This is a genomic window from Bradyrhizobium nitroreducens, from assembly GCF_002776695.1.
GTDB classification, from domain to species: domain Bacteria; phylum Pseudomonadota; class Alphaproteobacteria; order Rhizobiales; family Xanthobacteraceae; genus Bradyrhizobium; species Bradyrhizobium nitroreducens.
The window spans coordinates 5,384,426-5,499,768 of record NZ_LFJC01000003.1 but is presented as its reverse complement, the minus strand read 5'-3'; the positions used below and the strand labels follow the sequence as shown (position 1 = coordinate 5,499,768).

The following is a 115,343-nucleotide window of genomic DNA, read 5'->3' as shown; positions in this document are numbered from 1 at the left end:
TGAGGATATTGCCGTCGGCCTTGAGAGCACTGCTTTCCGCACGATAGAGCAACGTCGGCATTTCCAGCGACGCTAACCCGTCCCGATCGAACAAGGAGCCCCACGGCTCCAACAGAACGAGCGCTTTCACCGCGAGCGCATCCGGCGATCTCCTGCCGACGGCGTTGGCCAGGGAGCCGTCGGTTTGGATACCGTCACAGGCCATCGGATCGTCCGTGCGGTTTCGGCAGTAGACCGCCAAGTGAGCCAGGCTGGGAGCTGCGCCCGCAACGATCAGGGTGATGGCGCCGCCGTAAGAGAATCCCATCATGCCAAGGCGAGTTGGATCGGCATGCGTTCCGAAGCGGGGATCGGCCAACATGGCATCGAGCGCCTTGTGGATCTGGCGTGGTCGATCTTCGAGCGCCTCGCGAGGGCGCCTCGATCCCGGGTGAAACGGCGCGACCACGACAAAACCTTCGCGCGCCAACGACGTCAAGAGATCGGCATATGGGACCGGAGTGCCTCCCGCTTTGATCGTTCCCCCTCCGCCATGCGAGAAAAGCACAATCGGAAAACGTGCGCCGGCCGCAATCGGCGCGTCACGGCCAGCGGCAAAAATGTAGGGTCCGTCCTGAAAGGATAGTTCGGCCACCTCGGTCGGATATGCAACCAACGCGTCAAACGGGATGGCGTCCTGCACCGTTATGCGCGTGACTCCTGCCTTGAATGGCTGAGCATCTGCTTCCGCGGATATGCCCGCCACCAGCAGTGCGAGCACGAGAAATGAGGCGCGCAAGGGCCAAGACTCCAAAATTGAGACCTATTGCAATCTTAGATGGTAGGATGGGTAAAGCGAAAGCGAAACCGAAACCTACCGATTGGTGCAGCAGAAGGCTGGTCAAAACGACCCGTCGGGCAAAACACCCCAGCACCCGTCAACCCCTCCCTGCAAAAATATTCCACTTTCCCGAATTTCGGATTTATGGCATAGAGCGCTCATCCCGGCCCTGCCAGAGGGGCGCTTCGCGATCGTCACGAGATGCGGGCCGGGGTGCGGTGGACGCGGCGGCGCCGGCGCGAACGCGATGACAGGGACGGGTGACCGTTGAGTCATGCGCGACGCGCTACGACACGGCGCCGTCAAAGCGGCCAGGCAGGACTTCGGGGGCGAGCACACGCGAGCCTCCGATGCTTCCGGCAGGGCCGTCCGCGGACGGAGAAGTCGTGTGGTCCCGACGCCCGGGGTTCTGGCGTCAAGGCTCGCGGTGATGTGGCCGCCAACCGGCGGCACATCGACCATCCGTGAGACGACGGGGGCAATAGTGCAACGCTCCCCGAGGAGAGCACGAAGGACACCGTTAAAACCATCCGCGCAGGGAAGGCCGGGCGACCGGCATCACCTGTGGTCCACCCCGTGTGCGTTCTTGACGCCCACGGACCTGCGGGTGCCGCCGGCGCCCGGCCTTCCCTGCGCCCTTTGGCAATTAGAGGCGCGAACGAAGATGCAAAGCTCGGGCGAAACGCGCCGCGAGAATGGAAGCGCATGTCTGCAGTTTAAGTTTCAGCGGAGAGAGGATGCCAATGCACATTCGCTCGTCATGGCGAGCGTCGCAAAGACATGCGCTGCTCTCGTGCCCCGGACGCAGCGCAGCGCCCCCGGCGATGCGAAGCATCGTCCGGTGCGGTGCGCTGCAGAGCCGGGGCCCATGCATCAGCCCGGAATCAAGCAGCTGGGGCCCGGCTCTGCGCCGCAGCGTTGCACGCTGCGTCGCGTCCGGGACACGAGATTAGCCAATGCTGCCGCTTCGAATTCCGCCTCCAGCGCCGCCCTCAGGGCCGCGCGATCACCCCGCCCGTCATCGGCATCGGCACGCCGGTCGTGGCCGGGTAGGACAGCGGCAGGCCCTTCAGGCCGCGGGCGGCGAGGAAGCCGAAGGCCTGGGCCTCGATGGCGTCGGAGGCCCAGCCCAGGGACTCGGCGGCCTCCACAGTGGCCGACCCCACCCGCTCGCGGAGCATGCGCAGCATGGTGAGATTGCGGGCGCCGCCGCCGCAGACGATCCAGCTCCGCGGCCGCCGCGGCAGCAGCGGGATGACGCGGGCGATCGCAGCCGCGGTGAAGGCGGTGAGCGTCGCCGCGCCATCGGCCGGCGCGACATCGCCGAGCTTGAGCGCTGCAAAGTCGTTGCGGTCGAGCGATTTCGGCGGCGGCAGCGCAAAGAACGGCAGCTCCAGCGCGCGCGCAACCCAGGCTTCGTCCACCTTGCCGAGGGCTGCAAACTTTCCTTCCGCATCGAACGCCTGGTTCATGGTGCGGTACATGAAATCGTCGAGCAGCGCGTTGCCGGGACCCGTGTCGCAGGCGATCAGCGTGTCGTTGCCGTCGATATAGGTGATGTTGGAGACGCCGCCGATATTGACCACGACGATCGGCCCCTCGCGGTCCAGCGAGTTGGCGAGCGCGCGGTGGTAGACAGGTACGAACGGCGCGCCCTGCCCGCCGGCCTCGACATCGGCGGCGCGGAAATCATGCATCACGGGAATGTGGATCGCCCGGGCCAGCGCCGGCGCGTCGCCGATCTGCACCGTCAGCCGCTTTTCGGGCCGATGCAGCACGGTCTGGCCGTGGAATCCGACGATGTCGATATCTTCCGGCTTCATGCGGTTCTGGGCGAGGAAGGCGGCCACCGCCTCGGCGTGGGCCTGCGTGACCGCGCGCTCGGCCTCGGCCAGGATGCCTGGCCGGGCATCGCGCCGCGGCAGGTTCACGGCCTCGCTCAACGCCTGGCGCAGCAGATTGCGCTCGGCCGGGTTATAGGCCCGGTAGCCGGACGGCCCGAACGCTTTCACCTGCTTTCCATCGGTTTCGATCAGCGCGACATCCACCCCGTCCAGCGAGGTGCCGCTCATCAAACCGAGTGCCGTCAACATCATGGATCAGCGTCCTCAAAACACCCCCTCCGGCATGCCGATCTTGTGCCAGAGGGGCACATCTTATAATGCCACAGCGCCAAGTGGCGGGCAGCAACCGGGTTCCCACGGAAGACCCTTAAATTGCTCCCAAAACAGTAAACCAAGAATTTCTGGGCATGCCGACAGATGACTGCATTTAAATCGGATTTCCTCAACACCCTGCAGGAACGTGGTTTCATCCACCAATGCTCCGATTTCGAGGGGCTGGACGCGCTCGCCGCCAAGGGCGAGGCGACGGCCTATGTCGGCTACGATTGCACCGCCCGCTCGCTTCACATCGGCAATTATCTGACCATGATGATGCTGCACTGGCTGCAGCAGTCCGGCAACAAGCCGATCACGCTGATGGGCGGCGGCACCACCATGGTGGGCGATCCCTCCGGCAAGGACGAGACGCGCGCAATGCGTACCGTCGCGGAGATCGAGGCCAACAAGGCCTCGATCCGCGGCGTGTTCGCCAAGGTGCTGAACTACGGCGACGGCAAGAGCGACGCCATCATGCTCGACAATGCGGAGTGGCTGACCAGGCTGAACTGGATCGAGATGCTGCGCGACGTCGGCCGGCACTTCTCGGTCAATCGCATGCTGACCATGGACTCCGTGCGCCTGCGCCTCGAGCGCGAGCAGGAGATGAGCTTCATCGAGTTCAACTACATGGTCTGCCAGGCCTACGACTTCGTCGAGCTCGCCAAGCGCACCGGCTGCAAATTGCAGATGGGCGGCTCGGACCAGTGGGGCAATATCATCATGGGCGTCGATCTCGGCCGCCGCATGGGCACCCATCAGCTGTTCGCGCTGACGACGCCGCTTCTCACCACGGCGTCGGGCGCCAAGATGGGCAAGACCGCGCAGGGCGCGGTGTGGCTCAACGCCGACCAGTTCAGCCCTTATGACTTCTGGCAGTATTGGCGCAACACCGAGGACGCCGACGTCGGCAAGTTCCTGAAGCTGTTCACGACGCTGCCGATGGCCGAGATCAGGAAGCTCGAGGCGCTCGCGGGCTCGGAGATCAACGAGGCCAAGAAGGTGCTCGCCACCGAAGCGACCGCGCTGCTGCACGGCCGCGACGCAGCAAACGAAGCCGCCGAAACCGCGCGCCGCACCTTCGAGGAAGGCGCGCTTGCCGAGAGCCTGCCGACCGTGGAAATTCCGCGCGGCGAGCTCGACGCCGGCCTCGGCGTCCTCAATGCCTTCGTCAAGGCGGGCCTCGTTGGCTCCAATGGCGAGGCACGCCGCCAGATCAAGGGCGGCGGCCTGCGCGTCAACGACGCGGCAGTCACCGACGAGAAGATGGCGCTGTCGGCGGCCAATCTGACGCCGGAAGGCGTGATCAAGCTGTCCTTCGGCAAGAAGAAGCACGTCCTGATCAAGCCTGCATAGGCGTATGAGCTTTTGATGCTTGTCAGGGCGCACGGATGCGCGCTCCCTGACGGATAATGGATCAGAACACGCCCAGGGACGCGTCGCGGGAACACGCCTCGAATGCGCAGCGAGGCGCAGTGCGCACCGCGCTCGTGGTGCTCGCGCTGTGCTTCACGCTGGCGGTTCTCGGCCGCGGCCTGAGCGAGAGCTTCACCGTCTTCCTCAAGCCGATCTCGGAAAACTTCGGCTGGGACCGCGCGCAGGTCGTCTCGATCTATTCACTGACGTGGCTGATCAGCGGCCTGACCGCGCCACTGGTCGGGCGGCTGTTCGACCATTCCGGACCGCGCATCGTCTACGCGCTCGGACTGTTCCTGCTCGGCTCGGCCTTCCTGATCGCGAGCCAGGCGCAGGCACTCTGGCAATTCCAGCTGTCGATCGGCCTCTGCGTCGGCATCGGCGTTGCCTTCATCGGCAATGTTCCGAACTCGATCCTGCTCGGCCGCTGGTTCGGCCCAAAGCTGCCGACAGCCATGGCGGTGGTGTACTCGGCGATGGGCGGCGGCGTGCTGGCGCTGCTGCCGGCCTCGCAGCTCCTGATCGACCGGCTCGGCTGGCGCGAGACCTACCAGGTCTATGGCCTCGCCGCACTCGCGCTGCTGGTGCCGCTGCTGCTGCTGCCCTGGCGGATGTTCTCGGCCGGCTCGCCGCATGTGACGAAGAGAAGCGATCCGGACTTCATCGACAATGGCTGGACGCTTGTCAGCGCGATGCGTCATCACGCGTTCTGGGCGCTGTTCTCGACCTTCTTCTTCACCGCCGTCGGCATGTATTCCATCGCCGCCCAGATCGTCGCCTATCTGATCGACGCCGGCTTTCCGCCGCTGCAGGCCGCGACGGCCTGGGGCTTTTCGGGTGTCGTGCTGGTGTTCGGCATGTTGGGCGTGTCCGCGCTCGACGGCATGATCGGGCGGCGGCCATCGGTGCTGCTGAGCTACGCGATCTCCATCCTCGGCATCGTCCTGCTCTGGCTGCTGCAGTACTATCCGAACGTGATCCTGCTCACCGGCTTCGTCGTCTGCTTCGGCAGCATGATGGGCTCGCGCGGCCCGCTGATCACGGCGACCGCGATGAAGATCTTCCGCGGCAAACGCGTCGGCACGATCTTCGGCACCATCTCGATCGGCAGTGGATTGGGCTCGGCGTTCGGCTCATGGAGCGGCGGCCTGATCCACGATTTCACGCATGGCTACAATCTGCTGCTCGTCTTCGCACTTGCGAGTGTGATCCTCGGAATGATTCCATTCCTGATCGTCCCGGCCTTGCGGGAGTAAGTCTCTCCGACGTAACCTGCATCCCTCGATGTCACCGGGGAATTACGGATGATGGGCGGACATCTCACGCAAAAAAATCCGGCGCAACCTGCGTGAACGGACGAGCTGCGGTGTTTTGTCGGACATGACGAAAATGTCAGCGTGGAATTGATCCGGGGTGGCTTGCGAGGCGGAGCTGAATACGATCCTAGTCGCGCATTGGATGGAGGGCACAAACCAATGAACTTTCCCTATCTCACTCGCTTTCAACCGGTTCTCTTGAGCCTGTTTCGCTTCATCACCGGTCTCCTGCTGTTCCAGTATGGCATCGCGAAGATCTTCAAGTTTCCGGTGCTTCCCTACTTCGCCAACATCCCGCCGCTGATCTATACGGCCGGTGCCATCGAGCTCGTGCTCGGCGCGCTGCTGATGATCGGTCTCTTCACCCGCCTCACCGCCTTCATCCTCTCCGGCGAAATGGCCTTCGCCTACTTCATGGGCCACATGTTCAAGGGTGAGACGCCGGTGTTCCTGCCGCTGCTCAACGGCGGCACCGCCGCGATCCTGTTCTGCTTCGCCTGCCTCTATCTGTCGGCCGCCGGCGGCGGCTCCGTCAGCGCCGATGCGGCGATGGGCAAGGAATAGCTGCAGGTTCGAACGGCGCCGACGCGCCCCTGTTCGACCCACGAAAAGGACGGCACCGGCGGATCCGCCGGGCCGTCTCAGCGCGTCCCCAGCACGTTCCAGATCAGAACCAGGGCTGCAACGAGCAGCATGGACATGATGATGCGGTGAGCGAATCGGTTCATTGCCGCTCCAGCGAAGCTCGATCACCATCAAAGGCCGAGAACGATTCGCCCCCGCAAAAATACGGGTGCACGGCGATGCATGGCCTTCTGCCCGCACACACCCGCATACGGCTGCGGCGCGTCTTGCACACAGGCGGGGCCCAGCGGCCTACGTTCATGATTGGTAAGAACTTCATGCTACCGATGCGAGCAATAACAACCATTCCGTAGGGGCTGTGATGAAGCTGCTGAGTCATTTGAAGATCCGCACCAAGCTTGCCAGCATGGTCTGCCTCGCGGCTCTCACAGTCGCAGCCATCATCGGCGTCTCGTCGGTCCTCAGCAAGAGCCGCATGATGGAGGACCGCGTCCAGCAGATGCGGACGGCCGTCGAGCTCCTCTATAACTACGCGCAATCGCTCCAGGACGAGGTTACCGCCGGCAAGCTGACGCTGGCCGATGCCAAGGCCCAATTCCACCAGCGCGGCCGCCGTATGAACTTCAACGGCAACCAGGGCTACCCCGTCGTCTACAATGCCGACACCTCCATCCTGGTGAACGGCGCCAACCAGCAGCTCGAAGGCAAGATCACCGGCGCCAAGGATTCCAACGGCGTCCTGATCGCCGATGCCATCATCAAGGCCGGCGGCGAAACCGCGCAGGGCGGCGTGACCTCCTATCTCTATCCCCGCCCCGGTCAGACCGAGCCGGTCCGCAAGACCGTCTTCGCGCGCAAATTCGCGCCCTGGAACGCGACCATCAGCTACGGCCTCTACGTCGACGACATCGACGCCGACGTGCGCGCGCTGACGCTGGAGCTCGCTGCGATCGGCATCGGCTTGATGCTGCTGATGGCGGCGCTGTCCTGGCTGATCGCCCGCGACGTGCTCGGTGCGCTCGACCGCCAGAAGACCCGGATGCAGGCGATCTCCGAAGGCGCCATCGACAAGCCCGTCGAGGAGACCGACCGCGGCGACGAGATCGGCCGCATGGCCGAGACCCTCGAAGTGCTCAGGCAGACCTCCTTGACGGCGCGCGCGCTGGAGGCCGAACAGGCCGCCAACAAGACCCGCACCGAGCAGGAGAAGCGTGACGCCCTGATCGCGCTTGCCGACCGCTTCGACGCCTCCGTCGGCCAGCTCGTCGGCCTGATGGCCTCCGGCTCCGGCGAGCTCGAGCATACCGCCAAGTCGATGTCCTCGACCGCCGAAGGCACCAACCGCCGCGCCGCATTGGTCGGCTCGGCCGCCACCGAAGCCAGCCAGCGCGTCCAGACCGTTGCAGCCGCCGCCGAGGAGCTCTCCTCCTCCATCACCGAAATCAGCCGCCAGGTCGCCCAGTCCGCCGAAGTGACGGGCCGCGCGGTCGACAGCGCGCGCCGCACCGACACCATCGTGCGCGCGCTCTCCGACGGCGCCCAGCAGATCGAGCACGTCGCCGAGCTGATCTCCAACATCGCAGCCCAAACCAATCTGCTCGCCCTCAACGCCACCATCGAGGCCGCGCGTGCCGGCGAAGCCGGCCGCGGCTTTGCCGTCGTCGCTTCCGAAGTGAAGTCGCTGGCAAGCCAGACCGCGGAAGCCACCCGCGAGATCGGCGACAAGATCGCCCAGATCCAGGGCGCCACCAAGGAGGCCGTGGACGCCATCGGCGGCATCACCGCCACCATCGAGGAGGTCAGCCGCATCGCCACCTCGATCGGCGCGGCCATCGAGGAGCAAGGCGCCGCCACCGCCGAGATCGCCCGCAGCGTCTCGCAGACCGCGGAGGCGACCAAGGAGGTCACCACCAATATCGGTGGCGTCTCGACCGCTGCCAACGAGACCGGCAACGCGGCCGGCATGGTGCTCACCGCCGCCAGCAACCTCTCCAAGCAGGCCGAGCAGCTCTCCGGTGAAGTCGGGACCTTCCTGGCAGGCGTGCGCGCGGCGTAGGCCGCGCGACATCCGTGGCTCGAACGCGACGATGCATCGACGAATCGATGCATCGGTTGAGCCGATGCTCGACCGCGTAAACGCGATCACGATCCATATTTTTCGGGACACGTCGCCGCAGGCGTTGGCGTCTCGCCTGCATATGCGTGTCCACGGCTGCGCGGATTGCGCCGCGCCGGAACGCGCCATCCGCTGCGTTCAGGAATGGTAAGAACTTCCTGATACGGCTGCGCGAGAACAAGCATTCTACAACCGTTCCCGAGGCCGTCATGACGCTGCTCAGTCACCTGAAGATCCGCACCAAGCTCGCCAGCATGGTCTGTCTCGCAGCGCTCACGGTGACCGCGCTCATCGTTGCATCGGCCTATCTCAGCAAGACCCGCATGCTCGACGATCGCGCGCGCCAGATGCAGACGGCGGTCGATCTGCTGCACGGCTTCGCGCAATCGCTTCATGACGAGGTCGCCGCCGGCAAGATGACGCTCGCCGATGCCCAGGCCCAGTTCAAGCTGCGCGGCCGGCAGATGAAGTTTGGCGGCGGCCAGGGCTATCCCGTCGTCTACACCGCCGATTCGACCGTCATGATGAACGGCGGCGCGCCTCAGCTCGAGGGCAAGAACAACGGCATCAAGGACGCCAATGGCATCGTGATCAGCGATGCAACCGTCAACACGGCCAGACGGGCCCCTGAAGGCGCCATACTGTCCTATCTTTTCCCGCGTCCGGGCGAGACCGTTCCGGTTCGCAAGCTGGTGTTCGCGCGCTACTTTGCGCCCTGGAACGTCGCAATTGCCTACGGCCTCTATGTCGACGACATCGACGCCGACGTGCGCGCGCTGACACTGGAGCTCGCCGCAATCGGCATCGGCCTGATGCTGCTGATGGCGACCTTGTCCTGGCTGATCGCCCGCGACGTGCTCGGCGCGCTCGACCGCCAGAAGAACCGGATGCAGGCGATCTCCGAAGGCGCCATCGACAAGCCCGTCGAGGAGACCGGCCGCGGCGACGAGATCGGCCGCATGGCCGAGACCCTCGAGGTGCTCAGGCAGACCGCGCTGACGGCCCGCACACTGGAGGCGGAGCAAGTGGCAGCCAAGTCGCGCAGCGAGCAAGAGAAGCGCGACGCCCTGGTCGCGCTTGCCGACCGCTTCGACGCCTCCGTCGGGCAGCTCGTCGGCCTGATGGCCTCCGGCTCCGGCGAGCTCGAGCATACCGCCAAGTCGATGTCTTCGACCGCCGAAGGCACCAACCGCCGCGCCGCATTGGTCGGCTCGGCCGCCACCGAAGCCAGCCAGCGCGTCCAGACCGTTGCAGCCGCCGCCGAGGAGCTCTCCTCCTCCATCACCGAAATCAGCCGCCAGGTCGCCCAGTCCGCCGAAGTGACGGGCCGCGCGGTCGACAGCGCGCGCCGCACCGACACCATCGTGCGCGCGCTCTCCGACGGCGCCCAGCAGATCGAGCACGTCGCCGAGCTGATCTCCAACATCGCAGCCCAAACCAATCTGCTCGCCCTCAACGCCACCATCGAGGCCGCGCGTGCCGGCGAAGCCGGCCGCGGCTTTGCCGTCGTCGCTTCCGAAGTGAAGTCGCTGGCAAGCCAGACCGCGGAAGCCACCCGCGAGATCGGCGACAAGATCGCCCAGATCCAGGGCGCCACCAAGGAGGCCGTGGACGCCATCGGCGGCATCACCGCCACCATCGAGGAGGTCAGCCGCATCGCCACCTCGATCGGCGCGGCCATCGAGGAGCAAGGCGCCGCCACCGCCGAGATCGCCCGCAGCGTCTCGCAGACCGCGGAGGCGACCAAGGAGGTCACCACCAATATCAGTGGCGTCTCGACCGCTGCCAACGAGACCGGCAACGCCGCCGGCATGGTGCTCGCCGCAGCCAGCAACCTCTCCAAGCAGGCCGAACAGCTCTCCGGTGAAGTCGGGACGTTCCTGGCAGGCGTGCGCGCGGCGTAGGCGGCACACACCACTGCAGACGATCGTCGTCATGCCCGGGCCTGTCCCGGGCATTCACGTTCTTGTTGCCCTGTGGTGAGGCGTGGATGGCCGGGACAAGCCGGCCATGACGACGGAGATAGCCGTCCCGCTACTGCCGCCGCGTCAGGCTACATCCGCTCGAGAGCTGGCGGGTCGAGCCCGACGACCCGTCGTTGGACTGCGACGGGAATTCCTCGAACGGCGTGTTCTGCTTGCCGGTGTTGAACTCGAAGATCTTGCGGAACACGCCCGGCACCATGGCCGAGACCGGATTGACGCGCATCACGGGCGCGGCCGGCGTGCCGACGACCTCGTAGGTCACGCCGATCAGTCCCTCTTTGTCGCCAGCCCCCAGGAACAACCCGAGCACCGGAATCTGCCCGAACATGTTGTTCAACCCGTACATCGGCACGAAGGTGCCGCTCATGCACACTTGGTTGCCGGGATAGTCGATCGAGCCTTCGATGGTGGCGCCGATCATCGGGCCCTTGACCACGCCGTCGCGGATCGTCAGTGCGCCGTTCTGGCGGATGAATTCGGCACGCAATGCACTGAACGAGACGCCGTTGCCGGTACCGTTGGGCGCGCCTGCGGCGACGCGTTCGAGCTGCGCTTCGCCCTTCACGGTGAAGTCGCGGACGTTGATCAAGCCCTCGCGCGAGGTGTTCGGCTCTGACGTCGGCGGCTCCATGGCCACCACCATCTGGCCGCCGACCGCCTTGGTGTAGGTGTCGGTGAAGCGCAGCAGAGCACCGGCATCGTTGGTCTGGAGATAGATCACCTCGCGGTTGCCCTGCGCACGTCCGCCGCGCAGATCGGCGGCCACCGGGGTGTCCTTGCCGATCCTGCCGTTCAGCGCGAAGGCCTTGATGGCGCCGTTGCGTTTCGACATTTTGGCGTCGATGCTGCGCATCGCCTCGCCGTTGAAGCCCATGACGGCGCCGAGCTTCACGTCGATGTCGAAATCGACGTTCTTCAGCTTGCTTTTGGCATCGTCCTTGGAATTGCCTGAGATCGCCGATTTCAGGAAGCCGCGGCCGTCGAACACGTCACCGCGCATCGTGCCCTTGACGACGCCGTCCTGGCTGCGTTCCACCTTGAGTGACGCCTTGTCGCCGTCAGACGGCGAATAGACCGGGAAGTTCGCGTTCATGAGGTCGCCGTTCGCATCGACCTCGAGCGAGCCCTTGATCGAGGCGCCGCCGCCTTCGATGACGATGTCCTCCAGCCGCGTCGATTGCGCCGTCGGCACCACCTTGAAGCTGGCCTTGCCCGACTTGCCCGGCAGCTTGACCCATCCCGGCAGGATATTGTCGAGCTTGACCGAGGTCAGGTCGGCCTCCACGCCGAGCTTCGTGGTCTGCTCGGGACCGCCGGCGATCTTGCCCGACAGCTTGATCGGCAACGATCCGCTGACGGCCGGGCTGAGATCAAATCCGAGGCGCGCGCGGCTGGCATCGTCCAGCGTCGCCTGCAGCCTGACGTCCGCGTCGCCCTCGGCCGGCTTGCGGTAGTCGAGCGAGGCCGCCTGCCCGTTGATCTTGACGTCGCCCTTGACCTGATAGCCCTGGTTGTTCGCGACGATCTTGAGGTTGTTGGCCTCCAGCTTCTGATTCATCACCAGCTTGTCGGCGGCAAAGCCGTTGAGGTCGGCGGTGACGGCGTAGGTCGTGTCGGCCTTGGTCAGCTCGCCCTTGACCGGCAGGCCGAGCTGGATGTTCGCCGTGAACGTTCCCTTGCTGGTGTTGGGATCGACGACGGTCGACGACAGATCGCTCAGCCGATCATTGGCCAGCATTTCGGCCGCCGCGGGCACCGGACCCTCGACGCGGAATCTGGTCCGCGACGGCGAGGGCTTCGGCGCCATGTCGGGTACCTCGAAGACGAAATCGGAGATCGTCACCTTGCGGCCGGCGGGCGTATCGGCAATGCCCTGGCCGATCGTCACGGTCGCGGTGCGGCCGGTCACGCGCGCCTTCAAATCGGCATCGTGCACGACAGGCATGCCGTCCACGGGACGGACCGCGACGCCGCTCGCCACGATGTTGACCGACAGGCCGTCGTCCGGAATGGGCGGGCCCTTGCGCGGCAGGTTCTTGGTCGGCGAATTGACGCCGATCTCGATGCGCTGGAGCGTGCCGCGCTCGATCCGCTCGATCACCCATTCGCGCAGCTCCGGCACCACCAGCGTCGGCCACATCCGCTTCAGCGCGGAGGCCGACATCGGCGTTCCCGCAAAGCCCAGCGTCAGCCGCGGCTCGCCCGAATAGTCGATGGCTCCCGTGCCGGCGACGCCGATCTCGCCATTGCTGATATCGGCCTGCGTCAGCAGAAAGCGCTTGTGATCGGTGTCGAAACGAAAGCCGATCGCAATGCGGTTGAAGACGAGCGGCGGCTCGTTGTCGATGCCGCCGAGCAGGATCGAGCCGCCGCTGAAGCCGAGCTGCCAGTCATTGACCGTGCCGTTGGGCGGCTCGAGATGGGCCAGGAGCGTCAGGCGGTTCGCGCCCGACAGAATCTTGAACGGCGCGACCAGCACCCGCCGATTGGCGTCCCACTCGACGTTGATCTCGGCCTGGTCGATCGCCATCGGATAGTCGGGCGTGTCGGTGTCGATGATATGGCCCGCGCCGACGGTGATCTTGCCGCGGAAGAATGTGGGCACGCCATCGCGGCCGAGCTCGCCCTTGAGCTCGCCGGTCAGCGGCAGATCGGCCGTGTAGGTGAGGTCCTTGACGCGCAGCGCCAGGAGGATGTTGGAGGTCGAGACCTTGTCGGCCTTGATATCGACCGAGCGCACGCCGTTCTCGGCCGGCCCGATCGTGGCCCGCAGCAGCCACGGACGCGCGCCCTCCTCGCCGAGGCTCAGCGTGACGCCGCCGCGGCTCGGCCGGCGCAGGCTGAGGCTGATGTTCTCGAACGACCATTTGCTGCCGCGCTGCTGATCGTCGACGATCAGATTGCCGTTCTTCAGGCCGATCTCGTTGAGGTTCTGGCCGTCGAGGCCGGTCATGCTCAGACTGTCGAGCCAGTCGAGGCCCTGCAGGATGCCGCTCTGCGCGGTCGCCTGAGGCGCGGCCTGAGATGGATCCTGGGTCGCGGGCGCCGTCGCGAATGGCGGCGGCGGGACGCCATTGCGCGGGAAGGTCGGCGGCAGGCCCGCCTCCTTCTTCGAGGCCACGCCGGTGGCCAGCGGCTTTGCGGTGTCGCCGGCAGATACGGTGACGGTGCCGTCGGGCGCGATGCGGATCGCGAGCTCGGCATCGACGAGATTGAGGCTCTCGGCGCGCAGGTGCCCCATCAGCAGGCCCGCCCCCGACAGCTTCACCTCTGCCTTTGGCGCGCTGGCGACCACGGCGTGATCGCGGTCGCGGACGATGATGTCACGGATGCGGACGGCGATGCGGATCCGGCCGGCGCGCTCGATCTGAGTGCCTCCGATCTCGACCGTGTTGCCGTGACCGATATTGTCCTCGATCGCGGCCGCGAGCCATGGCGTTGCGATGTCGAGATTGATCGGACCGGCTCCGAGCCGCCACCACAGCGCGCCGAAGCACCCGACGAAGACGACGGCGAGAGTCCCGACGACAAGGACGACACGCTTCAACCAGCGGTCGGCGACCAGCCAGCGGCGCAACGCGCCAAACCCGTCACCGAAGCGATGAAAGCCCGAATTGGAACGCGACAACAGCCGGCGCGCGCGATGCCCCGCGGCCGCCTCCTGATCCGGATCCCAATCGGCGTCGTCCCATTCCTGCGGCTGTTGCTGACCGCCGTGCCGATCGAAGTCCCGATTGTAATCCTGGGGCGACTTATTCCTTGCCATTGCCTCTCGATACAGGCGCCCGTCGTTGTATTGAGCGCCGCCGGGACCGCAGCCGTCCACGGGAAGCGAAGCTCCCTGCGCCGGCACTGCCGCCATACCTCTAATATTCCTGCTGTTCGTCATCTCGCCCCGGGAGCGCGTTCAACGAGCAGTGGGGTGGTGCGTGGAATTCCTTGTAACCATACTCCGGCGTCGTCAGACTTGCCCAGCCGAGGGCGCGAGTCCGGCACACCGGACGAGAGCTGCAATACCGCTTCGGTTGACCCGCCGAAAGCGACGAAAGGAAGGCGTATGTCCAAGAAATCCCGAAAGAAATCGTCCAAGGCGCCCTCCGGCAGTCCGACGGCTAAAAAGAAGGCCGCGAAAACGCGGGCATCCAGTCAAACAACGTCCGCCAAAACGCAGCGGACAGCGGCCAGCAAATCAGTCGCGACCATAGCAAAAGCAGGATCACATAAGGCCGCGCCGAAACAGTTAAATTCTCCCAAATTGGCGTCCTCGCCCGCCGTCGCGAATTCCGGCCTGGCCGAGGGCGACAAGGCGCCCGTCTTCCGTCTGCCCCGCGACGGCGGCGAAGTGGTCACGTTGGGGGATTATGCCGGCCAAAAGCTCGTCCTGTTCTTCTATCCCCGCGCCGACACGCCCGGCTGCACCCGGGAGGCGATCGACTTCACCCGCCTCGCCGGCGCCTTCTCGGCCGCCGGCACCGCCGTCCTCGGGATTTCCGCCGATCCGTTAAAGGCCCAGGAGAGGTTCCGCGACAAACACAGTCTCGGTGTCCCCCTCATCTCGGATGAGCAGCATCAGATGCTGGAAGCGTATGGCGCCTGGGGCGAAAAGTCCATGTACGGCAAGCGCTTCCTTGGGATTCTTCGCACCACGATACTGGTCGGCGCCGACGGTAAAGTGGCCAGGATCTGGCGCAATGTCCGGGTCGACGGTCATGCCGATGCGGTGCTGGAAGCGGCAAGAAGTCTTTAACCAGACCTTTAAATTCGCGCGTTCCCGTTTCCGGAAAATTAACCATGACCGGCCCAGATTGCTGCGGCAATTAGGGCCGTACGGACTCATCCGACCGGCGCGGGAGTGCCGATGTCGAAAAGTTCTGCCCAATATTCGCAGTACCCCCAACATCATGCTCACGACCACGGCCGGCCCCTGCAGAGGCGTCCCGCCGTTGCGGCGGCCGTTGCCATCCCCCTTCCCGCCACCGACGATGCCTACACCATCGTCCATGCCGGCAAGCAGGTCCGCTTCGGGCCCGTGGTATTCTGGATCGTTGTCGGGACGGTGGTCCTGCTCGGTCTCTGGTCGGCGGCGACTGCCACCTATTTTGCGTTCCGTGACGACGTTCTGACCCGGCTGATCGCCCGCCAGGCCGAGATGCAATACGCCTATGAGGACCGCATCGCCGAGCTGCGCGCCAAGGTCGACCGCACCACTAGCCGCCAGCTGCTCGACCAGGAACAGTTCGACCAGAAGCTCGACCAGATCATGAAGCGCCAGACGGCGCTGGAGTCCCGGGCCACGGCGCTTGGAGCCATGCCTGATGTGACCGGCTCGATTCCGCGCGCGACGCCTCAACGCGGCGATTCGAGCCAGAGCACGCCAAAACCCTCGCCGATCAGCGACACCGTGATCTTCGTCGCGCCGCCGGACCGTGAGGCGCGGCTCGAATCGCGCGCGCCGACCGTGGCGGCTCCCCAAGCCAATCAGTTCGCCAAGAACCAGGGTTTTGACAACGTCCTGGTCCGGCTCACGACCTCGCTCGATCAGGTCGAGCGTCGCCAGATGGCGGCGCTCAGCGCCGTCGAGGAAGGCATGGATTCGCGCATGCGCCGGATGCGCGGCGTGGTCAGCGATCTCGGCCTCAATCTCGCCAGTCTCGAAGCCGCCGTGCCGCGCAGCGCAATGGGCGGACCGTTCGTTCCCGTCAAGCTGACCGCCAACGCCGGTCCGTTCGAGAAGCAGCTCAATCGCATCAACGTCACCCGCGCCGAGATGGATCGTCTTAACCGCACGCTGGCGCTGGTGCCCTACCGCAAGCCCGTCATCGGCGAGGTCGAGTTCACCTCCGGCTTCGGCGTGCGCAGCGATCCTTTCCTCGGACGGCCCGCGATGCATACCGGGCTCGACTTCCGGGCCGCGACCGGCGATCCGGTTCGCGTCACCGCCAACGGCAAGGTGGTTTCCGCCGGCTGGTCCGGCGGCTACGGCCGCATGGTCGAGGTCGACCACGGCAACGGGCTTTCGACCCGCTACGGCCACCTCTCTGAAATCAACGTCAAGGTCGGCGAGATCGTGAAGATCGGCCAGGTCGTCGGTCTGGTCGGCTCGACCGGTCGCTCCACCGGTCCGCACCTGCATTACGAAACCCGGATCGAGGGCGAAGCGGTCGATCCGCAGAAATTCCTGCGCGCCGGCGTACGTCTCAGCGCGGGCTGAATCCCGCGCTCCTCCGTTCTGGCCGCGCCGCGCTCAACGGCGGCCGCCACCCATCCCGCCCCCGGGGCCACCGAAGCCGCCGCCCATTCCGCCACCCGGGCCCATAGGTCCGCCGGGCGATCCCGCTCCGCCGGGGGCCGACGGACCACCAGGTCCTGTCGGCGCAGAGCCGGGCGTTGCGCCGGAAGGCGATCCCGCCGCAGGTGCGCCCGGTGCGCCGGGCTGACCACCACCCGGATTGGGCGTGCTCCGATTCGGATGCAGGATCGAGCCACCGGACGACCGGTTGGGATTGCCGCCGCCGGACGGAGGCGCTCCGGGGCCTTGACCGATGACCTGAGCCGCATCCACCTGGAAGCCGCGGGAACGGTCGAACGCGCCGTTCACCACCATACGCGCTTCGCCGGCCGCCGGCCCAAACCGCGAGCCGTCACCGGCCACGAAGCCTGAGCCGAGCTGGAGGTTCGCGCCCGCGCGCTGCACATAAGCCTCGACCGAAAGACGGCTTGCGCCGACCAGATCCGAGAAATCGTCGATCCGCGTGCGCGTCGCCTGCATCGCGCCTTGGCTCGAGCTGCCTTCGACCAGGACACGCTGGCCGACCAGCAACGGATCGACGCCGTTCAGCCTGAGCCCGCCAATTCGCAGGCCGTCGGGCCCGCGCTCGACCAGGCCGGCCACACGCTCGGTCGCCGCGCGTCGCGGCTCGATCAGGCTTGCAACGATGACGCCGTCGGTCCGGCGTAGACCATAGACGGCGACTTGCGTGCCCGGGCGGAGCTTGCTCGCCCTGTCGTCCGCGACGATTTTCTGGCCGAGCACCGTCAGTTCGCTGCCCTTCACGGTCTCGATCGGCCCGGCGACTTCGCTCGCGATCGCGATATTGCGCGTGACGAGTGTGCCATCGGCCTGACGGACCGCGACCACGCGTGCAAGCTGCCCGATGCGCAGCGCCTTGGGGCTCGCCGCCTCGCCGTCGATCCGGACCGGTACGTCGCTGGCATAAGTGATCCGCTCGCCGTTGACGTAGATGCTGCCGAAGCGCTGGATGACGCCGACGATACCGGTGCCACCGATGCCGTGATCGTCACCGCGCGTGATGCCGGTGCCGCCGATGCCCTGATCGGTGCCACGCTTGACCTGCGCACGGGCGATGGCCGTGCCGGCGAGCCAGAATCCTGTCAGCAGCAGACGGCGCGAGATCAGCGGCGGCCGACTCATGAACTGCCCTCTTTGCCGTTTTCCTTGCGGCCTTCCCTACCGTTTTCCTTGGCCTCGCCCTCCTCGTCGGCATCCTCGCTGTAGATGTAGATGCCGAAATTCCAGCGGGCGTCGCCGCCCTTGTCCTTGGCAAGCGCGCGGTTGGCCTCGCGGTTGGCGGTCTTCAGCGCGTCCATGGCGAGCTCGCGCGAGCGCGCCTCGAGCTTCCGCGCCAGCTTCGGCGAGATGTTGTTGTAATGCACCGCGCGCTCGAGGAAGCGCGGATCGTCCGAGACGTTCTGCGCGGCGGCCGCGATGTGATCGTGCAGATTGCGGCCGAGATAGTGCCATTTGCTGTCGTCCTCACCGCTCGGGACGAAGGCCGACTCGACCAGCTCGATCTCGTCATCCTCGTTGATGATGACGAGCTTGCGATCGATCCACTCGTCGAGCACCGCGCGCGGGCGCACATCCTTGGTGACGGAAGCGACGAGCTGCTCGAACGACGGCGCATCGTCCTCCGCCGTGCGCGGCAGCGGCAGCGGCTCGCCCTTCGAATCGGTGAACTCGGGCGCGGCGAGCCAGCGCGCGATCACCGCGCTGGTCAGCGATACCGCCGCCGGCGCTTCATGCACGGGCGCGCCCGCGCCGCGCAGACGCGCCACCTCCTTGCGATGGATGCCGGTGAGCAGGCTGACGCGGCTGTCGGTCTGCTCCTTTCCCTCCAGCGCGAAATCGTGCTCGGCGACGTTGACGAAAAGCTCGCGAAGCAATTGTGCCAGCGCCGGAAAGGTCATGCCGCTGCGGATGCAGAGCCGCACGAGCGGGCGCAGCAGCCGCGCCAGCGGCGCGTGCAGCTTGGCGGCGGCATTCGGCTGTGGCGCCGCTGCTTTGGACCCGGGCTTGGCATTCATGTCTGAATTGTACCAATGCCTCATGTGGGACACAATCCCACATTTTTTCATCCGCCGATTGACGTGGTAAATTTTCCCACATATACGAACCCTCACTGAGGGGCGCGATGTAAAGGGACACACACCCATGGCTGACCGCTTGGTCCGCATTTCCAGTTCACTGCATGCCGTGCCGGCTCCTGACCGGGGGCGCGGCGCGATCGAACCGATGCTGCCGGCGCTGCTGCGCGGCGTGATCTTCATCTCGGTGCTGGCTGCACCGTTCGTCGCAGCGCTTCTGGCAGGCTGACCGCCATCATGCATCACACCAGCGACAACTCGCGCCGCCCGTCGGTGCTGCACATCTTCAAGATCTACTATCCCGACCTGTTCGGCGGCACGCTCACGGTGATCCGCGACATCTGCGCGAGCCTGAAGGACGCCTTCGCCCCCGCTGTGCTGGTCTGCTCGCAATCGGCCGCGAAGCGCCAGATCGTCGTCAACGACGTGCCGGTCGAGCGCGTCCGCTCGTTCGGCAATCTGCTGTCGCTGCCCGCCGCTCCCACCTATCCCTGGCGTCTCTGGCGCAAGATCGCCGAGCACGACCTCCTCGCGCTCCACGCGCCCTTCCCGCTCGCCGACCTCGTTTTCGCGTTCGGCTTCGGCCGCAAGCGACCGCTCGTGGTGCATTGGCACGCCGACATCGTCAGCCATGCCGGCCTGCGCTGGCTCATCGAGCCCTTGATGCGGCGAACCTTGCAGCGCGCCAAGGCGATCATCGTCTCGGACCACGTGCTGGTCGACAACACGCCGCTATTGCGCGAATTCGAGGACAAATGCCACGTCGTGCCATTCGGCATCGACACTTCGGGTTACGACTGGCCGAACATCGAGCCGCACCACGTCAACGACCGCGGCCGGCTGGTGCTCGCCTGCGGCCGGCTCGTCCCCTACAAGGGATTCGACGTGCTGATCCGCGCCGCGGCCGCGCACAGTTTCGAGGTCTGGATCATCGGCGAGGGCGCCGAGCGACCGCGGCTGACGCAGCTGATCGAGGAGCTCGGGCTTACGGAGCGCGTCCGTCTGCTCGGCTCGGTCAACGATTGCGAGCGCATCAAGCTGATGTGTCTTGCCGACGTCTTCGTGCTGCCGTCGGTCACCAACGCCGAGACCTTCGGCCTCGCGCAGCTGGAGGCCATGGCGGCGGGCCGCCCGGTCGTGAACACGGCGCTCGATACGGCGGTGCCGCGGGTCGCCCGCCACGGCATGGAGGCGATCACCGTACCGCCCGGCGACTCGGAGAAGCTCGGTGAAGCCATCGACAGCCTGATCCGCGACCCCGAACGCCGCCGCCACATGGGACTTGCGGCGCGGACCCGCGCCCTCTCCCGCTATTCGGCCACCGCCTTCAGGCAGGGCATGGAGACCGTCTACCGCGACGCCGTTGCGGCGCCCAGCGAGCAGCGATCGATGAACGTCGAGCCACCGCCAGCGACCGCATGGTTCGACAGCATCCGGATCGCGGCGACGCTGGCCTGGTCGGACATGCGCCACCGCTACGTGCGCTCACTGCTCGGCCCGTTCTGGATGTCGCTCCAGATGGCGATCGTGGTCGCGGTGCTCGGCTCGGTGATCGGGCAGATGTCGAATGCCGACATGCTGTCGCGCCTGCCCATGCTCGCGCTCTCGATGACGGCCTGGACCTTCCTCAACAGCGTGGTGCTCGACGCGACCACGGCGCTCCAGAGCTCCGCAAGCCTGATCCGCGACCGCGCACTGCCGCCGGTCATCTTCCTGCTGCAATGCACGTTCCGCCAGGGCCTGTTCGCGCTTCACAATGCCTGCGTGCCTCTGGTGCTGTGGCTCATCCTGTCGCCTCACGACCTCTCCCACGCACCGGCGGCGCTGCCAGGCCTGCTGCTGTTCTTGGCTTGCACCTTCGCCTTGAGCCTCGTTCTCGGCGCGATGGCAACCCGCTATCGCGACCTCAAGCCGATCATCGAATCGACCCTGATGCTCGCCTTTCTCGCCTCACCCGTGATCTGGTCATCGGACATGATCAACCATCGCTCGACAGTGATGCGGCTCAATCCGCTGACCCACCTGTTCGCGGTGTGGCGCGAGCCGCTCACGGGCGTCCATGTCGATCCCATCAGCATCATCTATGTCCTCGTGGTACTGGCGCTGCTGATCATTGCGAGCGCGCTGACGCTGGTTCACCTGCGCAAAGCCGCATTCTGGATCTGAGCCATGGTCTCGATCAGCTTGCGCAACGTCTGTCTCGATTATCCGCTCTACGGCGCCTACGACTATTCGCTGAAACGGCGGCTGCTCGGCCGTCTGATCCGCGAGCCGGGCGAAATGCGGATCATCCGCGCCGTGGATAACGTCACGATCGAGGCCGAAACCGGCGCTCGCATCGGGCTTGCCGGCCCCAACGGCTCCGGCAAATCGACGCTGTTGCGATTGATCGCCGGCGTCTATCCGCCGAGCAGCGGGAGCATCGCTGTCGAGGGCAATGTCGTGCCCCTGCTCGGCCTCAACGCCGGCGTCAACCTCGACTTCGTCGCGGAGGACAACATCGCCCTGCTGCTGAGGATCAGTGGCCGTAAGCCGACCCGGGCGACGATCGACGAGATCTGGGCCTTCACCGAGCTCGAGGCGCGGATGCAACGGCTGCCGCTGCGGATGTTCTCCTCGGGAATGCTGATGCGGGTGCTGTTTGCGACCGCCACCGCCTTTCCGGCCGACATCCTCCTGCTCGACGAATGGCTCAGCGTGGTCGACGAGCACTTTGCGGAGAAAGCCCAGGAGCGGCTGCTGAACCTCGTGTCGCAGGCGGCGATCGTCATCATCGCCTCGCACGACCAGCCGCTGCTGCGCCGCACCTGCTCCCGTATCGTCACTCTCGATCACGGCCGGATCGCCTCGACCGTCATGGTCGAGCCACCGGCCACACACGCCCTTGAGCTCCGCGAGAAACGTGCATGAAGCAGAATATCCTCGTCGTCTCCGAAGCGCTGGGCGAACCCAACCACAAGCGTGGCATCTTTCACTTCACCCGCGAGTTGATGCGCTCGCTCGCGGCCGAGGGACACGAGCTGACGCTGCTGGTGGAGACCTCTCGGCGCTATCGCAAGCTGCAGCGGCGCGAGCAGCGCACCAAGCTGTTTCCGGCGCAGTCGCGCAACATCGAGCTGCTCGCCCTCTATCGTTTCCTCGACGAGATCAACATGACCGAACCGGTCGTGCGCGGCGGCCTGCGCCGCACGCTCGACTGGATCCGCCACAAGGCCACCATGACCGTGTCGTGGGACTACATCGCCTGCTTCCTGCGCGCGGTCGGCCTGCGGGCCTTGCGCGCCCGGTTGATCGAGAACAGGAGCGCGGCACTCGAATACGTCCCGCCGGACCTGCGTCATCTCGAACTGTTCTGCGAATTTCAGCTCGAGCCCGGCTTCTACAGCTATCAGGACTCCTCGGCCTTCTTCCTGCTGCCCCCGCCACGGATCGACGCACGCGACTACGACGTCATCGTCGTGGACACCCCGACCCGGGTGGCGATCACGCGCAAGCCTGGCGCCAAGGTGATCTGCGTCGTGCACGACCTCTTGCCGCTCACCGACCTCAAGCTCAGCGACGTCGCCACGCGGCTGTTCCTGTCGCGGCTCCTCACCAGCCTGCGCCAGGCCGACGAGCTCGCCTTCGTTTCAAACTACAGCATGATGCGGTTCAGGGAACTGTTGCCGCAATTTGCGCACTTGCCGGCGCGGGTCGTGTATCCCCGCACCCGGTTCGACGCCCCGGATGTCCTGCACCTTCCAGCCCCGTCGGGGCGTCCGGGGCGGCCGAGCTTTGTCGTCATCGTCTCGAACGAGCCGCGCAAGAACGTCGCGACACTCATCCGCGCCTTCCGTGGCGTGCCGCAGGCCGATCTCGTCGTCATCGGCTATGCCGGCGAAATCGGCCGGATGCGCAATCCGCCGCCGAACGTGCGGTTCGCCGGTTACGTCGACGAGCACGAGAAGGCGACCCTGATTGCGGAGGCGCATGGCCTGATCATGCCGAGCCTCGCCGAAGGCTTCGGCGTGCCGATCATCGAGGCGCTGGCCGCGAACACGCCGGTGCTGTGCTCGGACATCGCGGTGTTCCGCGAGGTCGCGGGAGAGCTCGCCGATTATTTCGACCCGTTCTCGACGGACTCGATCGCCGCCTCCGTCACCCGCGCACTGACGCGGCAGGAGGAGTGGCGCGGCAGGATCCGGGCGCAGCGCCGGGAGCTCGCACAGCGCTTCGGCTACGAGACCCAGGCCCGCGATTTCCTCGGCCAGCCGGTACTCACCGAAAGCCTCGCGCCCCCACAGCTCGCATCGTACGGATGAGCATCGAAGGCGCATTGTTGCCCGCTCCAGCCGATCAGCGAGACCGTCGGGACCGATGGCAGAGCTGGCGCAGATCGGCCGTACCGGCCCGGGCGGCAGACGTCCTGGTCATCCTGATCGCGGCCTCGCTGCCGTGGTCGACCACGGTGCCCTCGATCTTTGTCGGGCTTTTTCTGCTCGCGGTGACGCCGACCATCGACTGGCCGGACTATGCGCGCAGGCTCGCACGGCCGGCGTATGTTCTGCCGCTCGCGATCCTGCCGCTCGCGCTCGCGGGCATGCTGTGGTCGGACGGCGCCTGGGCTGACCGATTGCACGCGATCAAGCCTGCCGCAAAGCTGATGCTGATACCGCCCCTGCTCTACCATTTCAGCCGCTCGGATCGCGGGGCCTGGGTTGGCCTCGCCTTTCTCGTCTCCTGTGCCGTGCTGGCGGTCTTCTCCTGGATCGTGCTGCTCGAACCCGCCTGGAAACTCACCACGACGGCATCACCGGGCGTTCCCGTCAAGAACTACATCGACCAGAGCCAGGAGTTCACGCTCTGCGCCTTTGCGCTCGCGCTGCCGGTACTCACGTTCTGGCGCAGCGGATACGCGATCGCGGCAGTCACCTGCCTTGCACTCATTCTGCTGTTCGCCACGAGCATGATCTTTGTGGCCTCCGCCCGTACGGCGCTGCTCTGTACCGCCATGCTGCTCGCCTTGTTTGCGTGGAAACATCTGAGCCGGCGAGCGGCGCTGGCCCTGCTGGCGGGCACCGTCGCCGCGAGTCTGCTCGCCTGGACGACATCTCCTTACCTGCGCCAGCGCATCACGGACATTGCCGTCGAGTACCGCCACGGCCACGAGGACATCAGCCGCGCTTCGACTGCGCAGCGCCTGACCTACTGGCGCAAATCGGTTCAGGCCTTCGCCGAAGCGCCTCTGTTTGGCCATGGCACCGGCTCCATCAAGCGACAATTCGAGCGCGCCGCCACCAGCGAGAGCCGCCTTGACGCAGAAATCGTCAACAACCCGCACAACCAGACCCTCAACGTCGCCGTGCAGTGGGGCCTCCTGGGCATCGTCCTGCTCTACGCACTTTGGATCGCCCATCTCCGCCTGTTCCTCGGCGAAGGGCTCGCGGCCTGGATCGGCCTCGCCGTCGTGGTGCAGAACATCACGAGTTCCCTGCTGAACTCGCACCTGTTCGATTTCCACGAGGGGTGGATGTATGTGCTAGGTGTCGGCGTCGCCGGCGGCACGGTGCTGAAGAGGACTGCCGGCCAGTGCTGACTACTGGCCGCGCTCGTGGCCGACCTCGCCGGTGATGACGTCGCCGAACAGCTCCCAGGCCTGCCCGTTGAAGCGCATCAACTGCATCTGCTCGATCGGGAAATAGTCGTCGGCTGACGTGTTCACCATGATGCCCGGCAGCATCAGGTCGGTGTGGAAATCCTTCAGGTTCGCCGCCTGCTTCATCGCGTTCTCGCGCGTGAGGTTGTCGCCGCACTGCTTCAGCACCTGCGCCATCGCCTCGGCCTGAACGTAGCCATAAAGGTTGTTGGCATTGGTCTTGTCGCCATCGGGATAATATTTGTCCATGAATTCGCGCCACTTCACCACGGCCGGGTCCTTGTCCCAGGTCGGATCGGTCGGGTCCTTCAGATAGGCGGTCGAGATGATGTCCTTGGCATAGTCGAGCCCGGCGGGCTTAAGGACCGAGGCGATGGATGTGGCGGTGTTGGCCAGGAAGAATTTCGGCTTCCAGCCGAGCTCGCCGACCTTCCGGATCGCCTGCGCCGATCCCTTCGGCGCGGCCCACGAGAAGAAGATGTCGGCGCCGGAATCGTGCAGCGCCACGATCTGCGAGTCGATCGAGGGATCGCTGACCTCATAGGACTTGTCCGCGATGATCATGTTCGCCTTGTCGCCGAGGCCGTCCTTCAGGCCCTTGAACTGGTCCTTGCCGGCGTCGTCATTTTGCCAGAGCACCGCGATCTTGCTGTTCGGAAACTTGTCGCGGATATATTTCGCGTAGATGCGCCCTTCGCTCTGGTAGTTGGGCTGGAAGCCCATGGTCCATGGAAAATTCTTGGGATCGCCGAACTTGGTGCCGCCGGAGGCGACGAACAGCTGCGGCACCTTCTTGGCGTTCATGTATTTCATGATCGCGGAGTTCGAGGGCGTGCCGAGCGATTGGAAAATCAGCAGGACCTCGTCGCTCTCGACCAGCTTGCGCGCCTGTTCGATCGCCTTCGGCGGCGAATAGGCATCGTCATAACTAATGAAATTGATCTTGCGGCCGTTGATGCCGCCCTGGTCGTTGATCATCCTGAAATAGGCGGCCTCGGTCTTGCCGATCACGCCATAGGAGGACGCCGGTCCGCTATAGGGCATGATGTTGCCGATCTTGATGTCGGTGTCGCTGGCGCCGGGATCGTATCTCTTCTGCGCCGAGGCCGGTGTCGTGACGATCACTCCGGCAGCAAGCATGGCGAAGGCAGCGAGATTCTTGCGACGACCCGGCATCGTTCTCTCCCCTGTATTTTGTAGTGTTGTTTTGTGGAGAGTGTCGCAAGCAAGCTTGCCGCTGGCAAGCGCCACGATTTTCCGCAAGATGAAACGGAGAGAATGGAACTACGCGTTGCGCCGCAGCAGTCGCAAGGCACGCCCGTCGATGACGAGCAACGCGCTGCCGATGACCACGGCGCCCACGATCTCGCGCGCGGAGATCGGCTCGCCCAGCACCAGCCATCCCAGCAGGATGGCGGTGACGGGAATGAGCAGCGTCACCAGCATGACATTACTCGCACCCGAGCGTCGCACGATTTGAAAGAAGACGATGTAGGCGAGCGCTGTCGACAGAGCGGCAAGGCCGAGCACCGCGAGCCAGGTTGTGAGACCCGGCATCGGCAGATGCCATGGCTGCTCCATGACGCCGGCGACAACCGCCATCATCAGTGTTGAGGCCATCAGTTGAAAAGTCGCCGTCCCAAGCGGAGCCGAGTCCTTCAAGAGTCGCCGCGCCGCCAGTGCGGCAAATCCATAGCTGAAGGCGCCGCCGAGGCAGAGCAGGATGCCAAGCCCCTGCCCCGGCCTCGCCTCGATGCCCCATCCGCGCAAGATGATGACGCCGGCAAGGCCCAGTGCCACGCCGGCCACGCGGCGGATATGCAAGGTCTCTTCGCCTGCCGCCGCCATCACGAGCACCGTGAACAACGGCGTGGTCGCGTTCAGGACTGACGCCAGCCCGCTCGGGATGAAGGTCTGGCCGACCACGATCAACGAGAATGGAATGGCGTTGTTGAGCAATCCGATCACGACGAACGGCTTCCAGCCCCGCATGCCCCTCGGAAAGCCGATCCCCTGCATGCGCAGCAGCGGCAGGAGAATGAGCGCGCCCAGCACGACGCGCAGGAACACGAGCGTCAGCGGTGGCAATTCCCGCAAGCCAGCGCCGTTGAAGAAGAACGAGCCACCCCAGAGGATCGAGAGCACCGCGAGCAGCGACCAGTCGCGCGCATCGATCCTGTTGTCGCTTGGAGGCATGGGCTCTCACATCGGCAGCCGAGCCCGCTGGCCTAGGACAACGCGGCGAACAGCGCCACCCGATTTCCGATGAAGCACCGGTCTACAAATCGATGCTCGGAACGAATGGAGCGACCGAGGCCGCCCCATGGCGATACAGCCGGCTAGGACGGCTTCTTCCGCCGCGACACCAGCTCGATCATCCTGCCTTCGTCGTCATCCGGCATCACCGCTTTCGCCTGCGCGTAGGCCTCGACTGCGGCGCGCGAAACCAGCGGCTTGTCGGCCAGCAGGCTTTCCGCAAGCCTCATCGCATAGGCTGCATCCTTGTGGCGCAGTGCTGTGGTGAACGTCGCGCCGGAAAAATCGCGGGCGACCATGCGCTTGGAGTGACGCTGTACCTGCGGGCTGGCTGCGACGCCCGCCTGGATCGACTCCAGCACGAGGTTCATGTCGAGCCCGGCCTGCTCGGCGATCGCAAGACCTTCGGCAAGGCCGGCGATCTGGATCGCGCCCATCAGATTGTTGATGAGCTTGTAAACGGTGCCGGAGCCGACCGCGCCGAAATGGCGGATGGTCGAGCCGATCGGCTCGAGATAAGGCCGCGCGCGTTCGAGGTCGGCGGCATCGGCGCCGACCAGCAGCGTCAGCTTTCCGGCGGCCGCCGCATCGGGCAATCCCGTCACGGGGCAGTCGATGTAGATCAGCCCCCGCGCGTTGAGCTCGCGGCCCATCTCGCGCGCGTGGTCATAGGAGACCGTGGAGCATTCGATCGCGATGGTGCCGGCCTTGGCCGTCTTGGCCGCGCCCTTCGGCCCCAGCCAGACCGCCCGCGAGGCCTCGTCGTCGGCGACCATGGTCACGACCGCATCGGCATCGATCGCGGCATCCTCGGGCGAGGTCGCCCATTGCGCGCCGCGCGCGATCAGGTCTTCCGCTTTTGCCTTGCTGCGATTCCACAGCGTCACCGTGAAGCCGGCATCGAGATAACGGCCGGCCATGCCGTGGCCCATCCGCCCAAGCCCGATGAAGGCGACGCGTGCCATGGCTAGTCCACGTCCTCGATGTCGGCACCGGGGGTGCCGAAGGCGCGCTGCGCCAGGGTCGCGGCCATGAAATCGTCGAGCTCTCCGTTGAGCACACCCGACGTGTCGGAGGTTTGCACGCCCGTGCGCAGATCCTTCACCATCTGATAGGGCTGCAGCACGTAGGAGCGGATCTGGTGGCCCCAGCCGATATCGGTCTTGGCGGCCTGGTCGGCGGCGGCCTTCTCCTCGCGCTTCTTCAGCTCCATTTCATACAGTCGAGCGCGCAGCATGTCCCAGGCCTGCGCCCGGTTCTTGTGCTGGGAGCGGCCGGCCTGACAGACCACGGCAACGCCGGTCGGAATATGCGTGAGGCGCACCGCGGACTCGGTCTTGTTGACGTGCTGGCCGCCGGCGCCGCCCGAACGCATGGTGTCGGTGCGGACGTCGGATTCCTTGATGTCGATCTTGATGCTGTCGTCGATGACGGGGAATACCTGCACGCTCGAGAATGAGGTATGCCGCCGCGCATTGGAATCGAACGGCGAGATGCGCACCAGGCGATGCACGCCGGCTTCGGTCTTCAGCCAGCCATAGGCGTTGTGGCCGGAGACCTGGATGGTCGCCGACTTGATGCCGGCCTCTTCGCCCTCGGACTCTTCGAGATATTCGACCTTGAAGCCGTGGTTTTCGGCCCAGCGCGTGTACATGCGCAGCAGCATCTGCGCCCAGTCCTGGCTCTCGGTGCCACCGGCGCCGGCATGGACTTCGAGATAGGAATCGAAGCGGTCCGCCTCGCCGGACAGCAATGCCTCGAGCTCGCGCCGCGCGACTTCCTTCTTGAGGTTCTTCAGCGCAGCTTCGGCTTCCGCCACGACGCCGTCATCACCCTCGGCCTCGCCGAGCTCGATCATGCCGATATCGTCTTCGAGCTCCTGCTCGACCTTGCCGATGCCCGAGAGCGAATCCTCCAGCGAGGTCCGCTCCTGCATCAGCTTCTGGGCTTTCTGGGGATCGTTCCAGAGGTTGGGATCTTCTGCGAGCTTGTTCAGCTCAGCGAGGCGCGCCGTCGATTTCTCGACGTCAAAGATGCCTCCTCAGCAGCCCGACCGACTGCTTGATCTCTTCTACCAACCGTTCGATTTCGGCGCGCATGTCGTTCTCTGATCTCGCGGAATCCCGCGTGCAATTCGAGATGGGGATGTAGCGGCGGCGGCCGCAAAGCGCAACCGCCGGAACCGCGATCGTCAGCCTTATCCGCGGCCTAGTACAGCCCGCCGGTGCCCGGCCGCATGAAGAAGCCGGAATCCGGCTGCTGCTGCTGTGAGGCCGGCATGCCGCCGCCGCGGCCGTCGGCGTCGGCGACACCAATGACCGAATAATTGTCCGGCGGCGCCGTGCCCGGCTTGAAGGCTTCGAGGATGGTACCGCCGGTCTCGCCGGGACCTGCGCGCATGCCGGTCTTGGAGACGACGCGGACGAGCTTGATGCCGGCCGGCACCTTGAACGGAACCGCGGGCTTGTCGGCAAGCGCGAGCTTGAGGAAATCGCGCGCGATGGGGGCCGCCAGATGGCCGCCGGTTGCAGCATTGCCCTTACCCAGCGGACGCGGCTTGTCGTAGCCCATATAGATGGCGACGGCGACGTCGGGAGAGAAGCCGACGAACCAGGCGTCCTTGGCCTCGTTGGTGGTGCCGGTCTTGCCGGCGACAGGCTTGCCGACCTCCTTGACCACGGTCGCGGTACCGGCCTGAACCACGCCTTCCATCAGCTCGGTGATCTGATAGGCGGTCATGGAGTCCAGCACCTGCTCGCGGCGGTCGATCAGCTGCGGCTCGGGCTGGTTCTTCCAGCCACCGGGCGCATCGCAGCCGCGGCATTCGCGCTGGTCATGCTTGAAGATGGTGTGGCCGTAGCGGTCCTGGATGCGGTCGATCAGGGTCGGCTTCACCCGGCGGCCGCCATTGGCGAGCATCGAATAGGCCGTGACCATGCGCATCGCCGTCGTCTCGCCGGCGCCGAGTGCGTAGGAGAGATAGTTCGGCAGCTCGTCATAGACGCCGAAACGGCGGGCATATTCGCCGATCAGGGGCATGCCGATGTCCTGCGCGAGGCGCACCGTCACCGTGTTGAGGGATTGCCGCAGCGCGTTGCGCAGCGTCACCGGTCCCTGGAACTTGCCCGAGGAGAAGTTTTCCGGCCGCCACACGCCTGCGCCCTGGCCTTGATCGATTTCGATGGGAGCATCGAGCACGACGGTCGAGGGCGTATAGCCGTTGTCGAGCGCGGCCGAATAGACGATCGGTTTGAACGACGATCCCGGCTGCCGGTACGCCTGCGTGGCGCGGTTGAACTGGCTCTGGTCGAACGAGAAGCCGCCGACCATCGCGAGCACGCGGCCGGTCCAGGGATCCATCACCACCATTGCGCCGGACACTTCGGGGATCTGGCGCAGCCGGTACTGGCCTTCGACCGGCTGTCCCTCCTTGCTGTAGAGCGGATCGGCATAGATCACGTCGCCGGGTTGCAGCACCTGCGCCACGGATGTCGGCGTCTTGCCCTTGGTGTTGCCCTGCGCTGCCCTCGCCCAGCGCACGCCGTCGAGCGTGACGAGGCCGGTCTCGCGCTGCTTGCTGACGGCGCCGCCAAGCTCGCGGCTCGGCTGGAAGCCGATGCGCGCGGACTGGTCGCTGGTCTCCAGCACGACCGCCATGCGCCAGGGCGAGATGTCGGAGAGCGATTTGATCTCGGCGAGCTTGACGCCCCAATCGCCCGACGTGTCGAGCTTGCTCATGGCGCCGCGATAGCCCTGCTGCTCGTCATAGTTCACGAGGCCGGCGACCATGGTCTTGCGCGCCATGACCTGGATCTTCGGATCGAGCGTGGTGCGGACCGAGAGGCCGCCCTCATACAGCTTCTTCTCGCCGTAGCGCTCGAAGATGTCGCGACGGACTTCCTCGGCAAAATATTCGCCGGCGAAGGTGTGGGCGCCGTTCGAGCGGCTGGTCACGGCCAGCGGCTCCTTGCGCGCCTTCTCGGCGTCGGCCTGCTTGATCCAGCCGTTCTCCTGGAGGCGGTCGATCACGTAGTTGCGGCGCTCGATGGCGCGGTCGCGGTTACGCACCGGATGCAGGGTCGCCGGCATCTTCGGCAGCGCGGCCAGATAGGACGCTTCGGCGACAGTCAGCTCGTTCACCGACTTGTCGAAATAGACCAGCGAGGCGGCCGCAATGCCGTAGGCACCGAGACCGAGATAGATTTCGTTCAGGTACAGTTCGAGGATCTTGTCCTTCGAATAGGTCTTCTCGATCCGCATCGCCAGCAAGGCTTCCTTGATCTTGCGGGCGAACGAGACCTCGTTGGTCAAAAGGAAGTTCTTGGCGACCTGCTGGGTGATGGTGGAGGCGCCCTGCGGACGCCGGTTCGAGCCGTAGTTTTGGATGTAGACCAGACCTGCGCGCGCCATGCCGGTGTAGTCGATACCGCCATGCTCGTAGAAATTCTTGTCTTCGGCCGCCAGGAACGCGTTGATCACGAGCTTGGGCACCGCCTGGATCGGCAGGTACAGCCGCCGCTCCTTGGCGTATTCGCCCAGCAGCGAGCCGTCGACCGCGTGCACGCGGGTCATCACCGGCGGCTCGTAATCCTGGAGCTGAGAGTAATCCGGCAAGTCCTTGGAGAAATGCCAGATCAAGCCTGCCACGGCCCCGACACCGACAAGGAACACCACCGTTCCCGCGGCGAACAGGAAGCCCATGAACCGCACCAGCAAGCGCATTATGTGTTTATCCGTTCAAACTCTGAATCAGCCCAGGATCGGTCCCTTGGCACCTCAAACTGGCGCCAACCTCACGTCGCGAATTCACCGGCTTACACAATACCATCAATGCCGGACTTAAGACGCTTGCCGAACGGGATTCTCGCCGATTCCGGAACCCCCTGCCGCGTTTTTATAAAGCGCCCGCTGTGGCCAAACTAGGGCTTTTAAGGCGAGACGGAAAAACCCTTTCAGTTCGAAGCTCCCAAGGTCGCCCAATTGGGCGATCCCAGGGTCGTCCATTTGACGATCCCCGGGTCGTCAGTTTGACGGTCCCCGGGTCGTCAATTCGACGATCCCGCCGTGGCCATCCGCTTGGTCAAGAACCCGTCGATCGCCTGCGCCATCGAGCCCACCGCCTTGGACCGCCAGCCCTCGGAGACCAGGTGCTCGAGGTCGCCCTTGTTGGAGACGTAGCCGATCTCGACCAGCACCGAGGGCACGTCGGGCGCCTTCAGGACCCGGAAGCCGGCCGACTTCAGGGGATGCTTGTGCATCCGCACCGTCGACTTCATTTCCCCCATCAAGAGCCGGGCGAAACGATTTGAAAAGGTGCGGGTTTCCCGCTGCGTCAGATCGATCAGGATGTCGGCGACGTCGGTCGGCTCCTCCGCAAGGTTGAAGCCGGCGATCGCATCCGCCCGGTTTTCCGCGTCCGCCAACCGCTGGGCTTCGGCGTCAGAGGCCTTGTCGGACAGCGTATAGATGGTCGCGCCCTGCGCATCGCCCTCGGCCCGCGGCAGCGCATCGGCGTGAATCGAGACGAACAAGGCGGCCTTGAGATTGCGGGCGATCTTGGTCCGGTCATTGAGAGGAATGAAGGTGTCGTCGTCCCGGGTCATGACCACGCGGTACTTGCCGGCCTTCTCCAGCCTGTCGCGCAGCGCCAGCCCGAAGGCCAGCACCAGGTTCTTCTCGCTCTCGCCGCTCGATTGCGTGCCATTGTCGATTCCGCCATGGCCGGGATCGATCACGACGACCGGGCGGCCATCGGCCTTCTGCTGCGCCGTATCAGGGGCTGTCGCGGCGGGAGCCGTGGCGGGCTGCGCCTCGGCGATCGTGGGCCGCAGCTCGGGGCGATTTTCGGGCGCTTGCGCCGGTACGAAGGCGGCTCGGTCGACCTCCTCCAGCTCCAGCACAAGCCGGGCCGGCTGGCCGTTGGCCGCCTCGAGCACGTAGGACTTGGCGATCCGGGCCGGTCCAGTCAGATCGAACACGATTCGCGAGCCGCCGGGCATGACGAGCCCGTAGCGGAAGGCCTTGACCAGTCCGCGTCCCCCGGCCCCGGTGCCCGCGGGCAGCTGAAAACTGAGCTGCGGTACGTCGATGACGACCCGATAGGGGTCGGCCAGCGTGACGGCGCGGAAGGTGATGGCCTGATCGAGGTCGAGAATGAAGCGGGTTTGCTTGCCATCGCCGGCCAGCCGGGCACCCGAAGCGATTGGAAAATTCGCCGCCGCAACAGCGGGTTGCAGCTGGCTTTCTGCCGCCTTCAGGCGCGATGAATCAGCACACGGCAATGCTGCGGCGCACAGAAGGGCGCATGCCAGCAAGATCCGTTGATTTGTGCGGCTCGCCACCGATTCCGTGCCTCCGAGCAGCCCTTTTAACGCAATAGAACCACAGGGTTAATTGATCCTTAATGACGGAAACGCAAAACTCGCTGAGTGTGACCGCCGTGCGACGCTCCCTTGCACGGATGGCTCATTCCTCGTATGTACGGAATGCTGACGGCCGATATTTCCGGTTGTGTCGCATTCAGCCTGCCGGCGCAGCGCCGGAACTCCCAAGGTTTGGGAATTCCAGCGTTTTCCATTTCCCTCAAAGGCCAGCGCGGTGCGCGGCAGCGAGGTGGAACGGGTCAAGCGCCGACGGCGGAACGGTCTCGGGTTACCACTCAACTGACCCGGACGGTTCTGACAGCGATGTAACCCATTACCCGGTCCCTTGATCCCAGGGGAGCGGTTCGTGATCCCCCAAGGCGAGCGCGCTCGCGCCATGCCTGGCCAGCAGCAACTGATTGAAGGGCGGCCTCGCCGCCCAGTGTTTCATACGGGCCGACGCTTGATGCGCCAGACTGTGCCGACGAATTCTGAAGGACCATTCGCGACGCTGCGGAGTGAAAATCCCGCACGCCGCCATGGTCCTGAAGCTTCCGGTTCGGCAAGGCGCGAGAGACGGCGTTTCGGCCTTCCCCTCACCCCCGAATCAGGTGGACCGTCGCGTCACCCGGCGGCGCGATACGCGCCCACGGTGAGTAGCGCCCGCCGCCGCCAAGAGTTAAGACATGCCCAACAAGATGTTGATCGATGCCACCCACCCGGAAGAGACCCGGGTCGTCGTGGTCCGCGGCAATCGCGTCGAAGAGTTTGACTTCGAGACCGCGCAACGCAAGCAACTGCGCGGGAATATCTACCTCGCCAAGGTCACAAGGGTCGAACCCTCGCTCCAGGCCGCCTTCGTCGAATATGGCGGCAACCGCCACGGCTTCCTCGCCTTCAGCGAAATCCATCCCGATTACTACCAGATCCCGGTCGCCGACCGGCAGGCGCTGATCGAGGCCGAGGAGCAGGCCCATCGCGAGGCCGAGGAAGAGAGCGAGAACCGCTCCCACGGTCGCCGCCGTTCGCGCCACCGCAACTCCCGCCGCCGCAGCCATGGCGAACGCGTCCGCAGCGACGTCGTTGAGGGCACCGATCCCACGGCCCAGCCGGTCGAGGGCGAGGCCCTGCTCGCCGAAGGCGCGTCGCACGAAGGCGAGCATCTGCACACCGATGCGGAGCATCACGGCGAGCACGATCATCACGACCACGAACATCGCGACCACGAACATGGCGATCATGATCACGATCATGACCACCAAGACCACGCGCACGACCATCATCATGCCCATGGCGACGATCACGCCCATGATCATGACCATGGTCACGATCATCACGAGCATCATCATGCCGATGAGACCCCCGCGCCTGTCGCGGCCGTCGGCGCCGAGCCCGTGGTTGCTGCCGAGCCGCAGGAGGCCCGGACCTTCGAGGCTCATGCCTCCGAGTCCCACGAAACGCACGCCGCGGACCTCGCCGAAGCCGTGACCGCTTCAACTGAGCCGGCCGACGCCGTCTACGGCGAGGCCCCTCATGCCGAGGCTGCGGAAACGACCGGCGAAGACGACGAGGATGAGGACGAGGACGACGAGGAAGCCGAAGAGGAAGTCGTCGAATCCGTCGGCGGCGACGACGTGCTGGAGGAAGTGCCGGAGCGCACTTTCCGTCCGCGCCGCCAGTACAAGATCCAGGAAGTCATCAAGCGCCGCCAGGTCATGCTGGTGCAGGTCGTCAAGGAAGAGCGCGGCAACAAGGGCGCGGCGCTGACCACCTACCTCTCGCTCGCCGGCCGCTATGCCGTATTGATGCCGAACACCGCGCGCGGCGGCGGCATCAGCCGCAAGATCACCAGCGCACAGGACCGTTCCCGCCTGAAGGAAGTGGTGCAGGATCTCGACGTGCCCGAGGGCATGGGCATCATCCTGCGCACCGCGGGCGCCGCCCGGACCAAGCCCGAGATCAAGCGCGACTTCGAATATCTGATCCGGATGTGGGAGACGGTACGCGACCTCACGCTGAAGTCGCAGGCCCCGACCCTGGTCTACGAGGAAGGCTCGCTGATCAAGCGCTCGCTGCGCGACCTCTACAACAAGGAGATCGACGAGATCTCGGTCGCGGGCGAATCCGGCTACCGCGAAGCGCGCGACTTCATGAAGATGCTGATGCCGGCCAATGTCAGCGCGGTGAAGCAGTATCGCGACGGCCAGCCGCTGTTCTCGCGCATGGGCGTCGAGAGCCAGCTCGACGCGATGTTCTCGCCGACCGTGCAGCTGCGCTCCGGCGGCTATATCGTGATCAACCAGACCGAGGCGCTGGTCTCGATCGACGTCAACTCCGGACGGTCGACCCGCGAGCACCATATCGAGGACACCGCGCTCAAGACCAATCTGGAGGCGGCCGAAGAGGTCGCCCGCCAGCTTCGCTTGCGCGACCTCGCCGGCCTCATCGTCATCGATTTCATCGACATGGACGAGAAGCGCAACAACCGCGCGGTCGAGCGCAAGCTGTCCGATTGCCTCAGGCAGGATCGCGCGCGCATCCAGGTCGGCCGCATCTCGCATTTCGGCCTGCTCGAGATGTCGCGCCAGCGCATCCGCGCCAGCGTGCTCGAGAGTTCGACCGATCCCTGCCCGCATTGCGGCGGCACCGGCCATGTCCGCTCGGTGTCCTCGGTGGCGCTGCAGCTGCTCCGCGGCCTCGAAGAGATCCTGATGAAGGGCGCGACCCACAATCTCGTGGTCCGCACCCGCACCGACGTCGCGCTCTACGTGCTGAACCACAAGCGCGGCCATCTGCGCGATCTCGAGAACGGCTTCAAGGTCACCCTCTCGGTGATCGCAGATCCCAGCGTCAGCGGACCGCAGGCCTATCTCATCGACCGCGGCGAACAGGTGCATACGCTGGAAGCCGCCAAGGCGCTGCTTGCTGCGCAGGCGGCCGCGAGCCCGCCGCCGCTGGCGGAAGAGGCCTACGAGGATGAGGACGGCTTCGACATCGAGACCGAATCCGAGGTCGAAACCGAGGAGACCGAAGGTCTTGCCGAGGAGCAGGCGTCCGGTGAAGCCACGTCCGATCAGGACGGCCAGCGCCGCAAGCGGCGCAGGCGCAGGCGCGGCCGCGGTGGCCAGCGCGAGGGCGAGTTGCGCGAGGATAGCCCTGCGACCCTTCCCGAGGCGGCTGTTGCGGCCGGCGAAGGCGAAGAGGATGCCGAGTCCGAGCAGGATGGCGAAGAAGGCGAGGAACAGGCGGCCCGCGGCGAGCAGCAGGGCAGCGGTGACCGCCGCCGCCGGCGTGGCCGTCGCGGCGGACGTCGTCGTCGTGGTGGCGGCGAGGATGGTCTCGCCGGCTCCATCAGCGACGAGCTCGCGGGCAGTGCGCCGCCGGAAGCAAGCGACGCGGTCGCCGATTTCGACGGCTTCGGCAGCGAGGCTGCGCCCCCGATTGCGCAAGCCGAGCACAGCGCTGAGCCGCAGGTCTCTCAGCCTGAGCCGCGCGCCGAGGTGCAGACCGAGGTGCCGGCCCAGCCCGAGCCCGTCGCCGCGGAAGAACCCGCCGACGACAAGGCCGCACGGCGCCGCTCCACGGTCCGCGAAAAGGTAAGCTTCCTGTCGAGCAGCCCGAGCGAGCCGGCAGCGCCGGTTGCGCCGGTTGCGCAGGCGGCCGAGCCGGTCGCCCCGCCCGCGCCGGCAGCTGAGCCCGCGCCGGAGCCGGCCAGCGAAACGCCGGCCGCCCCGCGCCGCGCCGGCTGGTGGTCCCGCCGCTTCGGCGGCGGCGAGTAAAACCCAACGACCTATGCAAGACACGACGCCCGGCACTGCCGGGCGTTTTTGTTTCGTCGTTGTTCCGATGTGCTAAGCCGTTCTCGCAATCAGATTAGGGGACGGCATTGTCAGAGCTTTGCGATTCCAGTGCCGTCGAGCTGCGCCGCCTGTTGGCCAATCGGGCGATCTCGCCTGTCGAGCTTCTGGACGCCTGCCTGTCCCGCATCGCCGCCGTCAATCCCGCCGTCAACGCCGTCGTGACGCTGGACGAGCCGGGCGCGCGTGCTGCCGCCAAGGCAGCCGAAGCCGCCATCCTGCGCGGCGAGGAGCGTGGCGCCCTGCACGGGCTGCCCGTTCTCATCAAGGACACCCAGGACACCGCCGGAATGCGCTCCACCTATGGCAGCCCGCTGCTGAGGGATAACGTCCCGGCCACCGACCAGGGCTCGGTCGCGCGCCTGCGCGCCGCCGGCGCCGTCATCTTCGGCAAGACCAACACGCCGGAATGGGCGGCCGGCGGCAACACCCGCAATCCCGTGTTTGGCGCGACCGGCAACCCCTTCGATCCCCTGCGCTCTGCGGCCGGCTCCTCCGGCGGCTCGGCAGTGGCGCTCGCCTGCGGCATGGCCCCGCTCGCCTCGGGCTCAGACACCGGCGGCTCGTTGCGCAATCCGGCAGGCTTTGCCGGCATCGTCGGCATGCGCCCGTCCTACGGCCTCGTGGCCAGCGAAAAGCGCATCTTCGGCTGGTCCAACCTGTCGACCGACGGCCCGATGGCGCGCAATGTCGCCGACACCGCGCTGATGCTGTCGGTGATGGCCAGCGACGATGCGCGCGATCCGCTTGCCTATACGCTGCCCGGCGAGCCCGTGCGCGCGCGCGCCGAGCGCTGGGCCGGCCCGCGCCCCGCGGAGCTCGGCAAGCTTCGCCTCGCCTTCACCGAGGATTTTGGCTTTGCCCCGACCGAGCAGGCGATCCGGCGCGTGTTTCGCAATCGCGTGAGCAAGCTCGCGCCGCTGTTTGCCGAGAGCCGCGAAGGGACGCCCGACTGCTCCGGCGCGGACGACGCCTTCGCCGTGCTGCGCGCAGGCATGTTCCTGGCGACGCACGGCAAGAACTACAAGGAGCGTCGCCAGATGCTCGGCCCCAACGTCCGCGCCAATGTCGAGGAAGGGCTCGGTTACACGCTCGAAGACCACGCGCGGGCCACGGCGACGCAGACGCGGATCTATCGCGCCTGGCAGAGCTTCTTCGAAACCTGCGACGTACTGATCAGCCCGACCATCACGCTGAGCCCGCGGCCGTGGTCGGAGCCTCATCCGGCGGAGATCGACGGCGTACCGACCAGATCCTACTTCCACTGGCTCGCACTCGCCTACGCCGTCACGCTGCCAGGCCATCCCGCGATCAGCATTCCGCTCGGCCTCGATGAAGCCGGCCTGCCCTTCGGCCTCCAGATCGTCGGCCCGCGTGGCGGCGACGCCATCGTGCTCTCGGTTGCCGCGAGCATCGAGGCGGCGTTCGCACGCGATGCGCAGATGTGCCGGCCCGTGCCCGACATGGCGCGGCTCGCCGCGGCGCCGGCTCTAGCGTCCGCTCCCGGCTTCCTCACCTGGGAATAAATCCGGGAAGGACGCGGTCCGACAGGAGAAGTCTTCCGATGCAAAGCGCAATCGTTCTCGGCGGCGGCATGATCGGTGTCAGTGCGGCGCTGCATCTGCGGCAGCGCGGCTGGGCCGTCACGCTCGTCGACCGCAGGGAGCCGGGCCGTGAGACCAGCTACGGCAACGCCGGGATGATCCAGGCCGAAGCGGTCCGCCCCTATCCGATGCCGCGCGACCTTGCGACGCTCCTGAAGATCGCGACCGGCCGCACCAACGACGTGCGCTACAGCCTGTCGTCACTTCACCTCCATATCGAGCCCCTGCTCCGCTACTGGTGGCACTCGGCGCCGAAGCGGCATCGCGAGGCGATCGAGGCGTGGGCGCGACTGATCGCCTACGCGACGTCGGAGCACGACATCCTCATTCGCGAAGCGCATGCCGACAATCTCATCCGCCGCGCCGGCTATCGGGCGCTGTACCGCAACGCCGCGGATCTTGATCTCGCGATCAAGGCCGCGGAAGAAGACCGCCGCGAATTCGGCGTGAATTTCCGCGTGCTCTCCGGCAGCGAGTTCGCCAAGGCCGAGCCGATCCTGCGCGACGACCTGCCCGGTGCGATCCATTGGCTCGACACCTGGACCGTGTCCGATCCCGGCGCCCTCGTCACGGCCTATGCCGAGCTGTTCGAGCGCCTCGGCGGCACCATCGTGCTCGGCGATGCACAGTCGCTGCGACAGACCACGACCGGCTGGTCGGTCGACACCGACCAGGGGCGCCTCGACGCCGCCCACGCCGTCGTCACCCTCGGCCCGTGGTCGCCCGACCTCCTCACCAAATTCGGCTATCGCATCCCGCTGGTGCGCAAGCGCGGCTATCACATGCATTACAGCGGCGGCGCATCGCTCGATCTGCCGCTGGTCGACAAGGCCGGCGGCTACGCCATGGGGCCGATGGCGAAGGGAATCCGCATCACCACCGGCGCCGAATTGACCGGCATGGATGCACTCGCCACACCCGTGCAGCTCGCCAGCGCGGAAGGCTCCGCGCGCGAGCTGATCGACCTCGGCAAGCGCGTCGAGCCGGATCCCTGGTTCGGCACCCGCCCCTGCACGCCCGACATGCTGCCGGTGCTCGGGCAGGCTCCGCGTCATCCGGGCCTCTGGATGAATTTCGGCCACGGCCATCAGGGCTTCACCCTGGGACCCGCGACGGCGCGTCTGCTCGCCGAGATCATGAGCGGCGAGACGCCCGCGATCGATCCCGCGCCATACCGGCCGGAGCGGTTTTAGCCTTCGCCACGCCCGGCGAGCACCGCAAGCGCCGCCGACAGGCGCATCAGCGGATCCTCCCATTCGCGCGGAGCGCGCTGACGGAACAGGCGCATGGTCGGATACCACGGGCTGTCCTCGCGCTCGCGCAGCCAGCGCCAATCGAGCGCATAGGGCGTCAGCATCCACACCGGACGAGCGAGCGCGCCGGCGAGATGGGCAACCGAGGTATCGACCGCGATCACGAGATCGAGGGCGGCCACCGCTGCGGCCGTATCCGTGAAGTCGCCGAGCGCGGGCGCGAGGTCGATCACATCGCCACCGAGCGCGGCCAGCACCGGAGCATCTTGGGGACGCGGCTCCTTCTGCAGGCTGTAGAGCTGCACGCCCGGCATCACCAGGCGTGGCAGCACGGCCTCTGCGGACAGCGAGCGCTGCCGGTCGCCCTTGTGCCTGGCATTGCCGGCCCAGACCACGCCGACCTTCAATGCCGTCACATCCGCGAGCGCCGCACGCCAGCGCGACAGTTTTGCAGGATCAGGATGCAGGTACGGCACGTCCGCCGGCACCGTGGCGAGCGTGGTGCCGAAGATCCGCGGCAGGTTCATCAGCGGCGCTTGCAGATCGAATGGCGGCAGCGGCTCACCGCGCGCAACCACGTTGACATCGGGGAGCTGCCGCAACAGCTGGGCCAGCGCCGGCTGAACCTGGAGAACGATCTTTCCGCCGCGCGCGGCGACCATCGGCACGTAGCGCACGAAATGCAGGGCATCGCCCAGCCCGTATTCGGCAAACAGCAGCAAGGTGCGGCCGTTCAGCGGCTCGCCATGCCATTCCGGCTCCGTGAACGAGGGATCGCCGTCCGACAACGTCTTGCACTTGCGTCGCCAGCGATAGGCCTCGAAACCTCCAGCGAAGTCGCCGTTCATCAGCAGGAAATGCGCGTGGTTGTACTGCGCGAGCGGCTGGCCCGGATCGAGCGCGACCGCGCGATGCGAGACCGCCAGCGCCTCGTCGATGTCCCCGGCATTGCGCAGCGCGACTGCGAGATTGGCGTGGCCCTTGGCATGGGCAGGGTCGGCCGCGACCGCGCGTCGGTGCGCCGCCACCGCGTCGTCCCCGCGCTCCTGCTTCTCGAGGATGATGCCGAGATTGGTCCAGGCGGCAGCGTGACCCGGATTGAGCCGCAGCGCGTGCTCGCAGGCCGAGATCGCCTCCTCCAACGCGCCGAGCTCGGACAGACAGGCGCCGAGATTGCTGGCGATCACGTGATCCGACGGATCGCGCGCAAGGCTCCGCCGGTAGATTTCGGCGGCTTCCCCGAGGTGACCGGCCTCGTGCAGGACGAGGCCGAGCAGGCGCTGCGCCGGACCATGCTCCGGCGCGAGCGCGATCGCACGGCGGTACGAGCTGATGGCGTCTTCCAGCGCCCCGCGCCGATAGAGCGCAGCGCCGAGATTGCAGAGCAATCCGGGATCATCGGGTTCAACCTCGAGCGCATGGCGATAGGCCACTTCCGCGTCGTCGAGCCGCCCCTGGTCCACGAGGAGATTGCCGAGATTGAGCCAGGCGCCGCGATAGGAGGGCTCTCTTGCGATGACCTCGCGATAAGCCTGTTCGGCCTCCGCGAACCGCCGCTGCCCCGCGAGCATGAGGGCGAGATTGAAGCTGGCGCGCGTCAGATGCGCATCGAGCGCCAGCGCGCCGCGATAGGCGGCCTCGGCCTCCTCGAAGCGGGCGAGCTCGCCGAGCGCGATGCCGAGCTTGTTGTGCAGGCCGGCGTCGTCTGGCCGTCGGATCAGGGCACGCCGGAACGCCGCCACCGCCCCCTCCTGCTCCCCCTTCACCGCAAGCGCGTCTCCGAGCGTGACAAGTGCGGGTCCGTGGTCGGGATCGACACTGAAGATACGGCCGAGCAGCGCGGCGCCCTCGGCCGCGCGGTCGGTGACGAAGGCGGCCAGGGCGGCCAGATGCAGCGCCGGCACGTGATCCGGTTCGGCCCTCAGAACCTCTGCACAGAGCGCATCTGCCTCATCCGGGCGCCCTGCCCCAAAATGCTCCGCCGCCTCCGCCACGATCCGATTCACAGCCGCGTTGCCCACGATACCGCCCCTTCGAGGTCCGAGATGGGCGTTAAACGTGCAACCAGGGAAATTCCGTCAGTCGGGGCGCCGGCAACTTTCCGACGGGCTCGGCGTCGGCTCGGAAATAAGGGCTGGTCGATGATCTCGACCAGCCCTCTCAAACTCCCGGTGCCGACGGCACGGCTGGCGCCGTCGAATGAAGCTTGCCGATCAGTCCGTCGTGATCGCCGTCTCCATGTCGGTCGGATCGATCCGCTTGGCGAGGTTGGCGTTGAGCTTGTCGCGATCGAGCTCACCCTCCCACCAGGCGACGATCACGCAGGCGACGCCGTTGCCGCACAGATTGGTCAGCGCGCGGCATTCGCTCATGAACTTGTCGATGCCGAGCACGATCGCCATGCCCGGCACGAGGCGCGGATCGACCACGGCGAGCGTCGCCGCCAGCGTGATGAAGCCCGCACCGGTGATGCCGGAGGCGCCCTTCGAGGTCAGCATTGCCACGACCAGGATGGTCAATTGCTGGCTGAAGCTGAGATCGTAGCCGAGCGCCTGCGCGATGAAGAGCGTCGCCAGCGTCATGTAGATGTTGGTGCCGTCGAGGTTGAACGAGTATCCCGTGGGCACCACGAGGCCGACCACCGACTTGGAGCAGCCGAGCCGCTCCAGCTTTTCCATCAAAGATGGCAGCGCGCTCTCCGAGGACGAGGTGCCGAGCACGATCAGCAGCTCGTCCTTGATGTAGGCCAGGAACTTGAAGATCGAGAACCCGGCAAGGCGCGCGATGATGCCGAGCACGACGAAGACGAACAGCGCCGCGGTGACGTAGAACGTGGCGATCAACCCGATCAGATTGAGGATCGCGCCGGTGCCGAACTTGCCGATCGTATAGGCCATCGCGCCGAACGCGCCGATCGGCGCTGCGCGCATCACGATGGAGATGACGCCGAACACGGCATGCGCGGCATCGTCGATGAAGCTGCGGATGGTGTGACCGCGCTCGCCGAGGCTCATGATCGCGAAGCCGAACAGTACCGAGAACAGCAGGACCTGGAGGATTTCGCCCTGCGCGAAGGCGCCGACCACGGTGTCGGGAATGATGTGCAGCACGAAGTCGACGGACTTCTGACCCGCGGCCTGCTTGGCGTAGTTTGCAACCGCCGCCTCGTTCGCTGCCCCACTGCCGAAGCCTGCGCCCGGCTTCACCAGATTGCCGATGATGAGCCCGATCACCAGGGCGAAAGTCGAGACGACCTCGAAATAGACCAGCGCCTTGACGCCGATGCGGCCGACCTTCTTGGCATCCTGGATGTGAGCGATGCCGGAGACGACGGTACAGAAGATGATGGGAGCGATCACCATCTTGATCAGCTTGATGAAGCCGTCGCCGAGCGCCTTGATCCATTCGTTGGTGGCGACCGTCGGCCAGAGCCAGCCGACGATGGCGCCGAGCACGATGGCGATCAGCACCTGGACGTAGAGAACCTTGTACCACGGCTTTGCTGCGGGCTGCGCGATCGGCGCCCCCGCCATCGTTGTCGTCGTCATCGTTTCACTCCCCCTCAAAACGCCGGGCCAGCCAAGATCAACTTGGCCGGCCCTGTCAATTGGAACCGCGAACTCCTTGTGCGCTTTACCGGCGCCGCTCGATCAGCCTGCGCGCCGCGGGCATCAACGTCGCGCCAAGCGCGTTCTTGACCAGCGAAGCCGCAATGAACGGCACGATGCCGACCTGCCAGGCCTTCGCGACGCCGAGGCCAAGGCCGAACGCCAGCCAGCCGAAGCCGGCGGCCAGAATGACGATATGGCCGACCGCCATCGCCGCGAACAGCAGCACCACGCTGCGATCCCAACCGCGCTCGGCGAGCCAGCCGGTCACGAAAGCGGCCGCAACGAAGCCGAACAGATAGCCCCCGGTCGGGCCGACCAGTGGCGCAATTCCCCCCACCGGCCCGGCGAATACCGGTGCGCCGAGCGCGCCTTCGGCGAGGTAGGCGATCATGGTTGCGCTGCCAAGGCGCCAGCCATAGGCCGCGCCGATCATCAGCACCACCAGCGTCTGCAACGTCATCGGCACGTAGGGCAGCGGCAGGCTCACCTTGGCTGACAGCGCCATCAAGGCGGTGCCGAGCACAACCAGCACGATGGCGCGCACCGCACCAACGGTTTCGCCCGGCCGGGTCGGCCACATCAATGCGGCGAGAGAAAAATGCGGTGCAGCAGCGGTCGGAACAGATCGGTCAGACAAGATGAACTCCGGAGGTGGTCGAAAACTGGCGGCTATTTAAGCCAGTGAGCGATCCGGTCAACTGCCTCGCGCATCTCTTCGGGCGAGCGTGCATAGGAAAAGCGAATGAACGAGCGGCCGTGAACGGGATCGAAATCGACCCCAGGGGTGGCCGCAACGCGTGCCTGCTCCAGCATCTGCTTGGCGAACTCGAAACTGTCGGAGGTAAAGTCCGAGACGTCGGCATAGAGATAAAATGCACCATCGGCCGGCAGGAATTTGGCTAGGCCGGCCTTCGGCAATCCCTCGATCAAGATCCGCCGGTTTTCCTGATAGCCGTGCTTGATCGCCTCCATCTCGGCCGCACCGTCGAAGGCGGCTTCAGCCGCAATCTGCGAGAGCGACGGCACCGAGATCGACAGGTTCTGCTGCAGCCGCTCGATCGGCCGCACCAGGATTTCGGGGACGACCATCCAGCCGACGCGCCAGCCGGTCATGCAAAAATATTTCGAGAACGAGTTGATCACGAGAGCGTGCTCGGAGAGCGCCGCCGCGGTGACCGCCGGAAACGCATAGTCGAGTCCGTGATAGATCTCGTCCGAGATGAAGCGGATCCCGGCGTCTTCCGCCGCCGTGATGAGGCCGGCGAGTGCCTCGCGGGACATCATCGTTCCCGTCGGATTGGCCGGGCTGCCAACCAGCACGCCCTTCAGCGGCGCCTTGCGATGGGCCGCGAGCAAGGCCTCGCCAGTCAGCGCATGGCGCGTGTCATTGGTGGTCTCGATCAGCACCGGCTCGCAGCCGAGCGCGGTGAGGATATGGCGATAAGGCGGATAGCCCGGCACCGTCACGGCGACGCGGTCGCCCGGCTCGAACATCGACAGGAAAGCCAGGATGAACCCGCCGGAGGAGCCGGTGGTCACCACGATCCTGTCAGGGCTGACGTCACGACCATAGGCATCGCGATAGTGGCGCGCGATGCGCTCGCGCAAGGAGGGGATGCCGAGCGCGGAGGTATAATCGATACGCCCCGCCTCGAGCGCCGCATGGGCGGCGGCAATCGCGGTCCTGGGCGCCCCGGCCGCGGGCTGGCCGACCTCCATGTGGATGACATGGCCTCCGGCGGCCTCGATTCGGGCCGCCGCGGCCATGACGTCCATCACCATGAACGGGGGAACATCACTGCGGCGGGAGGGCGCGAGCCACTGCCCCAACCGGTTCCTCAATGTCGCATCGTGCATCGAATTCTGCTATTTCGCTGGCGGGCCGGCGCGACCGGTCCGGAAAACGGGGCGCTTGCGCCCCAGACTGGCCGCATTGTACGGCTCATAAGGGGTAAGGCTGATAAGGGCATATCGCGTATCCGGTCCGCCGCCAATCGCCAAAACCAATCACGAAACTGCTGTCCCGACCGTTTGACCAAGACCGTTTGATGTCGCTCCAGATCGCATTGCGCAAGAAGGCTTCCGCCCTCACCGCCCTCGTCACGGCTGCGGCGATCGCGCTGACGCCGTTCTCGGCCGCGCACGCGCAAGCCAAAGGGCCGCCGGTGCTGCGCGACACCGAGACCGAGCAGCTGCTGCGCGAATACACGCGCCCGATCCTGCGCGCCGCGGGGCTGGAGAAGCAGAACATCCAGATGGTGATCCTCAACGACGGCTCGTTCAACGCCTTCGTCGCGGACGGCCGCCGCATCTTCGTCAACTGGGGCGCGATCCTTCAATCGGAAACGCCGAACCAGATCATCGGCGTGCTCGCGCACGAGACCGGGCATCTGGCCGGCGGCCATCTGTCCAAGCTGCGGGAGCAACTCGCCGCCGCCCAGACCCAGATGATCATCGCGATGCTGCTCGGCGCCGGCGCGATCGCCGCGGGCAGCACCCAGCGCAGCAGCGCAGGCAACAACGGGCTCGCCAATGCCGGCGCCGCCGCGATCTCCGCTCCGCAGGAGGTGATCCGCCGGACGCTGCTGTCCTACCAGCGCCAGCAGGAGGAGAACGCCGACCGCGCCGGGGTGAAATTCCTGACCGCGACCCAGCAATCGCCGAAGGGCATGTACGAGACCTTCAAGCGCTTCACCAGCGAGAGCCTGTTCGCCGCGCGCGGCGCCGACCCCTATCTGCAGTCGCATCCGATGCCGGCCGAACGCGTCGCAGCGCTGCAGGAGTTCGCAAGCTCCAGCCCCTACTGGAACAAGAAGGACGATCCCGCGCTCCAGCTCCGCCACGACATGGTACGCGCCAAGATCTCCGCCTTCATGGAGCGGCCCGAGACGGTGTACCGCCGCTATCCCCAGACCAATGACAGCATGCCGGCGCGCTACGCCCGCGCCATCAGCACCTATCTGCACGGCGATTTGCGCAGCGCGCTCACCCAGATCGACGCGCTGATCCAGGTCCAGCCGAACAACCCGTACTTCTACGAGGTGCGCGGCCAGGCCCTGCTGGAAAGCGGCAAGCCGGCCGAGGCGATCCCTGCCCTGCGCAAGGCTGTCGCACTCTCGAACAATTCACCCCTCATCGAGATGTTACTTGGGCAGGCTCTGGTTGGAACCGATAATAAGGCCTACACGGACGAGGCCGTTCGGATTCTCCGCGCCGCAGTAGCGCGAGAGCCTGAGGCGGCGCTCGGCTATACCCAGCTCGCGATGGCCTATGGCCGGAAGGGAGAATATGCCGAGGCCGATCTCGCCTCGGCGCAGGCCGCCTACTTGCGCGGCGACAACAAAACCGCCCGCGAGCTTGCCACGCGCGCGAAGACCCGTTTTGCCGTCGGCACGCCCGGATGGGTCAAGGCCGACGACATCGTGGCGGCGAAGCCGCCGCGCAATTGACCAGGTGGCGGCCAAGCCGCCACCCAGTGAAATGACCAGAACGACGCCCGACACCGCGACGTCACGACACCGAGCTTAAGTCCGCCGGGACGTTTCTCGAAACCTGCTTTGGATAAGAGGATTTTGCCTATGCCTTCGCTGCGCCTGCTTGCTCCCGCGTTGTTTGCGCTCGCCCTGTTCGGCGCGACCGTGCCCGCGTCGGCCGACAGTTTCTCCGACAGCCAGCGCACCGATATCGAGAAGATCATCAAGAATTATCTCGTCAGCCATCCCGAGGTGCTCGAGGAGGCCATGACCGAGCTCAGCAAGCGCCAGGCCGCCGCCGAGACGCAGAAGCACGAGGCCAGCGTCGCGCAGAACGCGGACGCGATCTTCAATTCGCCGCGCCAGGTCGTGCTCGGCAACAAGGACGGCGACGTCACCTTCGTCGAGTTCTTCGATTACAATTGCGGCTACTGCAAGCGCGCGATGGACGACATGCTCACCATCATGAAGAGCGATCCCAAGCTGAAGGTCGTGCTGAAGGAGTTTCCGGTGCTGAGCCAGGGTTCGGTCGAAGCGGCGCAGGTCGCGGTCGCCGTGCGCATGCAGGATCCCACCGGCAAGAAATATCTCGACTTCCACCAGAAGCTGCTCGGCGGACGCGGCGCCGCGGACAAGGCGCGCGCGCTCCAGGCGGCCAAGGAAGCCGGCCTCGACACCGCCAGGATCGAGAAGGACATCAACAGCCCCGAGGTGCGCGCCACCATCGAGGAGAACTTCAAGCTCGCCGAGGCGATGGGCATGAACGGCACGCCGAGCTACGTCATCGGCAAGCAGATCGTGATCGGCGCCGTCGGCGTCGAAGGTCTCCGTGAAAAGATCGGCATTGCCCGCTGCGGCAAGGCGACTTGCTGATCCACGACTTGCGATCGTGAACGAGCCAAGGGCCGGCTGCAAAAGCCGGCCTTTTTCTTGCGCGCCGAACCTTGGCGTCTTCGTGCAAAACCATTCATCTGGCGTTCAACAAACAAATGCCGCGGAACAGCCGAAGTTCCGGAACAACTCAAACCTCCTTTCGTTGTCGGCGCGGGCAATGACGCAAAGAACCACGTGAGGAGAATTCTATGTTGAACCGCTTTATGATCTCGGTTGCCGCGGCCGCACTTGTCGCGGGCGCAGGTGTGGCGAACGCACAGGGCATGAAAGGCGACACCGGTGGTGCGGCCGGCGCACAGCCGACGCAACAGCAGCCGGCGCAGCACGCGCAGCCTTCGGGTGGCGCGGCGGAGCATGGCGGCGCCATGAGCCGGGACAAGGGCACCGTCGGCCAGGCCGGCGGTGCCATGAAGCCGGGCGGAGCCGCCGAGGAGAAGTCCTCGGGCGCGATGGAGAAATCCGGTGCCATGGAGAAGTCCGGCGGGATGGAGAAGTCCGGCGCGATGAACAAGAACGCGGCTGAAGAGAAGGCCGGCTCGGCCAAGGGCGAGCACGCCCAGGGCGCGCAGGACAAGTCCATGCAGGACAAGTCGAAGAGCACGATGGACAAGTCCCAAATGGACAAGTCCAAGAGCTCTGAGACAGATACCAAGAGCGGCAACATGAACGCCCAGACCAAGGGCGCGGACAGCAAGGCTGGCGACACCAAGTCTCAGACCACGACCGGCACCGCCTCTGCGACCGCTTCCGCTCCGCCTCCCGAGAAGCGGACCGAAATCTCCACCGCGATCAAGTCGACCAAGATCGAGGAGACCACCAACGTCAACTTCAACATCTCGGTGGGAGCCGCGGTCCCGGCGTCCGTCCACTTCCACCCGCTGCCGCCCCGGATCGTCGAGATCTACCCGCAGTGGCGCGGCTATGAAGTGATCTTCGTCCGCGGCCAGTACGTGATCGTCCGCCCGCAGACGCGCGAGATCGTCTACATCATCGAAGGCTAAGGCCGGATACCGGCAACCTCAGGGGGCGGGCAGCAATGCCCGCCCTTTGGCGTTGGCGCGGCAGCCATGCTTTGGACTGGTTAACAAGCAATTTCCGTAGCTTCCGCACAGGTTTTTGCACTCCGGATGAGGTACCTGAAGCCGCCTGGGAGGCCCTTCAAGGCTTCCCCTCACGCGCTTTGTTACCTATAACCCCGGCACGCCGAAGCACCTCTTTGCGGGATTGGAATGGCCGAACCAGCAACCGACACGATCCTCGTCCTCAACGGGCCGAACCTCAACATGTTGGGGACGCGCGAGCCCGAGAAGTACGGCCATGCCACGCTGGCCGACGTCGAGGCGCTGTGCCGGGAGACCGCGGCGACGTTCGGTCTCAAGGCCGATTGCCGGCAGTCCAACCGCGAAGGCGAGTTGATCGACTTCATCCACGAGGCGCATGCCCGCAAGATGAAGGGCATCATCGTCAATGCCGGCGGCTATTCGCACACCTCGATCGCACTGCACGACGCCCTGCTCGCGGTGCAGATCCCGACGGTCGAGGTTCATGTAACCAACATCCACGCCCGCGAGAGCTTCCGTCACCACTCCTATACGGCACGCGCGGCGTTCGCCTCGCTCTGCGGTTTCGGCATCGAGGGTTACCGCCTCGCCATCCAGGGCCTTGCCGCCAAGCTTGCCATCAAGCCCAAAGCCTGAAGCCCCCTCATCAAACAGAACATTCGGATCAAAGAACATGGCGCGCCAGCCAGACGACAAAGCAGCCGCAAAGTTTTCCAGCGAGGATTCCGCGCTCGTCCGCGAGCTCGCTTTGCTGCTCGATGAGACCAGCCTCACCGAGATCGAGATCGAACGCGCAGGCCTGCGCCTGCGCGTCGCCCGCAACCTCAGCGTCGCCGCGACCATGCCTATGCCGATGGCTGCCGCTCCCGCCGCCCTGCCGGTCGCCTCGGCCGCGCCTGCCGCCGCCGGACCCGACCTGTCGAAGCATCCCGGCGCCGTCAGCTCGCCAATGGTCGGCACCGCCTATTGGGCGCCGGAGCCCGGCGCCAAGCCGTTCATCGAAGTCGGAACCAAGGTCTCGGTCGGCCAGACGCTGCTGATCATCGAAGCCATGAAGACCATGAACCAGATTCCCTCGCCGCGCGCCGGCACGGTGACGCAGATCCTGGTCGAGGACGGCCAGCCGGTCGAGTACGGCGAGCCGCTGGTCATCATTGAATAAATAAGCGAATGGCGAATAGCGAATGATGCCCGTCTTGCCACTCGCTGTTCGCTACTCCCTCTTCGCCCGCTGAGGCACCATGTTCGACAAGATCCTCATAGCCAATCGCGGCGAGATCGCCCTTCGCATCCTCAGAGCGTGCAAGGAGCTCGGGATCGCCACCGTCGCCGTGCACTCCACTGCCGACGCCGACGCCATGCATGTGCGCCTGTCGGACGAGAGCGTCTGCATCGGGCCGCCGGCGTCCAAGGACAGCTATCTCAACGTGCCCGCGCTGCTCGCGGCGTGCGAGATCACCGGCGCCGACGCCGTGCATCCCGGCTACGGCTTCCTGTCGGAGAACGCGCGCTTTGCGGAGATCCTCGCCGAGCACAATCTGCATTTCATCGGTCCCAAGGCCGAGCACATCCGCCTGATGGGCGACAAGATCGAGGCCAAGAAGACCGCCAAGAAGCTCGGCATCCCCGTGGTGCCCGGCTCGGACGGCGCCGTCGGGCCCGACGACGACGCAATGGCGATCGCAAAGCAGATCGGCTTTCCGGTGCTGGTGAAGGCAGCCGCCGGCGGCGGCGGCCGGGGCATGAAGGTCGCGCACAGCGAGGCCGACCTTCTGGTCGCGCTGTCGACGGCGGCCAACGAAGCCAAGTCCGCCTTTGGCGATGCGTCCGTCTACCTCGAAAAATACCTCCAGAAGCCGCGCCACATCGAGATCCAGATTCTCGGCGACGGCCGCGGCGGCGCGATCCATCTCGGCGAGCGCGACTGCTCGCTGCAGCGCCGCCACCAGAAGGTCTGGGAGGAAGGTCCCTCGCCGGTCCTTGACGCCGCCGCGCGCGCCAAGATCGGCGAGACCTGCGCGAAAGCCATGCGCGACATGAAATATCTGGGCGTCGGCACCATCGAGTTCCTTTACGAGGACGGCGAGTTCTACTTCATCGAGATGAACACCCGCATCCAGGTCGAGCATCCCGTCACCGAGAGCATTACCGACATCGACCTCGTGCTGGAGCAGATCCGCATCGCCGCCGGGGGCGATTTGCCGGCAAGGCAGCAAGATATCCAGGTGATCGGCCATGCGATCGAGTGCCGCATCAACGCCGAGAATCCCCAGACCTTCCGCCCCTCGCCCGGCCGCATATTGCAATACCATCCGCCCGGCGGACTGGGGGTGCGGATCGATTCCGCCGTCTACCAGGGCTACACGATCCCGCCCTACTACGATTCGCTGGTCGGCAAGCTGATCGTGCACGGCAAAACCCGCGCCGAATGCCTCATGCGGCTCCGCCGGGCGCTGGACGAGATGGTGGTGGAGGGCATCGAGACCACGCTGCCCCTGTTCCGCGCGCTGGTGCGGGAAGGCGACATCATCAACGGCGATTACCACATCCACTGGCTGGAACAGTATTTGGCCGGCAAGGATCCCACCCCGCAATAAATCCCGCCCCGGCGGGAACCCTTTGGCCCCTATTGCGTTCTCGACGCGGGGACAGTTCCAAGGGGGCGTTTTGATTTCTACCGAACGTGACAGAGCGAGGCCGTCGTGACGGCCGAGGCCCAACGACGGCGCGCATTCTGGCAGATCCTGCTGATCGCGGCGGGTCTTCTGATTCTGGCCGTCATCAGCGCCGGCTCGGTCTATCTCGTCAACAAGGCGCGCGAGGACAGCAAGTGGGTGGTTCACACCATCGAGGTGGAGAACCAGATCAACAGCCTGCTGCTGGAAATCCGGCGCGCGGAAAGCTCCGCCCGGGGGTTCCTGCTGACCCAGGCAGAAGGCTTCAAAATCGACCACGAAAAGGCCGTGGAGGCGATCGTCCCGGCGCTGGACAAGCTGACACGCCAAAGCGGCGACAATCCCGCGCAACGCGAGAACGTCGAAAAACTGAGCGCTGCGATCGAGACGCGCCTCGGCCAGTTCGCCCAGGAAATGGAGTTCATCCGCCAAGGCCAGCCCGACAAGGCCGCCGCGTTGATCCGCGAAGTCGTCTCCACCGACGCCACGGCCGCCATCACCAGGATCGCAACGGGCATGATCCAGGAAGAGGAACGGCTGTTCCGGCTGCGCTCGGAAAATGCCGACCGCAGCCAGACCTTCGCTGCCTCGATGACGGGCATCGGCTCCGGCCTCGTCGTGCTGTTGGCCTTGATCTCGACCTGGCTGGTGCGGCGCTCGGCCCGCGCCCGTGACGAGGCTGAAGCGCGGCTGCGCGATGCCAACGTCAACCTGGAGTCCGTCGTCGACGAGCGCACGGCGGATCTGCGCGAGGCCAACGACGAGATCCAACGCTTCGCCTATATCGTCAGCCACGATCTGCGCTCGCCGCTCGTGAACATCATGGGCTTCACCAGCGAGCTCGAAGAGCTCGGCGGCGACATCTTCCACCGCATCGGCAGCCTTGCTCACGTTTCCGCGGAGGGCGCGCCGCTGGCCCCCGCCGGGCCGGGCGAAATCGTGCTCGACGGCGCCGACAAGCAGCTCTCGGAGGACTTTTCCGAAGCGCTCGGCTTCATCAAGACGTCGATCGCCAAGATGGACCGGCTGATCTCGGCCATCCTCAACCTCACCCGCGAGGGCCGCCGCGAATTCCAGCCCGTGAAGATCGACACGCGGGAGATGATCGAGGCCGTCGTGTCGACGCTGGCGCATCAGGCGGCGGAGGCACAGGCCGAGATTCGCCTCGAGCCGCTGCCTGATATCGTGAGCGACCGCCTCGCACTCGAGCAGATCTTCTCGAATCTGATCGACAACGCCATCAAGTACCTGAAAAGCGGCGTGCCCGGCGAGATCAGAATCCGCGGGCGGACCAAGCTCGGCTACGCCATCTTCGAGATCAGCGACAACGGCCGCGGGATCGATCCGAAGGATCACCAGCGTATCTTCGACCTGTTCCGCCGGGCAGGAACCCAGGACAAGCCCGGCCAGGGCATCGGTCTTGCGCATGTGCGTGCACTTGTGCGTCGCCTCGGCGGCACCATGTCGGTATCATCGGAACTGAACGCGGGCAGCACCTTCACCATCACGCTGCCGATCGCCTGGAATGAGAGCAACCGGAACGCAGAACGATGACCCAGCCAGTCACCATCATCATGATCGAGGACGACGAGGGCCACGCCCGCCTGATCGAGCGCAACATCCGCCGCTCGGGGGTCAACAACGAGATCGTCTCCTTCCAGAACGGCACGGATGCGATGCAGCACCTGTTCGGCGCCGACGGCTCCGGGCTCGTGCAGAAGGGCAACGCGCTCCTGATCCTGCTCGACCTCAATCTGCCCGACATGACCGGGATCGACATCCTCAGGCAGATCAAGGAAAACAAATATCTGAAGGCCTCGCCCGTGGTGGTGCTGACCACCACCGACGACAGCCAGGAAATCAAGCGTTGCTACGAGCTCGGCTGCAACGTCTACATCACCAAGCCCGTCAACTACGAGAATTTCGCCAATGCCATCCGGCAGCTCGGCCTGTTCTTCTCGGTCATCCAGGTCCCGCCCGCCGCCCCATGAACCAGCGCACGCCCACCCTGCTCTACATCGATGACGACGGTGCGCTGGCGCGCCTGGTCGATCGCGGCCTGACGCGGCGCGGCTACAAGGTCGTCCATGCCGCCAGCGGCGAGGAAGGCCTGGAGCGCATCCGCCGCGCGGTTGCCCAAGGAAACACCGATGGCGGTATCGACGTGGTCGCGCTCGACCAGTACATGCCCGGCCTCGATGGCCTCGAGACACTGGAGCAGATCATGGCGATCCCGGGCGCCCCGCCCGTGGTGTTCGTCACGGCCTCGCAGGACTCCAACATCGCCGTCACCGCGCTGAAGGCGGGCGCGGCCGATTATCTCGTCAAGGACGTCACCGGCGATTTCATACCCCTGCTCCACGTCGCGACCGAGGGCGCGCTGCGCCAGGCCGAATTGCAGAAGGCGCGCGAGGAGGCGGAAGCCGAGATCCATGCCTCGCGCGACCGCTATGCCGCCCTTGCGGCAGAACGCGAGATGCTGCTGCGCGAGGTCAACCACCGCGTCGGCAATTCGCTTCAGATCATCGCCTCGCTGCTCCACCTTCAGGCCAGCTCCGCCGCACAGGACGAGGTCAAGGCGGCGTTGACCAATGCGATGGGCCGCGTCGCCGCGGTCGCGCAGGTGCACCGCCGCCTCTACACGTCGCAGGACCTGAAGAGTGTGGTCCTGAACCAGTATCTGGACTCGCTGCTCGAGGATCTCCGCCGCTCGGCCGAAGGTAACCGGATGTCTCGCCTGACGCTGAAGGCCGAGCCGATCGAGATCGACCCGGACCGCGCGGTCGCCGTCGGCATCATCGTCAACGAGCTGGTGATGAACGCGGTGAAATACGCCTATCCCGACGGCGCCGGCCCGATCCATGTCGAGCTGAACGCACAGGGCGACGATCTCCTGCTGTCGATCACCGACAACGGCGTCGGCGACAACGTCAAGGCCGATCCGCGCTCCACCGGCATGGGCCAGCGCATCGTCGCGGCCATGGCCTCCAAGCTCGACGCCTCGGTCGAGCGCGATCCCACCCATTCCGGAACCCGGATCGTGCTGAAGTTCGGCCGCGTGACCCCAAGCCTCGGCAAGACCAGCACCGCCGCCGCGGGCTGAGCTGGCGCCCTGCTGCGCCCCATCGCAACCGCATCGCGATCCTGCTATGATTGCGCACCATGACTTCGCGTGACTCCGCTTCGTCTGAAATCACCCCGGCCGTGCTGCTGCGCGCCTACGCCTGCGGCATCTTCCCGATGGCGGAAAGCGCCGACGATCCGACCCTGTTCTGGGTCGAGCCGGAGCTTCGCGGCGTCATCCCCCTCGCCGGATTTCGCGTCGCCTCGCGGCTTGCACGCACCGTGCGCTCGGATGCGTTTCGCGTGACGGTGAACACCGCATTCAAGGCGACGATCGCCGGCTGCGCCGCGCCGCAGGAAGGACGCGAGGACACCTGGATCAACAAGCGCATCCGCGACCTCTATGGCGGCCTGTACGAGCTCGGCCATTGCCACAGCGTCGAGGCCTGGCAGGGCGATGATCTCGTCGGCGGGCTGTACGGCGTCAGCCTGGGACGCGCCTTCTTCGGCGAGAGCATGTTCCACACCGCGCGCGATGCTTCAAAGGTCGCGCTCGTGCATCTGGTCGCGCGGCTGATTTACGGCGGCTTCGAGCTGCTCGACACGCAATATGTCACGGAGCACCTGAAGAGCTTTGGCGCGGTCGAGATCTCGCGGCGGCGCTACACCGCGCTGCTCGACAAGGCGCTGACCGGCGAGCCCGGCGATTTCCTCCGGCTCTCAAACGGTGACGCGATCCCGGGCGCACGCGCGCTCGAGATCATCGCCTCGCGACAGTAGTCGATCGTTGTCTTAGAGCGTTTTCGGTTCTGATTGAATCAGAACCGAAGCTCTAGATTCTTGTTTTGACGCGTTTTCTTCACGCGAACCGGTGTCCACTTCGCTCGAAAACGCTCTCAGGTGCGATGCGATCAGAATGAAGCGCCTTCGCGCTTCATTCTGGTCTTTGAATTACTGCCGCAGGATGGCGGCAACGCAGAGCAGCACGATCAGCGCGAGGAAGAACAGGTCCATATAGGACTTGAGCTCGCCGTCGCGGCGCAGCCGGGCAACGTCGGCGACCACCTGCTTGCGCGCGCTGGTCCCGCCCGAACCGTCGTTGATCGGACCCTGAAGGCGCCGCGTCTCGGCCTCCAGCCTCTCTATCTTCTGGTAGAAGTAGAAGGCGCGCAGCGTCGAGGCCGCGCGCATGGCGGCATAGACCAGCACCAGGATCGCGACGATCGCCCGGTTCGGATATTTCTCCATGAAATTCAGGCTGAAATACACCATCGCCATGAAGGCGAAATTGGTGAGGAAGCGGTAGACGAAGCTGAGAAAAACCATGCTGGCTCAAGCCTTGAAGGGGGCAACCGGGACCGTGCTGCCCAATGCGGGATCAGGGGCCCAGACCGGAATAGCCAGCCTGATCCCTGCGGACGCCCGTCTACGCCAACATTGTTTCAGCAAAGATACCACGGCCCCGCAACTTGCCGCCTTTTAGCCACACGCCGCCATAATGCAAGGGCGCTCCCTCCCGTAACGGCTCAATGGCGATTTGGCGGAAGTCGCGATAGACTGGACGTTGCCGCCACATCCGGGGTCTGCCGATGCCGAAGAAGGGAATCACCGGCCACGACGAATGGGTTCTGACCGAGGCCCTCGCGACCGCCCTGGTCGCGCTGGAACAGCTCGAACCCAAGCACCAGCCGAACGCGCATATGGACGACATCCGCAAGATGCTCTCGAGCGGCAAGGAGCCGGCGGCGGTGAGCCTGCACCTCGCCCAGGCCAAATGCCGCCTGTTTCCCGACCTCGACCCGCTGGAGATCTACCGGGAATACGGCATCGGCGAGGAATATGGCTGAGCGGGGCGGCTTAAGGGCCGGCCCTGGCGTCGCCCGCAGACCGCCGGGGGCGAAGATGTACGGCAAAGGCATCGGCTTCGAACCACCGCGGTGCAGGCGGATCTGCAACTCGCTCCGCGCGGCTACGCCGGCGTTGCGGCCGGCGCCACGTCGAGGCGCACCGCCACGCCGTTCAGATCCGCGCTTGGCGCGGGGTAGAGTTCCATGACGAGCGGATCATGCCCGGGAACGATGTGGTCCGCGTCAGGCGCCGCGGCGCGCAGCTTGTCGAAACCCACCAGCATGTCGCCGACATGAAACGCCGTCGTGAACGGACGCTCGCTCTTCATGTTCTCGTAGAAATGGCTGACGTCGGAGGCGAGCACGACAGGGCCGCGGCGCGTATTGACGCGGACGAATTGCAGGCCGGCGGAATGTCCGCCCGCCGCATGGACCGTCAGCCCGGGCGCGATCTCGGCGTCGCCGTCGTAGAACAGCACCCGGCGGGCGTAGTTCAGCCGCACGATCCCGCAAATATCCTCGACCTCGAAGGAATGCGACAGCCTCGGATATTGCATATAGCGGCCGGTGGCATAGGCGAGCTCGCGCTCCTGGAGATGAAATCGCGCGTTCGGAAACCGGTCGAAATTGCCGGCATGGTCGTAGTGCAGATGCGTGAGGATCACGTCCTTGACGTCGGCAGGGTCGATGTCGAACGCGCGCAGCGTCTCCACCGGGCAGCGCAGGAAATTCCGCCTGCGCTGCCTGGCGATCTCCGCGTTGAAGCCGGTGTCGATGACGAAGGTGCGCCCGCCTCCCCGCGCCAGCCACATGAAATAGTCCATCGGCATCGGCCCGTCATGCGGGTCGCCGCCGATGAAGTGCTCGCTGCGCTGCGCATCGCGCGTGGCGTAGCGGATCGCAAACAGCTCGTAGTCCGGCTCAGCCATGACGTCTTCCGATCAGGGATGCGCGCTCACGAACCGGCCGCGTCGACCTCGTTGAAGGCCTCGCGCGCATTGCGGAAGGCGTCGATGCCGGCGGGCACGCCGCAATAGACGGCGACCTGGAGCAGGATCTCCTTGATCTCCTCCTTGGTGAGCCCGTTCTTCAAGGCGCCCTTCACATGCAGCTTCAATTCGTGCGGCCGGTTCAGCGCGCCGAGCATCGCCAGATTGACGATCGAGCGCGTGCGACGGTCGACACCCGGCCGCGTCCACAAGGCGCCCCAGCAGAATTCGGTCGACCACTCCGCCATCGTGCGCGTGAACTCGTCGGCCCCCGCGATCGACTTGTTGACGTAGTCCTCGCCCAGCACCTCCTTGCGAACCTTGAGGCCTTTTTCGAACAGTTCGGTCTTGCTCATGATCGTCCCTTTCAGGTCTTGAGAGTTGCTGGTTGGAGTTTGTTCAGCGCGAGGCCAATGGTGGCCGTAGCGATTGCAGGAGATTGCCGACGTCATCCGCCGCATCGAGCCGCCAGACGGCCTCGATGACGCGGTCCGCATCCCAAGCGCTTCGACCCGTGCGTACGCCGTCGCGCAACTTCGCCTCGATATCACGGTCTGACAGCGGCGCAGCCTGGCTGCCGCGCGGCGAGGTGACGGTTTCCGTGAGCACATCGCGGGAGGCCAGACGCAAGGTGACGCGCGCGGCGCCGTCAGGCATCGCGCGGTCGAGCTCCGCCTTCACCTTCAACCGCAGTTGCGCGATATCGGGCCGATCGACGGTCTCCTGCTCGAACTCGGTCACGCCGGCCGCGCCGAGCAAGAGGCCGCACGCCGTGCAATGATGGATGCTGACGCGCGCATCGCGCGCGTTGTTGACGGGGCGGTCGCCGCGGGCGAGCAGCAAGGCCGAGCCCTGCACCATCACCTGCTCGATCTGGTCGACCCGTCCGGCGATGCGCTGACGCAACCCGAGGCAGGCGTCGATCACCGCATGGAATACGATGCCGGCCGGATACGGCTTGTAGGTGTTCTTCGCGATTTCCCAGGTCTTGCCGAGACCATCGAGAAGTCTCGTTTGATCGAGCTCGTCTCCCATGGTGCGGGCCCAGCCGAGCGGCCCCTCGATGGCGCGGGGGGCCGCCTCGAAGCCCTGCTGCGCCAGCAGCGCGGCGAACAATCCGTTCCGCGCGGCGTTGCCGACGCTGACATTCTTGGCGGCACTGGGCAGGTTCTCGACATTGCCGGCCGACTGGCTCGCCGCAATGCCGATGGCGTTCGCAATCCCCTCCGCCGGCAGGCCCAGCAGCTTCGCGCACGCCGCCGCCGCGCCGAAAATCCCGCAGGTCGAGGTGATGTGCCAGCCGCGCGCATAGTGGCGCGGCGAAACCGCATTGCCGATCCGGCACTCGACATCCACGCCGAGGATGAAGGCCGTCAGCACCTCGCGCCCCGACGTCCTGCGCGTCTCCGCCAGCGCCAGCACGGCCGCGGCGACGGGCGCGGCCGGATGAATGATCGTGTCGAGGTGGGTGTCGTCGAAGTCGAGCAGATTCGCCGAGACGGCATTGAGAAACGCGGCGGACATCGCATCCATGCACCGGGCATGGCCGATGACCGTCGATGTCGCGGTGCCGCTGAACGGCGACAAGGTGCGCATCGCGGCCATCACCACCGGATCGCGCGCGGAGAGAAGCGCTGTTGCGAAGAAATTGAGGATCGAGCGCCGCGCCTCGAGGCTCTGCGACTGCATGTCTGCCCATGACGACGCCGCGACGAAGTCGGCGAGCGTCCTGCTCACGCTTGGAATCGGGGCTTGCGGCACGCGGGGCGTCTTCCTCGTTTTGTCCGGACCTTATGCCGATCCGCGGCAAACTGTCGACCCCAAATGTTATGCTTGACAGCTTGTCTGACAATCATAACAATCCCGCCCGCTGGCGCGGGGTCCCCTCGCCGCGACGATTGCGGCCGACACGGCCGGCGATCGGCACGAGATCAACGACCACAAGATCAAGAAGGCGCGCCCCATTGCGGGACCGCGCGACAGGGAGTGAACGATGGCGGGAGAAACGCTCGGCGTGATCGGCACGGGCCGCATGGGCGGTCCGATGGCGGGACGATTGATGGACGCGGGCTATTCGCTCGTCGTCTATGACACGCAAGCCGAGGCCACTCAGCCGCTGGTCAAGCGCGGCGCGCTGCTCGGCAAATCGCCGGCCGACGTCGCCTCTCGCGCCGACATCGTGCTCGCCAGCCTGCCGACACCCGACATCGTCAAGGCGGTCACGCTCGGCCAGGACGGCATCAGCAGCGGCAATCGCGCGAAGATCGTGATTGACCTGTCGACCTCGGGGCCCGGCGCGGCAAAGCTCGTCGCCGAGGGCCTGAAAGCCAAGGGCATGACGCTGGTCGATGCGCCCGTGAGCGGCGGCATCAAGGGCGCCGTCAACGGCACGCTGGCGGTGATGGTGTCCTGCCCGCAGGCGACCTACGAGACCGTGCAGCCGATCCTGAAGAATTTCGGCAAGCTGTTCTACACCGGCGACAAGCCCGGCGTGGCGCAGACCGCCAAGCTCGCCAACAACCTGATGGCGGCCGCAGCCCTCGTGATCACCTCGGAAGCCGTCGCCATGGGCGTCAAGGGCGGCGTCAACGCCAAGGTGCTGATCGACATCATCAACGCTTCGAGCGGCCGCAACAGCGCCTCCGAGGACAAATTCCCGCGCGCGGTACTGCCCGGCACGTTCGATTTCGGTTTCACCACCGGCCTCTCCTACAAGGACGTCCGTCTCTGCGTGGACGAAGCCGAGGCCATGGGCGTGCCGATGGTCTGCGGCGCGGTGGTGCGGCAGATGCTCGCGATCACCAACGCCAAATACGGCGCCTCGTCCGACTTCACCTCGATCGCAAAAGTGCTCGAGGAATGGGCCGGGGTGGAGATGCGCGGCTAAGCGCACGAACGTTCAGGGAGAGCGACCCGCGATGACGATCGGCCCGACCGGATCAGGCAAGATATCGCTCGCGCGCCAGATGGCGCGGAGCGTGCTTGCGCGCGGTCTCGGTGATTTCGCGCCTGAAGTTGTCGCGAAAGCAAAACTCTGCCTGCTCGACTTCCTGTCTTGCGCCTTCGAGGCGGGCCATCATCCCTGGAGCCGCCAGGCGGTCGCGATCGCGCAAGGCGGCGGCAATGCGACGATCGTCGGAACGTCGCAGCTCTCCTCTCCTGCTGACGCGGCCTTCGCCAATGCCGTCATGGGGCACGGCCTCGTGCGCGAAGACATGCATGCGGCCAGCATCGCGCACCACGGCGTCGTGATCTGGCCGGCCCTGCTCGCGCTGTCCGAACAGGCGCCGCTGCGCGGGGACAGACTGCTCGCGGCCGCCATCATCGGCTATGAGACCGGCGCGCGGATCGGCCGCGCGCTGCTGACCTCCGACCTCGCGCGCCTCTATCGCCCGACCGGCCTCGTGGCCCCTCCAGGCGCGGCGCTCGCGGGAAGTTTTGCGCTTGGCCTTTCGGAAGACCAGGCGACCAGCGCCATCGCGATCGCGGCCAACACCTCCAGCGGACTCAACGAATGGCCGCATGCCGGCGGGTCCGACATGTATTTCCATCCCGGCTTTGCCGCGAGCAATGCGATCAAGGCGATCGGCCTCGCCGCGGCCGGCGCGTTCGGCTCGGAGACCATCCTCGAAGGCGAAGCCGGCCTGTTCGCCGCATACCGCCGCCAGGCCGCGCCCGAGAGCATCGCGCTTTTCCCGGACGGCGAATGCGAGATCATGGCCGTCTATAACAAGCCGGTCCCGGCCTGCAATTTCGCGCAGACAGCGGCACAGGCAGCGCTTCGCGTCTCGCACGAGCTCGCCAGCGCCGAGGAGATCGACCGCATCGTCATTCGCGCGCCCGATGCCGCCGTGCGTTATCCCGGCTGCGACTCCACGGGGCCCTATCGCAACGCGCTCCAGGCCAAGATGAGTATTCCGTTCAGTGTCGCGGCGACGCTGGCGCGGGGTGAGATCGAGGAAGAGAACTACGCCGAACTCGACGATGCCGACATCATCCGTCTCGTTGCGATCACCGACCTCAAGGCAGACGCAGGCTTCACCGCCGCCTTCCCGGGCAGGCAGGGCGCGGAGGTGACCGTGCAGCTGCGCGACGGCCGGACCATCCGGCACGCTTTGCCCGACGTCATCGCGGCAACGCCTGCAGATATTCGCGCACGCTTTCGCCGCGCGGCCGCCGCCGTTCTCGACGCGGACCGCGCGCGCCGGCTCGAGCAACTGATCGACCATTGCGAACAACTTGGCAATGCCGGCGACATCGCCGCGCAATGCCGCCTCAACGCAACGGAACGGGTTTTACGATCGGCATCATAAGAAGTGCCTGATAGTACGGGGGAAACATGGTCAATTTGAAGACCAGTCTAGCATCGTCAGTGGCGAGCGCGGCCACCGCGCGGAGGCGGGGCTGATGGAAGGGTTCTTTCAAGCGCTCGCCGCGGGCCTTCTGATCGGCGCCGTCTACGGCCTGATGTGCGTGGGGCTCGGCCTGATCTTCGGCGTCATGCGCGTCATCAACTTCGCCCATGGCGATTTCATGATGCTCGGCATGTACACGGCCTTCTATCTCTTCACGGCCGCCGGCGTGCAAACGCTGTTCGGCAACACGGTCGGGCCGTTCGTCGCCATCCTGCTGGCCGGGCCCGTGCTCGCCCTGTTCGGCTATGTCGTGCACCGGACGCTGATCTCGCACGTATCAGGCACCCGCACCGCCTCGCTCGAAGGCGAAGGCCATTACGCCCAGCTCATCCTCACGCTCGGCATCGCGCTGATCCTGCAGAACGGCGGCCTCATCGTGTTCGGCTCGGTGCTGGCCTCGATCCGCACGCCGTTGTCGAGCTCGGCCTGGGAGCTCGGCCCCATCTTCGACATGAGCATCTTCCTCAACAAGGCGCGCAGCATCGACATGATCGTCTCGCTGGTCATGATGATCCTGCTCTCGCTCTTGATCACGCGCACCCGGATCGGAAAATCGCTCCGGGCCGCCGCGGACAATCCGACCGCCGCGACCTATATGGGCATCGACGTCGACCGCGCGCACCGCACCGCCTTCGCGCTCGGCTGCGGCATCACCGCCATTGCCGGCGGCCTGCTCGCGACCAACTATCCGTTCCACCCCTTCGTCGGCCTCGAATACGTCATCGTGATGTATGCCGGCGTCGTCCTCGGCGGCATGGGCAGCATCATCGGCGCGTTCTGGGGCGGCATGACGATCGGCCTCGTGCAGCAGATGTCGACGCTGATCCTGCCGACGCAATTGCAGAACGCGGCAATCTTCGCCGTCTTCCTCCTTATCATCTTCTTCCGTCCGCAAGGTTTCTTCGGGCGCGTGGTCGAGAGGACGTGACCATGCTGCGGATGCGATCCTTGCTGCCTCCCCTGCTCTTCACGCTCGCCTATGCGGTCGTGTCGCTCGGCGTCACCAACTCCTACTACCAGCTCATCCTGACGCTGGTGCCGGTGTGGTCGGTGTTCGGCCTGTCGTGGAACCTGCTCAGCGGCTATACCGGCCTGATCTCGTTCGGCCACGCCGCCTTCTTCGGCATCGGCGCCTATGCGACCGCGCTCGGGCAGATCTATTTCGACATCTCGCCCTGGCTGCTGATCCCGGTTGCGGCCATGCTCGGGGGCATCGCCGGCCTCCTCATCGGCTTTCCGACCTTCCGCCTGCAGGGCCATTACTTCGCGCTGGCAATGCTGGCCTACCCGCTCGCCATCCTCTACGTGTTCGAATGGCTCGGCTTCCAGGAGGTGACGCTTCCGATCAAGCGCGACGCACCGATCGCCTATATGCAGTTCGCCGATCCCCACTTCTACACCCTGTTGGGGCTCGCGCTCATGCTCGCCACGATCGTGCTGACGCAGGTGATCGAGCGATCCCGTTTCGGCATGGCGCTGCTCGCGATCAAGCAGAACGAGGCCGCGGCCGAGGCTGCCGGAATCAACACGCTGGCCTGGAAGCTACGCGCGATCATCTTGAGCGGAGCGATCGCGGCCGCCATCGGCGGGTTCTACGCGCAGGTGCTGCTGGTTGTGACGCCGCAATCGGTGTTCGGCATGCTGGTGTCGGCACAGGCGCTGACGGTCGCGATGTTCGGCGGCGTCGGCACGGTGTGGGGGCCGGTGATCGGCTCGGTGATCCTGATCCCCCTCGCCGAGATCCTGCACGCCGAAGCCGGCGCGCGCATCCCCGGCATTCAGGGCGTCATCTTCGGCATTGCCATCGTCTGCGTCATTCTGCTCGCGCCGGAAGGATTGTTCTGGAAGCTGCGCGATCTCCTGCGCAAGCGACGCGCGCCCAAGCCGACGATCGATGTCACGCCGGAAGCAGCTGCCGCCAATATCACTGCGCTGAAGCCTGTGGCGCGGCAGCGCGCCGCCAAGGGCGAAGTGATGCTCGAGGTGAAGAACCTCTCGCGTTCGTTCGGCGGCCTCAAGGCCGTGCAGGACGTCAGCTTCAAGCTGCACAAGAACGAGATCCTCGGCATCATCGGGCCGAACGGTGCCGGCAAGACCACGCTGTTCAACCTGCTCAACGGCTTCCTGAAGCCGAGCCAGGGCGAGGTGCTGATCGACGGCCGCAACATGTCGGGCCAGCGGCCCCATGTGATCTGCGAGGCCGGAATCGGCCGCACCTTCCAGGTGATGCGGCCGTTCCTGCGCATGTCGATCCTCGATAACGTCGTGGTCGGAGCCTATGTGCGGGCGCGCACCGACGATGAGGCCCGCAAGATGGCGGCCGACGCGGTCGCGCGCGTGGGGCTCTCCGCCGTCGCCGACCGCCTCGCCGGTGAGCTCTCGACCAAGGAGCTGCGGCTGATGGAGCTGGCCCGCGCGATCGCCGGGCAGCCGCGCATCCTGCTGCTCGACGAGACGCTCGCGGGCCTCGGCCATGGCGAGGCGGACGAGGTCGTCGCCGTGATCCAGCAGCTCGCGCGCGACGGCATGACCATCGCCATCATCGAGCACACCATGCAGGCGATGGTGCGCCTGGTCGATCGCTTCCTCGTGCTCGACCACGGCGCCGTCATTACCGAAGGGCTGCCGGAGGTGGTGACGCGCGACAGCCGTGTCGTCGAGGCCTATCTCGGCAAGAAGTGGGCGGGCCATGCTGCGAATTGAAGGATTGAGCGCGGGCTATTCCGCAAAACCCGTCCTGAACGACGTCTCGATCGACGTCGGCGCCGGCCAGTTCGTCGCGATCGTCGGGCCCAACGGCGCCGGCAAGACCACGCTGTTCAAGACGATCTCCGGCATCGTCAAGCCGAGCGGCGGCGCGATCATCTTCGACGGCGTCGATTTGCTCGCGGTGCCGCCGCCGCAGCGCGCCCATCTCGGCATCGCCCACGTCCCGGAGGGACGCCAGGTCTTCCCGTCCCTGACCGTGATGGAGAACCTGGAGATGGGCGCGATGACCGAAAGCGGCCGCCGCGACTGGCGGACCAATATCGAGCGCATCTTCGAATGGCTGCCGGTGCTGAAGGAGCGCCGCGATCAGTTCGCCGGCACGATGTCCGGCGGCCAGCAGCAGATGCTCGCGATCGGCCGCGGCCTCGCCTCCTCGCCGAAGCTTCTGATGCTGGACGAGCCCTCGATGGGGCTCGCGCCCTCGACCGCCGACTTCATCTTCGAGCGGCTGATCGAGATCCGGCGCCAGTCGGGGCTGACCATGCTGCTGGTCGAGCAGCGCGTCGCGGAAGCGCTGGAGTCTGCCGATCACGGCTATGTCCTCGAAGCCGGGCACGTCGTGCTCCAGGGCAACAACGCCACGCTGCGCGCCGACGACCGCGTGCGGAAGGCCTATCTCGGCATGTGACCAACATAAAAACAAAGACCAGGGAGAGACAAAATGAACAAGACTTCAAAGGGACTGAGTCGTCGCACCGTGCTGTCGGGCGCCGCCGCCGTCGGTCTCGCCGGCGTGGCGCGCGCGCAGGCCCCGGCAGAGATCAAGGTCGGGCTGATCGTGCCGCTGTCGGGCATCTACACCCGTCCCGGCCAGGTCATGAAGATGGGCGCCGAGATGGGCATCGAGCACATCAACGCGCAAGGCGGCATCAAGGCACTCGGCGGCGCCAAGCTCAAGCTCGTCGTGATCGACTGCGGCGACACCACCGAGAAGGCCAAGAACGCCGCGCAGCGCATGGTCGCGCAGGAGCCCGACCTCGTCGCCGCCACCGGCGCCTATCTCTCCTCCTTCACGCTCGCGGTCACCGAAGTGACCGAGCGCGCCGAATTGCCGGTGCTGACGCTGTCCTATTCGGACCTTCTGACCGACCGCGGCTTCAAATACATCTTCCAGACCGCGGCGACCGCGAGCCGCCAGTCCGAGCTCGGCCTGCCGACGCTGATGAAGCTCGCCGAGAACGCCTCGGGCAAGAAGCCCAAGACCGTGGCGATGCTGATGGACAACACCGCGACATCGGTCGCCACCGCCAAGGCGCTGAAGGAAAGGCTGTTCGCCCAGGAAGGCCTCCAGCTCGTCGTCGAGGAAGTCTGGACCCCGCCCCTGTCGGATGCGACGCCGCTGATCCAGAAGGTTCGCTCGGCCAAGCCCGATCTGCTGCTGTTCATGCCGAATGCGGTGTCTGACGCCAAGCTCGGCCTGGAGAAGATCAGCGAGTTCGGCCTCGGCCAGGGCAAGATCCCGACCGTGTCCTTCAGCATCACCATCGCCGAGCCCGACATGCTCCAGAGCGTGAGCCCGGAGACGGTGCAAGGCATCATGACCATCGTCGCCAATTGGGGCTCGAAAGGCCACGAGGCGCTGATCGCCGAGCTCAAGGCCAAATACAAGGAGCCCTGGATGACGCAGAACGTCATCTCGACCTATGGCGACATGTGGCTGATGAAGGAGGCGCTGGAGAAGGCCGGCAAGGCCGACCGCAATGCGGTCGCGCAGGCCTTCCGCACCATGGATGCCGGTCCGTCGAAATACTATCCGGGCGGCCAGCTCAAATTCGACGAGAAGGGCCGCCGCGTCGACGCCGGCGTCGTCATCGTGCAATGGCAATCGGGCGTGCCTGTCACCGTTTACCCGCCCGAGCTCGCGCAGGCGCAGCCGTTCTGGCCGAAGAAATCCTAAAGCGTCGCGCGATTTTCAGGGAGGAGGATTGTCATGACTGCAAAGAGCAAGATCACGATATCGCGGCGAACCCTGCTGGCCGGCGCATCCGGCACGCTGATCGCATCCCGCGCGGCCTGGGCGCAGCAGCCGGCGGAGGTGAAGGTCGGCCTGCTGGTGCCGATCTCCGGGCTCTATGCCCGACCGGGAACGGTGATGCGCGAAGGCGCCGAGATGGCGATCGACCACATCAACGCGCAAGGCGGCGTCAAGGCGCTCGGCGGCGCCAAGCTGAAGCTCGTCGTGCTGGATTCCGGCGATACCACCGAGAAGGCCAAGAACGCCGCCCAGCGCATGGTGGCGCAGGAGACCGATCTGGTTGCGGCGAGCGGCGCCTATCTGTCCTCGTTCACCCTCGCGGTGACCGAAGTGACGGAGCGCGCCAATTTGCCGATGCTCACCCTCTCCTACTCCGACCTCATTACCGAGCGCGGATTCAAATACGTGTTCCAGACCGCGGCCACCGCGGGGGCGCAGGCCAGGCAGGCACTGCCCCAGCTCATCAAGCTGGCGGAGACGGCCTCCGGCAAGCGGCCCAAGACGGTCGCGATCCTCACCGACAACACGGGCGCCTCGATCGCCTCCGCCAAGGCGATGCGCGAAGGCCTGCTGGCGGAGAACCAGTTGCAGTTGATCGTCGACGAGACCTTCACGCCGCCGCTCGCCGACGCAACCTCGCTGGTGCAGAAGATCCGTTCGGCGAAGCCCGATCTGCTGTTCTTCCTGCCGACCGTGATCTCGGACGCCAAGCTGCTGCTGGAGAAGATGAACGAGTTCGGCCTCGGCCAGGGCAAGATTCCGACCATCTCGTTCGGCATCGCGATCGCCGAGCCGGACATGCTGCAGACCGTCAGCCCCGAGCTGCTCCAGGGCGTCCTGACCTGCGTCGCAAGCTGGGGCGCCAAGGGCCATGAGGCGCTGATCGCCGAATTGAAGACCCGCTACAAGGAGCCGTGGATGACGCAGAACGCGATCTCCACCTATGGCGACATGTGGGTGATCAAGGACGCGCTGGAGAAGGCCGGCAAGGCCGATCGCGTCGCCGTCGGCGAAGCGCTGCGCACCATGGATGGCGGGCCTTCGAAATATTACCCGCTGGGCGAGATCAAGTTCGACGAGAAAGGCCGCCGCGTCGGCGCCGGCATGACCATCGTGCAATGGCAGGCCGGCGTGCCGGTGACGGTGTTCCCGCCCGAGCTCGCGCTGGCAAAACCGTTCTGGCCCAAGACCTGACCCAAGAGCTGATAGCGCCCGAACAAGAAACGGAGACCACAATGGACAAGGCGACTTACGACCGCGGCCTCGAAATCCGCAAGAGCGTGCTCGGCAACGAGTTCGTCGACAAGGCGATCGCATCCGCGGACGAGTTCAACCGCCCGATGCAGGACCTGACCACGGAATATTGCTGGGGTTACGTCTGGGGCCGCGAAGGCCTGACACGAAAGACGCGCAGCTTCCTCAACCTGGCGATGCTCTGCGCGCTCAACCGGCCGCACGAGCTGAAGACGCATGTCCGCGGCGCGCTCGCCAACGGCGCGACCAAGGAGGAAATCCGCGAGGTCTTCATGCAGGTCGCGATCTATTGCGGCGTGCCGGCCGGCGTCGATGCGTTCCGCAACGCGAAGGAAGTCTTCGCCGAGCTCGACAAGACGTAGCGGAGCGCGACGGCCATGAAGGACAAATGGGCGCTCGTGACCGGTGCGACGGCAGGCCTCGGCCTTGCCATCGCGGAGGGCCTTGCCGCTGCGGGCGCCAATATTGTCCTGCACGATCTCGTCGCACCGAAGCAGGCCGCTGATGATCTCCGCGCCCGCTTCGGCGTCGAGGTCGTCGCGGCCGGCGTCGATCTGTCCCAGCGCGAGTCCATCGAGGCCATGATGGCGGACCTGCTCGACCGCTGCGGCGCCATCGACATTCTCGTCAACAACGCGGTCGTCAGGCATTTTTCGGCGATCGAGCAGTTTCCGTCCGACCGCTGGGACGAGGCGCTGGCCGTCAATTTGTCGGCGCCGTTCCACCTCATCCGCCTGGCGCTGCCGGCGATGAAGCAGCGCGGCTGGGGCCGGATCATCAACATGGGCTCGATCTATTCGAGCCGCGCGGTCGAGGATCGCATCGACTACGTCACCACCAAGACGGCGATTCTGGGCATGACCCGCGCCGTCGCCATCGAGACCGCGCGCAGCGGCATCACCTGCAACACGCTCTGCCCGGGCACGCTGCCGACGCCCGCGATCCTGAACAAGATCGCGACGATGGCGGAGACCAGCGGCCGCCCCGTCGCCGACGTGACGGCCGACTATCTCGGCGAGCGCCAGCCGACGCAGCGCTTCATCGGCATGGAGGCCGTCGCCGCCATGGTCGTCTTCCTCTGCGGTCCGGCCGCAAACGACATCACCGGCGCCAGCCTGCCGATCGACGGAGGCTGGTCGGTGGCATGAGAATATCGGAATGGGAGTGCTGCGATGACTGAACGATCAGACCAGAACGTCGTGCTGACCGGTGCTGCCGGCGGCATGGGGCGCGCCATCACCAAGGCGCTGCTCGACAGTGGCCGCCGCGTCGTGCTGGTCGACCGCGACGCCAAGGCGCTTCAGGAACTGGCGGCAACGGCGGGCGATGCGGTGTTTCCGATCCAGCTCGACGTCAGCGACGCCAAGGCCGTCGATCGCCTGCCCGATGCCATTCCCGGTCATTTCAAGCCGGTTGACGTTCTCATCAACAATGCCGGCCACGACATCGGCGGCCGGACGCGCTTCGACATCGGCTCTGCAGACGACTGGTCCAACATCATCCAGACCAATCTGATCGGCCTGATGCGCGTCACGCGGGCGATCCTGCCCGGCATGGTCCAGCGCAATGCAGGCCATGTCGTCAACATCAGCTCCATCAACGCGGTGCGGATCGTGCCCGACATGGCGGCGTACAGCACCAGCAAGGCGGGCGTGCACATGTTCACCGAGACCCTGCGCGGCGAGCTGGCGGACACAGCGATCCGGGTCACCGAGCTGCAGCCCGGCCTGACCCGCACCAACATCATCCTAACCCGCTACCGCGGCGATCAGCAGAAGGAGAAGGAGTATTTCGACCAGTTCAGGATGGCGCTCGATCCGGCCGATATCGCGCGGTCGATCGTCTTCGCCCTTGACCAGCCCGCCCACGTACAAATTGCCGAAATGATGATTCTGCCTGTAAACCGGTACTGATTTTTCCCAACCAGGACCAGGACATGGAAAGACGTCGCGAATTGCAGTCGACACTCCGCATCGAGGACGTCCCGACCGTCCGGGCGATGGTCGCGCAGAAGCTGCGTGAGGCGATCATGTCCGGAACTCTGAAGCCGGGCCAGCGCCTGGTCGAGCGCGAGCTCTGCGAGATGATGGGCGTCAGCCGTCCCTCGATCCGCGAAGCGCTGCGTGCGCTCGAGGCCGATGGGCTGGTCAAAACGGTGCCGCACCGCGGCCCCGTGGTGTCCACGATCAGCCTGGAGGAGGCACGGCAGCTCTACGCCGCACGCGCGGTGCTCGAAGGTTTTGCCGGCCGCGAATGCGCCAGGCTGCACGATCCCGAGGTCGCGCGCCGGATCGGGGAAGCGCTGACGCGGTTGAAAGCGGCCGCGGCCAAGCAGGATCTCGTCGGCAGCCTCGAAGCCAAGACCGATTTCTATGCGGCGCTGATCGGCGGCTGCCGCAATACCTTCATCGAGCGCATGCTCAAGCCGCTGCACGACCGCATCCAGCTGCTGCGGATCACCTCGATGTCGCAGCCGAAGCGGATCAACAAGAGCCTGCGCGAGGTCACCGCGATCTGGCGCGCGATCCAGAACGGCGATCCTGACCTCGCCGAGCGTTGCTGCGTCGACCACATCAACGCGGCTGCGGTGGCCGCGCTCGACATGATCGAAAAATCGTCGGCAGCCAAGGAGGCGGCGCCTTCCGACGACTAGAACAATGCCGCCAGGGAGTGTTCGATGAAGTTTCTCGTACGATCGCTGTTCCTGCTCCTTCTGCTCTGCCCTCGTGACGCGGCGATCGCGGACGAGTATCCGGCCCGCCCGGTCACGGTCATCGTGCCGTTCTCTGCCGGCGGTCCCGGCGACGTCATCGCGCGCATCCTCGGCAGCGCCATGAGCGCGACGCTGAAACAGTCCGTCGTGATCGAGAATGTCGTCGGCGCCGGCGGCACACTCGGCACCAACCGCGTCGCCAAGGCGGCCCCCGACGGCTACACGCTGCTGCTGATGCATGTCGGCCAGGCCACCGCCCCTGCCCTCTACGCCAAGCTGCCATTCGACCCCGTCGGCGACTTCGCCCCGATCGGGCTCGTCACCGACGTGCCGATGATCCTGGTGGCGCGGCCGAACTTTCCGGCCAAGAATCTCGGCGAGCTGATCGCGCAGATCCGCAGCGCCGGCGACAAGATCACCTTCGGCAATGTCGGTCTCGGCTCGGCCTCGCAGCTCTGCGGCCTGATGTTCATGAGCGCGACCGATACCAAGCTCACGCCGATCTACTACAAGGGCGGCGGACCGGCGCTGAACGACGTCATCGCCGGCCACATCGACGTCTATTGCGATCCCGCGACGGGACCGACGCCCTATATCCAGTCGAGCACGATCAAGGGCTACGCGATCACCAGCAGGAGGCGCGTGGCGACGCTGCCTGACGTGCCGACCTCGACAGAGGCCGGCGTTCCCGCGTTCGACGTGACGACGTGGTATGGTCTCTATGCGCCGAAGGGCACGCCGAAGCCCGTGGTCGACCATCTCGTCGGCGCGCTGCAGACGGCGCTGAAGGACCCCGCCCTGGTCAGCCGCTTCGCCGAGCTCAGCATGGCTCCGGTCGAGCCCGAGCGCGCCACGCCGGAGGCGCTGGAGGCCTTCCTGAAAGCCGAGATCGTCAAATGGGCGCGGATCATCAAGGCGGCCGGAATCGAGCCGCAATAGGCTTGCCCGACGTGCTTTTGCGACGTTGCGCGAGCCCTGAGCCACCGGAGCGCGGCACTCGCCGGCTCCAGCCCGGAAATCTCAATGATCTGAAAGAGATAATGAGCCTGGTGCGCTCGGAGGGACTCGAACCCCCACGATTTTACTCACTGCCACCTCAAGGCAGCGCGTCTACCAGTTCCGCCACGAGCGCTTTGGGGATGCCGGCTTGAGGCTTGAGGGCCAGCCGGATCAACGGCGCCGATCTAACAAATCCATCAGAGGGGTACAAGCCTGCAAAGCCCCTGAATTCCACAAGCTTTGCAGGAAAATTCGGGCCGCTCGCCCGAATCGGCCGCGAGCCGCCCGCAAGACCGCTATCGCGTGCCCGGCGAACGCGGCAGCATCTGCTTGACCTCGACCGCGATCCGGTTGCGATCGACCAGCACGACGCCGGAGGCTACGGGGAGATTGTTGGCCAGAACCTTGACCTCGTCGGCCTCGGTGGCGTCGAGCTCGATGATGGCGCCGCGGGAAAGACGTAATACCTGATGGATCGGCATCGTGGTGGTCCCGAGGACGACCATGAGATCCACGGTGACTTTATCGAGAGTGGGCACTGTCAGGACCGCCGCAACTTGGGACTGGGACTTGAGATCTGGGGCTTGGCCAAAGGACTTGAACAAAGGACTTGGCATTTGCTCCCGAGATGATCACCACGTTATGGTTAGCCAATGGTTAATTCGCTGCAAAACCCTCGCCAACAGCTCGATTTGACGTCTTTTTCGGCCACAGACGGGGCGCCCGTCGAGTGGCGAATCTCGGACGCGCCGGTGCCCTATCCGGAGGCGGTGGCCACCATGGAAGCCCGGGTCGCCGCCATTGCGGCGGGCGAAGCCCCCGAGCTGGTCTGGCTGCTCGAACACCCCCCGCTTTACACCTCCGGCACCTCGGGCAAGGAAAGCGACCTGCGCGATCCCCGCTTCCCGATTTTCGCCACGGGGCGCGGCGGCCAGCTGACCTATCACGGCCCCGGCCAGCGCGTGGCCTACATCATGCTCGACCTCAAGCGCCGCCGGCCGGACGTGCGGGCCTATGTCGCGAGCCTGGAGGAGCTGATTCTGCGCACGCTCGCCGCCTTCAACATCCGCGGCGAGCGGCGCGAGGATCGGGTCGGCGTCTGGGTCAAGCGGCCCGACAAGGGGCAAGGTCACGAGGACAAGATCGCGGCGATCGGCGTGCGGCTGAAGCGCTGGGTCTCGTTCCACGGCATCGCCATCAATGTCGAGCCGGAGCTGGCGCATTTCGCCGGCATCGTGCCGTGCGGCGTGGTCGATCCCCGCTACGGCGTCACCTCGCTGGTCGATCTCGGCCAGCTCGTGACCATGGAAGATGTCGACGTCGCGCTCCGGCAGGCGTTCGAGGAGCTGTTCGGACCGACCCGCGCGCTGCTGCCGGAATCAGTCTCCTGACATTTTCCTGTTCGAGCCCGACCGCGCGAGTTCTCCGCTCCGGGCGGAATCGGCTATGCTGTTTCAGGCGCCGCCCACGCCTCCCCCCTCCGCCGGGAAAGCAGACCTCATGCAGGGCGATGAGATCACCGGCCGACTGTTCGAGCACTGGGCATAAGGAGGGATTGCGCTTTCCGCTCGCAACGGGAGGTTTGGACGATGAGACTTTCTGCGCCGATCTATCATCTGAAGCGACAAGCCAAGCGCCTGTCCCGCGAGGCGGGCATTGCGCTGCACGACGCACTCGACCGCGTCGCCGCGACGGAGGGGTTTTCCGCCTGGAGCATGCTCGCAGCGAAAGCCGCCGCGCTGACGCCCGCCAGCAGGCTGTTCCCGCAATTCCGTCCCGGCGACCTCGTGCTGGTCGGCGCGCGGCCGGGTCAAGGCAAGACGCTGATGAGCCTCGCGCTTGCGGTGGAAGCCATGCAGTCGGGCCAACGCGCCGCGTTCTTCTCGCTCGAATACACCGAGAAAGACGTGCTGGATCGCCTGCGCGCAATCGGCGTGGAGCCGGCACAGTTCGACAAATTATTCGAGGTCGATTGCTCCGACGCGATCAGCGCCGACTATGTCGTCAAGCAGATGGCCACAGCGCAACGCGGCACGTTCGTGGTGATCGACTATCTGCAACTGCTCGACCAGAGACGCGAAAACCCCGATCTGACCATTCAAGTGCGCGCATTGAAATCGTTCGCACGCGACCAGGGGCTGATCGTCGTCTGCATATCGCAGATCGATCGATCCTACGATCCCGCGGTCAAGCCCTGCCCCGATCTCAGCGACGTCCGCTTGCCGAACCCGCTGGACCTGACGCTGTTCGACAAGACGTGCTTCCTGAACAATTCCGAAGTTCAGTTCCGCGCGGCAGGTTGACGGTCGGGCCGCGGGTGCGAGGGCTCACCCGCGGCCTGCGGCCCTACGCTGCCTTCAGCGCGACATCGAGCTTGCCGGCGATGTAGCGCCGTTCCTGGGTCAGGCCGCCAAACCCGTAGGCGTCGCCCTTGACCTCGTCGACATGGGCATAGGTCTCGGGATGCAGCGGGCCCAAAATCTCGGCCATGCGCTTGAACATCGCGGCGAGATAGGCCGCCTTCTCGTCCTTGGTGTTGGTGCCTTCGGTGACGTGGATGTCGAGCCAGTAGCTGGCGAGATTCTGCTCGGCCAGCGACTTGCCGCCGGCGAACCAGTCATCGGCGTCGACCGACTTCACGATGATCGCGGTCACCTTGGGATCCTTGTGCAGGATTTTTGCGGTGAGCTCGGACACCGCGTTCGCGATGTCGGCCTTCAGCGAGGGCGACTGGCGGGAGGTGGTGTAGGACACGGTGATCAGCGGCATGGTCGTTCTCCTCGAGATGCTGCGCGGGTGTTGCGCGGCGTTGAGGAGAAGCTAGACCCTCGGCCGTCATTTTGGTATCTTATCTTTATTGATACCAGTGATAACGATCTATAATGACAGCAACGCTCGACATCGCCACGGTGCAGGCCTTCCTGCTGGTCGCCGACCTCCAGAGCTTTACGCGTGCGGCCGAAGCGCTCGGCACGACGCAGGCGGCGGTCAGTCTCAAGCTGCAGCGGCTGGAGACGCTGCTCGGAAGACGCCTCGTCGAACGCTCACCCCGCGCGGTCCGGCTCACGGCAGATGGCGCCAGCTTCCTCGACCGCGCCCGCGCGCTGATGGCGGCGCACGACCTCGCGTTATCAGGCGAGGCTCCCGCCACGCAGTCGCTCTCGCTCGGCATTTCCGATCACGCCGCGGGCCCGGAGCTGGTACCGCTGCTCGAACGCCTGCACGCCATGTCTTCAAACCTCACCCTCGCCGTCACCATCGGCTTCTCGCGCGAGATGCAGGACGCTTACGACGCGGGCGAGCTGGATGCGGTGATCGTCCGCCAGGAAGGCAGCCGCCGCGGCGGCGAGAAGCTGACCGAGGACGAGTTTGGCTGGTTCGCCGCACGACGTTTGACGCTGCCGAAGGGCGAAGCGCTGCCGCTGGCAACGCTCGCTCCGCCGTGCGGCGTCCACGCCATCGCGGTGCGCGCGCTCGATAAGGCCGGAATCGCCTGGCGCGAACGCTTCGTCGGTGGCGGCGTGACGGCGGTGGTTGCCGCCGCGCTCGCGGGACTGGCGATCGCGCCGCTGGCGCGGCGGATCGCGCCGCCCGGCCTGGTCGATATTGGACCCGCGCATAGACTGCCAACACTCGGCCGCTCGAAGGTGATGCTGCATTCGAAGGTCAGCGATCCCGCCAAGCTCGCGGCGCTGCGCGCGGTAGCGGCGACGTTCCGGATTGTCGCCGCCACCTGACCTCTCACAAGATCGCCTCGAACGCGCTGCGCAGCGTCTCGTGCCGGAATACAAAGCCGCGGCTCAGCGCCTTGTTGGGCAGCACGCGCTGCCCCCCAAGCAGAAGCTCGTCGGCAAAGCCGCCGCCGATCCGGCGCAAGAGGCCGCCGGGAATGCGGAACACGGCGGGCCGACGCAGCCGGCGGCCGAGCTCCTCGGTGAACTTTGCATTCGTGACCGGGATCGGCGCGGTGGCGTTGACAGGGCCGGTGAGATCGTGCGTCGCCAAGACATAGGCGATGAGGCGAATGAGGTCGTCGCGCTCGATCCAGGACATCCACTGCCGGCCGGTGCCGAGCGGGCCGCCGAGGCCGAATTCGAACGGCGTCAGCATCCGCGTGATGAAGCCGCCTTCGGTGCCGAGCACGAGGCCGATGCGCAAATAGACCACGCGGACGCCGAGTTCCTCCGCCGGCCGCGCCGCCTTCTCCCAGGCTGCGCACAGTTCATGGCTGAAGCAGGCGTGCGACTTCGCCGATTCCGTCAGGACCTGGTCCGCCCACAATCCGTACCAGCCGATCGCGGAGCCGCTGACCAGCACTTCGGGTTTGCGGTCGAGCCGCGCGATCAGCTTCACCACTTCGCCCGTCATATCGACGCGCGAGCCGATGATCTTCGCCCGCTTCGCCTCGGTCCACAGACCGTTGCCGATCGGCTCGCCGGCGAGATTGACGATGGCATCGATCCGGGTGTCGGCGGCGAGCTGATCGAGGCTGGTGACCAGCGTCACCGGCGGCGGCAGCATTTCGGCCTTGGCGGGATTGCGGATGAGCGCGATGACGTTGTGCCCTGCCCCGGCAAGACTCGCCGCGAGGCGGCTGCCGATGAAGCCGGTGGCGCCTGTGACCAGCACGGTCTTGCGGCCCGGGAGTTTCTCGACGAGTCCGGCCGGCGGCACGCTGCGCATGCGGCCGAGCCGGCGCATCGCCGCAAAATCCCTGACGCCGCAGAGCGCAGCGCCGGCCGCGCAGGCGGTGGCGGCGATGCTGAGCAGGCCCTGATACACGACAGACACACCGAATGGCTGCATCGCCCAGTCGATCAGCACCGGCATCAGCAGCACCAGGATGGCGCCGTAATTGATCGCGAGCAGCGTATGATTGATGCGCTCGCTCGGCCGCAGCTTTCGGCTCAAATCCTCCTCGACGAAATCCATCAGCGTGATGACGATCTCGGCGACCAGCACGGCGACGATCAAGAGCGCCAGCACGCCATAGACCTCGAGCCAGCCGAGCAGCAGGAACAGCAGCGCATAAAGCATGTTGCGGAGGCCGTGCAGCTTCAGCTCGAAGCGCTGCGACGGACGCCAGGCCAGTCGCTCGGTGAACTCGTGGTGATAGAAGGTGTCGAACACGCCCATCGCGATCTGGATGGCGATGAGCGTCCACAACAACGGGGTCATGACACGGTCTCCCTGAACACGGCGGACTGGTGGATCAGCGCGCCGTAACGCGGATGGATGACATCGAGGGTGAAGCGGAAGGCGCCCGCGCCGAGGTCGCGGTGCGTCACGGTGAGATCGCCCGGCGTGAGCCATTGCGGCAGCGGGACCCAGAGGCGTCCGAGCTGGAGCCCATAACCCGCGCTGCGGAAGGTCAGCGCCTCGCCCTCGACCGCGATACGCAGCGCCATGGAAATGCCGAAGCCGACATACTCCTCGAGCCCGGTCGGGCCGGCGAAGCGCTTGGCGGAATGGATCACTTGCGGAAAGCCGCGCTTGCGCGCGCAGATGCGGGTCCAGGTCTGGCCGCCGGTCGCGGCGTCCTCGGTGACGCTGACGATCATCGGCACGCCAACGTCTCGGCCGGTCGGCAGCGGCCCGCCGATCATGCGCACGGCTTGTGCGAGCCACCAGCCGATGTCGCTGAAAAAGACCTCGTCGACCACGCCGACATAGACCACGCTGTCGCCGTCGGCGACGCGCTTGGAAAAGCGCCGCCAGGTCGCGAGCGGCAGTCGGCCCCAATCCTCGTCCGGCAACAGCGCATGGAAGCGGCGGTCGTCGAGCAGCCTGATGTGAGCGGAGGGCGTTGCGCCTAAGCCTGACAAGCGAGCCGACGTCATAGCACCCTCCTCGAAACTATTTGACCTTGCCCAGCGGCAGCAGGTTGGCGATCTTCTCGCCAAGCCGCATCAAGGCGACCAGCCGCGGCCGCGGCACCTTCAGCATCTGCATGAACCAGTGGTCGGCGAGCTCGGTGAAGGCGAGCATCTCCTTCAACCGTTTGCTCGCGACCGGATTGACGGTGGGATCGACGGCGGCGTCGGACACGCAGGCCCGGAGCGCCGCGATTGCAGGATCGAGCTCCCGCTCCTTGCGGCGCGCGGCGATCCTGGCGGCGACCTCCCAGATGTCGGTCTCGGCCTCGTAATGGTCGCGGCGGTCGCCGAGGATCGGCACGCGCCGGATCAGGTTCCATGCTAGCAGCTCTTTCAGCGAGTTGGAGACGTTGGAGCGCGCCATGCCGAGCGCATCGGCGATGTCCTCCGCCGTCATCGGCGCCTCCGCGAGATAGAGCAGCCCGTGGATCTGGCTGACCGAGCGGTTGACGCCCCACTCATCCCCCATGTCGCCCCAATGCAGGATGAAGCGCTCGACGGCGGCGGGGAGTTTCTTCTTTCCGGTTATTTCTGTCATAACAGAAATATCTGACGCAACCGTTCCACTGTCAAGTGGGTGCCGTCGGCATGCGAGGCGAAAGATTTGCCTAAAAATATCCCACCCTCCGGGAACCATTCGACCCCTCCGGCGTTTGCCCCCGTTGAGGCAGGGTCCCGGAATGGTCGAAAAGTTCAGTCAACAGAGAGACTTGTTCGAGAGCGAACGCAGTTTCCGGCTGTTGGTTGAGGGGGTTGCCGACTACGCGCTCTATATGCTGGATCCCAAGGGGATCATCACCAGCTGGAATATCGGCGGCGAGCGGATCAAGGGCTATTCCCCCTCGGAGATCCTCGGCCAGCATTTCTCCCGTTTCTACACCGAGACCGACCGCGCCAACGGCAAGCCGGCCCGCGCGCTCGGCATTGCGCGGGAAAAGGGCCGTTACGAGGAGGAAGGCTGGCGCGTCCGCAAGGACGGCACGTTCTTCTGGGCCAGCGTCGTCATCGATCCCATCCACGAGGACGGCGAGCTGGTCGGATTCGCCAAGATCACGCGCGACATCACCGAACGCCGCAATACGCAGATCAAGCTCGAGGCGATGCAGAAGCAGCTCGCCGAGTCCCAGAAATTCGACGCGCTCGGGCAACTCACCGGCGGGGTCGCCCACGACTTCAACAATCTCCTGATGATCATCAGCGGCAGCCTCCACATGCTGAAGCGTGGCGCCGACGACGCGGCCAAGGTTCAGCGCGCGATCTCGGCCATCGAGACCGCCACCAAGCGCGGCGCGGCGCTGACCAACCAGCTGCTCACCTTCGCACGGCGGCAGAGCGTCAATCCGCAGGCAATTGATTTCGCCGAGCGCATCGCGGCGATCCGCGAGGTGCTCGATGCCGGCATCGGCAGCTCCGTACGGCTGGCCTTCGACATCGGCCGCGACGTCTGGCCGATCAAGGCCGACGTCTCCGAGCTCGAGACGGCGCTGCTCAATCTCGTCATCAATGCCCGCGACGCGATGCCCGACGGCGGCACCGTGACGATCCGCGCGCGCAATGTCGTGCTGGACGAGGCGCCCCTCGCCGGCGATTTCGTCGCAATCGATGTCGCCGATACCGGGCTCGGCATTCCCTCCGACGTTCTCGACAAGATCTTCGAGCCGTTCTTCACGACCAAGCCGATCGGAAAAGGCACGGGTCTCGGCCTTTCCCAGGTCCACGGCTTCGCGCATCAGGCCGGCGGCACCGTGAAGGTCGCAAGCGATCTCGGAAAGGGCACGACTTTCACCATCCTCCTGCCGCGCGGAGAAGATGTGCCATCGCACGCGACGACGGGGGAGCCGGCGTTCCAAGGCAGCGGCACGGTGTTGCTGGTGGAGGACAATCCGGACGTCGCCATCGTCAGCATCGGCCTCCTGGAGCAGCTCGGCTACCACGTGCGCCGGGTCGCCGACGCCGAAGCCGCCTTGCGCGAGATCGAGAACAACGGCGTCGATTTCGTGTTCTCGGACATCGTCATGCCCGGCAAGATGGACGGCCTCACCCTCGCCCATCATCTCCGCGAGATCCGCCCCGGCCTGCCGATCCTGCTCGCCACCGGCTACAGCGAGGTCGCCGCCGGCGTGCGCGGCGATTTCCCGATCCTGCGCAAGCCGTACGAGATCCACGAGCTGAGCGAGGCGATCTCGAAGCTGCCGAGGTGAGTGTTTCTTCTTCACCTCTCACCGCTTGCGGGGAGAGGTCGGATCGCTCTTGCGATCCGGGTGAGGGGGTACAGGTCTATCGACGACCGCCCGTGTTGAGAGAAGCCCCTCACCCCACCCCTCTCCCCGTAAGAACGGGGCGAGGGAGCGCACCATCTGCGCGGCGAGACCACCTATACCGTCGGCAACACCGAAAACGCCTCCCCTGCCCGGCGCAGGTTCAGCTCTTCCACGCTCGCCGTCTCGCTCGTCACACTGTCCACGCGCGAGGACGGCGGGCCGTGACGGCAGAGCGCGACCATGTCGGCGACGTGCTTCGGCGTGCCCGCGAACAGCGCTTCCACGCCGCCGTCGCGGCGGTTGCGGACCCAGCCTTCGAGCCCGCTCGCCGTCGCCCGATACTCGACCCAGGCCCGATAGCCGACGCCCTGCACGCGCCCGCGGATCATGACCTGAAGGATCGCCCGGCTCATCTTTTCAGTCCGAGGAGATCGGCGCTGCGCGCCTTGACGTCGGCCTCGCGCATGACGCGCGCCGTCAGTTCCAAGGATGCGAGCCCCTTAAGGTTCTTCGGCGGCGTGCCTTCGCGCAGCGCCTTCAGCGTCTCGTAGACGGCCTGCGTCGCCGCTGCGATCGGTGCATGGCCCTGGAGCGCGATGCGGACGCGCTGGCTGGCGAGATAGTCGAGCGCGCTCAAATCCTCCGGCGCCCCGCCGAGCACGATCGGCAGGCGCGTCGCGGCGGTAACCGCATCGAGCTCGGCGCGCGACTTGATGCCGGTGAAGAACAGCGCATCGACGCCGGTGGCCTCATAGGCCTTCGCACGCTTGATCGCATCCTCGATCGAGGTGATCGAGGCAGCTCCCGTGCGGCCCATGATGACCAGCGAGGGATCGCTGCGGCCGCCGAGCGCCGCCTTCATCTTGCCGACACCCTCCTCGAGCGAGATCAGCTGCGTCTTCGCCTCGCCGAAAGCAGCCGGCAGCAGCGTGTCCTCGATGGTGAGACCGGCGGCGCCCGCCGCCTCCAGCTCCTGCACCGTGCGGCGGACATTGAGCGCATTGCCATAGCCGTGATCGGCATCGACCAGCACGGGGAGCGCGGAGGCACGCGACATCCGGCGCATCTGCTCGGCAAGCTCGGTGAGCGTGATCAGCGTGATATCGGGATCGCCCAGCACCGCGAGCGAGGCGACCGAGCCGCCAAACATGCCGATGGGAAAGCCGAGGTCCTCGGCGATGCGGATCGAGATCGCGTCATAGACCGAGCCCGGATGGATGCAGGCCGAGCCCGACAGGATGGATCGCAATTTCTCGCGGCGGGAACGAAAGGCCATGGTGCTGTCTCACAGGATCGCGGAGGCCGCAGCATACTCCGTCATTGCGAGCAACGGAAATAGGGCACTCTCGTGCCCCGGACGCAGCGCAGCGCTCCTTCAGCGATGCGCTGCAGAGCCGGGGCCCATGCTGCCGAGTGATCCGCTCACGATCCGGGTCGCGGCTCTGCGAGGCAAGGCTAATGCGTTGCATCGCGTCCAGGACACGAGAGTGGGCTGACTTACGCAAACTCCAAAATCAGCGCGTCCACCGCGAGCGTCGCGCCGGCGCTGGCGTGGATCTTCTTCACGGTGCCGTCCTGCTCGGCGCGCAGCACGTTCTGCATCTTCATGGCTTCGACCACCGCGAGCGTCTCGCCGGCCTTGACCTCCTGCCCCTCGCTCACCGCGATCGAGACCACGAGGCCGGGCATCGGACAGAGCAGCTTCTTGCCGGTGTCGGCGGCCGTCGTCACCGGCATCAGCCGCGCGGAGGTCGCTTCCGTCTCGGTCCAGACATAGACCGGCACCTCGACGCCCTGATGCGCCAGACGAATGCCGTTCGGGATCGGCCGCACCTGCACCGCGACGAAGTGGCCGTCGATGGTGCCCTGCCAGACCGGATCGCCCGGCTTCCACGGCGAGGCTAGCAGATGGGCGTTGCCGGTCTTGCCCTCGGCGTCGACGAAACGGATCGCGATGGCCTCGCCCTCGCGTCCGACCTCGAGCTGAATTTCCTGGCGGTCGAGCCAGACCGCGCGACGCCGCTCGCGCTGCACGATGCGGCCGCCCATCTGGCCGGAGATCTGCCGCTTGCGTTCACCAAGCACATGATCGATGGCGGCGCCGACCGCGGCGATCCGCCGCGCAACTTCGCCTTCGGCCACGCGCGGGGCAAAGCCCTTGGGAAACTCCTCGGCGATGAAGCCGGTCGAGAGCCTGCCCTCGCGCCAGCGCGGATGATTCATCAGCGCCGACAGGAACGGGATGTTGTGCCTGATACCGTCGACATAGAACGCATCGAGCGCGGTCGCCTGCGCCTCGATCGCAGCCGCGCGCGACGGCGCATGCGTGACGAGCTTGGCGATCATCGGATCGTAATGGATCGAGATCTCGCCGCCCTCCTGCACACCGGTGTCGTTGCGCACGGTGATGCCGTCCTTGCTCGCTTCCGCCGGCGGGCGGTACTTCACCAGCCGTCCGATCGAAGGCAGGAAGTTGCGGAACGGGTCTTCGGCGTAGAGACGCGATTCCACCGCCCACCCCGTGAGCGTGACGTCCTTCTGCGCGATGGCGAGCTTCTCGCCGGCGGCAACGCGGATCATCTGCTCGACGAGGTCGATGCCGGTGACGAGCTCGGTCACGGGATGCTCGACCTGCAGGCGGGTGTTCATCTCCAGGAAGTAGAAGCTCTTGTCTTGCCCTGCGACGAATTCGACGGTGCCGGCGGAGTCGTAGTTCACGGCCTTGGCCAGCGCGACCGCCTGCTCGCCCATCCTGCGACGGGTGGTCTCGTCGAGCAGCGGCGACGGCGCCTCCTCGATGACCTTCTGGTTGCGGCGCTGGATCGAGCATTCGCGCTCGCCGAGATAGATCACGTTGCCATGCTTGTCGCCCAGCACCTGGATCTCGATGTGACGGGGATCGACGATGAATTTCTCGACGAAGACGCGGTCGTCGCCGAAGGACGCCTTGGCTTCGGCCTTGGCGAGGCCAAACCCCTCCTCGACCTCGCTGGTCGAATAGGCGATGCGCATGCCCTTGCCGCCGCCGCCGGCGGAGGCCTTGATCATCACGGGATAGCCGATGGCGTCGGCAATCTTGACCGCGTGGCGGGCGTCCTCGATCACGCCGAGAAAGCCCGGCACGGTCGAGACATCGGCCTTGGCCGCCGCCTTCTTGGATTCGATCTTGTCGCCCATCGCCGCGATCGCGCCCGGATTGGGCCCGATGAAGACCACGCCGGCCGCCTCCAGCGCGCGCGGAAAGGCCTCGCGCTCGGACAGGAAGCCGTAGCCGGGATGCACGGCTTGCGCGCCGGTCTTGCGGCAGGCCTCGACGATCTTGTCGATGACCAGGTAGCTCTCGGCCGCAGCCGCCGGTCCGATCAGGACCGCCTCATCGGCCATCTCGACATGGAGGGCATCGCGGTCGGCCTCGGAATAGACCGCAACCGTCTCAATTCCCATGCGGCGCGCGGTCTTGATGACCCGGCAGGCGATTTCGCCGCGATTGGCGATCAGAATGCGTTTGAACATGCTTTTCTTGAGTCTCGACCTTGGGCGGGACCCTTCCCCGGCCGTTGGGGCCTATGGGAGGGCCGTGTGGCTCCCGTGGTACATCAAAATCGGCCGGAGGCAACGGTCTAAATCCGGGCCGTCTGGCGTACCAGCGCAAGACCGAAACCGGCCTGACGAGCCCTCGGACCACCTACGGACCACCTACGGCTTCCCGGACCTCGACATGGACTTGGCGACGTCCCGGACCAGGCCATGAATGAACCTCAGCTTGGCGACCACGGCCTGCGACAGGATGAAGGGATAGAGGTCGCGCGCGCCCATGGCGCGGTTGACGCTGTTCATGGCGAAGGTGAAGGGCAGCCATGCGTCAATCAGCGCCTGAACGTCCCTGGCCTCATAGGGGTTGAAACGGATACGCGCCGTCAACTCCCCGTCGCGGTCGACCTTGGGCCGCACCTCCATGCCGAACTCGCCGGTCATCTCCAGGGTGTCGACGATGTGGAGGTAATGCGCCCAGGTCTCGGCGAAGTCTTCCCAGGGGTGCATGGTGGCGTAGGCCGAGACGTAGTTCTGCTGCCAGTCCGGCGGCGCGCCTTCGGCATAGTGACGCTGCAGGGCCTGGCCGTAATCGGCGGAATCGTCGCCGAATACCGCGCGGCATTCATCGAGCTTGCCGCCGCCCTGCACCAGCACGTCCCAGAAATAGTGCCCGACCTCGTGGCGAAAATGCCCGAGCAGCGTCCGATAGGGCTCGCCCATCTCGAGCCTGCGCCGCTCGCGCTCGATGTCGTCGGTCTCCGTGAGTGCAATCGTGATCAGGCCGTTGTCGTGGCCGGTCATGACCCTCTCGCCGCTCTGCGGATCGTCGGCGAGGAAATTGAAGATCAGACCATGCTCGGGGTCGTCTTGCCGGGTCCGGAGCGGCAGCTTCCAGCGGATCAGGGAATAGAACAGACGGTGTTTCGCCACCTCCAGCTCGCGCCAGCCGGCAAGCTGGGCGGGGTCCGACAGATCCGGGACGATGCCGTTGTGGCGGCAGGCGCGGCAATAGCCATTGCCCTCGCCTGGATCCGTCAGCCAGTTGCAGGCATCGTACTCGGCATTCCGGCACAGCATCCGGCTCTCGCCCTTGCCGGCCAATACCTTCCAGGCCTCTCCGTCGGGCTCGATCGCCGACATCGTCTCCTTCTCGGGCAGGAAGGCGACGCGGTGGCCGCACCGTTCGCAGGCGCGGTTCTCGAAATAGAGGACGTTGCCGCAGGACTGGCAGACAAACAGCTTCAAGATTTATCCTCTTCGAAAAGAGAGTCTTATCGATGGACGTCGTGGCGCCTCGCGAAGACGCCTCCGCGGGCGCATCGTTCCAATGTCAGGAACAAAATGCCAGACCGGGCGTTGCCTGATCGCAGTTTCCTCGCTCCGGCTCGCCGCCGGCCTTTCCGGGCAGCCTATTTCCTCTAAGCAATGGTCATCACGCTCCGTCTGTGTGAATATCGGTCTGGCACGTGCGCTCCCGCATGACAACGGCCGATGCCTTGAACGATCCCTTGCCCGAGACCATCGCCGCCGAAAGGCTGCGCCAATACCTCGAGGACGTCGCGCGCGAGCGCGACAACGCCTATCGCGCGCTCCAGGAGCGCGAGGCCGAGCTGGCGCGCATCCAGCGCATCGGCAAGGTCGGCGGCCTCGAGGTAGACTTCCGCGAAGGCTTCAAGAACCACCGCTCGCCCGAATATCTGATGCTCCACGGCCTGCCGCCGGAAGCGGCCGGGGAGTCGCACGAGGACTGGGTCAACCGTATCCATCCCGACGACCGCGAAGCCACCGTCAAGCACTTCATCGATGCGCTCGCCGGCACCAGCGAGGACTACACCGCCGAATACCGCATCATCCGCCCCAATGACGGCGAGACCCGCTGGATCCGGGTCGTCGCCAAGATCGAGCGCGGCACGGATGGCCGCGCCATCCGCCTGGTCGGCGCCCATATCGACATCACCGACCAGATGCTCGCGCGCGAGACCCTGCGCGAGAGCGAGGAGCGGTTTCGGCTGATCGCCGACAGCGCACCGGTGCCGATCTGGGTCACAAAGCTCGACCGCAAGCGATCCTTCGCCAATCAGGCCTATGTCGACTTCGTCGGCCTGCCCTACGAGGAGGCCATCGATTTCGACTGGCGCAAGGTGCTGCATCCGGACGACCTGCCGCATGTGCTGCAGCAATCCGTGCAGGGCGAAGCTTCGCTCAAGCCCTTCGTGCTGGAAGCGCGTTACAAGAACGCCAGCGGCGAATGGCGCTGGCTTCGCTCGGAATCGCAGCCGCGTTGGGACCCGACCGGCAAGCATATCGGCTTCATCGGCGTCGCCCACGACATCACCGTCGCCAAGCAGGCGGAGATCGAGCTGAGGCGGCTCAACGAGACGCTGGAAGAGCGCATCGCCGAGCGCACCGCCGAGCTCGAATCCAACGAGGCGCGGCTGCGCGCGATCCTGGAGACCAGCAACCAGTATCAGGGCCTGGTCAATCTGAAGGGCGAACTGCTCTACGCCAACAAGACCGCGCTCGACGGCATCAAGGCGAGCTCTTCGGACGTGATCGGCAAGCCGCTGTGGGAGACACCCTGGTTCAGCGCGACGGAGGGCATGAGCGCGCTGGTGCACGAGGCCTTTCACACCGTGCTCAAGGGTGAGGCCGTGCGGCTGGAGATGCGTCTGCGCCTCCCCATCGGCGAGCGCGATTTCGACTTCGGCATGCGCCCCGTGCTCGATCGCCACGGCAACATCACCGGCGCCGTCCCTGAAGCCGTCGACATCACCGAGCGCCGCCGCGGCGAGGAAGCGCTGCGGCAATCGCAGAAGATGGAGGCGATCGGCCAGCTCACCGGCGGTGTCGCGCACGACTTCAACAATCTCCTTACCATCATCCGCTCGGCCACCGATTTCCTGCGCCGTCGCGAGCTGCCGGAGGAGCGCCGCCGCCGCTATGTCGACGCCATCTCCGACACGGTCGAGCGTGCCTCCAAGCTGACGGCCCAGCTGCTGGCATTCGCGCGCCGGCAGCCGCTGAAACCCCAGATCTTCAACGTCGGCAGCCAGGTCGAGGGCGTCGCGCAACTGGTCCGGCCACTGGTCGGCGGCCGGATCGAAATCGCGGTGGAAATCCACGATGCCGACTGCTTCACCGTCGCCGACATCGCCCAGTTCGAGACCGCGCTGATCAACCTCGCCATCAACGCCCGCGACGCCATGGACGGCGAAGGCCGCCTCACCATCGCCGTACGCAAGGTGCAGGGCATCCCGAGCCTGCGCGCGCAATCGGCGCGCGGCGGCGACTATGTCGCCATCTCCGTCACCGACACCGGCAGCGGCATCGCCCCGGACCATCTCGATTCGATCTTCGAGCCGTTCTTCACCACCAAGGAGGTCGGCAAGGGCACCGGCCTCGGCCTCAGCCAGGCCTTCGGCTTCGCAAAACAGTCCGAGGGCGACATCGCGGTCACGAGCACGCAAGGCGAAGGCGCGACGTTCACCATCTACCTGCCGCAAGCCCAGAGCCCGGCCGCCGAGAAGGAGGCCGCGGCGCTGACCAGCGAGGCCGCCACCACCGGGCGCGGCTACCGCGTGCTCGTGGTCGAGGACAATGACGATGTCGGCCAGTTCTCGACCGAGCTGCTGGAAGATCTCGGCTATGTCGTCCGCCGCGTCGCCAATGCCAATGCCGCGCTTGCCATCCTCGGCGAGAACGAATTCGCCGTCGACCTCGTCTTCTCCGACGTCATCATGCCCGGCATGAACGGCGTCGAGCTCGCCGGCATCATCCGCGAGCGCTATCCCGGCCTGCCCGTCGTGCTCACGTCCGGCTACAGCAATGTCTTGGCCGAAAACGCCCATCGCGGTTTCGAACTGATCCAGAAGCCATATTCGGTGGAATCGCTCTCGCGCATCCTGCGCAAGGCGATATCGGAGAAGCTGTCGGTGGCAAGGTAAGTGTGAGCCAAGCACCCCGCTGTCGTCCCGGACAAGCGCGCAAAAAGCGCGCGCCGATCCGGGACCCATACTCCGAGACGGACGTTGTAGCGTGAGCTGGTAACCGACCATCTTCGCCAAACTTCATCCTGTGGTTATGGATCCCGGATCTGCGCTGACGCTTGTCCGGGACGACAGCGGAGTGCTTGGCGCGCGCTGATTGACGCAACGACGACCGAGCAACCGATGCCGAGCGAAAACCCCGATCAGGCAAGGCAGGCCGGCCGCGCGCTGGATGCGGCCAACTTCTTCCTCGCCGACGTCCGCGACGGGCTCGGCCCTTACCTCGCCGTCTACCTCCTCACCGAGCAGCACTGGGACGAGGCGCGGATCGGCCTCGTGATGTCGGTCGCGACCATCGCCGGCATCGTCGCGCAGACGCCGGCCGGCGCCCTGGTCGACGCGACCCGCGCGAAGCGGACGGTGATGGCGGTCGCCGCGATCCTCGTGACTCTCGCGTCGTTGTCGCTGCCGTGGCTCCCGAGCTTCCTGCCGGTCGCGATCTCGCAAGGGATCGCGCAAGCGGCCGGCGTCATTTTTCCGCCGGCGATCGCCGCCGTTTCACTCGGCATTTTCGGACATCGCGCCTTCACCAGACGGATCGGCCGCAACGAGACCTTCAACCATGCCGGCAACGCCGTCGCGGCGGGCCTGGCCGGACTGTCGGCCTACTGGTTCGGACCGACGGTCGTGTTCTATTTGCTCGGCAGCATGGCCATCGCAAGTCTCGTCAGCATCCTCGCCATTCCCGAACGGGCGATCGACCACGATCTCGCGCGCGGGCTGGACGGGGCGAATGACGCCGAGCAACACGAACAGCCTTCGGGGCTGAAGGTGCTGCTGACCTGCCGCCCGCTGCTCGTCTTCGCCATCTGCGCGCTCCTGTTTCACCTCTCCAACGCTGCGATGCTGCCGCTGGTCGGGCAGAAGCTGGCGTTACAGGACAAGAATCTCGGCACCAGCCTGATGTCCGCCTGCATCGTCGCGGCGCAACTGGTGATGGTGCCGTTTGCGATACTGGTTGGCGCCAAGGCCGACACATGGGGACACAAGCGCTTTTTCCTTGCTGCCTTGCTGATCCTGCCGATCCGCGGCGCCCTCTACACGTTCTCGGACAATCCGTTCTGGCTGGTCGGCGTGCAGTTGCTCGACGGCGTCGGCGCCGGCATCTTTGGCGCGATCTTTCCCGTCATCGTCGCCGATCTCATGCGCAACACCGGCCGCTTCAATATCGCGCAGGGCGCCGTCATCACCGCCCAGAGCATCGGCGCCGCGCTTTCGACGACGCTGGCCGGCTTCGTCGTGGTCGGCGCGGGCTACAGCGCGGCGTTCATCACCCTCGGCGTTGTCGCCGCGATCGGCGCCGTGATCTGCCTTCTCGCGCTGCCCGAGACACGACATGGCGGCCCACGCCGGCGGGGGGAGACAGCGGCGCGGGCATCCGCTATCGCTGCCGAATGACCTCATTTCACCTCAAGGACTGAACGTGCCGTCTGACGCCATCTGGGCCTGGAGCATCATTGTCGTCGCCACCGCAGGCGTCATCATCCGGCCGTTTCGCCTGCCCGAGGCCGTCTGGGCCGTGATCGGCGCGAGCGCCCTGGTGCTGGCAGGCCTGCTGCCGTGGCGGGATGCGCTTGCCGGCATCGAAAAAGGCGTCGACGTCTACCTCTTCCTGATCGGCATGATGCTGATCGCCGAGCTGGCGCGGCTGGAGGGCCTGTTCGACTATCTCGCCGCGCTCGCGGTGGAATATGCAGCCGGCTCGCCGCAACGGCTGTTTCTGCTGATCTATCTCGTCGGCACGCTCGTGACCGTGCTGCTCTCCAACGACGCCACCGCGATAGTGCTGACGCCCGCGGTCTATGCCGCCACGCGCGCGGCCGGCGCCAAGCCGCTGCCTTATCTGTTCGTCTGCGCCTTCATCGCCAATGCTGCGAGCTTCGTGCTGCCGATCTCCAACCCCGCCAATCTCGTCGTGTTCGGCGCGCGGATGCCGCAGCTGACGGAATGGCTGCGCCTGTTCGCCCTGCCTTCGGCGGCCTCGATCCTGCTCACCTATATCGTGCTGCGCCTGACTCAGCACCGCGCCCTGAAGGACGAGACGATTGCGCGCAGCGTGCCGCATCCCAGGCTCGGCCGCGGCGGCAAGCTGACGGCCATCGGCATCGTCGCGATCGGACTCGTGCTGGTCACGGCGTCGGCGCTGGACAGGCAGCTCGGCCTGCCGACCTTCATCTGCGGCAGCGTGACGGCCGTGATCGTGCTGCTGCTCAGCCGGCAATCGCCATTGCCGGTGCTGCGGGGCGTGTCCTGGAGCGTGCTGCCGCTGGTCGGCGGACTCTTCGTCATGGTGGAGGCGCTGATCAAGACCGGCGTGATCGCGCAGCTCAGCGCGCTGCTGCATCAGGCGGTGGCGCAATCGGTACCGCAGGCGGCCTGGAGCGTCGGCATTGCAACCGCGCTCGCCGACAACATCGCCAACAACCTGCCCGTCGGCCTCGTCGCCGGCTCGGTTGCCGCCAGCGATCATCTGCCGGCGGCCGTCGTCAGCGCCCTCCTGATCGGCGTCGATCTCGGCCCCAATCTGTCGGTGACCGGATCGCTCGCCACCATCCTCTGGCTGGTCGCTCTCCGCCGGGAAAAGATCGAGGTCGGCGCCTGGCCCTTCCTCAAGCTCGGTATGCTGGTAACCCCGCCGGCGCTGATCGCGGCTTTGGCGGCGGCGATCCGGTAAACGCGCGGTGTTTGCGGCGCATCAATGCCGCCGCCGTCGCAGTAGCTATCCTTCAACTTGTCGCGCGACCTCATAGGGCGCGGCAAGGAGGTTCATCATGCAGTTCCGGTCAAAGGCGTTGCCACGGAGCTTTTCCCTGCGTCGCTCGTATCAGAGCTTCATCGCACCCGGCCAGAGCCGGGCGGAAACGTCCCACCCATTGCTGCTCCTCGCAGTCGTGGTGCTGGTGACCCTGTTTGCGATCGTGGAGATCGACCTGCACAGCGCCCAGCTCCAGGTCCTTGGCCTGCTCGGCCACGGGATGGGAATCGATCCGGTCTTCCTGAGCCCGTAGTCACTGGCCAGGAACCTCCGGAAGCGGGACCCGATCGCGGCCGTAGCCGCGACCGGGCGGCGCTTCGTCAGTCGTTCTCGTAGCCGTAGACTTCCGGCAGGATGAAGATTGCGGCGAGCAATCCGATCACCGGGAAGATCGCGACGAACAGCGTGGCATTGGCCTGCCCGATCGCGGCGAACAGCGTCGGGAACAGGAAGATCGCCAGGAACGACGGCAGCTTCACGAACATATAGGCGAAGCCGCTGGCGGTGCCGCGATATTGCGGCCGGGCGACCATGGTCGGGATCGTCATGCAGTTCGACGCGTCCCAATAATGGCCCCAGAGCATGCCGGCGGCGGCGAACGGCAGCAGCATCTTGTTGTCGGTGTAGAGCGCAAACGCGGCGACCAGGAGCGACACCAGCACGATCGAGAAGCCCGCGATCGCGATGCCGCGATGGCCGATCTTCGGCGTCAGCAGCGGTCCAACCCACCCCGACAGGGCAGCGAAGGAGAACAGCGCCATCGTCACCAGATTGATGCCGAGCACGCTCGACACGCCGACCATCACGAACAGCACCGGCAGGTAGAACGCAAAGGTCGAGAACTCGCTTGCCTGGGCAAAGCAGGCGATCCAGCCATACAGCGTGGCGCGCCAGCGGATCGGATCCTTCTTGAGGTCGGCGAGGAACGCGCGGGTGCTGGTCTTCGGAACCACCACGTCCTGGTCCGGCAGCATGTCGAGATTGTCGTTGAACATCTCGCGCGCGACCTGCTTGGCCTCGCGGTAGCGCCCCTTCTGCACCAGCCACACCGCCGTCTCCGGCACGTCGTGACGCATCACCAGGATGATCAGCGCCGGCAGCGCGCCGAGGCCGAGCGTCACGCGCCACAGCGTCTCGTGGTGGATGTCGAGCAGCAGGAAGATCACGATGACGCCGATGGTCAGCACCTCGCCGACGGCGAACATGAACTGCCAGCGGTTGCCCATGACCTCGCGCTCGCCCTTTGCCATGGATTCCATGATGTAGGTGTAGCCGGTCGAGATGTCCGAGCCGAGCGGGATGCCGAGCAGGAAGCGGATCACGATGAGCCAGGTGACATCGGGCACGAAGGCCTGCGCCAGCGCCAGCACGATGAACATCACCATCGTCACCAGGAACATGACGCGGCGGCCGATCTTGTCGGAGAGCCAGCCGCCGAGCAGCGCACCGATCAGCGCGCCGCCCTGCGTGCCCGCGGCGGCAAGGCCGAGCATCAGCGGATCGGGATTGTACTGCTCCTTGATGAAGATCAGCACGAAGGCGATCGAATAGAGGTCCCAGGCTTCGACCAGGATCGAGGCCATCATCAGCCAGCCGACCTTGTTGCCCTTGGGACTGTAGTTGGTGATGAGGTAGCGGACCGCAGCTTCGCTCGCGGTCGGTTGTGGCATCGCCATCGTTGTCATGCTTGGTCCTCTCTTCAAAACTCTACGTGCCGAGCAGCGGCTCGATGCTGCAATCGAGCAGGCGCGGGTCGATCCCCGCCTCCATGCCCGTGAATATCTCGCCCATGTAGTCGATCAGCCCGTCGCTCGCCTTCACCGCGTCCTCGACGCGCCGGCTGGCCACCGCGGCGAGAATGGCGAGATGTCGATCGATCGTGCCCGACAGATCGGCCTGCCCCGGCATGAAGCGGTGGTGGATGTAGCCGATGCGCCGGTACAGCGTGTGCAGCGGCCGCAGCGTGTGCACCAGGAACGGCTCGCCGGCGGCTTCCAGCACCAGCGCGTCGATGCGGCGGTCGATGTGGTTGAATTCGTCGAGGGTCAGGCTGGCGCGGCGCTCGCGCAGGAGACGCTCGATATGCAGGGCCTGATTGCGATGCGAGAGGCTGGCGCGATCGGCCGCAAGGCGGATCACGAAACGCTCCATGTCGCGGCGCAGACCGAGCAGCATGCGCTCGCGCGCAAGATCGATCGGCGCGATGTGCAGACCGTGACGCGGTCGAATGATGATGAGCGTATCTGCGGAGAGACGATTGACCGCGTGATGCACCGGCGTGCGGCCGAAGCCGGTGATCTGCTGCAATTCCAGCATCGTCATGAACTGGCCGGGCTTGAGCTCGCAATGAACCAGGAGCTCTTCGATCCTCAGGTAGGCCAGCTCGAAGAAGTTGAGACGGTTGTGGCGGGAGGGCTTGCCCTCGCCGTCGTCCTCGTTTCTCACCACCTCGAGCGTGCGCTTGCGCCGTGCCATGTTGTCCTCCCCGTCGGCCTGCGTTGTCCCCCCGCAGGGCGGCGCCTTATTTGTGACTGGCTTAAAACATGTTGTGATATATTACAAGCAGGCGTAAGACTTTCGCGCGACCTGCAACATGTTGCAGCGCAAAATGAGACGTCAGGCGCGAGGCGCCGGTGATGGGAGGATTGTTGCCGTGAAGATCACGTCGATCGAGACGCTGCGCACCGAGGAATTTTCCAACGTCATCTGGGTGCGCGTTCACACCGACACGGGCATGATCGGTCTCGGCGAAACCTTCTACGGCGCAGGCGCAGTCGAAGCGCAAATCCACGACACGTTTGCCGGCCGCCTGCTCGGCCGCAATCCCCTGCACATCGAAGCGATCCATCGCGACATGCTGAACCTGCCGATGGCGCAGTCCTCGACCGGCGTCGAGTATCGCGCGGCGTCCGCAATCGACATCGCGCTGTGGGACCTGTTCGGCAAGGTCTGCAATCAGCCGGTACACCAGATGCTCGGCGGCCTCTGCCGCGACAAGCAACGCATCTACAACACCTGCGCCGGCACCCAATATGTCCGCTCCACCAATATCAGCCCGGTCGCCAACTGGAATCTCGGGGCATCCAAGGGTCCCTATGAAGACCTCGACGGCTTCATGCACCACGCCGACGCGCTCGCCGAAAGCCTGCTGGAGAGCGGCATCTCCGCGATGAAGATCTGGCCGTTCGATCCGGCAGCGCAGGAGAACAAGGGCCTCTACATCACCGCCGCGCAGATGAAGAAGGCGATCGAGCCGTTCGAGAAAATCCGCAAAGCCGTCGGCGACAAGATGGAGATCATGGTCGAGCTCCACTCGCTGTGGAATCTGCCGACCGCCAAGCAGATCGCGCGCGCGCTCGAGCCCTACAAGCCGACCTGGTACGAAGACCCGATCCGCATGAACTCGCCGCAGGCGCTGGCCGAATACGCCCGCTCGACCGACGTCTGGGTCTGCGCCAGCGAGACGCTGGGCTCGCGTTTCCCCTACAAGGACATGCTGGACCGCGACGCCATGCACGTCGTGATGGCGGACCTGTGCTGGACCGGCGGCCTCACCGAGGGCCGCAAGATCGCGGCGATGGCCGAGACCTATCACCGGCCCTTCGCGCCGCATGATTGCATCGGCCCGATCGGCTTCATCGCCGCCATCCACATGTCGTTCAGCCAGCCCAACACGCTGATCCAGGAATCGGTGCGCGCCTTCTACAAGGGCTGGTACAATGAGCTCGTCACCACGATGCCCGTGATCAAGGACGGCTACGTCTTCCCGATGGAGGGCCCTGGTCTTGGCGTCGACCTGCTGCCCGCCGTCTTCGACCGCACCGATCTCACCGTGCGTCGCTCCAACGTTTGAGGATCTTTTGAGATGAGCACCGCCCTGTTCGACCTGTCCGGCCGCACCGCACTCGTGACCGGCTCCTCCCGCGGGCTCGGCCGCGCCATCGCCGAGGGCATGGCGAAGGCAGGCGCCAGGCTGATCATCAACGGCGTCGATCCCAAGCGCGTCGAGCAGGCCGTCGCGGAGTTTCGCGCCGCCGGCCATCAGGCGGAAGGCGCGGCCTTCAACGTCACCGACGAGCCGGCGATCGTCGCGGCATTCAACGACTTCGACAGACAAGGCATTGCCGTCGACATTCTCGTCAACAATGCCGGCATCCAGCACCGCAAGCCGCTGGTCGAGTTCACCACCGACGAATGGCGCAAGGTGATCGAGACCGACCTCACCAGCGCCTTCGTGATCGGCCGCGAAGCCGGCAAGCGCATGATCCCGCGCAAGCGCGGCAAGATCATCAATATCGGCTCGCTCGGCAGCGAGCTCGCGCGCCCCACCATCGCGCCCTACACCGCCGCCAAGGGCGGCATCAAGAACCTGACCCGCTCGATGGCGGTGGAATGGGCCCAGCACGGCATCCAGGCCAACGCGATCGGCCCCGGCTACATGCTGACCGACATGAACGAGGCGCTGGTCAACAACGCCGATTTCAACAACTGGCTGATGGGCCGCATCCCCTCCAAGCGCTGGGGCAAGCCGGACGAGCTCGTGGGCGCGGCGATCTTCCTCGCCTCCGACGCCTCGACCTACGTCAACGGCCAGATCATCTATGTCGATGGCGGCATGATCGCCGCGATGTGACAAGCGAAACAGGAAACGAGCCCATGCGCGCCGTCGTTATTCACGCCCCGAAGGATTTGCGGATCGACAGCTATCCCGATCCGGCACCCGGCCCGGGCGAGGTCCGCATCAAGATCGCCAATGGCGGCATCTGCGGCTCCGACCTGCACTACTACCATCACGGCGGTTTCGGCGTCGTGCGTGTCCAACAGCCGATGGCGCTGGGGCACGAGATCGCCGGCGTCGTGGCTGACGTCGGTGACGGCGTCGGCAGCGTGAAGGCGGGCACGCGCGTGGCGGTCAATCCGAGCAAGCCGTGCGGGCACTGCCTGCATTGCCAGGAGGGAATGCGCAACCAGTGCCTCGACATGCGCTTCCTCGGCAGCGCGATGCGCTTTCCCCATGTGCAAGGCGGCTTTCGCGAATTCATCACGGTCGATGCAGCCCAGGCGGTGCCGATCGCCGACAGACTGTCGCTGGCGGAGGCCGCGGTCGCCGAGCCGCTCGCGGTGTGCCTGCACGCCGGCAAGCAGGCCGGCCCCCTGCTCGGCAAGCGCGTGCTGATCACCGGCTGCGGCCCGATCGGCGCGCTGATGATTCTGGTCTCGCGCTTCGGCGGTGCATCCGAGATCGTGGTGACCGACGTCGCCGAGGCGCCGCTCGCGGTCGCCAGGAAGCTCGGCGCGACGCATGCCATCAATGTTGCGACCGATGCTTCGGCGCTCGACCCGTGGCGCGCCGGCAAGGGCGTGTTCGACACGCTGTTCGAGGCCTCCGGCAACCAGGCCGCGCTCCGCACCGCGCTCGACGTGCTGCGCCCCGGCGCGACGCTGGTCCAGCTCGGCCTTGGCGGCGAGATGACGCTGCCGATCAACTCCATCGTCGCCAAGGAATTGCAGCTCCGCGGCACCTTCCGCTTCGATCCCGAGTTCGAGCTGGCGGTGCGGCTGATGGGCGAAGGCCTGATCGACGTGAAGCCGCTGATCACGGCCACCATGCCGTTCGAGAACGCGGTCGCCGCCTTCGAGCTCGCCAGCGACCGCTCGCAGTCGATGAAGGTTCAGCTCACCTTTTAGCCGCGTCGGCGGCCTGCAGGCTCTCGATCAGCCGGTCGCCGACCAGGCGTACCGCGCCGCGCTTCCAGGAATAGTCCGCGCCCATGCGCAGGCCGCTGTCGCCGCGCGCCAGCACCGCGCCGGTGCGGGCATCGCGCAGCTGGAAGCCGAGCGTATATTCGGTGCGGCTGACCCGCCGCACCACCCCGATCAGCGATTGATCCGCGCCGAGCCCTTTCGCAATCGCCGCCTCGCAGCCGCCGCAGTCTCGTAAGGCGCGCGCCTTCGCCGCCTCGCCGCTCGCGCTACCGACGTCGACGATCCGGTAACGGCCGGACTGGCCGAGCACGTCACGCACACTGCCGGTGGTCTCGGCGAGGTACGACGCGTCTGAAGCGGCCAAGGTGCTCCCCGATGCGGCCGTCATGTCCTCGAGCTCGAAATCAAACACGGCGAGCGCGACCGGCGCAGGCGTGCCGAGCGCCGCGATGACCTCGCGGGCGAGAAACGCTTCGGCGCGGTCCCAGGCTTCGTCGTTGTCGCCGCGGAACGTGTAGAGCTTCTCGAACAGGACCTTCCTGGCCGCGATATCGATCACAGCGACGCGCGCCCACTGCACCAGCGTGCTCGTCTTCTGGACGCCGCCGACGACCTTGAATTTTGCATCGTCTTGCCCGGCGGGCGTGAGCTGATAGCGCAGGTCCGCCCCGACGTCCCGCCGCAGCGCGACCATGAATGCACCCAGCCGCTTCTCGTGGACGGCGGTCTGGTCGACCGGCTCGCCGGACGTGTCCAGATACTGGAAATCCTCGATCGACACGCCGACCGGTGCTGCGGCGGCCGGCTGGACACCCACAAGGACGGCCAGGAGAAAAGCAGGGAGAATCAACCGGGAGAGGTGCATGAGCGAAGCCTTGCTGGATCGAGTGGTCCGCAAATTTCGGCGGCAGCCTTCGGCCCTGCAACGGCGGCGGTCCCGGCAAGCGCCGGGAAAATCTCACGCCATTGCACTGCGGTAACGCCTAACGCTTTCCGCGGCCGGCGTTCTGCCGTTTAATACGGAAGCGACAAGCTCGTTCGCGCAAGGTATCCTTCAGATGCGGAACCGCCCGAAATTCGATCTCAAGGTCCGGCTGACGTTGCGCGTGGCCGCGATCACGGCGGCCTGCTTCGCCGCAATCTCCGCCTATCTCCTGATCGCCGCCGACCGCGAGGCCCATGCGCGCCTCGACGGCATTGCCGCGATCGTGGCGAAGTCGCTGGAGCTGCAGCAGGGCAAGATCCAGTGGGCGGCCGGCCCGCGCGACTTTCCCAACCTCGACCCCGTCGCCGCCTATGTGATGACCCCGGGCCTTTGTCTCGCATTCCGCGGCGAGAGCGGCGAGATGCTGCAGCGGTTCTGCAGCGGCGCGCCTGCCCCCGCAAGCCCGCCGCCGCAGGCCTTTACCGCGTTCTATCGCAGCCTGTTCGACCCCGGCCGCGAGGCGGCACGGCCTGTGACCGTGCGCGGCACCAGGCTCGGCGAGACCGTGGTCTCGGTCGATCCGGCGGTGCAGACGGCGGAGGCCTGGCATGAGGCCGGCCGCCTGATGATCGCGCTTGCGATCGCGCTGCCGCTGCTGTGCCTCTTGGTCTACGCCGCGCTGGCGCGCGCGCTGCGCCCGACCCGCCTGATCTGCACCGGCCTCGAGCGAATCGCGGCCAACGACCTCTCGGCGCGGCTGCCGCCGTTCGACCTCGCCGAGCTCTCCGCGATCCGCGACGGCTTCAACCATCTCGCCGAAAGCCTGGACACCGCGCTGGCCGAACGCAGCGAGCTGACGCGCAAGCTGATCGCACTGCAGGACGACGAGCGCCGTCATCTCGCGCGCGAGCTGCACGACGAGTTCGGCCAGTCGCTGGCCGCGATCCGCGCCCTCGCCTCCTCCGCCCGCCAGACCGCCGTGCAGGACTGCCCTGCCTTGCTTTCGGAATGCGACGGCATCGCGCGGACCGCGACCGGTATGATGGAGACGCTGCGCGGCGCGCTGTTTCGGCTGCGCCCGCCCGATGTCGAGGAGCTCGGCCTCGTTGCCAGCCTGGAAGGCCTGGTCGCGGGCTGGAACGGACGCAGCCGCGGCGAGACGCGCTTCACGATCCAGTTCGACGGCGCCTTCGAGACCCTGCCCGCCGCGATCAGCGCCAATCTCTACCGCATCGTGCAGGAGGCGCTGACCAATGCCGCCAAGCACGCCGGCGCCACCAGGGTCGGCGTGCATTTGACGATGGCCGCGGACGAGATCGCGCTCGCCATCGACGACGACGGTCCGCCCAGCGATGCCTCCGGCAAATCCGGCATGGGCCTGCTCGGCATGCGTGAGCGCGTTGCGGCCTTGCGCGGCCGGATGAGCTTCGAGGTCGATCCCCACGGCGGCTCGGCGCTGCGCGTCGTCATCCCGCTCGCCGCCGGCGAGCGGCAGCTGCTGGAGCATGCGGCATGAGCGCGGCCGATGCGTCCATCCTGCTGGTCGACGACCATTCCGTGGTCCGCGAGGGTTATCGCTCCGTGCTGCAGAAGCAGCCGGGCCTGCGCGTGATCGCCGAGGCGGCCGACGGCGCGGAGGCCTACCGGCTGTACAAATCCGAGGCGCCCGATCTCGTCATCATGGACCTGAGCATGCCCGGCATCGGCGGCATCGAAGCCGTCCGCCGCATCAGGCAATGGGACAAGGGCGCGAGGATCCTGATCTTCACCATGCACCAGAATGCGGGCTTTGCCGTGCAGGCGATCCGCGCCGGCGCCAGGGGTTACGTCACCAAGACCAGCCCGCCCGAGACGCTGGTGCGGGCGGTGATGGACGTGCTCGCCGGCAAGATCGCCATCAGCCCCGACATCGACCACGAGCTCGCGCTGAGCCGGCTCGGCGGCGAAAGCTCGGCCGCCGACGTCCTCACCGCGCGCGAGTTCGAGGTGATGCGGCTGCTGCTCGCCGAGCGGACGACGGACGAGATCGCCGAAACGCTGCATGTCAGCCCGAAGACGGTGGCGAACCTGCATTCGCTGATCAAGGACAAGCTCGGCGTCGGCTCCGACATCGAACTGGTCCGCCTCGCGCTGCGCCAGGGACTGTTGACCGAGCCCGATCTCGGCGAGGCCTGATCGCTCACCTGCCGCTAAGGCGCAAGCTTCGTTCCATCAGGCCCAAACGCCTCAACCGTGTCGCCGATCACAAACGACATCATGTCGCGGCCGACGAGCAGAGGTCCCTTGTAGCCCGTGCGGGTGCGCAGGATCAGCGGCTCCTCCGGAATGTCAGGCACGGGCTTCACGGTGCCGAACACGATGTGGGAGTAAACGGCGAGTTTTGGCTTGGCGAACGCAAAGATCCGGCCGGCCTCCTCGGGCGAGGTGTGGTGCGCCTGGATGTCCTTGTAGACTGGATTCTTGACCAGCAACTCGGGCTCGATCACCGCGACCTCGTGGATCAGCAGATCGGCACCTTCGGCCGCCTTCGCGATCCGCTCGTCGTATTTGGTGTCGCCGGACAGCACAACCTTGTGCCCGCCATACTCGACGACGTAACCGAACGACGGCTTGATCTTCTCGCCGTGATCGACCTCGATCGCGGTGACTTTGACGCCGTTGTTGTCGTAGACGGTCCCGGCCTCGATATCCTTTGCGGCAAATCTGATCGCCTCGGGATCGAGGTGTTCGTCATCGATACGAATGCGGATGTCGTCGGCGAAGGCCCTGGTCAGGTTCTCTGTCATCGCGACCGTACCCTTGGGCCCGTAGAGCTTCATTGGTCCTTTGCGGGATGCCCACGGCGTGGCGAGCCAGCCCGTCAGCCACATGTCGGGGAGACCGATGAGGTGGTCGGAATGCATGTGGGTGATGAAATTCGCGGTGATCGCGCCGAGCGGGATCTTCAGCTTGTAGAGCTGCATGGTCGAGCCGCGGCCAAGGTCGAACAGCAGCTTCTCGTTCCCCACCTCCACCAGCGTCGAGGCGCTGAAGCTGGTCGGCCGCGGGGTCGGCACGCCGGTGCCGAGCAGCGTCACCTTGATCTGTTCGGCCGAGGCAACCGTCGTCAGCGCGAGCAGCGCGAAGCCTGCCCGCAATACAGTCTTGAGCATAGTGTCCTTCCCTGAGCGTCAGATTTTTGCCGCGCGGCCGCGGATCATTCGCGCGCGACGACGGAGTCCAGCCACGCGCAGTTGAGCGGCGGCACGCGGGGATCGGCGACGCGCACGCCGCGCGCTGCTGCATCGAGCCGCATGTCGCGCAGGCGCTTGCGCTGCTCTTCCGGCATATGGAGACGCTCGTGGCCCCACAGCGACGGCCCATCGAACGTCTCATGCGGTTGCCAGGTCTCGGGATCGATCACGCGCGCGCCCCAGCCATATTCGATGAAGAACCCCGACGGCGTGTTCACGTAGAACGAGGTCATGTGGTCGTTGGTGTGCCGGCCCAGCGTATAGGCGATACGGCCCTCGTCCAGCTGCGCGAGGTCGTAGCCTTGGCCGACATCGTCGAGGCTGCCGAGCTCGACCATGAAGTGATGCATCGCCTTGCGCCCCGAGCCGACCATCGCAAAGCTGTGGTGGCGGCCGTTGACGTGGAAGAAATAAAGCCCATAGGGCTTCAGTCCAAAATCCGAGACGTGGAAGCCGAGCACGTCGCGGTAGAACGGCAACAGCAGTTCGACATTCTCCACGTTGAGCACGACATGCCCCATGCCGAGCGCGCCGGTGCGAAAGCCGGAGATCGGCCGCCCCGGCTTGAATGGCTCGCTCGCAAGCTCCGGCTTGCAGAAGGCCTCGAGCCGGTTGCCGGCGGGGTCAGTGAACGCGATCAGCTCGGCCACATGTCGTTCATCGGCCAGCGCGCGCGAGCCGCGCGTCACCTTGACACCGTGGCTTTCGAGCCGTCCCGCCAACTGATCCAGCTCTGCCGTGGACGGAACCTCCCATCCCATCACCGCAAGGCCTGCGTCGCTGCTGCCGTCGACAATCAGCCGCTGCTTGCGATCGTCCATGCGGAAGGCGCGCATCTTGCCGCCGCGATCGACCTGCTGCATGCCGAGCAGCCCTGTCGCCATCTGCCCCCACTGGTCGAGCTGCGATGAGTTGATCCCGATATAGCCGAGCGCAGTGATTTCCATCGACGACCTCCCGAAGGCATCGCGTGTGCCGCAATACGGCGAACTTGATACCGGCCGCGCGCGATCTTAACGTAGCCTTCCGCAATCGCTTCGCGTTCGCAACGATAATCGCGGGACCGTGCGCCACAAGGGAGGAAATGCGAAGTGTCCAAGGAGCGGACGGACAAGGCTGTCCCCCGGCAGTCGGAAGGCGTCCGCGCCTTCAAGCGCGGGCTCGACGTGCTGCGGGAGGTCAACCGCTCGGGCGGCATCCGTGCCGGCGACGTCGCCCGCGCGCTCGACCTGCCCCGCCCCACCGTCTACCGCCTGCTCGAAACCCTCGAGGAACTCGGCTATATCGCCCGCAGCGCCAGCGACGACCGTTTTCGCGTCACCCGGCGCGCGCTGAGCCTCGGCGACGGCTACGATCCCGGCGTGGTGATCTGCCAGGCGGCGGCGCCCTATCTCGCCGAGCTCAGCAAGACCCTGGTCTGGCCGGTCGATCTCTCCACTTACGAGAACGCCGCGATGGTCGTGCAGGAGACCACCCACGCGCGCAGCCCGCTCTCGATCGACCGCGGCATGATCGGCAAACGCCTGCCGATGCTCCGGACGTCAGCGGGCCGCGCCTATCTCGCCGCTTGCCCAGCCCATGAGCGAGAACTGATTCTCAATCACTTGCGCCGCATCGACGAGGCCGATGACCGCCCCTTTCTCGACGAAGCCCGCCTCGACCGCATGATCGCCGAGACGCAGGCCCGCGGCTATGCGATCCGCAGCGAGGGCGAATTCAATCCCAAGACGGCGTCGATCGCCGTGCCCATCGTGCGCAACGATGCCGTGTTCGGCTGCATCTCCATCATCTGGATTCGCTCGGCGCTGGGGATCGAGGAGGCCATCGCCAGCTTCGTCGATCCGATACGCAGCGCCGCAGCAGCCATCGACGTCGGGGCCTGACTCCAAGCCTCACGCTGGTTACGGGTGCGACAACGGCGCCCGCCGGCAGCTACGCGCGCGTCACCCGGACCGGGAGAGACGCCAGACCGCGCAGCACGTTGTTGAGCGCGAGCACGGGCTCGCCAAGCTCGAAGCCGGCGACGCGTTCAACGAGACCCTCCAGCAGCGCCGTCATCTCCAGCCGGGCCAGATGCAGGCCTGCGCACATATGCGTGCCGTTGCCGAATCCGAGATGATTGTTGGCGCGGCGCTTCACGTCGAATCGCTCGGGATCCTGCCACTTTCGCTCGTCGCGATTGGCTGAGGCGTAGAGCAGCAGCACCCTGCTGTTGCGCGGGACGGCCAGATCGCCAATGGTCGCATCGGCCACGAGGTGCCGTGTAAACCCGCGGACCGGCGATTCCAGCCGCAACGCCTCGTTGATCGCGTTAGGGATCAGGGCCGGATCGTTGCGGACGAGCTCCCATTGGTCGGGATGCCGACCGAACAGCAGGATGAGGTTGGCCGTTGCGAAGATGGTCGTATCAAGGCTCGGTCCGAGATAATCCCGCATCAGCACCGGACAGCGCTCAGCCTCGACCTCGCCCCGATCCGCCGCTGCAAATATCCGGTCACCCCAACTGCCGGGCCGCAGCCGCGTCCTGATCTCCTCTCCGCCGAGATAGGCTCGCATTTCCTGAACGTCTTTCAGCGCCGCGCACGCCCGTGCATTCATGCCGCCCAGCACGTTGAAGGTCGCCGCAGCCCATCGCAACATGCTGTCGCGGCCGTAATCCTCCAGACCCACGAGCTTGGAGACGATCGTCAGGGGGAGATACTGAGCCAGGTCGGTGACCGCGTCGAACTCGCCTCGGGCGACGAGATCGTCGATCAGCAGGCCGGCCTCCGCCCTGATCTGCGGTGCGATGTCCTGCAGCGCCCGCGGCAGCAAGGGGGCCGCGATGATTGTACGCAGCCGATCGTGCAGGGGCGCATCGCTCGCCAGCGTCGTGCCTCGCGAGATCTCGTTGACGTGATCGTTCGCGGCGACCCCTTGGGCCGACGAGAACACTGCTGGATTCCGCAACGCTGCACGGACGTCGTCGAACCGCGCGACCGCATGGAGCCCGTTTCGAGGCAGCCAGACCACGGCGCCCAGTTCGCGCAAGGCGCGATAATGCGGGTATGGGTCACGCAAGACCTCGTCGCTGTAGAGATCGACGTCATAGACCGGTTGTCCGGGAGCGGCCGTCATCCTCTATTCTCCGAATCCGCCAAGAGCACGCCCGCCCGCCTCAAGCGCACCGCTCAGGGCACGGCCACCCATTCGCTCTTCTCGAGCCGGCCGAGCGTCAGCGCGCTCTGGTCGAGGCCGGTGTGGTCGTTGGCTCCGTAGTTGTAGACGCCACGCGAACCGGCCACGCCCTTCAGCCCTTCGATGGCACTGCGGAGTCCTTCCCGGAATTCGGCGGTCCCGGGCTCTCCCGCCTTGAGCGCCGCGGGCGCGGCGCGCTCGATCAGAAGCAACGCGTCATAGGCTGAGCCCGCAAAGATATTGCGGCTTCCCGGCCCGAACTTGGCCTCGTAGCGGCGAATGAATTCCAGCGCCGCCTGCTTGGCGGGATGCTCATCCGGCAACGAGGCAGCCCCCACCGCCGGGCTCAGCGGCACGAAGATCCCGTCGCCCTGAGCTCCGGTCAGCTTGCGAAAATCGCCGAAAGTCGCACCGAGCGTGCCGTACACCTTGCCTTCATATCCCTTCTCGCGAAGTTGAAGCAGTGGTAGCGCCGCGGGCGCGCCGGAGGCTGCAATGAGAACGGCGTCGGGATTGGCGGCAACGATCTTGAGCACCTGCCCGCTGACGGTGGTGTCGGTGCGTGCATATTTCTCGTCGGCCACAAGCTTGATGCCATTGGCCGCAGACATGTCCGCGCCGACCTTGCTCCAGGCATCACCGTAGGAATCGCCGAAGCCGATCAGGGCGAGCGTCTTGACCCCGTTCGTCTTCATGTGCGCGAACAACGGCGTCGCCTCGTGATCGTCGTTGGTGGTCGTCTTGAAGATCCAGCGCTTGCGCGCATCGACCGGCGCGACCAGCGCGTTGACGGGCGCCAGGGTGATGACAGGAAGGCGGTATTCGACCGCGGGATCGATCACGGCAAAGGATCCCGGCGTCGTGGTCGGACCGACGAGGATGTCGATCTGGCTGCCCTGGAACAATTTCCGCAGCGCCGCGACCGCCGCGGTGCTGTCCGAGGCTTCGTCGAGAAACAGATAGTTGACCTTGTGGCCCGCAATCTCGGTCGCACCGAAGCTGGTCCCGTTGCGCTCGGCATTCCCGATCGCCGCGGCCGGGCCAGTCGCCGACAGCAGGATTCCGACGTTGATGTCTGCGGCCTGAGCCGGCATCACCAACAGTCGGATCGCAAGCAACGCCGCTCCCGCGCATTTCAGCATCGTCGTTCCTCCGCGGCTGCCTCGATCGACAACCTGCACTTTTTTTCCTGCGCCTAGGTAGCCAGGCCGAACCTGTCCGAAACAGCGCAATTGCCGAAATGTCCGGCTGGCGGACAGGATGGGTGTGCAGCCCGTCGTCGTCCGCTGGGCGGACACTTGGCGCGGCGGCGTTGAACGGATGGCATGGCTTGGGGAAGAGATGGCCCCATGCAAGATAAATCCACCTTCGAAGAGTTCGATGTCGTGATCGTCGGCTGCGGGCCGGTTGGCGCCACGCTCGCCAATTTGCTCGGCCTGTGCGGCGTGCGGACCTTGGTGCTGGAGCGCGAGGCGCGAAGCTATCATCTGCCGCGCGCGGTGCATTTCGACGACGAATGCATGCGGGTGTTCCAGACCATCGGCCTCGCCGACGCGATCCTGCCGCACGTCATCCTCAGCCCCGGCATGCTGTTTCTGGATGCCGACGGCAAGATGCTGCTGGACTGGTCGCGGCCGCAAACCCCGACGCCGATGGGCTGGAATCTCAGCTATCGCTTTCACCAGCCGGATCTGGAGGATGTCCTGATCGGCGGTCTCGGCCGCTTTCCAGGCGTCGTCTTGCGCAACCGCTGCGATGTGTTCGCGCTCGATCAGGACGACCATGGCGTACGCGTGCGCTACGAAGACCTCTCGAACGGACAGCTCACTGAAGTCCGCGCTGCTTACGTGATCGGCTGCGACGGCGCCCGCTCGCTGGTCCGCCGCTTCATCGGCTCCGGCATGGACGACCTCGGCTTCCACGAGCGGTGGCTGGTGATCGACGTACAGCTCAAGCGCGCGCGCGACGACCTCGGCGACTACAGCCTCCAGCATTGCGATCCCAGGCGGCCCGCGACCTATGTGCGCGGCACCGGCAAGCGGCGGCGCTGGGAAATCACGGTGCTGCCGGACGAGGATTCTCACGACGTCACGCAACCCGCGAAAGTCTGGGACCTGCTGTCGCGCTGGATCACGCCTGATGATGCCGAGATCGAGCGCGCGGCGGTGTACACCTTTCATTCCGTCATCGCACGGCAATGGCGGAACGGACGACTGCTGCTCGCGGGCGATTCCGCGCACCAGACCCCGCCCTTCCTCGGCCAGGGCATGTGCGCCGGCATCCGCGACGCCGCGAACCTCGCCTGGAAGCTCGACGCCGTCGTGCGGGGCAATGCCACGCGCGAATTGCTCGACACCTATCAAAGCGAGCGCCTGCCGCATGTGCGCCAATTCATCGAGCTCGCCATTCGCCTCGGCGGCGTGATCAACACCAAGGCGATCGAAGCGGGCCTCGCCGCGGGCGAGGCTCGCGAGAACGCGCCGGTGAAGCTCGAGGTGAAGAAGCCCCTGCTCGGCCCGGGGCTGACGATCGGCAACCAGCCTCTCGCCGGAGATCTCGCGCCGCAGTTCGAGCTTCGGAACGGCAGCCGCAGCGACGACCGGGTCGGCTACAGCCATGTGCTGCTTGTCACAGCGGCCGCCCTGTCCTCGCGCCCGGCCCTTGCACAGGCAGGCATCGAGACCCTCACGGGCGATGACGCGGAAGCCATCGGCGACTGGCTGCACAAGCACGGCATCACGGCCGCGCTCGTGCGCCCCGACCGCTATGTGCAAGGCACGGCCCGTAACGACGCCGAACTCGACCAGCTCGTCGCCGCCATCACGCCCCTCACCCACGTGCCGTCCGCGGCCTGAAGCGAACATACTCAAGGACATCTCATGAAGCTGCTCTCATTCGTCGCCGGCGGACGCGCCTCCTTCGGGGCTCTCAAGGACCATGGCGTCGTCGATCTCGGCACGCGCATGGCGCCCTGCGCCACGCTGCGGCAGTTGCTCGAAGCCGGTCGCGTTGCCGAGGCGGCAGAGATCGTCGCGTCCGCCGCGCCCGATCATCCGCTCGACGAGATCGCCTTCGCCCCCGTCATCCCCGATCCCGGCAAGATCATCTGCGTCGGCCTCAACTATCGCGACCACGTCGCCGAGACCGGGCGCACTGTCACCGAGAAGCCGGCGCTGTTCGTTCGCTTCCCCTGCAGCCAGGTCGGCCATCTCCAGCCGATCGTGAAACCGAAAGTAAGCGACGATTTCGATTATGAAGGCGAGCTCGCGCTCGTCATCGGCAAGCAGGGCCGGCATATCCCGGCGAGCCGTGCGCTCGACCACATCGCCGGCTATGCCTGCTACAACGAGGGCAGCATCCGCGACTGGCAGCGCCACACCAGCCAGTTCCTCTCCGGCAAGACTTTCGCGGAGAGCGGCAGCTTCGGCCCGTGGCTGGTGACGGCGGACGAGATTCCGGACCCGTCGAAGCTCACCTTGCAGACGCGGCTGAACGGCGCCGTGGTGCAGGACACCACCACCGACCTCCTGATCACAGCCATCCCCGAGTTGATCGCCTACATCTCGACGATCTGCCCGCTCGTCCCCGGCGACGTCGTCGTCACGGGAACGCCGGGCGGCGTCGGCGCCAAGCGCACGCCGCCGCTGTGGATGCGCCCGGGCGACACCGTCGAGGTCGAGATCTCCGGCATCGGCACCTTGCGCAACGCGGTCATCGCCGAGCCGGCCTGAGTCAAAGCGATCCCACAAAGGGACGCATCACAGGGAAGGAAACAACATGCATCGCCTGGCGCGCGCGTTCGCCGTGACAGCGGCAATCCTGGCGACCACGGTCGCCCAGGCCCAGATCTCGGACGACCAGGTCAAGATCGGCGTCTTGTCGGACATGACGGGTCCCTCCTCGACACCGACCGGTCAGGGCTCCGTGACCGCGGCTCAAATGGCCATCGACGATTTCGGCGGCAGCGTGTTGGGCAAGCCGATCAAGCTGATCGTCGGCGACCATCAGATCAAGCCGGACATCGGCGCTGCCATCGCACGGCGATGGTATGACACCGAACAGGTCGACCTCATCGTGGACGTTCCGGTGTCGGCGGTGGGGCTCGCGGCGCAGACGGTCGCGAGCGAGAAGAAGAAGCTGCTGATCGTGACAGCGACCGGAACCGCAGACTTTCACGGCAAGTTCTGCTCGCCCACCACCATGCAGTGGGTGTTCGACACCCACGCGCTCGCGGTCGGCACTGCCCAGGAGGTCGTCAAGCGCGGTGGCGACAGCTGGTATTTCCTCACGGACGACATTGCGTTCGGTCACGCGTTGGAGCGTGACGCCACCGCCGTGATCAAGCGCGAAGGCGGACAGGTGCTCGGCTCGGCTCGGCCGCCGTTCGGAACCACCGACATGTCGTCCTTCGTGCTGCAGGCGCAGGCCTCGAAGGCGAAGATCATCGGAATAGCCGGCGGCCCACCCAACAACGTGAACGAGATCAAGACCGGCGGTGAATTTGGTCTGTTCCAGGGCGGACAACAGATGGCCGCCCTGCTTGCGCTGATCACGGACATCGACGCGCTCGGATTGCAAAGCGCGCAGGGCCTGCTGCTGACAACAGCCTTCTACTGGGACATGGACGACCAGACGCGGGCCTGGTCAAAGCGCTTCTTCGCCAAGATGCAGCGCATGCCCACGATGTGGCAGGCGGGCGTCTATTCCGCGGTCACACACTATCTCAATGCCGTCAAGGCAGCCGGGACCGACGATCCCGGCAAAGTCGCGGGCAGGATGCGCGACACGCCGATCGACGATTTCTTCGCACACGGCGGCAAGCTGCGGGCCGACGGCCTCATGATGCACGATCTCTGGCTGGCGCAGGTCAAGACGCCCGCGGAATCGAAATACCCCTGGGACTATTACAAGATCCTGACGCGCATTCCCGGCGATCAGGCCTTCGGCCCCGTGGACCCCGCCTGCAAGGTCGCCAACTAGGCTTGCTTCACCGCGCCTTCATCCACTGCGGCAACAGCCGCGTACACGCCCCCATCAAGATCGAGACACGCCATGGCAGCCAACCGCGCGACATCCATCACGACGTTGCTACTCACTCTCATTCTCGCAATCCCGGCGGCACACGCCCAGATCAAGGGCGATGCCATCCGCATCGGCGTGCTCACCGACATGAACGGCGTATTCGCCACCGCCATGGGCCCGGGTTCAGTCGAGGCGGCGCGGATGGCGGCGGAGGAGTTCGGCGGCAGGATCAACGGCAAGCCGATCGAGATCCTGCAGGCCGACCACCAGAACAAGCCGGATCTGGCGTCATCGCTCGCCCGCAAATGGTTCAGCGAAGGCGTCCAGGCGATTGCCGACGGCGGCAGCTCCGGCGCCGCGCTCGCGGTGCAGGAACTCGTCCGCGGCAACGGCAAGATCTTCCTCGTCTCCGGCGCCGGCGCCAATCAGCTCACCGACGAGGCTTGCGCGCCGACCAGCGTGCAGTGGACCCAGGACGCCTATTCCACCGCGACCGCCGTGGTCTCGGGCATCATGCAGACCAGCAAGGAGCCGTGGTTCTTCATCACCGGCGACTATGCCTTCGGCCATTCGATCGAAGCGACGGCGCGCGGGCGCATCGGCGAGCTCGGCGGCAAAGTCGCCGGCAGCGTCAAGGCGCAGCTCGGCACGCCCGATTTCAGCTCGTTCCTGCTTCAGGCACAGTCGTCGGGCGCCAAGATCCTCGCCATCAACGTCGCCGGCGACAACGCCACCGCGATCAAGCAGGCCGAGGAGTTCGGCCTCGCCGATCAAGGCATCAAGATCGTGCCGATGTCGTTCCAGAACGTCGATATCGAGTCGGTCGGCTTGAAGGCAACCCGCGGCGACCTCATCGTCACCTCGTTCTTCGAGGACGTCTCACCGGCCGCGCGAAAATTCTCCGACGCCTTCTATGCGCGCCGCAAGGCCATGCCCTCGCAGATCCAGGCCGGCGTCTATTCGGCCGTGCGCCATTATCTACAGGCGATCAAGGACACCGATTCCGACGACAGCGTGACCGTGATGGCCAAGATGAAGGCGACACCGGTGTCCGATGCGTACACGCCCAACGGCCGCATCCGCGAGGATCAGCGCATGGTGCACGATCTCTATCTGGTGCAGGTCAAGACACCCCAGGAGTCCAAAGGTCCGTGGGATTTCGTCAAGCTGGTGGCAACGATCCCGCCCGACCAGGCCTTCCGTCCGCTCGACCGCAGCAAGTGCAGCCTGGTGGGGAAGTAACCGCTCACGCCAGATACAGCGCCAGATAGCCTTCCATCGCATAGAGCGCGCAGAGCGCCAGGCTCGACCACACCGCGGCGCTGAAATACAGGAACATCCAGGTCAGCTCGCCCTTCCAATGCGCGATGTCGTGGGTCACGACCCAGCGCGTCGAGACGTCATGCAGGCCCTCGAGGAAGCCGAGGAACGTGTTGCCTTCGGCGTGCCCTGCCCGCCAGCGGCTGAGATACATCGGCACGTCGACGGTGACGAGGAAGGCGAGGAAGCAGGCAATGCCGACGATGCCCGCGGTCAGCGCCCAGCGCACCACGCCCTGGAATTCCGGCATCAGGCGGCACAGCGCGATGCCGGCGAGGAAGAACGTCACCGCCCACAGCGAGTTCTCGATCGCGTTGAAGAGGAAGTTGGTCGTCACCACCGCGTACCAGGAGAAACACTCCGCGATGATGATGATGGGCACGATCAAGAGCGCGATGTTCACCGCGGTCTCGGCGCCCGTCATCTTGCCGAGCTGATGCAGGATGATGGCCCATTGCGCGACGAAGCAGAGCTCGGCCACGGTCGCCACCGTGCGGCCGACCACGACGCTCGACAGCCAGGTGTCGAACAGGCAGATGCGCTGCACGTCGGCGCGCGGCAACACCGAGCGGAACGCGCAGCCGAACACATAGCCGGCGCACAGCAGGAACATCAGCCCGATATCCGAAGCGCCGCCGTGGCTGCCCGAAGGTATCGGATAGAACTCGCGGTACAGCATGAACCAGACGAGGATGTTGGCGCCGCTCACAAGCGTCAGTGAGCCCCACCACCACGCGAGGGGATTTGACCGCGCCTGCCACTGCAACATGAACCGCTCCGCTGTAATCGATCTGACATTTCGCCGTAACAATCCTGTCACAACACGCCAGAGAATCGCGACAAAAATCCGTGCGGTCGGGTGGTCTTGATGTGCGGCCCACAGCAAGACGCTGCTCTTCAGCTTGTCCACATATTGGACAAATAATCGCCACTTCGTGAATCTATTGGACAATCATCGGCCACTCGTCCGAATATGACGGCATGGCTCGTCCTCCATCCAGATCACCTCACCCCACCTCCGCCGCCGCGGTTCTCGCGGAAAGTGCTGACGACGCGGCGTTCGCCACCACGCTGGCAAAGGGTCTCGTGGTGCTCGAAGCCTTCAAGGCAGGCAGCACGTTGCTCGGCAACATGGAGCTGTCGACGCTGACCGGCATCCCGCGGCCAACGGTGGCGCGGCTGACGCACACGCTCGCGGAGCTCGGCTACCTCCGCTACGACCCCGCGCGGGCGAAGTATCATGTCGGTGCGCGCGCCCTGCGGCTGGCGCACCCGCTGCTCGCCGATCTGCAATTCCGCCAGTTCGCGCGGCCCATGATGCAGGAGCTGGCGCAAAGCGTGCGCGGCACCGTCTCGATCGGACTGCTCGATGCGACGTCGATGATCTATGTGGAGACGGCGCGGTCCGGTGATGTCGGCCCGCACGCGCCCGACATCGGCATGCCCATTCCGGTCGTGATGACGGCCATGGGCCGCGCCGCAGCATCGACCCTGCCCCCGCCCGACGCGGCGCGGCTGGAGCGGCGCATCGCCGCGGAAGATTCCGAGCTCTGGTCGGCCTTCCAGGACAGATACCGCGCCGGCCTTGCCCAATGCGTCAGCCGCGGCTTCTGCACCTGCTGGGGCGAGTACATGGCCTCGATCCACGCCGTCGCCGCGCCGCTGTTCCACGCCACGGAGACCAGACAATCATTCTCGATCAATTGTGGGATTCCTGCTTTCCGGCTGCAGCCGGGGCAGCTGGAGAGTGAGATCGGTCCGCGCCTTGCGGCGCTGGCCGACAGCATCCGCGCCATCGTCGGACAAGCGACGCCCGCGCTGCCCGCGCGCAAGACCAAGAAGATCAACACCGGGACGTGAGATGGCTGGGCCGCTGGAAGGTTTGAGAGTTCTCGACATCGCGACGATCATCGCCGCGCCCTTTGCCGCGACGCTGCTCGCCGACTATGGCGCCGAGGTGCTCAAGGTCGAGATGCCCGGGACCGGCGACGGGGTGCGGTCGTTCCCGCCGTTCAAGAACGGCAAGCCGCTGTGGTGGAAGGCCGCCAACCGCAACAAGAAGTTTGCCACGCTCGATCTGCGCACTGGGGAAGGACTTGCGCTGTTCAAGCAGCTGCTTCCGCGCTTCGACGTGCTGATCGAGAATTTCCGTCCGGGTACGCTCGATCGCTGGGGCCTGTCGAAGGAGGTGCTGTGGTCGATCCAGCCGCGCCTCGTGATTCTGCGCGCCACCGCCTTCGGGCAGGATGGGCCCTATCGCGAGCGGCCCGGCTTTGCCCGCATCTTCGAGGCCATGGGCGGGCTCACCTACATTACGGGGGAAAGCGACGGCGAGCCGACCCATCCGGGATACCCGATCGGAGATTCGATCGGCGGCCTTTTCGGTGCCGTCGGCGTGCTCGCGGCGCTGTGGAAACGGGCGCGCGATCCCGATGCGCCCGGCGAGGAGATCGATCTCTCGCTCACCGAGGCGACCTTCCGCCTGCTCGACGTGCTCGCCATCGAGCACGATCAGCTCGGCACCGTTCGCAGCCGCATCGGCAATTCCAACGGCTATTCGGCGCCGGCCGCCGTGTTCCGCACCAGCGACGATCACTGGGTGACGCTGGCGGGCTCGACCAACGCCCTCTTTGCGGCGAACTGCCGGGCAATCGAGCGGCCCGACCTGATCACCGATCCGCGCTTCGCCAGCAACGACCGGCGCGTCGCGCACGCTTCCGAGCTCAACAGCATCTTCGCCCGCTGGTGCGCCGCCCATCCCCTCGACGAGGTCCTCGCGCGATTCAATGCCGCGCAGGGCACACTCGCCCCGATCTATGCGATCGACCAGATCGCCGGCGATCCGCAGGTGAAAGCGCGCGAGGTCATCACCCGCGTCCCCGACCGGGACTTCGGCACGGTTGCCATGACCAATGTCGTCCCGCGCTTCACCAATGATCCCGCGCAAATGCGCCACGCCGCCGGCGACGTCGGCCAGGACAATGACGAGGTGTTTCGGGATTGGCTCGGCCTTTCCGACCAGGAGGTCGAAAGGCTCACCGAGCGAAAGGTGATCTGAACGCAACAAGACAACCAAAAAAACAGACAAGAAAACAGGGAGGACAAGACAGTGACATCATTCAAGGTCACACGCCGAACTCTGCTGGGCACGCTCGCAGGTGGCCTCGCTGCCGGCTCGGGCCTGACGGCCCAGGCCGAAGATGCATGGCCGACGCGCCTGGTGCGGCTGATCTCGCCCTATGGGCCCGGCGGCTCCAACGACATCTCGCTGCGCCTCCTGGCCGAGGAGTTCGGCCGCAGCCTGCGTCAGCAGTTCATCGTCGAGAACAAGCCGGGTGCCGGCACCCGCATCGCCAACGACATGGTCGCCCATGCGCCGGGCGACGGCTACACCCTTCTCTACGTCGCGGCCCCCTACGCGACCGCCGAAGCGCTGTTCGGCAAGCTGACTTATGACCGCAAGGATCTGCAGCCGGTTGCGATGGTCGTGGTCGCGCCGCTGTTCCTCATCATCAGCGCCGATGCGCCGTTCAAGACGCTCCCCGAGTTGATCGCCTATGGCAAGTCGAAACCGGACGGGCTGACCTTCGCGTCTCCCGGCGCCGGCTCGCAGCCGCATTTGGCCGGAGAGCTGCTGTTCCGCGACGCCGGGGTCAAGGGTCTCAACATTCCGTTCCGGGGCGATGCCGCCTCCTACACCGAGCTGCTCGCCGGCCGCGTCGACGCCACGCTGACGGCGCTGCCGACCGCCCTGCCCTACATCCAGAGCGGCAAGTTCACCGTGCTCGGCGTCGCCTCGGCCGAGCGCAGCGCGCTCTATCCGCAGGCACTCACGCTGCGCGAGCAGGGTTTCCCCAACGTGGCCGCCGCGGGCTGGTACGGCTTCATGGCGCCCGCCACGACGCCGCGCGCGATCGTCGACAAGTTCCAGGCCGAGATCCTGCGCGCGCTCGCAGAGCCCGCGATCAAGGACAAGCTGACCGCACAGGGCCTCGAAGTGCGTGCCGGCACGGCGGCCGAGTTCGGCCAGTTCATCGACGCCGAGACGGAGAAGTGGACCAAGCTGATCCGCGACGCCGGTCTCAAGGGCGAATGACAATCGGGAGGGACCGGACATGACAAGCGCTTCCATCAAGCACATCGCAGCCTCCGCGCTGCTCCTCGCGCTGTCGATCTCGGCCGCGCAGGCGCAGAAGAAATACGATGTCGGAGCATCCGACACCGCGATCAAGGTCGGGCAGACCGTGCCGCTCAGCGGTCCCGCTTCGGCCTATGCCGTGATCGGCAAGACCCAGGCCGCCTATATGAAGATGATCAACGACGAGGGCGGCGTGAACGGCCGCAAGGTCGAGCTGATCCAGTACGACGATGCCTATTCGCCGCCGAAAACCGTGGAGCAGACCCGCAAGCTGGTCGAAAGCGACGAGGTGCTGCTGACGTTCCAGATCATCGGCACCGCGCCGAACGTCGCCGTGCAAAAATATCTCAATGCCAAGAAGATCCCGCAGCTCTTCGCGGCGACCGGCGCGGCGCGCTTCACCGATCCGAAGAACTTTCCCTGGACCATGGGCTTCAACCCGTCCTACCTCGTCGAGGGGCGGATCTACGCGCAGTACCTGTTGAAGAACCACCCGAACGCGAAGATCGGCGTGCTCTACCAGAATGACGACCTCGGCAAGGACTATTTCGCCGGGCTCAAGGCGGGCCTCGGCGACAAGGCGAAAATGATCGTGGCCGAGACGTCCTACGAGATCACCGAGCCGACCATCGACTCGCAGATTCTGCGGTTGAAGGATGCCGGTGCCGACGTGCTGTTCAGCGCCACGACGCCGAAACAGGCGGCCCAGGCGATCAAGAAGGTCGCGGAGATCGGCTGGAAGGTGCTGCACATCATCGACATCAACGCCTCCTCCCTCAGCGCCGTGCTGAAGCCGGCGGGTCTGGACAATTCCAAGGGCGTCATCAGCGTCGGTTACGTCAAGGACGCCGCCGATCCCGAATGGAAGGACGATCCCGGCATGAAGCGCTATCTCGCCTTCATGGCGAAATACTATCCCGACGGCGACAAGGATTCGAACCTGAACGTCTATGGCTACATCACAGCCCAGCTCCTGGTGCAGGTGCTGAAGCAATGTGGCGACGATCTGACCCGCGAGAACGTGATGCGGCAGGCAGCGAGCCTCAAGAACGTCGTGCTCGATCTCACCCTTCCCGGGATCTCGGTCACGACCACGCCGACCGACTATCGCGTCAACAAGCAGTTCCAGATGGTGCAGTTCGACGGCCAGCGCTGGCAGAAGCTCGGGGACATCGTGACGGACGAGGCGAAGGAGTGAGTTTGCGGGTTAGGCGCCGTTCCCACTCCTCTCGTCATGGCCGGGCTTGTCCCGGCCATCCACGCCCAACCGCGCAGCACGAATAACGTGGATGCCCGGGACAAGCCCGGGCATGACGACTAGACCTTGGCTTACCGCTTCATGCCAGCCACATAGGCCGCGAGCTTGTCCAGCGTCTGATAGCCGTATTCGACGGCGCCGAAGCCGATCATGCCGTCGCGCTGCGCGGTGCTCGAGGCCAGCTGACGCATCATCAGCACGGTCTTGCCGTTGCTCTGCTCGGCAAAGGTGACGGTGAAGCGGAACATGCCGGGATCGTCGTCCTGGTCGGTGCCGTGATCCATCTCCATGAGCGACGGCCGCTCGATGCGGCGGAAGCGCATGCGGTTCGGATAGACCGTGCCGTCGGGGCCGATCATGTTGAAGCGCCAGACGCCGCCGACGCGGACGTCGATCTCGAAGGTCTCGACCTTGAATCCCTTCGGCCCGAACCATTGCGGCAGATGCTTGGGGTCGGACCACGCCTCGAACACGAGATCGCGGGGTGCGTCGATCACGCGCGACATCACGATCTCGCGGTCGAGCGACCATTGCGACAGAGCGGGATTGGCAGAACTCGTCATCGTCAGGAACCTTTCTTCCTCGCTGTGCGGGACGGCCGTTTG

Annotated in this window: 99 protein-coding genes and 1 tRNA gene (2 of these 100 running past the window's edge); 60 read left to right on the top strand and 40 right to left on the bottom strand. The window is 65.8% G+C overall.

What is annotated here, in order from left to right; all coding sequences use genetic code 11:
- Together TSA1_RS26430 and TSA1_RS26420 are read right to left on the bottom strand one after the other, a co-directional pair.
- Positions 1-778, bottom strand: partial view of an alpha/beta hydrolase family protein gene (locus TSA1_RS26430; protein WP_100178892.1) — the 5' portion only. 197 nt of this gene lie to the left of the window's left edge; the window shows 778 of its 975 coding nt (coding positions 1-778); it begins with the start codon at positions 776-778; its stop codon lies beyond the left edge, outside the window.
- Between the two features lie 1,034 nt (positions 779-1,812).
- A complete protein-coding gene (locus tag TSA1_RS26420; protein ID WP_100178891.1) occupies positions 1,813-2,916 on the bottom strand; it encodes an anhydro-N-acetylmuramic acid kinase in 1,104 nt (367 codons plus the stop codon).
- A gap of 165 nt (positions 2,917-3,081) precedes the next feature.
- On the opposite strand from TSA1_RS26420, the gene tyrS reads away from it, so the two are divergent.
- From tyrS to TSA1_RS26395, 5 genes are all read left to right on the top strand, one after another.
- On the top strand, positions 3,082-4,335 hold the full coding sequence (gene tyrS / locus TSA1_RS26415) for a tyrosine--tRNA ligase (protein ID WP_100178890.1): 1,254 nt from the start codon (positions 3,082-3,084) through the stop codon (positions 4,333-4,335).
- Between the two features lie 56 nt (positions 4,336-4,391).
- Positions 4,392-5,651: an MFS transporter gene (locus tag TSA1_RS26410; RefSeq protein ID WP_100178889.1), complete on the top strand. Its 1,260-nt coding sequence runs from the start codon at positions 4,392-4,394 to the stop codon at positions 5,649-5,651.
- 219 nt (positions 5,652-5,870) lie between these two features.
- Positions 5,871-6,275 carry a DoxX family protein gene (locus tag TSA1_RS26405; RefSeq protein ID WP_100178888.1) on the top strand — a complete coding sequence of 135 codons (405 nt, stop codon included), beginning with the start codon at positions 5,871-5,873 and terminating at the stop codon, positions 6,273-6,275.
- Between the two features lie 382 nt (positions 6,276-6,657).
- Complete coding sequence (locus TSA1_RS26400) at positions 6,658-8,352, top strand: methyl-accepting chemotaxis protein (protein ID WP_100178887.1); 1,695 nt, start codon at positions 6,658-6,660, stop codon at positions 8,350-8,352.
- A gap of 269 nt (positions 8,353-8,621) precedes the next feature.
- On the top strand, positions 8,622-10,316 hold the full coding sequence (locus tag TSA1_RS26395) for a methyl-accepting chemotaxis protein (protein ID WP_100178886.1): 1,695 nt from the start codon (positions 8,622-8,624) through the stop codon (positions 10,314-10,316).
- Positions 10,317-10,446: 130 nt separating this feature from the next.
- On the opposite strand, the gene TSA1_RS26390 is transcribed toward TSA1_RS26395, so the two are convergent.
- Positions 10,447-14,259, bottom strand: coding sequence for a YhdP family protein (locus TSA1_RS26390; protein WP_174719087.1), 3,813 nt, complete (start codon positions 14,257-14,259; stop codon positions 10,447-10,449).
- Positions 14,260-14,454: 195 nt separating this feature from the next.
- On the opposite strand from TSA1_RS26390, the gene TSA1_RS26385 reads away from it, so the two are divergent.
- Positions 14,455-15,144 carry a peroxiredoxin gene (locus TSA1_RS26385; RefSeq protein WP_100178884.1) on the top strand — a complete coding sequence of 230 codons (690 nt, stop codon included), beginning with the start codon at positions 14,455-14,457 and terminating at the stop codon, positions 15,142-15,144.
- Between the two features lie 111 nt (positions 15,145-15,255).
- Positions 15,256-16,608: a M23 family metallopeptidase gene (locus TSA1_RS26380; RefSeq protein WP_174719086.1), complete on the top strand. Its 1,353-nt coding sequence runs from the start codon at positions 15,256-15,258 to the stop codon at positions 16,606-16,608.
- 33 nt (positions 16,609-16,641) lie between these two features.
- Here TSA1_RS26380 and TSA1_RS26375 read toward each other — a convergent pair whose 3' ends face one another.
- Positions 16,642-17,829: a DUF5666 domain-containing protein gene (locus TSA1_RS26375; protein WP_100178882.1), complete on the bottom strand. Its 1,188-nt coding sequence runs from the start codon at positions 17,827-17,829 to the stop codon at positions 16,642-16,644.
- Positions 17,826-18,722: a DUF6502 family protein gene (locus tag TSA1_RS26370; RefSeq protein WP_174719085.1), complete on the bottom strand. Its 897-nt coding sequence runs from the start codon at positions 18,720-18,722 to the stop codon at positions 17,826-17,828. Before TSA1_RS26370 ends, TSA1_RS26375 begins: the two co-directional genes overlap by 4 nt.
- A gap of 127 nt (positions 18,723-18,849) precedes the next feature.
- On the opposite strand from TSA1_RS26370, the gene TSA1_RS40075 reads away from it, so the two are divergent.
- Genes TSA1_RS40075 through TSA1_RS26350 form a run of 5 tightly spaced genes read left to right on the top strand, consistent with a single transcriptional unit; the run spans position 18,850 to position 24,357 of the window.
- Positions 18,850-19,011 (top strand): hypothetical protein, encoded by a 162-nt coding sequence (locus TSA1_RS40075; protein ID WP_174719084.1) that lies wholly within the window; start codon positions 18,850-18,852, stop codon positions 19,009-19,011.
- 8 nt (positions 19,012-19,019) lie between these two features.
- Entirely contained in the window at positions 19,020-20,948 is a 1,929-nt protein-coding gene (locus TSA1_RS26365) for a glycosyltransferase (protein WP_100178880.1), read from the top strand.
- 3 nt (positions 20,949-20,951) lie between these two features.
- Positions 20,952-21,692 carry an ABC transporter ATP-binding protein gene (locus tag TSA1_RS26360; RefSeq protein WP_100178879.1) on the top strand — a complete coding sequence of 247 codons (741 nt, stop codon included), beginning with the start codon at positions 20,952-20,954 and terminating at the stop codon, positions 21,690-21,692.
- On the top strand, positions 21,689-23,083 hold the full coding sequence (locus TSA1_RS26355) for a glycosyltransferase family 4 protein (RefSeq protein WP_174719083.1): 1,395 nt from the start codon (positions 21,689-21,691) through the stop codon (positions 23,081-23,083). Before TSA1_RS26360 ends, TSA1_RS26355 begins: the two co-directional genes overlap by 4 nt.
- Positions 23,080-24,357 (top strand): O-antigen ligase family protein, encoded by a 1,278-nt coding sequence (locus TSA1_RS26350; RefSeq protein ID WP_100178878.1) that lies wholly within the window; start codon positions 23,080-23,082, stop codon positions 24,355-24,357. The genes TSA1_RS26355 and TSA1_RS26350 overlap by 4 nt, the downstream gene beginning before the upstream one ends.
- Here the strand turns inward: TSA1_RS26350 and TSA1_RS26345 are convergent, their stop codons facing one another.
- From TSA1_RS26345 to TSA1_RS40955, 7 genes are all read right to left on the bottom strand, one after another.
- Positions 24,358-25,593, bottom strand: a complete 1,236-nt coding sequence (locus TSA1_RS26345; protein ID WP_100178877.1) for an ABC transporter substrate-binding protein — start codon at positions 25,591-25,593, stop codon at positions 24,358-24,360.
- A 108-nt stretch (positions 25,594-25,701) separates the two neighbouring features.
- Positions 25,702-26,613: a DMT family transporter gene (locus tag TSA1_RS26340; protein WP_100178876.1), complete on the bottom strand. Its 912-nt coding sequence runs from the start codon at positions 26,611-26,613 to the stop codon at positions 25,702-25,704.
- 143 nt (positions 26,614-26,756) lie between these two features.
- On the bottom strand, positions 26,757-27,638 hold the full coding sequence (locus TSA1_RS26335; protein WP_100178875.1) for an NAD(P)-dependent oxidoreductase: 882 nt from the start codon (positions 27,636-27,638) through the stop codon (positions 26,757-26,759).
- 2 nt (positions 27,639-27,640) lie between these two features.
- Positions 27,641-28,772 (bottom strand): peptide chain release factor 2 gene (gene prfB, locus TSA1_RS26330; RefSeq protein WP_100178874.1). Its coding sequence is split into 2 segments (ribosomal slippage): positions 27,641-28,702 and positions 28,704-28,772, totalling 1,131 coding nucleotides; the frame shifts between segments, so codons are not numbered across the junction.
- Positions 28,773-28,881: 109 nt separating this feature from the next.
- On the bottom strand, positions 28,882-31,395 hold the full coding sequence (locus tag TSA1_RS26325) for a penicillin-binding protein 1A (protein WP_100178873.1): 2,514 nt from the start codon (positions 31,393-31,395) through the stop codon (positions 28,882-28,884).
- 323 nt (positions 31,396-31,718) lie between these two features.
- Complete coding sequence (locus TSA1_RS26320) at positions 31,719-33,014, bottom strand: N-acetylmuramoyl-L-alanine amidase (protein ID WP_100178872.1); 1,296 nt, start codon at positions 33,012-33,014, stop codon at positions 31,719-31,721.
- 617 nt (positions 33,015-33,631) lie between these two features.
- Complete coding sequence (locus TSA1_RS40955; protein WP_283814388.1) at positions 33,632-34,474, bottom strand: hypothetical protein; 843 nt, start codon at positions 34,472-34,474, stop codon at positions 33,632-33,634.
- Positions 34,475-34,519: 45 nt separating this feature from the next.
- Here TSA1_RS40955 and TSA1_RS26315 point away from each other — a divergent pair, with 45 nt between their 5' ends.
- The 3 genes from TSA1_RS26315 (at position 34,520) to TSA1_RS26305 (ending at position 39,689) form a co-directional block, all read left to right on the top strand.
- Entirely contained in the window at positions 34,520-36,814 is a 2,295-nt protein-coding gene (locus TSA1_RS26315) for an Rne/Rng family ribonuclease (RefSeq protein ID WP_283814387.1), read from the top strand.
- Positions 36,815-36,921: 107 nt separating this feature from the next.
- Positions 36,922-38,418: an amidase gene (locus TSA1_RS26310; protein WP_100178870.1), complete on the top strand. Its 1,497-nt coding sequence runs from the start codon at positions 36,922-36,924 to the stop codon at positions 38,416-38,418.
- Between the two features lie 38 nt (positions 38,419-38,456).
- Positions 38,457-39,689: an NAD(P)/FAD-dependent oxidoreductase gene (locus TSA1_RS26305; RefSeq protein ID WP_100178869.1), complete on the top strand. Its 1,233-nt coding sequence runs from the start codon at positions 38,457-38,459 to the stop codon at positions 39,687-39,689.
- On the opposite strand, the gene TSA1_RS26300 is transcribed toward TSA1_RS26305, so the two are convergent.
- The 4 genes from TSA1_RS26300 to TSA1_RS26285 form a co-directional block, all read right to left on the bottom strand.
- Positions 39,686-41,770 carry a tetratricopeptide repeat protein gene (locus TSA1_RS26300; protein ID WP_174719082.1) on the bottom strand — a complete coding sequence of 695 codons (2,085 nt, stop codon included), beginning with the start codon at positions 41,768-41,770 and terminating at the stop codon, positions 39,686-39,688. The genes TSA1_RS26305 and TSA1_RS26300 overlap by 4 nt on opposite strands.
- A 192-nt stretch (positions 41,771-41,962) precedes the next feature.
- Positions 41,963-43,297, bottom strand: a complete 1,335-nt coding sequence (locus TSA1_RS26295) for a dicarboxylate/amino acid:cation symporter (RefSeq protein WP_100178867.1) — start codon at positions 43,295-43,297, stop codon at positions 41,963-41,965.
- Between the two features lie 85 nt (positions 43,298-43,382).
- Entirely contained in the window at positions 43,383-43,940 is a 558-nt protein-coding gene (locus tag TSA1_RS26290; protein ID WP_100178866.1) for a biotin transporter BioY, read from the bottom strand.
- An 89-nt stretch (positions 43,941-44,029) separates the two neighbouring features.
- Positions 44,030-45,217: a pyridoxal phosphate-dependent aminotransferase gene (locus TSA1_RS26285; RefSeq protein WP_100178865.1), complete on the bottom strand. Its 1,188-nt coding sequence runs from the start codon at positions 45,215-45,217 to the stop codon at positions 44,030-44,032.
- 191 nt (positions 45,218-45,408) lie between these two features.
- Here TSA1_RS26285 and TSA1_RS26280 point away from each other — a divergent pair, with 191 nt between their 5' ends.
- The 10 genes from TSA1_RS26280 to aat all read left to right on the top strand — a co-directional run bounded on the left by TSA1_RS26280 (position 45,409) and on the right by aat (position 55,306).
- Positions 45,409-46,809, top strand: coding sequence for a M48 family metalloprotease (locus TSA1_RS26280; protein WP_100178864.1), 1,401 nt, complete (start codon positions 45,409-45,411; stop codon positions 46,807-46,809).
- Between the two features lie 129 nt (positions 46,810-46,938).
- A complete protein-coding gene (locus TSA1_RS26275; protein ID WP_100178863.1) occupies positions 46,939-47,706 on the top strand; it encodes a DsbA family protein in 768 nt (255 codons plus the stop codon).
- 209 nt (positions 47,707-47,915) lie between these two features.
- Positions 47,916-48,728 (top strand): DUF1236 domain-containing protein, encoded by an 813-nt coding sequence (locus TSA1_RS26270; RefSeq protein ID WP_100178862.1) that lies wholly within the window; start codon positions 47,916-47,918, stop codon positions 48,726-48,728.
- A 228-nt stretch (positions 48,729-48,956) separates the two neighbouring features.
- Positions 48,957-49,424: a type II 3-dehydroquinate dehydratase gene (gene aroQ, locus TSA1_RS26265; RefSeq protein ID WP_092262044.1), complete on the top strand. Its 468-nt coding sequence runs from the start codon at positions 48,957-48,959 to the stop codon at positions 49,422-49,424.
- A 37-nt stretch (positions 49,425-49,461) separates the two neighbouring features.
- Positions 49,462-49,950, top strand: coding sequence for an acetyl-CoA carboxylase biotin carboxyl carrier protein (gene accB, locus TSA1_RS26260; protein ID WP_100178861.1), 489 nt, complete (start codon positions 49,462-49,464; stop codon positions 49,948-49,950).
- Positions 49,951-50,029: 79 nt separating this feature from the next.
- Positions 50,030-51,385, top strand: coding sequence for an acetyl-CoA carboxylase biotin carboxylase subunit (gene accC, locus TSA1_RS26255; RefSeq protein ID WP_100178860.1), 1,356 nt, complete (start codon positions 50,030-50,032; stop codon positions 51,383-51,385).
- Between the two features lie 105 nt (positions 51,386-51,490).
- Positions 51,491-53,017 (top strand): sensor histidine kinase, encoded by a 1,527-nt coding sequence (locus tag TSA1_RS26250; protein WP_100178859.1) that lies wholly within the window; start codon positions 51,491-51,493, stop codon positions 53,015-53,017.
- Complete coding sequence (locus TSA1_RS26245; RefSeq protein WP_100178858.1) at positions 53,014-53,454, top strand: response regulator; 441 nt, start codon at positions 53,014-53,016, stop codon at positions 53,452-53,454. The genes TSA1_RS26250 and TSA1_RS26245 overlap by 4 nt, the downstream gene beginning before the upstream one ends.
- Positions 53,451-54,566 (top strand): sensor histidine kinase, encoded by a 1,116-nt coding sequence (locus TSA1_RS26240; protein ID WP_100178857.1) that lies wholly within the window; start codon positions 53,451-53,453, stop codon positions 54,564-54,566. Before TSA1_RS26245 ends, TSA1_RS26240 begins: the two co-directional genes overlap by 4 nt.
- 59 nt (positions 54,567-54,625) lie before the next feature.
- Positions 54,626-55,306 carry a leucyl/phenylalanyl-tRNA--protein transferase gene (aat, locus tag TSA1_RS26235; RefSeq protein WP_100178856.1) on the top strand — a complete coding sequence of 227 codons (681 nt, stop codon included), beginning with the start codon at positions 54,626-54,628 and terminating at the stop codon, positions 55,304-55,306.
- A gap of 171 nt (positions 55,307-55,477) precedes the next feature.
- Here aat and TSA1_RS26225 read toward each other — a convergent pair whose 3' ends face one another.
- A complete protein-coding gene (locus TSA1_RS26225) occupies positions 55,478-55,852 on the bottom strand; it encodes a hypothetical protein (RefSeq protein WP_100178855.1) in 375 nt (124 codons plus the stop codon).
- A gap of 263 nt (positions 55,853-56,115) precedes the next feature.
- On the opposite strand from TSA1_RS26225, the gene TSA1_RS40070 reads away from it, so the two are divergent.
- The gene (locus TSA1_RS40070) at positions 56,116-56,373 is read left to right on the top strand and encodes a hypothetical protein (RefSeq protein WP_174719081.1); all 258 of its coding nucleotides are present in this window, start codon (positions 56,116-56,118) and stop codon (positions 56,371-56,373) included.
- A 122-nt stretch (positions 56,374-56,495) separates the two neighbouring features.
- Here the strand turns inward: TSA1_RS40070 and TSA1_RS26215 are convergent, their stop codons facing one another.
- The 3 genes from TSA1_RS26215 to TSA1_RS26205 are packed head-to-tail and all read right to left on the bottom strand — an operon-like array spanning position 56,496 to position 59,099.
- A complete protein-coding gene (locus tag TSA1_RS26215) occupies positions 56,496-57,302 on the bottom strand; it encodes an N-acyl homoserine lactonase family protein (protein ID WP_100178854.1) in 807 nt (268 codons plus the stop codon).
- Positions 57,303-57,328: 26 nt separating this feature from the next.
- Positions 57,329-57,718, bottom strand: coding sequence for a carboxymuconolactone decarboxylase family protein (locus TSA1_RS26210; RefSeq protein ID WP_008557256.1), 390 nt, complete (start codon positions 57,716-57,718; stop codon positions 57,329-57,331).
- Positions 57,719-57,761: 43 nt separating this feature from the next.
- The gene (locus TSA1_RS26205) at positions 57,762-59,099 is read right to left on the bottom strand and encodes an MmgE/PrpD family protein (protein ID WP_245448413.1); all 1,338 of its coding nucleotides are present in this window, start codon (positions 59,097-59,099) and stop codon (positions 57,762-57,764) included.
- Positions 59,100-59,355: 256 nt separating this feature from the next.
- Here TSA1_RS26205 and TSA1_RS26200 point away from each other — a divergent pair, with 256 nt between their 5' ends.
- From TSA1_RS26200 to TSA1_RS26145, 12 genes are all read left to right on the top strand, one after another.
- Positions 59,356-60,249, top strand: coding sequence for an NAD(P)-dependent oxidoreductase (locus TSA1_RS26200; protein ID WP_100178852.1), 894 nt, complete (start codon positions 59,356-59,358; stop codon positions 60,247-60,249).
- Positions 60,250-60,280: 31 nt separating this feature from the next.
- On the top strand, positions 60,281-61,675 hold the full coding sequence (locus tag TSA1_RS26195) for an MmgE/PrpD family protein (RefSeq protein ID WP_100178851.1): 1,395 nt from the start codon (positions 60,281-60,283) through the stop codon (positions 61,673-61,675).
- Between the two features lie 94 nt (positions 61,676-61,769).
- On the top strand, positions 61,770-62,705 hold the full coding sequence (locus TSA1_RS26190) for a branched-chain amino acid ABC transporter permease (protein ID WP_100178850.1): 936 nt from the start codon (positions 61,770-61,772) through the stop codon (positions 62,703-62,705).
- Between the two features lie 2 nt (positions 62,706-62,707).
- Positions 62,708-64,480 (top strand): ABC transporter permease subunit, encoded by a 1,773-nt coding sequence (locus tag TSA1_RS26185; RefSeq protein ID WP_174719080.1) that lies wholly within the window; start codon positions 62,708-62,710, stop codon positions 64,478-64,480.
- Positions 64,467-65,174: an ABC transporter ATP-binding protein gene (locus TSA1_RS26180; protein ID WP_100178848.1), complete on the top strand. Its 708-nt coding sequence runs from the start codon at positions 64,467-64,469 to the stop codon at positions 65,172-65,174. Before TSA1_RS26185 ends, TSA1_RS26180 begins: the two co-directional genes overlap by 14 nt.
- Before the next feature lie 33 nt (positions 65,175-65,207).
- A complete protein-coding gene (locus tag TSA1_RS26175) occupies positions 65,208-66,443 on the top strand; it encodes an ABC transporter substrate-binding protein (protein ID WP_100178847.1) in 1,236 nt (411 codons plus the stop codon).
- A 33-nt stretch (positions 66,444-66,476) separates the two neighbouring features.
- Positions 66,477-67,715 carry an ABC transporter substrate-binding protein gene (locus TSA1_RS26170; RefSeq protein ID WP_100178846.1) on the top strand — a complete coding sequence of 413 codons (1,239 nt, stop codon included), beginning with the start codon at positions 66,477-66,479 and terminating at the stop codon, positions 67,713-67,715.
- A 41-nt stretch (positions 67,716-67,756) separates the two neighbouring features.
- The gene (locus TSA1_RS26165; RefSeq protein WP_028140570.1) at positions 67,757-68,137 is read left to right on the top strand and encodes a carboxymuconolactone decarboxylase family protein; all 381 of its coding nucleotides are present in this window, start codon (positions 67,757-67,759) and stop codon (positions 68,135-68,137) included.
- Between the two features lie 15 nt (positions 68,138-68,152).
- A complete protein-coding gene (locus TSA1_RS26160) occupies positions 68,153-68,923 on the top strand; it encodes an SDR family oxidoreductase (protein ID WP_100178845.1) in 771 nt (256 codons plus the stop codon).
- A gap of 24 nt (positions 68,924-68,947) precedes the next feature.
- A complete protein-coding gene (locus TSA1_RS26155) occupies positions 68,948-69,688 on the top strand; it encodes an SDR family oxidoreductase (RefSeq protein WP_100178844.1) in 741 nt (246 codons plus the stop codon).
- 23 nt (positions 69,689-69,711) lie between these two features.
- On the top strand, positions 69,712-70,428 hold the full coding sequence (locus tag TSA1_RS26150) for a GntR family transcriptional regulator (protein ID WP_100178843.1): 717 nt from the start codon (positions 69,712-69,714) through the stop codon (positions 70,426-70,428).
- A 24-nt stretch (positions 70,429-70,452) separates the two neighbouring features.
- Complete coding sequence (locus TSA1_RS26145) at positions 70,453-71,427, top strand: tripartite tricarboxylate transporter substrate-binding protein (RefSeq protein WP_100178842.1); 975 nt, start codon at positions 70,453-70,455, stop codon at positions 71,425-71,427.
- Between the two features lie 108 nt (positions 71,428-71,535).
- Here TSA1_RS26145 and TSA1_RS26140 read toward each other — a convergent pair.
- Together TSA1_RS26140 and TSA1_RS26135 are read right to left on the bottom strand one after the other, a co-directional pair.
- A tRNA-Leu gene (locus tag TSA1_RS26140) sits at positions 71,536-71,620 on the bottom strand.
- Positions 71,621-71,783: 163 nt separating this feature from the next.
- Positions 71,784-72,026 carry a FliM/FliN family flagellar motor switch protein gene (locus TSA1_RS26135; RefSeq protein WP_018647371.1) on the bottom strand — a complete coding sequence of 81 codons (243 nt, stop codon included), beginning with the start codon at positions 72,024-72,026 and terminating at the stop codon, positions 71,784-71,786.
- A 114-nt stretch (positions 72,027-72,140) separates the two neighbouring features.
- Here TSA1_RS26135 and lipB point away from each other — a divergent pair, with 114 nt between their 5' ends.
- A complete protein-coding gene (gene lipB / locus TSA1_RS26130; protein ID WP_100178841.1) occupies positions 72,141-72,878 on the top strand; it encodes a lipoyl(octanoyl) transferase LipB in 738 nt (245 codons plus the stop codon).
- A gap of 198 nt (positions 72,879-73,076) precedes the next feature.
- Positions 73,077-73,790, top strand: coding sequence for a DNA helicase (locus TSA1_RS26125; protein WP_100178840.1), 714 nt, complete (start codon positions 73,077-73,079; stop codon positions 73,788-73,790).
- 43 nt (positions 73,791-73,833) lie between these two features.
- Here the strand turns inward: TSA1_RS26125 and TSA1_RS26120 are convergent, their stop codons facing one another.
- Complete coding sequence (locus tag TSA1_RS26120; protein ID WP_100178839.1) at positions 73,834-74,256, bottom strand: tautomerase family protein; 423 nt, start codon at positions 74,254-74,256, stop codon at positions 73,834-73,836.
- A 113-nt stretch (positions 74,257-74,369) separates the two neighbouring features.
- Between TSA1_RS26120 and TSA1_RS26115 the strand changes: the two genes are divergently transcribed.
- The gene (locus tag TSA1_RS26115; RefSeq protein ID WP_100178838.1) at positions 74,370-75,224 is read left to right on the top strand and encodes a LysR family transcriptional regulator; all 855 of its coding nucleotides are present in this window, start codon (positions 74,370-74,372) and stop codon (positions 75,222-75,224) included.
- Positions 75,225-75,228: 4 nt separating this feature from the next.
- On the opposite strand, the gene TSA1_RS26110 is transcribed toward TSA1_RS26115, so the two are convergent.
- The 3 genes from TSA1_RS26110 to TSA1_RS26100 are packed head-to-tail and all read right to left on the bottom strand — an operon-like array spanning position 75,229 to position 77,901.
- The gene (locus tag TSA1_RS26110) at positions 75,229-76,665 is read right to left on the bottom strand and encodes a TIGR01777 family oxidoreductase (protein WP_100178837.1); all 1,437 of its coding nucleotides are present in this window, start codon (positions 76,663-76,665) and stop codon (positions 75,229-75,231) included.
- Positions 76,662-77,327, bottom strand: coding sequence for a DUF4166 domain-containing protein (locus TSA1_RS26105; protein ID WP_100178836.1), 666 nt, complete (start codon positions 77,325-77,327; stop codon positions 76,662-76,664). Before TSA1_RS26105 ends, TSA1_RS26110 begins: the two co-directional genes overlap by 4 nt.
- A gap of 16 nt (positions 77,328-77,343) precedes the next feature.
- Positions 77,344-77,901 (bottom strand): GbsR/MarR family transcriptional regulator, encoded by a 558-nt coding sequence (locus TSA1_RS26100; RefSeq protein WP_100178835.1) that lies wholly within the window; start codon positions 77,899-77,901, stop codon positions 77,344-77,346.
- A 142-nt stretch (positions 77,902-78,043) separates the two neighbouring features.
- Between TSA1_RS26100 and TSA1_RS26095 the strand changes: the two genes are divergently transcribed.
- On the top strand, positions 78,044-79,564 hold the full coding sequence (locus tag TSA1_RS26095) for a PAS domain-containing sensor histidine kinase (RefSeq protein WP_100178834.1): 1,521 nt from the start codon (positions 78,044-78,046) through the stop codon (positions 79,562-79,564).
- 173 nt (positions 79,565-79,737) lie between these two features.
- On the opposite strand, the gene TSA1_RS26090 is transcribed toward TSA1_RS26095, so the two are convergent.
- The 4 genes from TSA1_RS26090 to TSA1_RS26070 form a co-directional block, all read right to left on the bottom strand.
- The gene (locus TSA1_RS26090) at positions 79,738-80,037 is read right to left on the bottom strand and encodes an acylphosphatase (protein ID WP_100178833.1); all 300 of its coding nucleotides are present in this window, start codon (positions 80,035-80,037) and stop codon (positions 79,738-79,740) included.
- Complete coding sequence (locus tag TSA1_RS26085) at positions 80,034-80,900, bottom strand: isocitrate lyase/PEP mutase family protein (RefSeq protein WP_100178832.1); 867 nt, start codon at positions 80,898-80,900, stop codon at positions 80,034-80,036. Before TSA1_RS26085 ends, TSA1_RS26090 begins: the two co-directional genes overlap by 4 nt.
- 221 nt (positions 80,901-81,121) lie before the next feature.
- A complete protein-coding gene (locus tag TSA1_RS26075) occupies positions 81,122-83,137 on the bottom strand; it encodes an acetyl-CoA carboxylase biotin carboxylase subunit (RefSeq protein ID WP_100178830.1) in 2,016 nt (671 codons plus the stop codon).
- Positions 83,138-83,320: 183 nt separating this feature from the next.
- Entirely contained in the window at positions 83,321-84,403 is a 1,083-nt protein-coding gene (locus TSA1_RS26070) for a zinc-binding metallopeptidase family protein (protein WP_100178829.1), read from the bottom strand.
- A 221-nt stretch (positions 84,404-84,624) separates the two neighbouring features.
- Here TSA1_RS26070 and TSA1_RS26065 point away from each other — a divergent pair, with 221 nt between their 5' ends.
- The 4 genes from TSA1_RS26065 to TSA1_RS26050 all read left to right on the top strand — a co-directional run bounded on the left by TSA1_RS26065 (position 84,625) and on the right by TSA1_RS26050 (position 90,212).
- The gene (locus TSA1_RS26065) at positions 84,625-87,102 is read left to right on the top strand and encodes a hybrid sensor histidine kinase/response regulator (protein WP_100178828.1); all 2,478 of its coding nucleotides are present in this window, start codon (positions 84,625-84,627) and stop codon (positions 87,100-87,102) included.
- 225 nt (positions 87,103-87,327) lie between these two features.
- Complete coding sequence (locus TSA1_RS26060; RefSeq protein ID WP_100178827.1) at positions 87,328-88,602, top strand: MFS transporter; 1,275 nt, start codon at positions 87,328-87,330, stop codon at positions 88,600-88,602.
- Between the two features lie 25 nt (positions 88,603-88,627).
- Positions 88,628-89,878 carry an arsenic transporter gene (locus TSA1_RS26055; protein WP_174719079.1) on the top strand — a complete coding sequence of 417 codons (1,251 nt, stop codon included), beginning with the start codon at positions 88,628-88,630 and terminating at the stop codon, positions 89,876-89,878.
- Positions 89,879-89,975: 97 nt separating this feature from the next.
- Positions 89,976-90,212, top strand: coding sequence for a hypothetical protein (locus TSA1_RS26050; protein WP_100178825.1), 237 nt, complete (start codon positions 89,976-89,978; stop codon positions 90,210-90,212).
- A gap of 67 nt (positions 90,213-90,279) precedes the next feature.
- On the opposite strand, the gene TSA1_RS26045 is transcribed toward TSA1_RS26050, so the two are convergent.
- Together TSA1_RS26045 and TSA1_RS26040 are read right to left on the bottom strand one after the other, a co-directional pair.
- Positions 90,280-91,644 carry an MFS transporter gene (locus tag TSA1_RS26045; protein WP_100178824.1) on the bottom strand — a complete coding sequence of 455 codons (1,365 nt, stop codon included), beginning with the start codon at positions 91,642-91,644 and terminating at the stop codon, positions 90,280-90,282.
- A gap of 22 nt (positions 91,645-91,666) precedes the next feature.
- Positions 91,667-92,434, bottom strand: coding sequence for a GntR family transcriptional regulator (locus TSA1_RS26040; RefSeq protein ID WP_100178823.1), 768 nt, complete (start codon positions 92,432-92,434; stop codon positions 91,667-91,669).
- A gap of 178 nt (positions 92,435-92,612) precedes the next feature.
- Here TSA1_RS26040 and TSA1_RS26035 point away from each other — a divergent pair, with 178 nt between their 5' ends.
- Genes TSA1_RS26035 through TSA1_RS26025 form a run of 3 tightly spaced genes read left to right on the top strand, consistent with a single transcriptional unit; the run spans position 92,613 to position 95,647 of the window.
- On the top strand, positions 92,613-93,812 hold the full coding sequence (locus TSA1_RS26035) for a mandelate racemase/muconate lactonizing enzyme family protein (protein WP_174719078.1): 1,200 nt from the start codon (positions 92,613-92,615) through the stop codon (positions 93,810-93,812).
- A gap of 12 nt (positions 93,813-93,824) precedes the next feature.
- Complete coding sequence (locus TSA1_RS26030) at positions 93,825-94,592, top strand: SDR family oxidoreductase (protein ID WP_100178821.1); 768 nt, start codon at positions 93,825-93,827, stop codon at positions 94,590-94,592.
- 23 nt (positions 94,593-94,615) lie between these two features.
- The gene (locus TSA1_RS26025; protein WP_100178820.1) at positions 94,616-95,647 is read left to right on the top strand and encodes an L-idonate 5-dehydrogenase; all 1,032 of its coding nucleotides are present in this window, start codon (positions 94,616-94,618) and stop codon (positions 95,645-95,647) included.
- Here TSA1_RS26025 and TSA1_RS26020 read toward each other — a convergent pair.
- A complete protein-coding gene (locus tag TSA1_RS26020) occupies positions 95,637-96,530 on the bottom strand; it encodes a DUF3280 domain-containing protein (protein ID WP_100178819.1) in 894 nt (297 codons plus the stop codon). The genes TSA1_RS26025 and TSA1_RS26020 overlap by 11 nt on opposite strands.
- 193 nt (positions 96,531-96,723) lie before the next feature.
- On the opposite strand from TSA1_RS26020, the gene TSA1_RS26015 reads away from it, so the two are divergent.
- Together TSA1_RS26015 and TSA1_RS26010 are read left to right on the top strand one after the other, a co-directional pair.
- On the top strand, positions 96,724-98,106 hold the full coding sequence (locus tag TSA1_RS26015; RefSeq protein ID WP_100178818.1) for a sensor histidine kinase: 1,383 nt from the start codon (positions 96,724-96,726) through the stop codon (positions 98,104-98,106).
- Positions 98,103-98,765, top strand: a complete 663-nt coding sequence (locus TSA1_RS26010; RefSeq protein WP_100178817.1) for a response regulator — start codon at positions 98,103-98,105, stop codon at positions 98,763-98,765. Before TSA1_RS26015 ends, TSA1_RS26010 begins: the two co-directional genes overlap by 4 nt.
- Before the next feature lie 14 nt (positions 98,766-98,779).
- Here the strand turns inward: TSA1_RS26010 and TSA1_RS26005 are convergent, their stop codons facing one another.
- Both TSA1_RS26005 and TSA1_RS26000 read right to left on the bottom strand, forming a co-directional pair.
- Positions 98,780-99,742: an MBL fold metallo-hydrolase gene (locus TSA1_RS26005; protein ID WP_100178816.1), complete on the bottom strand. Its 963-nt coding sequence runs from the start codon at positions 99,740-99,742 to the stop codon at positions 98,780-98,782.
- Positions 99,743-99,786: 44 nt separating this feature from the next.
- Positions 99,787-100,770, bottom strand: a complete 984-nt coding sequence (locus TSA1_RS26000) for a VOC family protein (RefSeq protein ID WP_174719077.1) — start codon at positions 100,768-100,770, stop codon at positions 99,787-99,789.
- Positions 100,771-100,914: 144 nt separating this feature from the next.
- Here TSA1_RS26000 and TSA1_RS25995 point away from each other — a divergent pair, with 144 nt between their 5' ends.
- Positions 100,915-101,706: a DNA-binding transcriptional regulator gene (locus tag TSA1_RS25995; protein ID WP_100178815.1), complete on the top strand. Its 792-nt coding sequence runs from the start codon at positions 100,915-100,917 to the stop codon at positions 101,704-101,706.
- A gap of 49 nt (positions 101,707-101,755) precedes the next feature.
- Here TSA1_RS25995 and TSA1_RS25990 read toward each other — a convergent pair whose 3' ends face one another.
- Both TSA1_RS25990 and TSA1_RS25985 read right to left on the bottom strand, forming a co-directional pair.
- Positions 101,756-102,940, bottom strand: coding sequence for a cytochrome P450 (locus TSA1_RS25990; protein ID WP_100178814.1), 1,185 nt, complete (start codon positions 102,938-102,940; stop codon positions 101,756-101,758).
- A 53-nt stretch (positions 102,941-102,993) separates the two neighbouring features.
- Positions 102,994-104,142: an ABC transporter substrate-binding protein gene (locus TSA1_RS25985; RefSeq protein ID WP_100178813.1), complete on the bottom strand. Its 1,149-nt coding sequence runs from the start codon at positions 104,140-104,142 to the stop codon at positions 102,994-102,996.
- Between the two features lie 207 nt (positions 104,143-104,349).
- Here TSA1_RS25985 and mhpA point away from each other — a divergent pair, with 207 nt between their 5' ends.
- From mhpA to TSA1_RS25965, 4 genes are all read left to right on the top strand, one after another.
- Positions 104,350-105,855, top strand: coding sequence for a bifunctional 3-(3-hydroxy-phenyl)propionate/3-hydroxycinnamic acid hydroxylase MhpA (gene mhpA / locus TSA1_RS25980; protein ID WP_100178812.1), 1,506 nt, complete (start codon positions 104,350-104,352; stop codon positions 105,853-105,855).
- Between the two features lie 24 nt (positions 105,856-105,879).
- The gene (locus TSA1_RS25975) at positions 105,880-106,731 is read left to right on the top strand and encodes a fumarylacetoacetate hydrolase family protein (protein ID WP_100178811.1); all 852 of its coding nucleotides are present in this window, start codon (positions 105,880-105,882) and stop codon (positions 106,729-106,731) included.
- A gap of 46 nt (positions 106,732-106,777) precedes the next feature.
- Complete coding sequence (locus TSA1_RS25970; protein ID WP_100178810.1) at positions 106,778-107,980, top strand: ABC transporter substrate-binding protein; 1,203 nt, start codon at positions 106,778-106,780, stop codon at positions 107,978-107,980.
- A gap of 72 nt (positions 107,981-108,052) precedes the next feature.
- Complete coding sequence (locus TSA1_RS25965; protein WP_100178809.1) at positions 108,053-109,264, top strand: ABC transporter substrate-binding protein; 1,212 nt, start codon at positions 108,053-108,055, stop codon at positions 109,262-109,264.
- A 4-nt stretch (positions 109,265-109,268) separates the two neighbouring features.
- Here TSA1_RS25965 and TSA1_RS25960 read toward each other — a convergent pair whose 3' ends face one another.
- On the bottom strand, positions 109,269-110,111 hold the full coding sequence (locus TSA1_RS25960; protein WP_174719076.1) for a hypothetical protein: 843 nt from the start codon (positions 110,109-110,111) through the stop codon (positions 109,269-109,271).
- Between the two features lie 212 nt (positions 110,112-110,323).
- Between TSA1_RS25960 and TSA1_RS25955 the strand changes: the two genes are divergently transcribed.
- Genes TSA1_RS25955 through TSA1_RS25940 form a run of 4 tightly spaced genes read left to right on the top strand, consistent with a single transcriptional unit; the run spans position 110,324 to position 114,678 of the window.
- Positions 110,324-111,202, top strand: a complete 879-nt coding sequence (locus TSA1_RS25955) for an IclR family transcriptional regulator (protein ID WP_100178807.1) — start codon at positions 110,324-110,326, stop codon at positions 111,200-111,202.
- A gap of 1 nt (position 111,203) precedes the next feature.
- The gene (locus TSA1_RS25950; protein ID WP_100178806.1) at positions 111,204-112,400 is read left to right on the top strand and encodes a CaiB/BaiF CoA transferase family protein; all 1,197 of its coding nucleotides are present in this window, start codon (positions 111,204-111,206) and stop codon (positions 112,398-112,400) included.
- Between the two features lie 51 nt (positions 112,401-112,451).
- Entirely contained in the window at positions 112,452-113,438 is a 987-nt protein-coding gene (locus tag TSA1_RS25945) for a Bug family tripartite tricarboxylate transporter substrate binding protein (RefSeq protein ID WP_100178805.1), read from the top strand.
- Between the two features lie 19 nt (positions 113,439-113,457).
- Positions 113,458-114,678: an ABC transporter substrate-binding protein gene (locus TSA1_RS25940; RefSeq protein WP_100178804.1), complete on the top strand. Its 1,221-nt coding sequence runs from the start codon at positions 113,458-113,460 to the stop codon at positions 114,676-114,678.
- A 131-nt stretch (positions 114,679-114,809) separates the two neighbouring features.
- Here TSA1_RS25940 and TSA1_RS25935 read toward each other — a convergent pair whose 3' ends face one another.
- Positions 114,810-115,301, bottom strand: coding sequence for an SRPBCC family protein (locus TSA1_RS25935; protein ID WP_100178803.1), 492 nt, complete (start codon positions 115,299-115,301; stop codon positions 114,810-114,812).
- A gap of 2 nt (positions 115,302-115,303) precedes the next feature.
- Positions 115,304-115,343: the 3' end of an ArsR/SmtB family transcription factor gene (locus tag TSA1_RS25930; protein ID WP_100178802.1), read on the bottom strand. It continues 347 nt past the right edge of the window; 40 of the gene's 387 nt are visible here — the last part of the coding sequence; its start codon lies off the right edge, out of view; it ends in the stop codon at positions 115,304-115,306.

Bases quoted from the DNA above. Each gene is read 5' to 3' on its own strand.
- TSA1_RS26420 (WP_100178891.1), bottom strand. From the start codon at position 2,916: ATGATGTTGACGGCACTCGGTTTGATGAGCGGCACCTCGCTGGACGGG.
- tyrS (WP_100178890.1), top strand. From the start codon at position 3,082: ATGACTGCATTTAAATCGGATTTCCTCAACACCCTGCAGGAACGTGGT.
- TSA1_RS26410 (WP_100178889.1), top strand. From the start codon at position 4,392: ATGGATCAGAACACGCCCAGGGACGCGTCGCGGGAACACGCCTCGAAT.
- TSA1_RS26405 (WP_100178888.1), top strand. From the start codon at position 5,871: ATGAACTTTCCCTATCTCACTCGCTTTCAACCGGTTCTCTTGAGCCTG.
- TSA1_RS26400 (WP_100178887.1), top strand. From the start codon at position 6,658: ATGAAGCTGCTGAGTCATTTGAAGATCCGCACCAAGCTTGCCAGCATG.
- TSA1_RS26395 (WP_100178886.1), top strand. From the start codon at position 8,622: ATGACGCTGCTCAGTCACCTGAAGATCCGCACCAAGCTCGCCAGCATG.
- TSA1_RS26390 (WP_174719087.1), bottom strand. From the start codon at position 14,259: ATGGCGGCAGTGCCGGCGCAGGGAGCTTCGCTTCCCGTGGACGGCTGC.
- TSA1_RS26385 (WP_100178884.1), top strand. From the start codon at position 14,455: ATGTCCAAGAAATCCCGAAAGAAATCGTCCAAGGCGCCCTCCGGCAGT.
- TSA1_RS26380 (WP_174719086.1), top strand. From the start codon at position 15,256: ATGTCGAAAAGTTCTGCCCAATATTCGCAGTACCCCCAACATCATGCT.
- TSA1_RS26375 (WP_100178882.1), bottom strand. From the start codon at position 17,829: ATGAGTCGGCCGCCGCTGATCTCGCGCCGTCTGCTGCTGACAGGATTC.
- TSA1_RS26370 (WP_174719085.1), bottom strand. From the start codon at position 18,722: ATGAATGCCAAGCCCGGGTCCAAAGCAGCGGCGCCACAGCCGAATGCC.
- TSA1_RS40075 (WP_174719084.1), top strand. From the start codon at position 18,850: ATGGCTGACCGCTTGGTCCGCATTTCCAGTTCACTGCATGCCGTGCCG.
- TSA1_RS26365 (WP_100178880.1), top strand. From the start codon at position 19,020: ATGCATCACACCAGCGACAACTCGCGCCGCCCGTCGGTGCTGCACATC.
- TSA1_RS26360 (WP_100178879.1), top strand. From the start codon at position 20,952: ATGGTCTCGATCAGCTTGCGCAACGTCTGTCTCGATTATCCGCTCTAC.
- TSA1_RS26355 (WP_174719083.1), top strand. From the start codon at position 21,689: ATGAAGCAGAATATCCTCGTCGTCTCCGAAGCGCTGGGCGAACCCAAC.
- TSA1_RS26350 (WP_100178878.1), top strand. From the start codon at position 23,080: ATGAGCATCGAAGGCGCATTGTTGCCCGCTCCAGCCGATCAGCGAGAC.
- TSA1_RS26345 (WP_100178877.1), bottom strand. From the start codon at position 25,593: ATGCCGGGTCGTCGCAAGAATCTCGCTGCCTTCGCCATGCTTGCTGCC.
- TSA1_RS26340 (WP_100178876.1), bottom strand. From the start codon at position 26,613: ATGCCTCCAAGCGACAACAGGATCGATGCGCGCGACTGGTCGCTGCTC.
- TSA1_RS26335 (WP_100178875.1), bottom strand. From the start codon at position 27,638: ATGGCACGCGTCGCCTTCATCGGGCTTGGGCGGATGGGCCACGGCATG.
- TSA1_RS26325 (WP_100178873.1), bottom strand. From the start codon at position 31,395: ATGCGCTTGCTGGTGCGGTTCATGGGCTTCCTGTTCGCCGCGGGAACG.
- TSA1_RS40955 (WP_283814388.1), bottom strand. From the start codon at position 34,474: ATGAGCCTCGAAGGTCCGGGCCTCCTGCGGCTCGGCAGCAACCACGGG.
- TSA1_RS26305 (WP_100178869.1), top strand. From the start codon at position 38,457: ATGCAAAGCGCAATCGTTCTCGGCGGCGGCATGATCGGTGTCAGTGCG.
- TSA1_RS26295 (WP_100178867.1), bottom strand. From the start codon at position 43,297: ATGACGACGACAACGATGGCGGGGGCGCCGATCGCGCAGCCCGCAGCA.
- TSA1_RS26290 (WP_100178866.1), bottom strand. From the start codon at position 43,940: ATGTGGCCGACCCGGCCGGGCGAAACCGTTGGTGCGGTGCGCGCCATC.
- TSA1_RS26285 (WP_100178865.1), bottom strand. From the start codon at position 45,217: ATGCACGATGCGACATTGAGGAACCGGTTGGGGCAGTGGCTCGCGCCC.
- TSA1_RS26280 (WP_100178864.1), top strand. From the start codon at position 45,409: ATGTCGCTCCAGATCGCATTGCGCAAGAAGGCTTCCGCCCTCACCGCC.
- TSA1_RS26275 (WP_100178863.1), top strand. From the start codon at position 46,939: ATGCCTTCGCTGCGCCTGCTTGCTCCCGCGTTGTTTGCGCTCGCCCTG.
- TSA1_RS26270 (WP_100178862.1), top strand. From the start codon at position 47,916: ATGTTGAACCGCTTTATGATCTCGGTTGCCGCGGCCGCACTTGTCGCG.
- aroQ (WP_092262044.1), top strand. From the start codon at position 48,957: ATGGCCGAACCAGCAACCGACACGATCCTCGTCCTCAACGGGCCGAAC.
- accB (WP_100178861.1), top strand. From the start codon at position 49,462: ATGGCGCGCCAGCCAGACGACAAAGCAGCCGCAAAGTTTTCCAGCGAG.
- accC (WP_100178860.1), top strand. From the start codon at position 50,030: ATGTTCGACAAGATCCTCATAGCCAATCGCGGCGAGATCGCCCTTCGC.
- TSA1_RS26245 (WP_100178858.1), top strand. From the start codon at position 53,014: ATGACCCAGCCAGTCACCATCATCATGATCGAGGACGACGAGGGCCAC.
- TSA1_RS26240 (WP_100178857.1), top strand. From the start codon at position 53,451: ATGAACCAGCGCACGCCCACCCTGCTCTACATCGATGACGACGGTGCG.
- aat (WP_100178856.1), top strand. From the start codon at position 54,626: ATGACTTCGCGTGACTCCGCTTCGTCTGAAATCACCCCGGCCGTGCTG.
- TSA1_RS26225 (WP_100178855.1), bottom strand. From the start codon at position 55,852: ATGGTTTTTCTCAGCTTCGTCTACCGCTTCCTCACCAATTTCGCCTTC.
- TSA1_RS40070 (WP_174719081.1), top strand. From the start codon at position 56,116: ATGCCGAAGAAGGGAATCACCGGCCACGACGAATGGGTTCTGACCGAG.
- TSA1_RS26215 (WP_100178854.1), bottom strand. From the start codon at position 57,302: ATGGCTGAGCCGGACTACGAGCTGTTTGCGATCCGCTACGCCACGCGC.
- TSA1_RS26210 (WP_008557256.1), bottom strand. From the start codon at position 57,718: ATGAGCAAGACCGAACTGTTCGAAAAAGGCCTCAAGGTTCGCAAGGAG.
- TSA1_RS26200 (WP_100178852.1), top strand. From the start codon at position 59,356: ATGGCGGGAGAAACGCTCGGCGTGATCGGCACGGGCCGCATGGGCGGT.
- TSA1_RS26195 (WP_100178851.1), top strand. From the start codon at position 60,281: ATGACGATCGGCCCGACCGGATCAGGCAAGATATCGCTCGCGCGCCAG.
- TSA1_RS26190 (WP_100178850.1), top strand. From the start codon at position 61,770: ATGGAAGGGTTCTTTCAAGCGCTCGCCGCGGGCCTTCTGATCGGCGCC.
- TSA1_RS26185 (WP_174719080.1), top strand. From the start codon at position 62,708: ATGCTGCGGATGCGATCCTTGCTGCCTCCCCTGCTCTTCACGCTCGCC.
- TSA1_RS26180 (WP_100178848.1), top strand. From the start codon at position 64,467: ATGCTGCGAATTGAAGGATTGAGCGCGGGCTATTCCGCAAAACCCGTC.
- TSA1_RS26175 (WP_100178847.1), top strand. From the start codon at position 65,208: ATGAACAAGACTTCAAAGGGACTGAGTCGTCGCACCGTGCTGTCGGGC.
- TSA1_RS26170 (WP_100178846.1), top strand. From the start codon at position 66,477: ATGACTGCAAAGAGCAAGATCACGATATCGCGGCGAACCCTGCTGGCC.
- TSA1_RS26165 (WP_028140570.1), top strand. From the start codon at position 67,757: ATGGACAAGGCGACTTACGACCGCGGCCTCGAAATCCGCAAGAGCGTG.
- TSA1_RS26160 (WP_100178845.1), top strand. From the start codon at position 68,153: ATGAAGGACAAATGGGCGCTCGTGACCGGTGCGACGGCAGGCCTCGGC.
- TSA1_RS26155 (WP_100178844.1), top strand. From the start codon at position 68,948: ATGACTGAACGATCAGACCAGAACGTCGTGCTGACCGGTGCTGCCGGC.
- TSA1_RS26150 (WP_100178843.1), top strand. From the start codon at position 69,712: ATGGAAAGACGTCGCGAATTGCAGTCGACACTCCGCATCGAGGACGTC.
- TSA1_RS26145 (WP_100178842.1), top strand. From the start codon at position 70,453: ATGAAGTTTCTCGTACGATCGCTGTTCCTGCTCCTTCTGCTCTGCCCT.
- lipB (WP_100178841.1), top strand. From the start codon at position 72,141: ATGGTTAATTCGCTGCAAAACCCTCGCCAACAGCTCGATTTGACGTCT.
- TSA1_RS26125 (WP_100178840.1), top strand. From the start codon at position 73,077: ATGAGACTTTCTGCGCCGATCTATCATCTGAAGCGACAAGCCAAGCGC.
- TSA1_RS26120 (WP_100178839.1), bottom strand. From the start codon at position 74,256: ATGCCGCTGATCACCGTGTCCTACACCACCTCCCGCCAGTCGCCCTCG.
- TSA1_RS26115 (WP_100178838.1), top strand. From the start codon at position 74,370: ATGACAGCAACGCTCGACATCGCCACGGTGCAGGCCTTCCTGCTGGTC.
- TSA1_RS26110 (WP_100178837.1), bottom strand. From the start codon at position 76,665: ATGACCCCGTTGTTGTGGACGCTCATCGCCATCCAGATCGCGATGGGC.
- TSA1_RS26105 (WP_100178836.1), bottom strand. From the start codon at position 77,327: ATGACGTCGGCTCGCTTGTCAGGCTTAGGCGCAACGCCCTCCGCTCAC.
- TSA1_RS26100 (WP_100178835.1), bottom strand. From the start codon at position 77,901: ATGACAGAAATAACCGGAAAGAAGAAACTCCCCGCCGCCGTCGAGCGC.
- TSA1_RS26095 (WP_100178834.1), top strand. From the start codon at position 78,044: ATGGTCGAAAAGTTCAGTCAACAGAGAGACTTGTTCGAGAGCGAACGC.
- TSA1_RS26090 (WP_100178833.1), bottom strand. From the start codon at position 80,037: ATGAGCCGGGCGATCCTTCAGGTCATGATCCGCGGGCGCGTGCAGGGC.
- TSA1_RS26085 (WP_100178832.1), bottom strand. From the start codon at position 80,900: ATGGCCTTTCGTTCCCGCCGCGAGAAATTGCGATCCATCCTGTCGGGC.
- TSA1_RS26075 (WP_100178830.1), bottom strand. From the start codon at position 83,137: ATGTTCAAACGCATTCTGATCGCCAATCGCGGCGAAATCGCCTGCCGG.
- TSA1_RS26060 (WP_100178827.1), top strand. From the start codon at position 87,328: ATGCCGAGCGAAAACCCCGATCAGGCAAGGCAGGCCGGCCGCGCGCTG.
- TSA1_RS26050 (WP_100178825.1), top strand. From the start codon at position 89,976: ATGCAGTTCCGGTCAAAGGCGTTGCCACGGAGCTTTTCCCTGCGTCGC.
- TSA1_RS26045 (WP_100178824.1), bottom strand. From the start codon at position 91,644: ATGACAACGATGGCGATGCCACAACCGACCGCGAGCGAAGCTGCGGTC.
- TSA1_RS26040 (WP_100178823.1), bottom strand. From the start codon at position 92,434: ATGGCACGGCGCAAGCGCACGCTCGAGGTGGTGAGAAACGAGGACGAC.
- TSA1_RS26030 (WP_100178821.1), top strand. From the start codon at position 93,825: ATGAGCACCGCCCTGTTCGACCTGTCCGGCCGCACCGCACTCGTGACC.
- TSA1_RS26025 (WP_100178820.1), top strand. From the start codon at position 94,616: ATGCGCGCCGTCGTTATTCACGCCCCGAAGGATTTGCGGATCGACAGC.
- TSA1_RS26020 (WP_100178819.1), bottom strand. From the start codon at position 96,530: ATGCACCTCTCCCGGTTGATTCTCCCTGCTTTTCTCCTGGCCGTCCTT.
- TSA1_RS26015 (WP_100178818.1), top strand. From the start codon at position 96,724: ATGCGGAACCGCCCGAAATTCGATCTCAAGGTCCGGCTGACGTTGCGC.
- TSA1_RS26010 (WP_100178817.1), top strand. From the start codon at position 98,103: ATGAGCGCGGCCGATGCGTCCATCCTGCTGGTCGACGACCATTCCGTG.
- TSA1_RS26005 (WP_100178816.1), bottom strand. From the start codon at position 99,742: ATGCTCAAGACTGTATTGCGGGCAGGCTTCGCGCTGCTCGCGCTGACG.
- TSA1_RS26000 (WP_174719077.1), bottom strand. From the start codon at position 100,770: ATGGAAATCACTGCGCTCGGCTATATCGGGATCAACTCATCGCAGCTC.
- TSA1_RS25990 (WP_100178814.1), bottom strand. From the start codon at position 102,940: ATGACGGCCGCTCCCGGACAACCGGTCTATGACGTCGATCTCTACAGC.
- TSA1_RS25985 (WP_100178813.1), bottom strand. From the start codon at position 104,142: ATGCTGAAATGCGCGGGAGCGGCGTTGCTTGCGATCCGACTGTTGGTG.
- mhpA (WP_100178812.1), top strand. From the start codon at position 104,350: ATGCAAGATAAATCCACCTTCGAAGAGTTCGATGTCGTGATCGTCGGC.
- TSA1_RS25975 (WP_100178811.1), top strand. From the start codon at position 105,880: ATGAAGCTGCTCTCATTCGTCGCCGGCGGACGCGCCTCCTTCGGGGCT.
- TSA1_RS25970 (WP_100178810.1), top strand. From the start codon at position 106,778: ATGCATCGCCTGGCGCGCGCGTTCGCCGTGACAGCGGCAATCCTGGCG.
- TSA1_RS25965 (WP_100178809.1), top strand. From the start codon at position 108,053: ATGGCAGCCAACCGCGCGACATCCATCACGACGTTGCTACTCACTCTC.
- TSA1_RS25960 (WP_174719076.1), bottom strand. From the start codon at position 110,111: ATGTTGCAGTGGCAGGCGCGGTCAAATCCCCTCGCGTGGTGGTGGGGC.
- TSA1_RS25955 (WP_100178807.1), top strand. From the start codon at position 110,324: ATGGCTCGTCCTCCATCCAGATCACCTCACCCCACCTCCGCCGCCGCG.
- TSA1_RS25950 (WP_100178806.1), top strand. From the start codon at position 111,204: ATGGCTGGGCCGCTGGAAGGTTTGAGAGTTCTCGACATCGCGACGATC.
- TSA1_RS25940 (WP_100178804.1), top strand. From the start codon at position 113,458: ATGACAAGCGCTTCCATCAAGCACATCGCAGCCTCCGCGCTGCTCCTC.
- TSA1_RS25935 (WP_100178803.1), bottom strand. From the start codon at position 115,301: ATGACGAGTTCTGCCAATCCCGCTCTGTCGCAATGGTCGCTCGACCGC.